The sequence below is a fragment of the Streptomyces sp. CLV115 genome (assembly GCF_038448545.1).
Taxonomy (GTDB): Bacteria; Actinomycetota; Actinomycetes; order Streptomycetales; family Streptomycetaceae; genus Streptomyces; species Streptomyces sanglieri.
In genome coordinates this window covers 1-115,343 of the sequence record NZ_JBCEWQ010000008.1, presented here as the reverse complement: position 1 = coordinate 115,343, position 115,343 = coordinate 1, and the positions used below count along the sequence as shown (strand labels likewise).

The 115,343-nt window shown below is 69.6% G+C and carries 92 protein-coding genes and 12 pseudogenes (1 of these 104 running past the window's edge); 58 read left to right on the top strand and 46 right to left on the bottom strand.

Annotation, left to right across the window (positions count from 1 at the left end; all coding sequences use genetic code 11):
* Nucleotides 1-1,293: the 3' portion of a penicillin acylase family protein gene (locus AADR41_RS05250; RefSeq protein WP_342280190.1), read on the top strand. The gene continues 1,125 nt to the left of window position 1, outside the view; 1,293 of the gene's 2,418 nt are visible here — the last part of the coding sequence; its start codon lies off the left edge, out of view; the stop codon is at nt 1,291-1,293.
* Nucleotides 1,294-1,334: 41 nt separating this feature from the next.
* On the opposite strand, the gene AADR41_RS05245 is transcribed toward AADR41_RS05250, so the two are convergent.
* Genes AADR41_RS05245 through AADR41_RS05235 form a run of 3 tightly spaced genes read right to left on the bottom strand, consistent with a single transcriptional unit; the run spans nt 1,335 to nt 5,158 of the window.
* The gene (locus AADR41_RS05245) at nt 1,335-2,441 is read right to left on the bottom strand and encodes a calcium:proton antiporter (RefSeq protein ID WP_342280189.1); all 1,107 of its coding nucleotides are present in this window, start codon (nt 2,439-2,441) and stop codon (nt 1,335-1,337) included.
* Nucleotides 2,442-2,501: 60 nt separating this feature from the next.
* A complete protein-coding gene (locus tag AADR41_RS05240) occupies nt 2,502-4,052 on the bottom strand; it encodes an acyl-CoA synthetase (protein WP_342280188.1) in 1,551 nt (516 codons plus the stop codon).
* Nucleotides 4,049-5,158, bottom strand: a complete 1,110-nt coding sequence (locus AADR41_RS05235; RefSeq protein WP_266788772.1) for an NAD(P)H-dependent flavin oxidoreductase — start codon at nt 5,156-5,158, stop codon at nt 4,049-4,051. The genes AADR41_RS05240 and AADR41_RS05235 overlap by 4 nt, the downstream gene beginning before the upstream one ends.
* A 182-nt stretch (nt 5,159-5,340) precedes the next feature.
* Between AADR41_RS05235 and AADR41_RS05230 the strand changes: the two genes are divergently transcribed.
* The 3 genes from AADR41_RS05230 to AADR41_RS05220 all read left to right on the top strand — a co-directional run bounded on the left by AADR41_RS05230 (nt 5,341) and on the right by AADR41_RS05220 (nt 9,798).
* A complete protein-coding gene (locus AADR41_RS05230) occupies nt 5,341-7,188 on the top strand; it encodes a serine hydrolase (RefSeq protein ID WP_342280187.1) in 1,848 nt (615 codons plus the stop codon).
* Between the two features lie 233 nt (nt 7,189-7,421).
* Complete coding sequence (locus tag AADR41_RS05225; RefSeq protein ID WP_342280186.1) at nt 7,422-8,300, top strand: aminoglycoside phosphotransferase family protein; 879 nt, start codon at nt 7,422-7,424, stop codon at nt 8,298-8,300.
* A 277-nt stretch (nt 8,301-8,577) separates the two neighbouring features.
* Nucleotides 8,578-9,798 (top strand): MFS transporter, encoded by a 1,221-nt coding sequence (locus tag AADR41_RS05220; RefSeq protein ID WP_342280185.1) that lies wholly within the window; start codon nt 8,578-8,580, stop codon nt 9,796-9,798.
* An 86-nt stretch (nt 9,799-9,884) separates the two neighbouring features.
* On the opposite strand, the gene AADR41_RS05215 is transcribed toward AADR41_RS05220, so the two are convergent.
* Nucleotides 9,885-10,742 carry a MurR/RpiR family transcriptional regulator gene (locus AADR41_RS05215; protein WP_342280184.1) on the bottom strand — a complete coding sequence of 286 codons (858 nt, stop codon included), beginning with the start codon at nt 10,740-10,742 and terminating at the stop codon, nt 9,885-9,887.
* Between the two features lie 59 nt (nt 10,743-10,801).
* Here AADR41_RS05215 and AADR41_RS05210 point away from each other — a divergent pair, with 59 nt between their 5' ends.
* The gene (locus AADR41_RS05210) at nt 10,802-11,668 is read left to right on the top strand and encodes an EamA family transporter (RefSeq protein ID WP_342280183.1); all 867 of its coding nucleotides are present in this window, start codon (nt 10,802-10,804) and stop codon (nt 11,666-11,668) included.
* Nucleotides 11,669-11,735: 67 nt separating this feature from the next.
* On the opposite strand, the gene AADR41_RS05205 is transcribed toward AADR41_RS05210, so the two are convergent.
* On the bottom strand, nt 11,736-12,845 hold the full coding sequence (locus AADR41_RS05205; protein ID WP_342280182.1) for a LacI family DNA-binding transcriptional regulator: 1,110 nt from the start codon (nt 12,843-12,845) through the stop codon (nt 11,736-11,738).
* 225 nt (nt 12,846-13,070) lie between these two features.
* Here AADR41_RS05205 and AADR41_RS05200 point away from each other — a divergent pair, with 225 nt between their 5' ends.
* From AADR41_RS05200 to AADR41_RS05150, 11 genes are read left to right on the top strand one after another with little or no spacing between them, the layout of a single operon-like run.
* Nucleotides 13,071-14,339, top strand: a complete 1,269-nt coding sequence (locus tag AADR41_RS05200; RefSeq protein ID WP_342280181.1) for an ABC transporter substrate-binding protein — start codon at nt 13,071-13,073, stop codon at nt 14,337-14,339.
* Nucleotides 14,340-14,351: 12 nt separating this feature from the next.
* Nucleotides 14,352-15,320, top strand: coding sequence for a carbohydrate ABC transporter permease (locus AADR41_RS05195; protein WP_342280180.1), 969 nt, complete (start codon nt 14,352-14,354; stop codon nt 15,318-15,320).
* The gene (locus AADR41_RS05190) at nt 15,307-16,230 is read left to right on the top strand and encodes a carbohydrate ABC transporter permease (protein ID WP_342280179.1); all 924 of its coding nucleotides are present in this window, start codon (nt 15,307-15,309) and stop codon (nt 16,228-16,230) included. The genes AADR41_RS05195 and AADR41_RS05190 overlap by 14 nt, the downstream gene beginning before the upstream one ends.
* A gap of 44 nt (nt 16,231-16,274) precedes the next feature.
* Nucleotides 16,275-17,039, top strand: coding sequence for an SDR family NAD(P)-dependent oxidoreductase (locus tag AADR41_RS05185; protein WP_342280178.1), 765 nt, complete (start codon nt 16,275-16,277; stop codon nt 17,037-17,039).
* The gene (locus AADR41_RS05180) at nt 17,027-18,817 is read left to right on the top strand and encodes a heparinase II/III domain-containing protein (RefSeq protein WP_342280177.1); all 1,791 of its coding nucleotides are present in this window, start codon (nt 17,027-17,029) and stop codon (nt 18,815-18,817) included. The genes AADR41_RS05185 and AADR41_RS05180 overlap by 13 nt, the downstream gene beginning before the upstream one ends.
* A gap of 3 nt (nt 18,818-18,820) precedes the next feature.
* Entirely contained in the window at nt 18,821-20,806 is a 1,986-nt protein-coding gene (locus AADR41_RS05175; protein ID WP_342280176.1) for a hypothetical protein, read from the top strand.
* 5 nt (nt 20,807-20,811) lie between these two features.
* On the top strand, nt 20,812-21,414 hold the full coding sequence (locus tag AADR41_RS05170; RefSeq protein ID WP_342280175.1) for a DUF624 domain-containing protein: 603 nt from the start codon (nt 20,812-20,814) through the stop codon (nt 21,412-21,414).
* Nucleotides 21,411-22,490, top strand: coding sequence for a right-handed parallel beta-helix repeat-containing protein (locus AADR41_RS05165; RefSeq protein ID WP_342280174.1), 1,080 nt, complete (start codon nt 21,411-21,413; stop codon nt 22,488-22,490). Before AADR41_RS05170 ends, AADR41_RS05165 begins: the two co-directional genes overlap by 4 nt.
* Complete coding sequence (locus AADR41_RS05160; RefSeq protein ID WP_342280173.1) at nt 22,487-23,638, top strand: SGNH/GDSL hydrolase family protein; 1,152 nt, start codon at nt 22,487-22,489, stop codon at nt 23,636-23,638. The genes AADR41_RS05165 and AADR41_RS05160 overlap by 4 nt, the downstream gene beginning before the upstream one ends.
* A 7-nt stretch (nt 23,639-23,645) precedes the next feature.
* Entirely contained in the window at nt 23,646-26,084 is a 2,439-nt protein-coding gene (locus AADR41_RS05155) for a polysaccharide lyase 8 family protein (RefSeq protein ID WP_342280172.1), read from the top strand.
* Nucleotides 26,085-26,088: 4 nt separating this feature from the next.
* Complete coding sequence (locus tag AADR41_RS05150; protein ID WP_342280171.1) at nt 26,089-27,063, top strand: acetylxylan esterase; 975 nt, start codon at nt 26,089-26,091, stop codon at nt 27,061-27,063.
* A gap of 10 nt (nt 27,064-27,073) precedes the next feature.
* Here AADR41_RS05150 and AADR41_RS05145 read toward each other — a convergent pair whose 3' ends face one another.
* From AADR41_RS05145 to AADR41_RS05135, 3 genes and pseudogenes are all read right to left on the bottom strand, one after another.
* Nucleotides 27,074-28,618: a phytoene desaturase family protein gene (locus tag AADR41_RS05145; protein WP_342280170.1), complete on the bottom strand. Its 1,545-nt coding sequence runs from the start codon at nt 28,616-28,618 to the stop codon at nt 27,074-27,076.
* Nucleotides 28,619-28,669: 51 nt separating this feature from the next.
* The gene (locus tag AADR41_RS05140) at nt 28,670-30,913 is read right to left on the bottom strand and encodes a serine/threonine-protein kinase (RefSeq protein ID WP_342280169.1); all 2,244 of its coding nucleotides are present in this window, start codon (nt 30,911-30,913) and stop codon (nt 28,670-28,672) included.
* Nucleotides 30,914-30,948: 35 nt separating this feature from the next.
* Nucleotides 30,949-31,214: pseudogene (locus AADR41_RS05135) on the bottom strand (oxygenase MpaB family protein); the annotation flags it as partial.
* A 280-nt stretch (nt 31,215-31,494) separates the two neighbouring features.
* Here AADR41_RS05135 and AADR41_RS05130 point away from each other — a divergent pair.
* Complete coding sequence (locus AADR41_RS05130) at nt 31,495-32,280, top strand: hypothetical protein (protein ID WP_342280168.1); 786 nt, start codon at nt 31,495-31,497, stop codon at nt 32,278-32,280.
* Nucleotides 32,281-32,747: 467 nt separating this feature from the next.
* On the opposite strand, the gene AADR41_RS05125 is transcribed toward AADR41_RS05130, so the two are convergent.
* The 3 genes from AADR41_RS05125 to AADR41_RS05115 form a co-directional block, all read right to left on the bottom strand.
* On the bottom strand, nt 32,748-33,938 hold the full coding sequence (locus AADR41_RS05125; RefSeq protein WP_342280167.1) for an acyl-CoA dehydrogenase family protein: 1,191 nt from the start codon (nt 33,936-33,938) through the stop codon (nt 32,748-32,750).
* Between the two features lie 102 nt (nt 33,939-34,040).
* Nucleotides 34,041-35,198, bottom strand: coding sequence for a methyltransferase (locus tag AADR41_RS05120; protein WP_342280166.1), 1,158 nt, complete (start codon nt 35,196-35,198; stop codon nt 34,041-34,043).
* 80 nt (nt 35,199-35,278) lie between these two features.
* On the bottom strand, nt 35,279-35,479 hold the full coding sequence (locus tag AADR41_RS05115; protein ID WP_342280165.1) for a hypothetical protein: 201 nt from the start codon (nt 35,477-35,479) through the stop codon (nt 35,279-35,281).
* Between the two features lie 253 nt (nt 35,480-35,732).
* Between AADR41_RS05115 and AADR41_RS05110 the strand changes: the two genes are divergently transcribed.
* Entirely contained in the window at nt 35,733-36,557 is an 825-nt protein-coding gene (locus AADR41_RS05110) for an endonuclease I family protein (protein WP_342280164.1), read from the top strand.
* 51 nt (nt 36,558-36,608) lie between these two features.
* On the opposite strand, the gene glsA is transcribed toward AADR41_RS05110, so the two are convergent.
* Nucleotides 36,609-37,958, bottom strand: a complete 1,350-nt coding sequence (glsA, locus tag AADR41_RS05105; RefSeq protein WP_342280163.1) for a glutaminase A — start codon at nt 37,956-37,958, stop codon at nt 36,609-36,611.
* Between the two features lie 193 nt (nt 37,959-38,151).
* Here glsA and AADR41_RS05100 point away from each other — a divergent pair, with 193 nt between their 5' ends.
* Both AADR41_RS05100 and AADR41_RS05095 read left to right on the top strand, forming a co-directional pair.
* A complete protein-coding gene (locus AADR41_RS05100) occupies nt 38,152-39,267 on the top strand; it encodes a baeRF3 domain-containing protein (protein ID WP_342280162.1) in 1,116 nt (371 codons plus the stop codon).
* A 134-nt stretch (nt 39,268-39,401) separates the two neighbouring features.
* A complete protein-coding gene (locus AADR41_RS05095; RefSeq protein ID WP_342280161.1) occupies nt 39,402-39,725 on the top strand; it encodes a plasmid stabilization protein in 324 nt (107 codons plus the stop codon).
* A gap of 28 nt (nt 39,726-39,753) precedes the next feature.
* Here AADR41_RS05095 and AADR41_RS05090 read toward each other — a convergent pair whose 3' ends face one another.
* From AADR41_RS05090 to AADR41_RS05060, 7 genes are all read right to left on the bottom strand, one after another.
* The gene (locus tag AADR41_RS05090; RefSeq protein ID WP_342280160.1) at nt 39,754-42,150 is read right to left on the bottom strand and encodes a phosphoketolase family protein; all 2,397 of its coding nucleotides are present in this window, start codon (nt 42,148-42,150) and stop codon (nt 39,754-39,756) included.
* A 48-nt stretch (nt 42,151-42,198) separates the two neighbouring features.
* Nucleotides 42,199-43,617, bottom strand: a complete 1,419-nt coding sequence (locus AADR41_RS05085; protein WP_342280159.1) for an NADP-dependent succinic semialdehyde dehydrogenase — start codon at nt 43,615-43,617, stop codon at nt 42,199-42,201.
* A gap of 175 nt (nt 43,618-43,792) precedes the next feature.
* Nucleotides 43,793-44,302 carry an ATP-binding protein gene (locus AADR41_RS05080; protein WP_342280158.1) on the bottom strand — a complete coding sequence of 170 codons (510 nt, stop codon included), beginning with the start codon at nt 44,300-44,302 and terminating at the stop codon, nt 43,793-43,795.
* Nucleotides 44,303-44,475: 173 nt separating this feature from the next.
* Entirely contained in the window at nt 44,476-46,575 is a 2,100-nt protein-coding gene (locus AADR41_RS05075; protein WP_342280157.1) for a xanthine dehydrogenase family protein molybdopterin-binding subunit, read from the bottom strand.
* A gap of 74 nt (nt 46,576-46,649) precedes the next feature.
* Complete coding sequence (locus AADR41_RS05070) at nt 46,650-47,636, bottom strand: FAD binding domain-containing protein (RefSeq protein ID WP_342280156.1); 987 nt, start codon at nt 47,634-47,636, stop codon at nt 46,650-46,652.
* Nucleotides 47,633-48,199: a 2Fe-2S iron-sulfur cluster-binding protein gene (locus AADR41_RS05065; RefSeq protein WP_342280155.1), complete on the bottom strand. Its 567-nt coding sequence runs from the start codon at nt 48,197-48,199 to the stop codon at nt 47,633-47,635. Before AADR41_RS05065 ends, AADR41_RS05070 begins: the two co-directional genes overlap by 4 nt.
* Nucleotides 48,200-48,314: 115 nt before the next feature.
* Nucleotides 48,315-48,704 carry a hypothetical protein gene (locus AADR41_RS05060; RefSeq protein ID WP_342280154.1) on the bottom strand — a complete coding sequence of 130 codons (390 nt, stop codon included), beginning with the start codon at nt 48,702-48,704 and terminating at the stop codon, nt 48,315-48,317.
* Nucleotides 48,705-48,910: 206 nt separating this feature from the next.
* Between AADR41_RS05060 and AADR41_RS05055 the strand changes: the two genes are divergently transcribed.
* Nucleotides 48,911-49,243 (top strand): DUF6479 family protein, encoded by a 333-nt coding sequence (locus AADR41_RS05055; RefSeq protein WP_342280153.1) that lies wholly within the window; start codon nt 48,911-48,913, stop codon nt 49,241-49,243.
* 135 nt (nt 49,244-49,378) lie between these two features.
* Nucleotides 49,379-50,206, top strand: coding sequence for a VOC family protein (locus AADR41_RS05050; RefSeq protein WP_342280152.1), 828 nt, complete (start codon nt 49,379-49,381; stop codon nt 50,204-50,206).
* Between the two features lie 32 nt (nt 50,207-50,238).
* Here AADR41_RS05050 and AADR41_RS05045 read toward each other — a convergent pair whose 3' ends face one another.
* On the bottom strand, nt 50,239-50,760 hold the full coding sequence (locus tag AADR41_RS05045) for a DUF6328 family protein (protein WP_342280151.1): 522 nt from the start codon (nt 50,758-50,760) through the stop codon (nt 50,239-50,241).
* 214 nt (nt 50,761-50,974) lie between these two features.
* Here AADR41_RS05045 and AADR41_RS05040 point away from each other — a divergent pair, with 214 nt between their 5' ends.
* Nucleotides 50,975-51,364, top strand: a complete 390-nt coding sequence (locus AADR41_RS05040) for a VOC family protein (protein WP_342280150.1) — start codon at nt 50,975-50,977, stop codon at nt 51,362-51,364.
* Between the two features lie 76 nt (nt 51,365-51,440).
* Here the strand turns inward: AADR41_RS05040 and AADR41_RS05035 are convergent.
* The 7 genes and pseudogenes from AADR41_RS05035 to AADR41_RS05005 form a co-directional block, all read right to left on the bottom strand.
* Nucleotides 51,441-51,926, bottom strand: a pseudogene (locus tag AADR41_RS05035) (GNAT family N-acetyltransferase); the annotation flags it as partial.
* Between the two features lie 79 nt (nt 51,927-52,005).
* Nucleotides 52,006-52,410: a DnaJ family domain-containing protein gene (locus tag AADR41_RS05030; protein WP_342280149.1), complete on the bottom strand. Its 405-nt coding sequence runs from the start codon at nt 52,408-52,410 to the stop codon at nt 52,006-52,008.
* Between the two features lie 134 nt (nt 52,411-52,544).
* Nucleotides 52,545-53,486 (bottom strand): hypothetical protein, encoded by a 942-nt coding sequence (locus AADR41_RS05025; protein ID WP_342280148.1) that lies wholly within the window; start codon nt 53,484-53,486, stop codon nt 52,545-52,547.
* A gap of 217 nt (nt 53,487-53,703) precedes the next feature.
* Nucleotides 53,704-54,501 (bottom strand): tyrosine-protein phosphatase, encoded by a 798-nt coding sequence (locus tag AADR41_RS05020; RefSeq protein WP_342280147.1) that lies wholly within the window; start codon nt 54,499-54,501, stop codon nt 53,704-53,706.
* A gap of 301 nt (nt 54,502-54,802) precedes the next feature.
* Entirely contained in the window at nt 54,803-56,743 is a 1,941-nt protein-coding gene (locus tag AADR41_RS05015; protein WP_342280146.1) for an ABC transporter permease, read from the bottom strand.
* Nucleotides 56,744-56,856: 113 nt separating this feature from the next.
* Complete coding sequence (gene modA, locus AADR41_RS05010; RefSeq protein ID WP_342280145.1) at nt 56,857-57,651, bottom strand: molybdate ABC transporter substrate-binding protein; 795 nt, start codon at nt 57,649-57,651, stop codon at nt 56,857-56,859.
* Nucleotides 57,652-57,699: 48 nt separating this feature from the next.
* Nucleotides 57,700-58,095 (bottom strand): TOBE domain-containing protein, encoded by a 396-nt coding sequence (locus tag AADR41_RS05005; protein WP_266918360.1) that lies wholly within the window; start codon nt 58,093-58,095, stop codon nt 57,700-57,702.
* Between the two features lie 218 nt (nt 58,096-58,313).
* Here AADR41_RS05005 and mutA point away from each other — a divergent pair, with 218 nt between their 5' ends.
* From mutA to meaB, 3 genes are read left to right on the top strand one after another with little or no spacing between them, the layout of a single operon-like run.
* Complete coding sequence (mutA, locus tag AADR41_RS05000; RefSeq protein WP_342280144.1) at nt 58,314-60,176, top strand: methylmalonyl-CoA mutase small subunit; 1,863 nt, start codon at nt 58,314-58,316, stop codon at nt 60,174-60,176.
* Entirely contained in the window at nt 60,176-62,377 is a 2,202-nt protein-coding gene (gene scpA / locus AADR41_RS04995) for a methylmalonyl-CoA mutase (RefSeq protein ID WP_342280142.1), read from the top strand. The genes mutA and scpA overlap by 1 nt, the downstream gene beginning before the upstream one ends.
* A 12-nt stretch (nt 62,378-62,389) precedes the next feature.
* On the top strand, nt 62,390-63,409 hold the full coding sequence (gene meaB, locus AADR41_RS04990) for a methylmalonyl Co-A mutase-associated GTPase MeaB (protein WP_342280141.1): 1,020 nt from the start codon (nt 62,390-62,392) through the stop codon (nt 63,407-63,409).
* Nucleotides 63,410-63,484: 75 nt separating this feature from the next.
* Here the strand turns inward: meaB and AADR41_RS04985 are convergent, their stop codons facing one another.
* Nucleotides 63,485-64,366 carry a GNAT family N-acetyltransferase gene (locus AADR41_RS04985; protein WP_342280140.1) on the bottom strand — a complete coding sequence of 294 codons (882 nt, stop codon included), beginning with the start codon at nt 64,364-64,366 and terminating at the stop codon, nt 63,485-63,487.
* Between the two features lie 398 nt (nt 64,367-64,764).
* On the opposite strand from AADR41_RS04985, the gene rho reads away from it, so the two are divergent.
* A complete protein-coding gene (rho, locus tag AADR41_RS04980; RefSeq protein WP_342280139.1) occupies nt 64,765-65,922 on the top strand; it encodes a transcription termination factor Rho in 1,158 nt (385 codons plus the stop codon).
* A gap of 72 nt (nt 65,923-65,994) precedes the next feature.
* Nucleotides 65,995-66,993, top strand: a complete 999-nt coding sequence (locus AADR41_RS04975) for an aldo/keto reductase family protein (RefSeq protein ID WP_342280138.1) — start codon at nt 65,995-65,997, stop codon at nt 66,991-66,993.
* A gap of 58 nt (nt 66,994-67,051) precedes the next feature.
* Here AADR41_RS04975 and AADR41_RS04970 read toward each other — a convergent pair whose 3' ends face one another.
* From AADR41_RS04970 to AADR41_RS04955, 4 genes are all read right to left on the bottom strand, one after another.
* A complete protein-coding gene (locus tag AADR41_RS04970; RefSeq protein WP_342280137.1) occupies nt 67,052-68,413 on the bottom strand; it encodes an NAD(P)/FAD-dependent oxidoreductase in 1,362 nt (453 codons plus the stop codon).
* A gap of 190 nt (nt 68,414-68,603) precedes the next feature.
* Nucleotides 68,604-70,334: an aa3-type cytochrome oxidase subunit I gene (gene ctaD / locus AADR41_RS04965; protein ID WP_342280136.1), complete on the bottom strand. Its 1,731-nt coding sequence runs from the start codon at nt 70,332-70,334 to the stop codon at nt 68,604-68,606.
* A 334-nt stretch (nt 70,335-70,668) separates the two neighbouring features.
* Nucleotides 70,669-71,406 carry a glucose 1-dehydrogenase gene (locus tag AADR41_RS04960; RefSeq protein ID WP_342280135.1) on the bottom strand — a complete coding sequence of 246 codons (738 nt, stop codon included), beginning with the start codon at nt 71,404-71,406 and terminating at the stop codon, nt 70,669-70,671.
* Nucleotides 71,407-71,616: 210 nt separating this feature from the next.
* Nucleotides 71,617-73,839, bottom strand: coding sequence for an NADP-dependent isocitrate dehydrogenase (locus AADR41_RS04955; RefSeq protein ID WP_342280134.1), 2,223 nt, complete (start codon nt 73,837-73,839; stop codon nt 71,617-71,619).
* A gap of 310 nt (nt 73,840-74,149) precedes the next feature.
* On the opposite strand from AADR41_RS04955, the gene AADR41_RS04950 reads away from it, so the two are divergent.
* From AADR41_RS04950 to AADR41_RS04940, 3 genes are all read left to right on the top strand, one after another.
* Nucleotides 74,150-75,079 carry an LLM class F420-dependent oxidoreductase gene (locus AADR41_RS04950; protein WP_342280133.1) on the top strand — a complete coding sequence of 310 codons (930 nt, stop codon included), beginning with the start codon at nt 74,150-74,152 and terminating at the stop codon, nt 75,077-75,079.
* 301 nt (nt 75,080-75,380) lie between these two features.
* A complete protein-coding gene (locus tag AADR41_RS04945; protein WP_342280132.1) occupies nt 75,381-75,941 on the top strand; it encodes a hypothetical protein in 561 nt (186 codons plus the stop codon).
* Between the two features lie 340 nt (nt 75,942-76,281).
* The gene (locus AADR41_RS04940; RefSeq protein WP_342280131.1) at nt 76,282-77,406 is read left to right on the top strand and encodes a tyrosine-type recombinase/integrase; all 1,125 of its coding nucleotides are present in this window, start codon (nt 76,282-76,284) and stop codon (nt 77,404-77,406) included.
* A 42-nt stretch (nt 77,407-77,448) separates the two neighbouring features.
* Here AADR41_RS04940 and AADR41_RS42790 read toward each other — a convergent pair whose 3' ends face one another.
* The gene (locus AADR41_RS42790; RefSeq protein ID WP_446750980.1) at nt 77,449-77,622 is read right to left on the bottom strand and encodes a helix-turn-helix domain-containing protein; all 174 of its coding nucleotides are present in this window, start codon (nt 77,620-77,622) and stop codon (nt 77,449-77,451) included.
* A 647-nt stretch (nt 77,623-78,269) separates the two neighbouring features.
* Here AADR41_RS42790 and AADR41_RS04935 point away from each other — a divergent pair.
* Together AADR41_RS04935 and AADR41_RS04930 are read left to right on the top strand one after the other, a co-directional pair.
* Nucleotides 78,270-78,857 carry a TnsA-like heteromeric transposase endonuclease subunit gene (locus AADR41_RS04935; protein ID WP_342280130.1) on the top strand — a complete coding sequence of 196 codons (588 nt, stop codon included), beginning with the start codon at nt 78,270-78,272 and terminating at the stop codon, nt 78,855-78,857.
* Nucleotides 78,779-79,587: pseudogene (locus tag AADR41_RS04930) on the top strand (IS5 family transposase). Before AADR41_RS04935 ends, AADR41_RS04930 begins: the two are co-directional and overlap by 79 nt.
* A gap of 36 nt (nt 79,588-79,623) precedes the next feature.
* On the opposite strand, the gene AADR41_RS04925 reads toward AADR41_RS04930, so the two are convergent.
* Together AADR41_RS04925 and AADR41_RS04920 are read right to left on the bottom strand one after the other, a co-directional pair.
* The gene (locus AADR41_RS04925; RefSeq protein ID WP_342280129.1) at nt 79,624-80,088 is read right to left on the bottom strand and encodes a DUF3885 domain-containing protein; all 465 of its coding nucleotides are present in this window, start codon (nt 80,086-80,088) and stop codon (nt 79,624-79,626) included.
* A gap of 387 nt (nt 80,089-80,475) precedes the next feature.
* Nucleotides 80,476-82,692 carry an NACHT domain-containing protein gene (locus AADR41_RS04920; RefSeq protein WP_342280128.1) on the bottom strand — a complete coding sequence of 739 codons (2,217 nt, stop codon included), beginning with the start codon at nt 82,690-82,692 and terminating at the stop codon, nt 80,476-80,478.
* A 374-nt stretch (nt 82,693-83,066) separates the two neighbouring features.
* Here AADR41_RS04920 and AADR41_RS04915 point away from each other — a divergent pair, with 374 nt between their 5' ends.
* On the top strand, nt 83,067-83,816 hold the full coding sequence (locus AADR41_RS04915; RefSeq protein WP_342280127.1) for a transposase family protein: 750 nt from the start codon (nt 83,067-83,069) through the stop codon (nt 83,814-83,816).
* A 546-nt stretch (nt 83,817-84,362) separates the two neighbouring features.
* Here AADR41_RS04915 and AADR41_RS04910 read toward each other — a convergent pair.
* Nucleotides 84,363-85,499 (bottom strand): PP2C family protein-serine/threonine phosphatase, encoded by a 1,137-nt coding sequence (locus AADR41_RS04910; RefSeq protein ID WP_342280126.1) that lies wholly within the window; start codon nt 85,497-85,499, stop codon nt 84,363-84,365.
* Nucleotides 85,500-85,966: 467 nt separating this feature from the next.
* Here AADR41_RS04910 and AADR41_RS04905 point away from each other — a divergent pair.
* A protein-coding gene (locus AADR41_RS04905) for an IS5 family transposase (RefSeq protein WP_446750979.1) occupies nt 85,967-86,769 on the top strand; the annotation gives its coding sequence in 2 pieces (ribosomal slippage) (nt 85,967-86,324 and nt 86,324-86,769; 804 coding nt in all).
* A gap of 13 nt (nt 86,770-86,782) precedes the next feature.
* Here AADR41_RS04905 and AADR41_RS04900 read toward each other — a convergent pair.
* Nucleotides 86,783-87,193, bottom strand: a complete 411-nt coding sequence (locus AADR41_RS04900) for an Imm10 family immunity protein (RefSeq protein ID WP_342280124.1) — start codon at nt 87,191-87,193, stop codon at nt 86,783-86,785.
* Between the two features lie 91 nt (nt 87,194-87,284).
* On the opposite strand from AADR41_RS04900, the gene AADR41_RS04895 reads away from it, so the two are divergent.
* From AADR41_RS04895 to AADR41_RS04860, 8 genes are all read left to right on the top strand, one after another.
* Nucleotides 87,285-87,920 carry an endonuclease/exonuclease/phosphatase gene (locus AADR41_RS04895; RefSeq protein WP_342280123.1) on the top strand — a complete coding sequence of 212 codons (636 nt, stop codon included), beginning with the start codon at nt 87,285-87,287 and terminating at the stop codon, nt 87,918-87,920.
* Between the two features lie 147 nt (nt 87,921-88,067).
* Entirely contained in the window at nt 88,068-89,087 is a 1,020-nt protein-coding gene (locus AADR41_RS04890) for a thymidylate synthase (RefSeq protein WP_342280122.1), read from the top strand.
* Nucleotides 89,084-90,127 (top strand): nucleoside-diphosphate kinase, encoded by a 1,044-nt coding sequence (locus AADR41_RS04885; protein ID WP_342280121.1) that lies wholly within the window; start codon nt 89,084-89,086, stop codon nt 90,125-90,127. The genes AADR41_RS04890 and AADR41_RS04885 overlap by 4 nt, the downstream gene beginning before the upstream one ends.
* Nucleotides 90,128-90,145: 18 nt before the next feature.
* A complete protein-coding gene (locus tag AADR41_RS04880; RefSeq protein ID WP_342280120.1) occupies nt 90,146-91,324 on the top strand; it encodes a radical SAM protein in 1,179 nt (392 codons plus the stop codon).
* The gene (locus AADR41_RS04875; RefSeq protein WP_342280119.1) at nt 91,321-91,923 is read left to right on the top strand and encodes a 3'-5' exonuclease; all 603 of its coding nucleotides are present in this window, start codon (nt 91,321-91,323) and stop codon (nt 91,921-91,923) included. Before AADR41_RS04880 ends, AADR41_RS04875 begins: the two co-directional genes overlap by 4 nt.
* The gene (locus AADR41_RS04870; protein ID WP_342280118.1) at nt 91,917-92,519 is read left to right on the top strand and encodes an AAA family ATPase; all 603 of its coding nucleotides are present in this window, start codon (nt 91,917-91,919) and stop codon (nt 92,517-92,519) included. Before AADR41_RS04875 ends, AADR41_RS04870 begins: the two co-directional genes overlap by 7 nt.
* Nucleotides 92,516-93,295, top strand: a complete 780-nt coding sequence (locus AADR41_RS04865) for an aldo/keto reductase (RefSeq protein ID WP_342280117.1) — start codon at nt 92,516-92,518, stop codon at nt 93,293-93,295. The genes AADR41_RS04870 and AADR41_RS04865 overlap by 4 nt, the downstream gene beginning before the upstream one ends.
* Before the next feature lie 576 nt (nt 93,296-93,871).
* Nucleotides 93,872-95,272 (top strand): hypothetical protein, encoded by a 1,401-nt coding sequence (locus AADR41_RS04860; protein ID WP_342280116.1) that lies wholly within the window; start codon nt 93,872-93,874, stop codon nt 95,270-95,272.
* On the opposite strand, the gene AADR41_RS04855 is transcribed toward AADR41_RS04860, so the two are convergent.
* Entirely contained in the window at nt 95,267-95,683 is a 417-nt protein-coding gene (locus AADR41_RS04855; protein ID WP_342280115.1) for an NUDIX hydrolase, read from the bottom strand. The two genes, AADR41_RS04860 and AADR41_RS04855, sit on opposite strands and share 6 nt — an antisense overlap.
* Before the next feature lie 56 nt (nt 95,684-95,739).
* On the opposite strand from AADR41_RS04855, the gene AADR41_RS04850 reads away from it, so the two are divergent.
* A complete protein-coding gene (locus AADR41_RS04850) occupies nt 95,740-96,543 on the top strand; it encodes an NTP transferase domain-containing protein (RefSeq protein WP_342280114.1) in 804 nt (267 codons plus the stop codon).
* Nucleotides 96,544-96,634: 91 nt separating this feature from the next.
* Nucleotides 96,635-97,297 (top strand): helix-turn-helix transcriptional regulator, encoded by a 663-nt coding sequence (locus AADR41_RS04845; RefSeq protein WP_342280113.1) that lies wholly within the window; start codon nt 96,635-96,637, stop codon nt 97,295-97,297.
* Nucleotides 97,298-97,640: 343 nt separating this feature from the next.
* Here the strand turns inward: AADR41_RS04845 and AADR41_RS04840 are convergent.
* Nucleotides 97,641-98,636, bottom strand: a pseudogene (locus tag AADR41_RS04840) (IS1380 family transposase); the annotation flags it as partial.
* Between AADR41_RS04840 and AADR41_RS04835 the strand changes: the two are divergent.
* The 4 genes and pseudogenes from AADR41_RS04835 to AADR41_RS04820 all read left to right on the top strand — a co-directional run.
* A pseudogene (locus AADR41_RS04835) lies at nt 98,617-98,940 on the top strand (transposase); the annotation flags it as partial. The pseudogenes AADR41_RS04840 and AADR41_RS04835 sit on opposite strands and share 20 nt — an antisense overlap.
* Before the next feature lie 257 nt (nt 98,941-99,197).
* Nucleotides 99,198-100,140 (top strand): annotated as a pseudogene (locus tag AADR41_RS04830) (IS110 family transposase).
* 91 nt (nt 100,141-100,231) lie between these two features.
* On the top strand, nt 100,232-100,477 hold the full coding sequence (locus AADR41_RS04825; protein WP_342280111.1) for a hypothetical protein: 246 nt from the start codon (nt 100,232-100,234) through the stop codon (nt 100,475-100,477).
* An 89-nt stretch (nt 100,478-100,566) separates the two neighbouring features.
* Nucleotides 100,567-101,196, top strand: a pseudogene (locus AADR41_RS04820) (TniB family NTP-binding protein); the annotation flags it as partial.
* Nucleotides 101,197-101,411: 215 nt separating this feature from the next.
* On the opposite strand, the pseudogene AADR41_RS04815 reads toward AADR41_RS04820, so the two are convergent.
* The 3 genes and pseudogenes from AADR41_RS04815 to AADR41_RS04805 form a co-directional block, all read right to left on the bottom strand.
* Nucleotides 101,412-101,612 (bottom strand): annotated as a pseudogene (locus AADR41_RS04815) (aldehyde dehydrogenase family protein); the annotation flags it as partial.
* A 108-nt stretch (nt 101,613-101,720) separates the two neighbouring features.
* Nucleotides 101,721-102,065 (bottom strand): annotated as a pseudogene (locus tag AADR41_RS04810) (ATP-binding cassette domain-containing protein); the annotation flags it as partial.
* Between the two features lie 181 nt (nt 102,066-102,246).
* Nucleotides 102,247-103,407 (bottom strand): serine hydrolase domain-containing protein, encoded by a 1,161-nt coding sequence (locus AADR41_RS04805; RefSeq protein WP_342280110.1) that lies wholly within the window; start codon nt 103,405-103,407, stop codon nt 102,247-102,249.
* Between the two features lie 192 nt (nt 103,408-103,599).
* Between AADR41_RS04805 and AADR41_RS04800 the strand changes: the two genes are divergently transcribed.
* Nucleotides 103,600-104,223, top strand: coding sequence for a TetR/AcrR family transcriptional regulator (locus AADR41_RS04800; RefSeq protein ID WP_342280109.1), 624 nt, complete (start codon nt 103,600-103,602; stop codon nt 104,221-104,223).
* Between the two features lie 173 nt (nt 104,224-104,396).
* Here the strand turns inward: AADR41_RS04800 and AADR41_RS04795 are convergent.
* Nucleotides 104,397-104,696, bottom strand: a pseudogene (locus AADR41_RS04795) (MBL fold metallo-hydrolase); the annotation flags it as partial.
* Between the two features lie 175 nt (nt 104,697-104,871).
* Here AADR41_RS04795 and AADR41_RS04790 point away from each other — a divergent pair.
* Entirely contained in the window at nt 104,872-105,786 is a 915-nt protein-coding gene (locus tag AADR41_RS04790) for a transposase family protein (protein WP_342280202.1), read from the top strand.
* A gap of 63 nt (nt 105,787-105,849) precedes the next feature.
* Here AADR41_RS04790 and AADR41_RS04785 read toward each other — a convergent pair.
* Together AADR41_RS04785 and AADR41_RS04780 are read right to left on the bottom strand one after the other, a co-directional pair.
* A pseudogene (locus AADR41_RS04785) lies at nt 105,850-106,077 on the bottom strand (phosphotyrosine protein phosphatase); the annotation flags it as partial.
* A 204-nt stretch (nt 106,078-106,281) separates the two neighbouring features.
* A complete protein-coding gene (locus tag AADR41_RS04780; protein ID WP_342280108.1) occupies nt 106,282-106,953 on the bottom strand; it encodes a cytosine permease in 672 nt (223 codons plus the stop codon).
* Between the two features lie 287 nt (nt 106,954-107,240).
* On the opposite strand from AADR41_RS04780, the gene AADR41_RS04775 reads away from it, so the two are divergent.
* The 6 genes from AADR41_RS04775 (at nt 107,241) to AADR41_RS04750 (ending at nt 114,214) form a co-directional block, all read left to right on the top strand.
* Nucleotides 107,241-108,257, top strand: a complete 1,017-nt coding sequence (locus tag AADR41_RS04775) for an isopenicillin N synthase family dioxygenase (RefSeq protein ID WP_342280107.1) — start codon at nt 107,241-107,243, stop codon at nt 108,255-108,257.
* Between the two features lie 119 nt (nt 108,258-108,376).
* The gene (locus AADR41_RS04770; protein WP_342280106.1) at nt 108,377-109,669 is read left to right on the top strand and encodes a metal-dependent hydrolase family protein; all 1,293 of its coding nucleotides are present in this window, start codon (nt 108,377-108,379) and stop codon (nt 109,667-109,669) included.
* Between the two features lie 155 nt (nt 109,670-109,824).
* Nucleotides 109,825-110,703 (top strand): ABC transporter ATP-binding protein, encoded by an 879-nt coding sequence (locus AADR41_RS04765; protein ID WP_342280201.1) that lies wholly within the window; start codon nt 109,825-109,827, stop codon nt 110,701-110,703.
* 82 nt (nt 110,704-110,785) lie between these two features.
* Nucleotides 110,786-111,649, top strand: a complete 864-nt coding sequence (locus tag AADR41_RS04760; protein ID WP_342280105.1) for an ABC transporter permease — start codon at nt 110,786-110,788, stop codon at nt 111,647-111,649.
* A 54-nt stretch (nt 111,650-111,703) separates the two neighbouring features.
* The gene (locus AADR41_RS04755) at nt 111,704-112,780 is read left to right on the top strand and encodes an ABC transporter substrate-binding protein (RefSeq protein WP_342280104.1); all 1,077 of its coding nucleotides are present in this window, start codon (nt 111,704-111,706) and stop codon (nt 112,778-112,780) included.
* 111 nt (nt 112,781-112,891) lie between these two features.
* Nucleotides 112,892-114,214 carry an MmgE/PrpD family protein gene (locus AADR41_RS04750; RefSeq protein ID WP_342280103.1) on the top strand — a complete coding sequence of 441 codons (1,323 nt, stop codon included), beginning with the start codon at nt 112,892-112,894 and terminating at the stop codon, nt 114,212-114,214.
* Here AADR41_RS04750 and AADR41_RS04745 read toward each other — a convergent pair.
* Nucleotides 114,215-114,966, bottom strand: a pseudogene (locus AADR41_RS04745) (transposase family protein).
* 138 nt (nt 114,967-115,104) lie between these two features.
* Here AADR41_RS04745 and AADR41_RS04740 point away from each other — a divergent pair.
* On the top strand, nt 115,105-115,343 hold a 239-nt coding region (locus AADR41_RS04740; protein ID WP_342280102.1), incomplete at its 3' end, for a hypothetical protein.

Below are 115,343 nucleotides of genomic sequence, written 5' to 3'. Positions count from 1 at the left end.
TTGCCCTGGACGACGACGACCGCGTACGCGCTCAACGACCCGAACTCGGTGAATCTGCGGTTCGCGGACGCCGGTCTCGGCCTCAGCCGGGCGCGCAGCACCTCGGACATCGCGGCGACGCTGCGCCGTACCCAGGGGCTGCCGTGGGTGAACACCATCGCCGCCGACTCGTCCGGGCACTCGTTCTTCTCGCAGTCGCAGGTGCTGCCGAGGATCACGGACGAGCTCGCGGAGCGTTGTTCCACCGAGCTGGGCAGAGCGACGTACCCCTCGGCCGGGCTGGCGGTGCTGGACGGTTCGCGGAGCGACTGCGCGCCGGGGTCGGACCGGGACGCGGTGCAGCCGGGCATCTTCGGTCCGGGCCGGATGCCCACCGTGAAGGACGCCCCGTACGTGGAGAACTCCAACGACAGTGCCTGGCTGACGAACGCGGCCGCGCCGCTGACCGGCTACGAGCGGGTGTTCGGCACGATCGGCACGCAGCGCTCGATGCGGACCCGGGGCGCGGTCGAGGACATGTCCGCGATGGCGGCGAAGGGCCGGCTGACCGTGGCCGATCTGCAGCGTCAGCAGTTCGCGAACCGCGCACCGGCCGGTGATCTGGTCGCCGGGGACCTGGCTGCGGCCTGTGCGGCGCTGCCGGGCGGCAGCGCGGTCGGCAGTGACGGCGTGGCGGTCGATGTGTCGGCGGCCTGCGACGTGCTGCGGCACTGGGACCGGAAGGTCGACACCGGCAGCCGGGGCGCGCTGCTCTTCGACCGGTTCTGGCGCCGGACGACGGCCACGGTTCCGGGGGCCGAGCTGTGGAAGGTGCCCTTCTCCCCCGCCGATCCGGTCGGGACGCCGAACACACTGAACACCTCGGCGCCCGGCGTCGCCACGGCGCTCGCCGACACGGTGGCCGAACTGCGGGCGGCCGGGATCGCGCTGGACGCCCCGCTGGGCCGGCACCAGTCGGTGGAGCGGAACGGGAAGCGCATCCCGATCGGAGGCGGTACGGAGTCGCTCGGCATCTGGAACAAGACGGAGCCGTTGTGGGACGCGGCGGCCGGCGGCTACCGGGAGGTGTCGGGCGGTTCCAGCTACATCCAGGCGGTCGGCTGGGACGGCAGCGGGTGTCCGGTGGCGCGCACCCTGCTCACGTACTCCCAGTCCTCCGACCCGGGCTCGGCGCACTACAGCGACCAGACCGAGCTGTACTCGGCCGAGCGGTGGGTGACGTCCCGGTTCTGCGAGCGGGACATCCTGCGCTCGCCCGTGCTGCGGGTCGTGCGGGTCCACGAACGCCGGTAGTCCCTCGTGGTGCGATCGGCCCCTGTCCGTCCGGCGGGCGGTCAGGGGCTGATCGCGAGGAAGACGAACGCGGCGAAGATCGACAGATGGACGCCGCCCTGGAGCAGGGTGGCCCGTCCCGGTACGACGGTCAGCGCCCCCACGATCACGGTGAGGGCGAGCAGCACCATATGGGTGGCACCGAGGCCGAGATGGAGCGGTCCGTCGAGCCAGATCGAGGCGAGGGCGATGGCCGGGATGGTCAGGCCGATGCTCGCCATCGCCGAGCCGAGGGCGAGGTTGAGGCTGGTCTGGATCCGGTCGCGGCGGGCGGCCCGTACCGCCGCGAGGGTCTCCGGCAGCAGCACCAGCAGGGCGATCACGACGCCGACCACCGCCTGGGGCATTCCGGCCGCCTCCACCCCGGACTCGATGGTCGGCGACACGGACTTGGCGTCACCGACGACCGCGACCAGCGCGACCAGCAGCATCACCAGGCTCAGCGCGGTGGCGCCGCGCCCGGGCAGCGCCGCGTGGTGCTCGTCCGGCTTGAGCGCGCCCTCGGGTGTGAGCGGCAGGAAGTACTCGCGGTGCCGCACCGTCTGCACGGCGACGAACAGCCCGTACAGCAGGAGTGAGGCGACGGCGGCGAAGGTCAGTTGGGCGGTGGAGAACTCGGGGCCGGGTTTGCCGACGGTGAAGGTCGGCAGGACCAGGCTGAGCGTGGCGAGGGTGGCGACGGTCGCGAGGGCGGCCCCGGAGCCCTCGGCGTTGAAGACGACGACCCGGGAGCGGACGGCGCCGACCAGCATCGACAGTCCGACGATCCCGTTGCAGGTGATCATCACGGCGGCGAACACGGTGTCGCGGGCGAGCGCGGACGTCTTGGGGCCGCCTCCCACCATCAGGGTGACGATGAGGGCCACTTCGATGACGGTGACGGCGACGGCCAGGACGAGCGAGCCGAACGGTTCGCCGACCCGGTGGGCGATGACCTCGGCGTGGTGCACGGCGGCCAGGACGGCGCCCGCCAGACAGAGCGCGACCACGGCGACGGCGGGCCCCGGCAGTTCCCGGCCCCAGCTGAAGACCAGCGCGAGCGCGGCGACCAGCGGCACGACCACCGTCCACCGGGTCGCCAGCGACCGGATCGTAGCGCTCGCGTTCATGGGCCACACCCTGCCAGAGCGGGTACGGGGGCGCTCGTCGGGCGACGGCCGGACGGCGGCTCACACGGCCCGTGAGTGACCTGCCCAGTACGGGTCGCGCAGCCGACGCTTGTAGAGCTTGCCATTGGGGTCGCGGGGCATCGCCTCGATGAAGTCGATGCTCCTGGGCCGCTTGTATCCGGCGAGCCGCTGTTCGCAGTGGCCCAGGATCGCGGCGGCGAGCTCCTCCCCCGCCCGGTGTCCCTCGGCCGGTTCGACGACCGCCTTGACCTCCTCGCCCCAGTCGGGGTGCGGGATGCCGAAGACGGCGACATCGGCGACGGCGGGGTGTCCGAGCAGGGCGCCCTCGATCTCGGCGGGGTAGATGTTGACCCCGCCGGAGATGATCATGTCGATCTTGCGGTCGCGGAGGAAGAGGTAGCCGTCCTCGTCGAGGAAGCCGAGGTCGCCCACGGTGAAGAAGTCGCCGATGCGGTTCTTCCTCGTCTTGGTCTCGTCCTTGTGGTAGCTGAAGCCGCCGGTGTTCATCTTCAGGTAGACGGTGCCGAGCTCACCGGGCGGCAGGCGGTTGCCGTCGTCGTCGAAGACGGCGAGTTCACTGATCGGCCAGGCCCGGCCGACCGTGCCCGGCTTCTTCAGCCAGTCCTCGGCGGTGGCGAAGGCGCCGCCGCCCTCGCTGGCCGCGTAGTACTCCTCGACGCACCTGCCCCACCAGTCGATCATGGCGCGCTTGACGTGGTCGGGGCAGGGCGCGGCGCCGTGGATGGCGTGCCGCATGGCCGTGACGTCGTACCGCCGTTTCACCTCGTCGGGGAGGGCGAGGAGGCGGTGGAACTGGGTCGGGACCATGTGGGTGTGGGTACAGCGGTGGGTGTCGATGAGCCGGAGCATCTCCTCGGGCGTCCACCGGTCCATCAGGACCAGTGGGTGTCCGATGTGCAGGGACGCGCCCGCGAACTGCAGAACGGCCGTGTGGTACAGCGGCGAGCAGACCAGGTGGACGTTGTCGTCGAACGGTCCGATGCCGAAGATGCCGAGGAATCCGCCGAGGTGGCTCTCCTCGGGAAGCCGTCCGGAGAGCGGGCGGCGGATGCCGCGCGGGCGGCCCGTGGTGCCCGAGGTGTAGTTCATGACCCAGCCCAGGGTGCGGTCCTGGGGGGCCGCCCCGGGCTGCCCTTCGAGAAGTTCGGCGTACGGGCGGAAGCCGTCGACCGCTCCCACGGCGAAGCGGTGGCTCGCCGGCAGTCCCGCCTCGTCGGCGGCCTCGGTGGCGGCCGGTGCGAACCGCTCGTGGGCGATGAGCACCTTGGCGCCGGAGTCGGCGACGATCCAGGCGATCTCGGGGCCGACGAAGTGGTGGTTGACGGGGACCAGATAGAGGCCGGCCTGGGAGGCGGCGAGGTAGGCGGTGAGGAACTCGACGCCGTTGGGCAGCACGACCGCGAACGCGTCACCCTTTCGCAGCCCGGCCGCGCGCAGTCCGTGGACGAGGCGGTTGGCGGCGGCGTGCAGCCGGCCCGCCGTCCAGCTCTCGCCGTCGGGTGCGATCAGGACCGTGCGGTCGGGGTCGGCGGTGGCCTGGGCCCAGAAACCGTTGGGCGGCTGACTCATGAGGCGCTCCGTCCGGCGATGCGGTTGATCCGGTCCACGGCTCGCTCGAAGCCGCGGGTCAGGTCGTCGAAGACGGCCTGCACGCTGCGTTCGCTGTTCATCCGGCCGACGATCTGGCCGACGGGGGTGCCGAGCAGCGCGCCGGTCTCGTACTTCTGGATGCGCGACACGGCCTCGGCCACCAGCAGCCCCTGGAGCGGCATGGGCAGGGTGCCGGGCCCGGCCGGGTCGTCCCAGGCGTCGGTCCATTCGGTACGGAGCTGGCGTGCGGGCTTGCCGGTGAGGGCGCGGGAGCGGACGGTGTCGCCGGAGCCGGCGGCGAGGAGCTTGCGGGTCAGCGCGCGGGAGTGCAGGTCGGCCTCCTCTGCGGTCAGCCAGAGGGAGCCGAGCCAGACGCCCTGGGCGCCTAGGGCCAGCCCAGCGGCGATCTGCTCGCCGCTGCCGATTCCTCCCGCGGCGAGGACGGGAAGCGGTCCGACGGCGTCGACCACGTCCGGGACCAGGACCATGGACGCGATCTCACCGGTGTGGCCGCCCGCCTCATAACCCTGGGCGACGACGATGTCGATGCCCGCATCGGCATGGTGGCGGGCGTGCTTCGCGCTCCCGGCCAGGGCGGCGACGAGCACGCCCCGGTCATGGGCGCGGCGGACGACGTCGGCGGGCGGCGATCCGAGGGCGTTGGCGAGGAGCTTGATGGGGTAGTCGAAGGCGACGTCGAGCTGGTTGCGCGCGACCTCCTCCATCCAGCCGGTGATGCGCCAGCCGGATGCCTCGCCCTCGGGGAGCTCCGGCACGCCGTGCTTGGCGAGGGTGTCCTGGACGAACTGCCGGTGCCCGGCCGGGATCATCGCCTCGACGTCGGCCTCGGTCACCCCCTCCACCTTCTTCGCGGGCATGACGACGTCGAGGCCGTACGGCTTGCCGTCGGTGTGCTCCTGCATCCAGTCGAGATCGCGCGCGAGGTCGTCGGGGGCGGTGTAGCGGACCGCGCCGAGTACGCCGAATCCGCCGGCCCGGGTGATGGCCGCGGCCACCGCGGGGAACGGCGTGAAGCCGAAGATGGCGTGCTCGACTCCCAGTTTCTTGCTCAGCTCCGTCTCCATGGGGCGCAGGATGCCTCAGCCCGACATCCGAGGGAAGAGATTTTCTGATGCAGTGTCAGATTCTTTGTGGCGCAGGGCACCTCCGCGACGGCGGGGGTGACAGTAATCTCTGCGGCGGCAGGAAGTTTCATTGCCGGACGAATTTTCGAAAGTTACTTTCGCGCAGTGAGAAGGAGTTCCGGATGACCGAGGACGCGTCGGGCAGAGGGATCAGCCGGCGGAGGCTGGGCGGTGGGATGCTGGCCCTGGGCGGGGCACTCGCCCTGGCGCCGATTCCGTTCGCGGAGCGGGCGTCGGCCATGGAGTCGGGGGCGGGGTCGTCGGACATGAGTACAGGGACCGGGGGCGCCGCGCCGGGACACGGCAGGCCGACGTTGCGGCGCGGTTCGGCCGAACGCGCCGGGCTGCTCCAGGAACCCCTGGACCAACTGGTCACCGAGGCGCAGAAGTTCCTGGCCGCCTCCCCCAAGCACCCCTGGTACGCGGGGGCGGTGCTGCTCGCCGGGCGGGGTGGCACGGTGGCCCTGCACCGGCCGGTCGGCAAGGCCGTGCGCTACGCGGCGTACGACGAGAAGTCCGACACCGGCGTGGAGTTCCCGCCGGACCGGCAGATCCCCATGGCCGAGGACACCGTCTTCGACCTGGCTTCGGTGTCGAAGCTGTTCACCTCGATCCTGGCCGTGCAGCAGATCGAGCGCGGGACGCTGGAGCTGGAGGCGAAGGTCGCCTCGTACCTGCCCGATTTCGCGGGCGGCGGCAAGCAGGACATCACGATCCGTCAACTCCTCACGCACACCTCCGGGTTCCGTGCCTGGATCCCGCTGTACAAGGCGCCCACCCGCGAGGGGAAGCTGCAGCTGCTGTGGGACGAGGTGCCCGCGAGCCCGCCGGGCACGGTGTACCTCTACTCCGACCTCAACCTGATCTCACTGCAACTGGTCCTGGAGAAGCTCACCGGCCGCACACAGGACGTCCTGCTCCGTGAGCAGATCACCGCTCCGCTCGGGATGCACCGCACCCGGTACAACCCGCCGTCCTCCTGGAAGCCGAAGATCGCCGCGACCGAGGACGCCCGGCTGCCCTGGTCCGGGCTGGAGCGCGGGCTGGTCTGGGGCGAAGTGCACGACGAGAACGCGTACAGCCTGGGCGGGGTGGCGGGCCACGCCGGAGTCTTCTCCTGCGCCTGGGACCTGGCGATCCTCGCCCGTACGCTGCTCAACGGCGGGGTCTACGGCCGCGCGCGGATCCTGTCCGCCGAATCGGTGGACCTGCTGTTCACCGACTTCAACACCGCGTTCCCCGGCGATGCCCACGGCCTCGGCTTCGAGCTCTACCAGCACTGGTACATGGGGGCGATGGCGACCCCGCGCACCGCGGGCCACACCGGCTTCACCGGCACCAGTCTCGTCCTGGACCCGACGACCGACTCGTTCCTGATCGTCCTCGGCAACTCTGTTCACCCTGTACGCAGTTGGCGCTCCGGCAGCGCCCCGCGCGTCGCCACCGCGAATCAGATGGCGCGCGCCGTCGCGGTCCGCCCCGCCCGTGGCCGTACGGCGTGGTTCTCAGGGATGGCGAGCGCCGCATCGGCCACGCTCACACTGCCCCCGCTGCGCCTCGCCTCCTCGCACGGCCGGCTGAGCTCGGCGCTGTGGTGGGACACCGAGCCGGGGTCCGACTTCCTCTTCCTGGAGGCGTCGGCGGACGCCGGGGCGACCTGGCAGCCGGTCCCGTTCACCACCGTCCCGACGTCGCAGAGACCCCGCCCCGAGCCCGAGCCGCATCCCACCGGAGCGGTCTCCGGCTGGTCCGGCCGGGTATGGCACCGCCTCGACGCGGACCTCGCCGCCTGGCGCGGCAAGGAGGTCCGGCTGAGGTGGCGGTACACAACGGATCAGCTGTACGTCGGACGCGGGGCGTATGTGGACGCCGTCCGGGTCGAGGACGGCAACCGGACGCTCTTCGACGAGGGCCGGTCCGGCGACGCCGCGCGCATCGAGGCGCTGGGCTGGACGGCGTCGGCGGACTGAGTCCGCGTCGCACCGGGCGGGCCGGATTCCGGGCCGATGTCAGGGCCGGATTCCGGGCCGGGGCGCCGCACCCGGAGCGGTGGTCCCGGCGGCCGCCCGGGAAGTCCGTCCGGATCGCCGTGCCCCGACCGGACTCCACGGCCCCGCTCGCAGCGGACGGAGCGGGGAAGGTGTCGCGCCGCAGCCCGGCCCCCCGACCGGCACCCGTTTCGTTCCTCCCGGAGAATGCTCCGATGACCACCTCGACGCAGCAGCCCTGGGAACGTGCCGAGCGCCTCGACGCCGGCCGGATGACGGATGCCGTGCACGCCGGGACCGGCGTGCGGCTGGTGGTCGAGGGGCCCTGCCCGGGCGGCGAGGTGGGTGCCGCGTACGTCCGGTGGCCCGACGGCCACCGGTCCGTGCTGAAGTGGCGGCCGGGCGCCCGGCTCGACGCGCTGCGGGCGGGGCCCCTGGCGGTGTGCGAGGCGCTGCGCGATCAGGGGTTTCCCTGCCCGTCCACGGAGCTGGCGATCCAGGTGGGTGGAGGGGTGGTGCTGGTCCAGGAGCTTCTGCCGGGCGCGCCGCCAAAGTCGCTGGACCACCGAGGTCTGGATCAGGCCCTCGCGCTCAACGAATCCCAGGCCGGGCTGCTGGCCGGGCGCGCGGACATCCCGTCGATGCAGCTGTATCTGCTGGAGGACGGCCCCGGCTACTGCCTTCACGAGCCGCTGCGTCTCCACGGCCCGCGCAGCGCCGCCCTCGAACGCCGGGTCCGTTCGGTCGGCGCCGGCCGTCCTCCCCGCCTGGCCGGGGACGACGTCGTGCACCAGGACTTTCACCACGGCAACCTGCTCGCGGTGGACGGTACGGTCACCGGGGTCGTCGACTGGGACGGCGCCGGTCGGGGAGACCGCCGTTTCGACCTGGTCACGCTGCGCTTCGGGCTGCACGCACAGGAACAGGCGCCGGGGGTCGTCCACCGGCTCGACGACATCCTGGACACACTGCCCGACGACGTTCTGCGCCCCTGCTGGGCCCATATGAGTCTGCGGATGACCGACTGGGCCATCCGGCACTTCGCACCGGGCGACGTGGAGCACTGGCTTGATCTGGCCGAGCAACGTCTGTGACGAAGGCGGGACGTACGGGGCCGGGGTAGGTTCCTGCCGTGGCCGCACGCCCATGTGCGGCCGCGTCACGAGGGGGAACCGGCCGATGCGGTGGGCATACCCGTCCGGCCCCGTCCCCACGACCGGTGGACCGGCGGGCGCAACGCGATCGGCCCCGCGGCACGACGCCCCGCGGGCGGGTACCGGTGCGAAGCCGGACGGAGCCCGACGGTGAGCCGACGGTTCGGCCCCACCGTGAGCCGGAACGACCACCGCGACCTCGTGCGGCAGGAGAACCATGGAGTCCACCGTCGAGGCACCCTCGACCCGTCCGGCACCCTTGCGGGTTCCGGCCTTCCGGCGGTTCGCGCTCGCCTCCCTCGTCTCGGCGACCGGCTCGGCGATGGCTCCGCTCGCACTCGCCTACGCGGTGATCGGCCAGGGCGGCGGAGCCGGGTCGCTCGGTGTGGTGCTGGCGACCAATTCGGTCCCCACCATCGTCTTCACCGTGGCGGGCGGTGTGCTCGCCGATCGAATCTCCCGCAGCCGGATCCTGTTCCTGAGCAATCTGCTGGCCGCGACCGCACAGGGCGTGCTCGCGACGCTCGTGGCCACCGGCCATGCCACAACGGCCTCGATCGCCGGGTGCGGCTTCGTCTCGGGGATCGCCACGGCCTTCACGGCTCCGGCCGCGACGGGCGTCGTGGCGCAGATCGTCGCGGCCGAGCATCTGCAACGGGCCAACGCGCTGCTCCGGCTTCCGAGCAATGCCGTCAAGGTGCTCGGCCCTGTTGCCGGAGGGGTGATCGTCGCGGTCGGCGGGCCGGCCTGGGCCCTGTCCTGGGACGCGCTCAGCTTTCTCGTCGCGGCGCTGCTCCTGCTCGGTCTGCGGCTGAGCGCACCGGTGACGACGAGCAGCGCCCTGGCCGATCTGCGGGCGGGGTGGTCCGGGTTCCGGTCGCGCACCTGGCTGTGGACGTACACCGCCGCGGGAACGGTGGTGGTCGCCGCGTGGCTGGCCGGGTTTCAGCTGCTCGGTCCGGTGGTCGCGGCCGAGCGCTACTCGGGGGCACGTTCCTGGGGACTGGTCCAGGGCGCGTTCGCCTTCGGGCTGCTGGCGGGAACGGTGGTGTGCCTGCGCTGGAAGCCGTACCGTCTGCTGGCCGTCGCCGTCGTCACCGGCGCCGGGCTCTGTCTGCCGCCGGCCGCGCTGGGTCTCGGCCTGCCCCTGCCGTGGGTGCTGCTCGGCGCCGTACTCGCGGGCATCGGGCTGGACATCACCGTCGTGGCGTGGAACACGGCGCTCCAACAGCACGTGCCACAGGAGGAGCTGGGCCGGATGAGCTCCTTCAACGGTGTCGGGGAGCGTCTCGCCATCCCGCTCGGCTACCTGATCACCGCGCTCGCCGTGCACGCCTGGGCCGACCGGAGCGTACTGCTGGTCTGCGCCGCTGTCATCGTGGCGGCCACCACCCTCAACCTCTGCGTCAGGGACGTGTACCGTGTCAATCGCCGCTGAGCGCGATCCGAGCGGCGTCCGGCACGGGTCCACCGGTGAATGGACCCGTGCCACGAGCCGCCCGTGAAGTCGCCTGTACGCGGCGGTCAGTAGGAGTGGTCGGCGGTGACGTCGGCCGAGAGGTGGAGTGTTCGTTCCGCCGTCGTCGTGCGCAGGGCGAGGAGGGTCTGGGCGAGTGCGTCGACGGTGACCAGGTGGGCGATGCGGCTGGCCGTGGTCTCCAGACCGAAGACCAGGTCCTGTCCCCCGGCGACCAGGGTGTGCGTGCTGGTCTCGCTCAGCGGTGACTGGGCATAGCTGGTCAGACCGATGACCTCGGCTCCGGCCAGACGGGCGCGGCGGGCGGTGTCGACCGTGCTGCGGGTGGCTCCGGTGTGGCTGATGGCCAGGCAGACGGCGCCCGGCGGGAGTTGCGCGGCGGAGAGCTGAGCGGTGAGGGCATCGACGGGGGCGTCGACGACACAGCCGAGGGCACGCAGCCGGTACGCGGCGTCGGCGGCCACGGCGGCGGAGAGGCCGGCCGCGGCGACCACTACGCGGGGAGCCGCGTCCAGTGCGGCGGCGGCAGCGCGGAGCCCGGTGGCGGTGAGGGTGGTGGCCAGGTCGTCGATTGCCTCGCGGGAGGCGTGCAGTGTGTCGGCCAGCGCACGGGCCGCCGGATCGTCGACGGGGTCCAGGGCCGGTGCGCCACTCGTCGGGCCCTGGCGTGCTGCCGCGATCTTCAGTTCCTGATAGCCGCGGAATCCGAGGCGCTGGCAGGCGCGGACGACCGACGACGGAGCCGTACCGGCCAGGGCCGCGACGTCGCTGACGCTGAGCCGGACCAGGTCGGCCCCCTGGTCGAGGATCACCTGCGCGACACGCGCCTCGGTCTCCCGGAGCTCCGGCAGTCTGGCCCTCACGTGGGCACCGAGCCGGTACCCGTCACTGGAATTCTGTTCCATGTGATTAGAGTAGCGCGGAATTCTGTTCCAGATACTCTGTTGCCGCAGGGAGCCCCGCCATGCCCTCGTTCCTTCCCCCCGGCTCAGCCGTGCCCTCGGCCGTGCTCTGCGCCGCCGTCCTCCATGCGCTGTGGAACGCGATGGCCCACCGCATCCCCGACAAACTCGTCGGCTTCACCCTCATCAACCTCGCGTACACCGGCTGCGCGGCGGTCATGGTCTGTCTCGTTCCGCTGCCCGAGGCCGGGGCCTGGCCGTTCATCCTGGTCTCCGCCGCACTGGAGGTGCTCTCCCAGCTCTTCCTGCTGCGGGCCTACCAGCTGGGCGACTTCGGCCAGATGTACCCCATCGCCCGTGGCACCGCGCCACTGCTCGTGGCCGTCGCCTCCGTGACGCTGCTGGGCCGGCCGATCTCCGCCGCCGAGACGGCGGGCGTACTGGTCATCTCGACCGGACTGGCCGCTCTGGCCTTCGCGGACGGGTGGCCCGGGCGCGCACAGCTGCCCGCGCTCGCCGCGGCGGTGGCCACCGGCACGGTCATCGCGGCCTACACCGTCGTCGACGGCACGGGGGTGCACCACTCCCGGACCGTCATCGGCTACATCGCCTGGCTCTTCCTCTGCCAGGGCCCCGTTCTGCCTCTGCTGGCGCTCGCCCGGCGGGGCCGTCCGCTGTTCGCGCAGCTGAAGCCGGTCCGCGGGATCGGCCTGACCGGCGGCGTCATCTCGCTGACCGCCTACGGCCTGGTCATCTGGGCGCAGGCCCACGGCGACCTCGCGACCATCGCGGCCCTGCGCGAGACCAGCATCCTCATCGCGGCGCTGATCGCCACGCTCCTGTTCCGCGAGCGGTTCGGGCGGCTGCGCCTCACCGCCGGCGCGGCCGTCCTCGCCGGCATCGTCGTACTCGAACTCGCCCATCCCTGAGCCTTCGATCCGACGGGGCGGCAGCGGCCGGGCCACGTCCGGCCACGATCCGCCGGACCCGCCACGGCTACACCGCCCGGCCCGCGACCTGCTGTTCCGGTACGCCCGGTGCCGGGATCGCGGCGGTCGCACCGACCGGCGCCGGGGCCGTCGACTCCCGCACGACCAGTCTCGGCCGGATGAGCAGCGACCGTCCCGCCGCCGGGGCCGAGTCGATCCGGGCCCGCAGCTGCTGGAAGGTCTCCGCGGCCATCTCCGGCAGCGGCTGGCGGACCGTGGTGAGCGGCGGTTCGAAGAGGTCGGCGAGGAGAATGTCGTCGAAGCCGACCACGGAGACGTCCTGACCGGCGCTGCGCCCGGCGTCCTTGGCCCCCCGGCAGATGCCGATCGCGCACATGTCGTTGATGGCGACGAACGCCGTGGGCGGGCGGGGGCCGCCGAGGAGCTCCCGGGCGGCGTTCCGCCCCAGCTCGGCCGCGTCCTTGTCGCCGAACTCGGTGGCGTCGGCGCCCGGCCAGACGATCGCGTCGGCCGGGTCGAGACCGCCCGCCTCCAGGGCGGCCCGGAAGCCGCGCAGGCGCTCGCGGCGGTTGACACTGTTGACCGAGCCGGAGACGAACGCCAGCCGGCGGTGACCGAGTTCCACCAGGTGACGGGTGGCGATCTCGGCGCCCATCGCGTTGTCGACGCTGATGGAGGCCAGCGACGGCGGATCCCCCGCCTGCGCGGTGCGGTCGAAGGCCACCATCTTCAGCCCTCGGCTCAGCAGTGGTGTCATGTGGTCCAGCGAGGGCAGCGAGGAGCAGAGCACCACTCCGCTCACCCCGTCCGCGAGCAGTTCCTCGCCGTACTTGAGCTCGCGGGCCGCGTCGCGCTCGCTGTTGCACAGCAGTACGTGGTACCCCTCGGCGAGCGCGATGGCCTCCAGCTCGCGGGCGAGCGCCCCCCAGAAGGGGTTGGCGACCGACGGCACGATGAGGCCGATGACCTTGATGCGGCCGGTCCGCAGCATCCGGGCGGCACGGTTGGGCCGGTAGCTGAGCTGCTCGATCACCTGCTCCACGCGAGCCAGCGTGGCCGCCTGCATACGGTCCGTCCGCCCATTGAGGACGTTGGAGACCGTGCTCGCGGAGACCCCCGCGGCCTCCGCGACCTGATGGATCGTTACCCCGCTCATGCCACCTCCGGTTCGGAACTCGCTAGACCATACCAGTGTATCGATTTACTGAACTTCGTTTACCGGTACACCCGTTAACATCCCTGAAAATTCATGTGCATCAGCTGTTGACGTCGCTCTCACGGCGTTCCTAGCATCAGTGCATCGATTTACCAGCACTTCCCAGCCATGGCTGGGTCTTATCGCTGGATCGGTCCACAGCCTCCACCTCAAAAGGGGTGTTCCATGCAACTCAAAAGACGGTCGCTGCTTGCCGCCATCGGCGCCGGTACCGCTGCCGCCGCGCTCAGCGGGTGCGGAACCGGCACTTCGGCGGCAGGCTCCGCCGACGGTCCCGCCGAAGGTGAGATCACTCTGCTCACCCCGATCTACGAAGGTGCCGACGGCAAGACGCTGTTGGAGAAGGAGATACTCGGCGGCTTCCGGAAGAAGTACCCGGACGTCAAGGTGAACGTGGACTACACCACGTACGCCCAGCTCAACGAGAAGATCACCACCGGTCTCGCGGGCGGTCTGCTGCCCGACGTGCTGATGATGGGCGTCGGCTGGATCCCGCCGTTCGCGGCCAAGAAGGCGATCGCCGAGCTGCCGGAGAAGTTCGCCACCGCGCACGACTACGAGAAGCGGGTGCTGGAGCCGTCCCGGTACGACGGCAAGCTGTACGCGCTGCCGGTCGTCCTCGACACCCGCATCGTCGTCTACCGCAAGGACCACTTCGCCGAGGCCGGCATCAAGAAGACCCCGGCGAACTGGGCCGAGCTGCGCGCCGTGGCCAAGCAGCTCACCAAGGACGGCCGGATCGGATTCGACCCGTTCTCCATCGATCTGCGCCAGTGCTGGGAGACCTTCCTCTTCGCCAACGGCGGCCAGCTGTTCAGCTCGGACGGCAAGAAGGTGCTGTTCAACGACGCCCGCGGGGTCGAGGCGCTGCAGTTCTTCAAGGACCTCGTCAAGGACGGTTCCGCCGACTACGCCAAGAAGACGGACGCCGGCGCCCCGTCGAACGTCCAGACCGGCAAGGCGTCGATGATGATGACGACCAGCGCGCTGTGGAGGCAGGCCAGCGACCAGTCGCCGGACCTGATCAAGGACGACAAGCTCGGGGCGTTCATCCTCGCGAACCGCAAGCCCGCGATGCTCCAGGGCGGCACGCTCGTCACCCAGTCCGCCAGTTCCAAGCATCCCGCGGCGGCCCGTGCGCTCGTCGAGTACCTCGCCACTCCCGAGTCGATCCTCGGCGCGGCCAAGCAGCGCGGTTCGGTGCCCGGCCTGAAGGACCTCAGCGACTCCTCGTACGTGAAGGAGAACAAGTTCGTCGACCTCTCCCTGCAGAGCATGGGCGACGCGTGCTCCGAGGGCGGCACCGCCGCGTGGATGGAGATCCGCGAAAAGATCAAGCCCACGCTGGAGCCCGCGATCGTGGGCAACCAGTCCGCGAAGGACGCCATCGCGGAACTCGGCAGGCTCGCCGAGGCCGCAATCGGCCGGATGTAAGGACCCGTCGCTGTGGGAGCTACATCCGTATTGAAGGCGCGCCCCGCGCCGCCCTCCGCCCCGGACGGACGCACGGTCGCGAAGAAGCGCACCGGCCGGGTACCGACGGGGCCGGGGCGCCGCAGGCAACGCGCCGGCATGCTGATGGTGGCGCCCGCGCTGCTGCATGCCTCGCTCTGGATCGGCCTGCCGGTCGTCGCATCGGTGGTCCTGGCCTTCACGAAGTACGACGTGCTGACGGCGCCGCAGTTCGTGGGTCTGGACAACTTCACCGAGATGATGGGCGACGCGGTGTTCCGCAAGTCCATCGTCAACACGGTCGTCTACACCTTCTTCACCGTGCCGTTCGGCATGATGCTGGGGCTGCTCGTCGCCCTGGCGCTGCACACCGGTCTGAAGGCCCGCGGCATCTTCCGCACCGCGGTCTTCCTGCCGCAGGTGACGGCGACCGTGGCGATCGCACTGGTCTGGCTGTGGATCTACAACCCGGGCAACGGGCTGCTGAACACGCTCCTGTCGTTCCTCGGGATCGACGGCCCGGCCTGGCTCGCCTCGACCTCGTGGGCGATGCCCTCGGTGATCCTGGTCGGCATCTGGCAGGGCATCGGCATGAAGATGCTCATCTACCTGGCCGCACTGCAGTCCCTGCCGAAGGAGCTGTACGAGGCGGCTTCGGTGGACGGTGCCTCGAAGGTGCGGCAGTTCTTCTCGATCACCCTGCCGCTGCTGAAGCCCGCGACGTTCTTCGTCCTCATCACGTCGATGATCAGCGCGTTCCAGTCCTTCGACCAGATCTACATCCTGACCGACGGCGGTCCCGCCAACAGCACCACGATGATGACGTACGAGATCTACAAGTCCGCCTTCCGGGAGTTCCGCGTCGGCTACGCCTGTGCCCAGTCACTGGTGCTGTTCGTGCTGCTGATGGGCTTCACCCTGGTCAACCGGCGGATCATGGGAGGCACCCGTGGCCACAACTGAGCTGCACGCGCCAAGGGTCGCGAAGAAGTCCCGGCCGGGGAAGAACGGCAAGCCGGTCACCGCCGGCCGGATCGCGCTCTACACGACCCTCACCGTCGTCTCGCTGCTGATGGTGGTGCCGTTCGTCTGGATGGTGCTCACCTCACTCAAGACCCCGGTGGAGATCGCCTCCCAGGACGCCGGACTGCTCCCGGAACACTGGGAGTTCGGGAACTACGTCGACGCGCTGAAGGCGGCGCCGTTCGCGACGTACGCACGCAACAGCTTCATCATCGCCTTCAGCCACACCCTCATCAACGTGGTCGTGGCGTCGATGGCCGGGTACTCGCTGGCCCGGATCAAGTTCCGGGGCAGCGAGGTCATCTTCTACCTCTTCATCGCCGCGCTGATGATCCCCACGTACACCAAGGTGCTGCCGGAGTTCCTGATCGTCCGCTTCATGCCGCTGGCCGGCGGGAACGACATCCTCGGCCAGGGCGGCAGCGGCTGGCTGGACTCCTGGTGGGCGCTGATCGTTCCCGGCGCCGTCACCCCCTTCGCGGTCTTCCTCTTCCGCCAGTTCTATCTGGACCTTCCGGTGGAGCTGGAGGAGGCGGCCAGGCTCGACGGTCTGGGCGAGTTCCGGATCTACGCCCGGATCATGACGCCGCAGGTCAAGCCCGCGCTCACCACCGTGGCGCTGCTGACCTTCGAGTCGTCGTGGAACAACTTCCTCTGGCCACTGCTGGTGACCCGCACGGACAGCCTGCGGGTGATCCAGGTGGGGCTCTCCGTCTTCAAGACGGAGAACGGCCCCCAATGGCACTTCCTCATGGCCGGCACCACGCTGGCCACGCTGCCCATGGTCATTCTCTTCCTCATCGGCCAGCGCTACTTCGTGCAGGGGTTCGCGACCGCCGGTCTCAAGTGACCGGATCGAACCCCGACGACCGTTCTTCGAAAGGTACTTACTCCATGTCTGCTGATCTCAACGGCTCCCGCGCACTGGTGACAGGGGCGGGCCACGGCATCGGCCGCGCCATCGCCGTCGCGCTCGCCGAGGCCGGCGCGGACGTCGCCGTCCACTACCACTCCTCCGCCGACGAGGCCGCGAAGACGGTCTCCGCGATCGAGGCGCTGGGCCGCCGGGCGAAGGCGTTCAAGGCCGATGTCACCGTGACCGCCGATGTGGACCGGCTCGTCGAAGAGGCGACCGGCTTCCTCGGCGGGCTGGACGTACTGGTCTGCAACGCGGGACATCTGATCGGCCGGGCCACCATCGCCGAGATGTCCGACGACCACTTCGACCAGGTCCTCTCCACCAATCTGACGTCCACGTTCCGCACCGTGCGCGCCGCGATCCCCCACCTGAAGGAGTCGTCGGCCGGCCGCGTCATCACGATGTCCTCGCTGGCCGCCCACAACGGCGGCGGCCCCGGCTCGGTGGCCTACGCGGCGGCCAAGGCCGGTGTGCGCGGCTTCACCAAGGGGCTGGCCAAGGAGCTCGGGGGCACCGGCATCACGGTCAACTCCGTCGCACCCGGCTTCATCAAGGGCACCGCCTTCCACGACACGTTCACCGCCCCCGAGGCGCAGCAGGCCATGGAGGCGGGCATCCCGGTCGGCCGGGCCGGCACCCCCGAGGACGTCGGCGCCGCGGTCGTCCATCTGGCCTCGCCGTCGTCCGGCTTCCTCACCGCCACCACGGTGGACATCGACGGTGGCGTGTGGCCGCGTTGAGGCGGATCGCCCGGGAGCGGGGCGGCTGGTGGCACGCGTACGTCTGCCCGGCGCACGGCGTGGAGCTCGACCACGGTGACCTGCTCTCCGGGGTGTTCCCCGAGGGCGGTGCGCGCTGCGCGTACGGCTGCCGGGTGGACGACGAGGCGGTGCGCGGCGCCTGGCTGGTGCTCTCGCACCAGGCGTGGGCGCGGCACCTGCGGGTGCTCGCCCACCGCAAGGAGCGCGCGGAGTCGGTGTCGCGGCTGGTGGAGTACGCGGGGCTGTACGCCTCGCTGGCCACCGAGCGGCACGGCGAGGCCCAGTCCTGGATGCTGCGCGGCCGGCTCTTCCACCAGGCACTGACCGACGCCATCTGGGCGGTGAACGTCGGGCACGCCGTGATCACGCTCGCCGAGCAGTCGACCGAGGACCTGGCTCCGGTGCTGCCACTGCTGGACGCGCTGGAGCAGGCCGCGCTCGACGCCCGGGACGTGCTCACCGGTCAGGGCCATCTCGCCTCCAACTACACCGCGTGGCTCAACGCGGCCGGCGCGGCGGCGAGCCGGGGCGGTGCGGCGGCCCGCGGCCAGGATTGGCACGGTGCCGGGCAGTGGCTGGAGGGCGAGCACGGGCTGTACGCGCATCTGCGCGTCGCGGTCGCCGACGACGGCTGGGAGTGGGAAGGCAGCACCTACTACCACGGGTTCGTGCTGCGGGCGGCGCTGCTGGCGCTGCGGGGCACCGACCCCGCCGCCGTGCCGTCCGACGTAATGGACGTGCTGGCCGGGATGACGGATGTGCTGGCGACGATCGCCACGCCGGGCGGCATCCTGCCGGCGCTGCACGACGGCCCGTATCTGCGCCATCCGCTCGCCCTGGAGTGGCTCGAACTCACGTCCCTGGCTCAGCAGTTGGTGCCCTCTCCGGCACTGGAAGCGGTGGCCGGGCGGGCCCGTGCCGAGCTCGGCGCGCAGGACGACGGGCTCGATCGCGAGCTGGACGGCTGGTTCGCCGGGCCGCCGCTGCCCAAGCGGCCGGCGCCCGGTCCGGTGACGGTGTTCCCGACCGCCGGGTACGCGGTGCTGCGGCATGCGGGCGTCCACGCGCTGCTGGACTTCGGTCCGCACGGCGGCTCGCACGGCCATCGGGACAAGCTGTCGCTCTATCTGTACGGGGACACCACGCCGTGGCAGCCCGACCCGGGCCAAGTCCCTTACGCACATGCCGAGTTCCGGGATCTGTACGCGTCCACGGAGGCCCACCCGGCGTTCCGGGTGGACGGCGCCGAACAGGCCGAGTGCACCGGGCGGCTGCTCGGCTCGGACGGTTCGTCCGTCACCGCCGAGGTGACGACCGCGTACGAGGGTGTGCGCGCGGTGCGACGGGTGGTGCTCGGTGACAGCTATCTGGTCGACCTGCTGACGGTGCGGGCCGAGGAGGAGCGGCGCCTCACCGCGCAGCTTCGTCCCGGTGTGGCGCTGGACGTCCAGCTCCAGGCCCCGGGCGGGGTCCGCACCACCTGGTACGGCGACGAGACCCTGCACGGCTGGCACACCCACACCCCCGGTGCGGCGGTGCGTCCGGTCTCCGGGCCGGGCCCCGGCCCTGCGGACGACCCGCAACGGGTGCGCACCCGGGTCGACTTCACCGCCCAGTCGGACCTGGTCACCTTCGCCTCGGTGTACCAGGCGGCGTCGGCCGGGCCCGCCGTGGCCGACGTGACGCTGGACGGTGACGGGGTACTGACGGTCTCGCTGACCGACGGCAGCACAGCACGGTTCCGGACGGAGGACTGACCCTTGTTGCTCTCGGCGACCCCGCCGCCGGGCCCGCGCCCCGCGCAGCAGGCCCGGCTGTACGAGGAGGCGGCCCGCCACCGCGGGCTGACTCCGCCCCGTACGCATCCCCTGGCCAGCATCACCTGGCTCGGCCCGGCCGCCTCCAACCCGGCGCTGGCCCACCGGGTGAGCGGCGACCCGGTCCATCTGGCGGAGAGCCGGCGCTGGATCGAGGCCGCGGTGCGGCTGCCGCACTGGGGCAAGGCCCACATGCCGGACCACGATCTGGACGCCGGCTGGCTGCTGCACCACCTCTCGCTCGCCTACCGGTGGATCGGTGACGACCTGCCGGACGGCGTGCGGGCGCTGCTGCGGTACAAGCTGCTGCTCCAGGGGCGGCGGATGTACGAGTTCGCGGTGGCGAGCGAGGGCCGCTGGTGGTCGTCCTCGTACTGGCAGAACCACAACTGGATCTGCTACGCCGGTCTGGCGACGGCCGGTTATGTGCTGGGCAAGGAGGAGTGGACCGAGCGCGCCAAGGACAATCTCGGCACGGTCCTCGATCTGATGCCGGACGACGGCTCGCACGCCGAGGGGGTCGTCTACTGGCGTTACGGAGTGCCGTTCCTCGCCATTCACCTGGATCTCCTCCAGGAGGCGGAGGGCATCGACTGGTGGCAGCGGGGCGGTTTCCTCCCGAACACCTTCCACTACCGGCTGCACCAGCTGGCCCCCGGCTTCGCGTTCAACGTCGACCACGGCGACTGCCACGACCGGCGCAGCGGACACAGCGCCGGCCTGTACTACCGGCTCGCTGCGCAGTACGGGATTCCCCAGGCCCAGTGGCTGGGCGATCTCGCCTCGGGCGAGCTGCTGTGGCAGGAGGCGGCACAGAGCGGGGTGCGGCCGGGGATCCTGCCGGAGGCGTATCTCGAATACCTCTGGTACGACCCGTCCGTGGCCGGCGCCCGTCCCACCGCGACCCGGGCGTTCTTCCCGGATCTCGGGCTGCTCGCGGCCCGCACCGGATGGGACGACGACGCCACGCTCGTCTCGTTCAAGGCGAGCCCGGGCGGTGGCCACAAGGCGTGGGAGACCTCCGAGAAGCACCGGGCGGAGCTGGGCTGGGAGACCCTCAACCAGGGCCACCACCACCCCGATTCGGGCTCGTTCGTGCTGGTGTCGCAGGGTGAGTTCCTCGCGGTCGACGAGGGTTACAGCAACCGGAAGCGGGCCGCGCACCACAATCTGCTGCTGGTGGACGGCCAGGGATACGCGGACGAGGACCGCTACCACGTCTACAAGGACATCCCTTACGAGCGGCAGGCCCGGCAGCGCGATGTGCTCGCCGGTCCCGACTGCGGGTGGGCGCACGCCACGGCGGAGATCGCCGCGATGTACGACCCGGCCCTGGGCGTGCGGCGGCTGGACCGGACGCTGGTGTTCACGCCGTCGGGGCGGCTCGTGCTGCTGGATCTCGCGGAGGCGGACACGGAGCGGGAGTGGACGTTCCTGCTGCAGACCGACCGGCCCACCGAGCCGGGGCCGGACGGCGGCCGGCTGATCCGGTCCGGGGCGGCCTCCGCCCTGGTGCGGCAGTTCGCGCCGCAGGACGCCTCGGTCGTCTCCGAGGCCACCGAGGTGGAGGCCAATCCGACGTCCAGCACGCCGGAGCTGCGGCTCACCCGCACCCTGCACACCCTGAGCGCGACGACCGCCCGCTCGGCGGACGCGCTCTTCCTCACCTCGATCGTCCCGGGCCCCGCACCGGCCGCCGCCGAGCGGGTGCCGTGCACGCAGGGCCAGGGCGTCACCTTCGGCGAGGAGACCGTGCTCCTGTCCCCCGTCGCCCGCCGGATCCGTACCGCCTCGGTGTCGGCGGACGCGGCGGCGGTGCTGCTCGGCGCCGAGGGCTCGGCGCCGTACGTGGTGGCGGCCACCCGGCTGGAGCTGGACGGCCGCGTGCTGCTCGATGTCCCGGAGCCGTACACAGGAAAGGTCGGCTGATCACCATGCAGGCAACCCTCTCGTCCACCTGGCCGACGCTGTTGCGGCGGCTGGAGTTCGTGGCCTACCCGGCGGCCGCCGGGGCCGCGTTCACCGTGCTCTCGCTCGGTGTCGTGACCTGGCTTCCCGCGCTCGCCGCGATGGGGCACGCACTCCAGCGGTGGCGGGCGGAGGGTGACAGCCGATGCTTCACCAACACCTTCACCGCCTTCCCCCGGTACTGGCGGTCCCTGTGGCGCCACTGTCTGGCGTCCACCGCGGCGGCCGTCGTACTGGCCGCCAACATCGTCCATCTGCTGGGCCGTCCGGAGCCGTGGACGTTCGTGCTGCTCGCCGCGCAGGTGGGCATCGTGGCCGCCCTCACCATCCACCATGTGGCGCTCGCGGCCGAGGCGGGCCGCTCGCCGCACGGAACGGTCCGCACCTGGTCGCGCGGTGCGCTGGCCCTCGGCTTCGGGTCGGCGGCCCGTGGCACCGCACTGCTCGGCGCGGTGATCTCCGCCGCGCTGCTCTCGCTCGTCGTACCGCTGGGGCCCCTGCTCCTCGGCCCCAGCATCCCCGTACTGCTCGCCCTGTCCTTCGCAGACCCCAGGAGGCACACCCCATGAGCCGTGTACTGCGCACCACCCTCGTCGCCGCGCTCGCCGCCGGCGCGCCGCTCGCCTTCCCGCCGCCGTCCGTCGCCGCCGAGGCCGCCACGGCGTACTACGTGTCGCCGTCCGGCAGCGACTCCAACGCCGGTACGTCGGCGGGGGCCCCGCTCGCCACGATCCAGAAGGCGGTCGATCTGGCGCCGACGGGCGCGGTGGTGAACCTCGCCGCCGGTACGTACAAGCAGGACGTGGTGACCAAGCGCGCCGGTGTCACCCTCACGGGCCCGGCGAACGCCGTGGTGAAGGGGGCCGGCGACGCCCGGATCATCCAGGTGCAGCACGACTCGACGACGCTCAGCGGCTTCACCGTGGACGGGCTGCACGGGTCGTCCACCGATGTGTCGGGTTACCGCCTCAAGCTCATCTATGTCATGAGCACGACCCCCGGCAACGGGGTGGGCGGTCTGCGCATCACCGGAATGACACTGAAGAACGCCGCCGACGAGTGCCTTCGGGTGCGCTATCTGGTGACCGGCGCGGACATCTCCGACAACACGATCACCAACTGCGGGGTCAACGACTTCAAGTTCGGCGGCGGCGGCAAGAACGGCGAGGGCATCTACCTCGGCACCGCACCGGAGCAGCAGGGGGCGAACGGCGCCCCGGACGCGGCCCCCGACATCAGCAGGAACAACCGCATCCATCACAACACCATCGCCACCCAGGGCAACGAGTGCGTGGACGTGAAGGAGAACTCGACCAACAACTACGTCGAGTACAACGACTGCAGCGGCCAGAAGGACTCCAGCTCCGGCGGGCTGGACGCGCGCGGCAGCGGCAACATCTTCCGTTACAACACCATTCACGACAACGTGGGTTCGGGCATCCGGCTCGGCGGTGACACCGCGACCGACGGCGTGAACACCAGTATTTACGGCAACACCATCACCGGTAACGCGGGCGGCGGCATCAAGTTCATGCGCACCCCGCAAGGTCCGGTGTGCACCAACACCATGAGCGGCAACACCGGTGGCGACGCGGTCGGCACCTACGGCAGCGAGTACGACCCGACGGGTGCGTGCCCCCAGTGACCGGGCGAGGGCCCGCGAGACGCGGGGTACTGACGGCGGCGGCCTCTCTGGCGGCGGTCGCGGCCACGGCGCCCGGGGCGCAGGCGGCCGAGCGGTCGGGCGGCGGCACGGCCCGGTCGCGCTGGACGACGTCGTGGGCGACCGCGCAGACCGCGCCGACCGCCACGGACACGGTGGCGAGCGCCGGCCTGACCGACGGCACGTGCGTCGCCAACGTACGGCTCTCCGCGGGCGGAAACGTCCGGCTGCGCTACGCGCACGCCTTCGGCACGGTACCGGTCCTCGTCGGCCCGGTGACGGCGGGCGGCCTGCCGGTGACGTTCGGCGGGCAGCGGCAGGCGTGGCTCGCCGCGGGGTCCTCGCTGACCAGCGACGCGGTCGCCGGGCTGCGTGCCCCGGAGGCCTCGCGGCTGACGGTCGAGACCCGGCTTCCCGGCCCCACCGGTCCGCTCTCCTTCCACCGCAACACCCACGCCTCGCACTCCGTCGACGGCGAGCGCACCACCTCGGTGTTCCTGCTGACGGGCGTCGACGTGACGGGTGCGCACGGGCCCGTGATCGCGGTGCTCGGCGACTCCATCACGGAGGGTGTCGGCACACCCGACGACGCCGATCTGCGCTGGCCCGACCAGCTGGCCCGGCGGCTGCCCGGCTCGGCCGTCGCCAATCTCGGCATCAGCGGCAACCGGCTGCTGCTGGACGACGCCAGGTTCGGGCCGGGCGGACAGTCCCGATTCGACCGCGATGTGCTGTCGCTGCCCGGACTGCGCACCGTCCTCGTCCACCTCGGCGTCAACGACCTCCAGCAGCCGCCCAGCCAGACCGATCCGGCGCTCGTCCTGGCCGGGTACCGGCAACTGGTGCTGCGTGCGCGCAACGCCGGGCTGCGGGCGGTCGGCGCGACCATCGCCCCGTTCGGCGGCTGGACCCGCTGGACGCCCGAGCTCGAAGCGGTCCGGCAGCGGATCAACGCGGCGGTGCGCACCGGCCGGATCTTCGACGCCGTCGTCGACTTCGACGCGGCACTGCGCGACGCGCAGAACCCGGCACGGCTGCTGCCCGCGTACGACAGCGGGGACGGACTCCACCCCAACCCTTCCGGTCACGCCGCGCTGGCAGCGGCCGTCGACCGCCGAAATCTCCTGTGAGGGCCGCATGACGAACCCAGGCACCACTCCAGGCACCATTCCGGGCACCACCCGGCGCACCGTTCTCGCCGGGGCGGCGGCACTCGGCGCGGCCGCCGCGCTCCCGCTCACCGCCGCCACGGGCACCGCGCACGCGACGGCCCCGGCCGCCGTCACCGACGACCCCGCCTCCCTGCGCTCCCGCTGGCACACCCTGCTCACCGGTGGGCCCGGCCTCGACCTGACGGACCCGCAGATCGCCGCCGCCGTGGCCCGGATCGGCAAGGCCGCGACCACCTCGGTCAAGGGTCTCGACCCGGCCCGGACCGACGGGCTGTTCCCCGATCTGACCAGCACCACGCTCTCGAACCATGTGACGACATCGTTCAAGCGGCTCGCCACGGTCGCGACCGCCTGGGCCGTCCCCGGTACCCCGCAGTACGGCGACACCGCGCTGCGCGATCTGCTGCTGGCCGGCCTCGACTGGATGCTGACCAACCGCTACGGCGCCGGCCACACCCGGTTCGACAACGACTGGGACTGGGAGATCGGCTCCGCGCTCGCCCTCAACGACGCGTCCGTGCTGCTGTACGACGTGCTGGGCACGGAGCGGCTGGGCCGGATCACCGCGGCCGTACGGCACTACACGCCCGACCCGAACCTCTGGCGGGCCGACCGGCAGATCGCCACCGGCGCCAACCGGGTCTGGATCTCCACCGTGGTCGCCGTCAACGCGGTGCTCACCGGGACCGGCGGCGACCTGGCCCGGGTCCGTGACGCTCTTTCGGACGTCGAGGGTTCGGGCGCCAACAGCGTCCTCGCCTTCAACGACGCGAGCGCCGCGGCGGAGGGCACCGGCGAGGGCTTCTACTCCGACGGTTCCTTCCTCCAGCACTACAAGCACCCGTACAACGGCGGGTACGGCAAGGAGCTGCTGAACAACCTGTCCCGGCTGCTGAACCTCCTCGCCGGGACCGAGTGGGCGGTCACCGACCCCGACCTCGACAACATCCGCGGCTGGGTCGACGACGGCTTCGACCCGCTGCTGGTGCGCGGCGACGTGATGGCCTCGGTGTGCGGGCGTGAGATCGCCCGGCCCAGCAAGCAGGGCCATGTGTCGGCGCAGACGGTCATCGAGGCGGTGGTGCGGCTGATCCCGAGCTTCCCCGGCGAGACGGCCGACCGTTTCACCTCCCTGGTCAAGCAGTGGATCGCCGAGGACACCTACCGGGACTTCCTGGCCGTCACCGACCTGGCCTCGCTGGTCGCCGCCCGGCAGGTCATCGCCTCCGCGGTGCCGGCGCGGGGGCCGCTGGTCGCGCACAAGCAGCACCCGCGGATGGACAAGGCGGCCCACCACCGGCCGTCGTTCGCGCTCGGCATCTCGGCGTACTCGTCCCGGATCTACAACTACGAGTCGATCCAGAACGAGAACCTGCACGCCTGGCACCTCTCCGACGGCATGGTCCTGCTCTACACCGACGACCTCGGCCACTACAGCGAGGACTACTGGCCGACCGTCGACCCGGCCCGGCTGCCCGGCACCACCGTCATCGCGGGCCGCCCGGCCGACGCGGCGGGGCAGCGCACCACCAGTACGGCCGACTGGACGGGCGGCACCTCACTGCCCGGCACCACGCTCGGTGCGTACGGCATGGAGCTGCGCGCGTACGGCAGTTCGCTGCACGGGCTGAAGAGCTGGTTCTGTCTGGACGACGTGATCGCCTGCGTCGGTTCGGGCATCGGCGCCGACGCGGGCACGGCCGAGACGGTCGTGGAGAACCGGAAACTGCGCGACCCGAAGGCGGCCCTGCTGGTCAACGGCGCCGCGGCGCCCACGGACGCCGGCTGGTCGGCCCGCCTCGACAAGGTCCGGTGGCTGCATGTGGCCGGAACCGGCGGCTATGTCTTCCCCGAGCCGGCCACGCTGAACGGTCTGCGCGAGGAGCGCACCGCGACCTGGCGCGAGATCAACCTCAAGTACGGCACGGACACCTCGGTCACCCGCCCGTATCTGACGCTCTGGCAGGACCACGGTGCCGCACCGAGCGGGGCCGGCTACTTCTGGCTCCAGGCCCCGGCCGCCTCGGCCGAGCGGACCGAGCAGTGGTCGGCCGCGCCGCCGGTGAAGCTGATCGCCCGCTCCACCGCCGTGCACGCGGTGCAGCGCTGCGCGGACGGGCTGGTCGCCGCGAACTTCTGGACCGCCGGCTCCGTCCGGAACCTCGCCTCGGACGGCCCCGCCTCGGTGCTGGTGCGGCCGGACGGGAAGACGGTGAAGGTGTCGCTGTCCGACCCGACCCAGCTGCGGTCCTCGGTCGTGCTGGACCTGGCTCAGCGTGGCCTGAGCGTCGTCTCCGCCGATCCGGGCGTGAGCGCCCGGTCCACCAAGGACGGCGTCCGGATCACCGCCGACACCACCGGCCGCCACGGCGCAACCCTCAACCTCACCCTGAAGAGGAGCTAGACCCTTGCTGTTCGACATGCCTCTGGACCGGCTGCGCGACTACCGGCCGGAGCCGGAGGAGCCGGCCGACTTCGACGCCTTCTGGGAGAAGACGCTCACCGAGACGGCCCGCCACGACCTGGACGCCGAGTTCGTTCCGTACGACGCCGGGTTCGCGACCACCGACGTGTTCGACGTGACGTTCCGGGGCTGGGGCGGGCAACCGGTCAAGGCCTGGCTGATGCTGCCGAAGACGCGTTCCGGACCGCTGCCCGCCGTGGTGCAGTACATCGGCTACAACGGCGGCCGGGGCATCCCGTACTCCTGGCTGACCTGGAGCGCGCTCGGCTACGCCCATCTGGTGATGGACAACCGGGGCCAGGGCGGCGGCGGCAAGAACACCGCCGACACTCCGGACATCGGCCCGGACGGGCACGGCTCCTCCTCGCCCGGCTTCCTGACCCGCGGCATCGAGGACCCCTACCGCCACTACTACCGGCGGCTGATCACGGACGCGGTGCGGGCGGTCGACGCGGCGAAGGTCCATGAGGCGGTGGACGCCTCCCGGGTGGCCGTCCTCGGCGGCAGCCAGGGCGGCGGGCTGGCGCTGGCCGTCGCCGGGCTGCGGGACGACATCGCGGCCACCGTCGCCGATGTGCCGTTTCTCTGCCACTACCGGCGCGCCTCGCAGATCACGGACGCCGGACCGTACGCGGAGATCGCCCGCTGGCTGTCCGGGCACCGTTTCCGGATCGACGAGGCGATGGAGACGCTGTCCTACTTCGACGGGGTCAACTTCGCGGCGCGGGCGAGTGCCCCGGCGTGGTTCTCGGTCGGCCTGATGGACAAGATCTGCCCGTCGTCCACGGTGTTCGCCGCCTACCACCGCTATGCGGGTCCGGCCGAGATCGAGGTGTTCCCGTACAACGGGCACGAGGGTGGCGCCGAGTACGACCTGCCGCGCAAGCTCGGCGCGCTGCGGGGCGTGTTCGGCGGGTAGCGCACCACGGTCACCGGCCCAGCGCCGCCATCGCGGCGTTGTGGCCGGGCACCCCGCTGACCCCGCCGCCGCGCACCGCGCCGGCCCCGCACAGCAGCACATTGGCGTGCGCCGTCTCCACCCCCCACCGGCCGGTGGACTCCGTGGCGTACGGGAAGGCCAGATCGCGGTGGAAGATGTGGCCGCCGGGCAGCCGCAGGTCCCGCTCCAGGTCGAGCGGGGTCTTCGCCTCGATGCACGGTTCCCCGTTCTCGTCGCGGGCCAGGCAGTCGGTGACCGGCTCCTCCAGGTGCGCGTCGAGCTCGGCGAGCGTCGCGGCCAGCAGCTCGGCGCGGGCCGCCGCGTTGTCGGCGGCGAAGAGCCGGGCGGGGGTGTGCAGACCGAAGAGGGTGAGGGTCTGGTAGCCCCGGGCTGCCAGATCCGGACCGAGGATCGACGGGTCGGTCAGCGAGTGGCAGTAGATCTCGGAGGGCGGGGCGGCGGGCAGCCGCCCCGCAGCCGCGTCCCGGTAGGCGTCGGCGAGCTGACCGTACCCCTCGGCGATGTGGAACGTACCGGCGAAGGCCTCGCGCGGGTCGACGGAGCGGTCGCGGAGCCGGGGCAGCCGGGTGAGCAGCATGTTCACCTTCAGCTGCGCGCCCTCCGCCGGGGCGGGCGGTTCGTCCCCGAGGAGGGCGGCGAGCGCCTGCGGCGAGGCGTTGACCAGGACCTTGCGGGCCGCGACGACGTGTTCGGAGCCGGGCGAGCGGACGGTGATCTCGGCGCGTGTTCCGTCGGTGTCGATCCGGGTCGCCTCGTGCCCGACCCGGATCTGTGCCCCGGCCTCGCGGGCGGCCCTCGCCAGGGCGTCGGTGAGCGCGCCCATCCCGCCGACGGGGACGTCCCAGTCGCCGGTCGCGCCGCCGATGACGTGGTACAGGAAGCAGCGGTTCTGGAGCAGTGAGGGATCGTGCGCGTCGGCGAAGGTGCCGATCAGGGCGTCGGTGAGGACGACTCCGCGCACCAGGTCGTCGGCGAAGTTCTGCTCGACGGCGACGCCGATGGGCTCCTCGAAGAGCATCCGCCAGGCCTGCGGGTCGTCGATCCGCCCGCGCAGCGCGTCGCGGTCGGGCAGCGGCTCGGTGAGCGTCGGGAAGACGCGTTCGGCGACGTGCCGGGTCATGCCGTAGAACCGCTCCCACGCCCGGTACTCGCGGTCGGATCCGGTGAGCGCGGCGAAGGAGTCCCCGGTCCCCTTCCCGCCGACGAGGAGGCCGGTGGCGCGGCCGCCGCGCACGGTCGGGGTGTACGAGGAGACGGTCCGCTTCCGCACCGTGAAGTCCAGTCCGAGCTCGCGGACGATCTTCCGCGGGAGCAGGGACACCAGGTACGAGTAGCGCGACAGGCGGGCGTCGACCCCGTCGAAGGGGCGGGTCGAGACCGCCGCTCCCCCGGTGGTGGCCAAGCGTTCCAGGACCAGGACGGACTGTCCGGCACGGGCGAGGTAGGCGGCGGCGACCAGACCGTTGTGGCCGCCGCCCACGATCACTGCGTCATAGCTGTCGGGTGCGGGCATGACCCTTCGTAGCACGGCGCGCTCACTGCTGACCAGAGCCGCGGCGCCCGTTCAGTGCGGTGGCTGCTGTCCGCCGCGCAACGCCGCGACCTGCCGGTACAGCTCCACGGCCTCCGTTCCCCGGCCGAGCTGTTCCAGGCAGTGGGCCTCGTCGTTGCGGGCGGCGAGGGCGTCGGGGTGGCCCGGGCCCAGGAGCCGGTCTCGGGCCGCGGCGACCGTGCGGTAGACGGTGAGGGCGTCGGCCCAGCGGCCGAGCCAGCCGAGGCCGACGGCGACCTCTCGGCGGCTGACGAGGGTGTCGGCGTGGTCGGGGCCCAGGACGCGTTCGCGGATCGCGCACACGTCGCGCGCTTCGGTCAGCGCCTCCTCCCAGCGGGCGAGGCGCCCCAGGTTGACGCCGAGGCCGTGGCGGGCGCGGAGCGTCTCCGGGTCGGTGGAACCGCCCACCCTGGTCCGGTCCGCCACGAGGGCGCGGTACAGCTCCAGGGCCTCCGCGCTGCGGCCGAGCCGGCCGAGGCTGATGCCGACCTCGTAGCGGGCGGAGAGCGTGTCGGGGTGGTCGGCGCCGAGCGACCGCGACCGGGCCCGGGCGACTTCCTGGTACGCCTGCAGGGCCTCCGTCCAGCGCCCCAGCCGTCCCAGGGTGTACGCCACCTCGTAGAACGTGACCAGGGTGTCGGGGTGGTCTGCGCCCAGCAGCCGGCTGCGGGCCGACGCGACGTCCCTGGCCATCCGGTACGAGTCCTCCAGGCGCCCGAGTCGGCCGAGGTTGAAGGCGAGGTTGTGGCGGCAGCGCAGGGTGTCGGGGTGGTCGGGGCCCATCGACCGTTCCCGGGAGGCGAGAACCGTCGCGTACACCTGATGGGCCTCGAAGTGCCGGCCGAGCCGGCCCAGCACGTACGCCGTCTCCTGGCGGGCCGCCAGGGTCTCCGGGTGGTCGGGGCCGAGGGTGCGCTCACGGCCCCGGGCGACGCGGTCGAACTCCCGCAGGGCGTCCGGGACACGTCCGGTGCGGCTGAGGGTGAAGCCGATCTCGTACCGGCTGGCGAGTGTGTCGGGGTGGTCGGGGCCGAGGGCGTGCTCCCGTTCGGCGGCGACCGCGCGGTGTACTTCGCCGGCCTCCTCCCAGTGGCCGAGGCGGCCCAGGTTGAGTCCCGCGCTGTGCCGGCTGGCGAGGACCGACAGCAGCTCCGGCGACGGGGTGGGCCGCTCGGTCCTGACCGGCGGCAGTTCGCCGGTCGGTCCGCGCAGATCGGTGCCGGTGGTCCACTCACCGGTGAGCCCGGCCCAGTGATCGGGCGGGGCGAACCCGGAGTGGGTGCCGGTCGCCCTGTGCCCGACGGTCATGGAGTGGGCCCAGGCAGGCAGCTGCTGCCCCGGGCGTACAACGGGAACGGGCGGTGCCAGCGGTACCTGCCCGGTGGGCGGCAGGTGCGGCTGCTCACCGGTACGGCCGACGGCGATCCGCTGCCTGAGGTCGCCCGCGTCGAAGGGGCGCTCCTCGGGGGTCTTGGCCAGCAGTTCCAGTACGACGCGGTCGAAGAAGCCCGGGAGTTCGGCCCGGTGGGTGCGCAGCGGCCGGGGCTGGGTGTCGCGATGTCCGACCAGGACGGCCCAGGCGTCGTCGAGGTCGAACGGCGGTACCCCGGTGGCGATCTCGTACAGCACGCAGCCCAGCGAGTAGAGGTCGCTGCGGTGGTCGATCTGGCCTCCGCTGATCTGCTCGGGCGACATGTAGTGCGGGGTGCCCATGGCGATGCCGGTGCCGGTGAGGCGGGAGGTGAAGCCGATGTCGTGGCCGAGCCGGGCGATGCCGAAGTCGCAGATCTTCACCGTGCCGTCGGCCAGCCGCATGATGTTGGCGGGTTTGAGGTCGCGGTGCACGATGCCCTGCTGGTGGGTGTAGCCGAGGGCGTCGGCCACCTGTTCGGCGATGTCGACGACGTCGGGCACCGGTAGCGGGTGCTGTTTGTTGTCCTCCAGGAGCTGGCTGAGGTTGCGCCCGTCGAGGAGTTCCATGACCAGGTAGAGGACGCCCTCGTGCTCGCCGAAGTCGTGGACGACGGTGACGCCCCGGTGCTGGAGTGCGGCGGCGACCCGGGCCTCGCGGCGGAAGCGTTCGCGCAGGACGCGGGTGAAGGACTGGTCGTGCTGGGATCCCAGGGGCTTGAGGCACTTGACGGCGACCTGACGGCCGAGCGATTCGTCGCGGGCGCGCCACACCTCACCCATGCCTCCGCGCCCGATCAGATCGAGCAGTCGGTACCGGCTCTGGATCAGCCTGGTGTCCGCCATGGCCTGCTGTCGCCCCCGTTTGTTCTGCCTGCTGTCTACTGCTGCGCCCTCCCCGGCCCGTCCAGTATGGCGGCCCCGCCGCGCAGTCTGTACGGGGTGGGGCGGCTGCCGGGACCGAGCCGGGCCATCGCGTTCGGAATGTGACCGGGCGGGAGCCTCCGGCGGAGCCGGGCGGGGATGCGGCGCAGCACGGTTCCGGCGGTGCGCGGGCGGTGTGCACCGGTGCGTCGGGGCTGCCGTGGAGCTCGTGGGCCTACAGGGGCGTTGACCGGTGGGCGAGTGCCGCGACGCGCCGCCGCAGCGGGCCCGCGCATCCGAGTTCTGCACGACGCCGCGTACGGCGCGCGGATGCGGCGCCCGCAGGTGGGGCGCCCGGACCCCGGCGATCCAGACGGGCTGCGCGCAGAGCACATGGATCCGCGCACGGGCGGCTGTCTCCGGCGGACGGCCTGGTGCCGTCCCTGCTGCACCACATCGGCCCAGCTCGGGAGGAGACCGGCGACCGGGGCCGGCGCGGCCCGCGCGAGGTGATCGTTAATCTGTCCCTCCCTGCCATCGGGCGGGGAGAACAGGGGTGGGACATGCACAGAAGAATGCCGGTGGCCTCCGTGATGGCGGCGGTGGCGATCGGGATCACGGTGGCGCCGGCCGCGCATGCCGAGGGGCGGGGCGACATCCGGGTCGTCAAGACCGTGGTGAACGGCGGAAACAGTGTGATCGTCGGGGTCAAGGCCCCCAAGCAGTTCCCGATCACCATGACCATCAAGGACAACTCGGGAGTGAAGGGGGTCACCGATGTGTCCGCGTTCACCACGAAGGGTGGTCACGGGCCCGTGGACCACCTCGGGACGACGTGCCGGAAGACCAGCTCGACGACGTCCGTGTGCACGGCGACGATGCGGATCGACCCCACCTGGATCGACTTCTACGGAAGTGGCAACGAGGGCTGGGACGCCAACGCGGTCGCGGGGACCTGGCAGGTCAACGCCACGGTCAAGGCCAACGACAGCAGCTACTGGATCTCCGACCGCATCGCCCTGTTCAAGGTCAAGCGCGCCGCGACCCTGACCACGGACGCCACGCCCGAACCGGTCAGGAAGGGCGGCACGCTGACCGTCACCGGAAAGCTGTCGCGGGCCAACTGGACGGACCTGAAGTACCACGCGTTCACCAAGCAGGTGGTGAAGCTGCAGTACAAGAAGCCCGGTGGCAGATACAGCACTGTGAAGACGGCGACCACGGACGGCAGGGGCCACCTCCGGGCCACGGTGAAGGCCACCGCCTCGGGCAGCTGGCGCTGGGCCTTCCTCGGGACGACCACGACGATGAAGGTCGTCGCCACCGGCGACGCCGTCACGGTGAAGTGACCACGCGGCGGGCCGGAAACGGCCCGCCGACGCGGCACGGCGTTCGGGGCGCGCGAGGAGATCTCAATTCCCGTTGCCGGCCCCGGACCAGTCCTCCCACCGGCACACCGGGTGCTCGCCTCCGCGCGACCGCCTCGGGCGGGATGATGCTCCGGCGGCTCACGCCTGCTCCTCCTGCGCTGCGGCCGGGCTCGCCTCGATGTTCACCTGGATGAGCCTCGGACGACCCGGCGCATCCTTCCTGGCCCACGCGTCGTGGAAGACGTTCACGAACCCGCCTCCGACGGCGTGGGTCGCGTGCGGGCCCGCGCGCCCGACGACCGGCTCACCGAGTGCTCAGCGCCCCGGCCGACGAGCCCGGCCGGGGCGTGCCCTGTCGCGCCGCCTACGACGGGTCGGCGTGCCGGCCGATGCCGCCTGCTCGCCGGCCCCGGTGTGTGACACCCCGGATCTGTGGTCGCACGCCCTCACCGGCGCACGCGCGGCATCCCCAGCCCGATCCACGAGATGATCTCCCGCTGGATCTCGTTGTTGCCGCCGCCGAAGGTGAAGATGACGGCGGAGCGGTATCCGCGTTCGAGTTCGCCGTGCAGCACGGCGCCCGCCGAGCCTTCCTTGAGCGGTCCCGCCGAGCCGACGATCTCCATCAGCCAGGCGTAGGCGTCGCGTCGGGCCTCGGAGCCGTAGACCTTGACGGCGGAGGCGTCCTGCGGGGTGAGGGTGGCGTTCTGCACCGCGGAGACCATCTGCCAGTTCAGGAGCTTCATGGCATCGAGCCTGGTGTGGGTGCGGGCCAGCAGGGCGCGGACCCAGCCGAGGTCGATCACGCGGCGGCCGTCCGTGAGCCGGGTGTCGGCCGCCCAGCGCTGGACGTTGTGGAGGGCGCGGATCGCCATGGTGCCGTGGGCGGCGAGGGTGACGCGTTCGTGGTTGAGCTGGTTGGTGATGAGCCGCCAGCCCTGGTTCTCCTCGCCGACGCGGCGGGAGGCGGGGACGCGGATGTTGTCGTAGTGGCTCGCGGTGGTGTCGTGCGAGGCGAGGGTGTTGATCAGGGTGCAGGAGTAGCCGGGGTCCGTGGTCGGGACGAGCAGCATGGTGATGCCCTTGTGCGGTGCCGCGTCCGGGTCGGTGCGGACGGCGAGCCACACCCAGTCCGCGGTGTCGCCGTTGGTCGTCCAGATCTTCTGTCCGTCGACCGTGTAGTGGCCGGTGGCCTCGTCGCCGTCGCGCACCGCCCGGGTCTTGAGGGCGGCGAGGTCGGTGCCGGCGTCGGGCTCGCTGTACCCGATCGCGAAGTCGATCTCGCCGGAGAGGATCTTCGGCAGGAAGTACGCCTTCTGCTCGTCGGTGCCGTACCGCATGATCGTCGGGCCGACGGTGTTGAGGGCCATCAGCGGCAGGGGTACGCCTGCCTGTGCGGCCTCGTCGAAGAAGATGAACTGTTCCATCGGGGAGAGTCCGCGTCCGCCGTACTCCGCGGGCCAGCCGACGCCGAGCCAGCCGTCGGTGCCCAGGCGGCGGATCGTCTCCCGGTAGAAGGCCTTCTGGGCCGCGGGGGCGGCGTAGCGGGCGTAGGCGTCGTCGGGGACCAGTGCGGCGAAGTAGGCGCGCAGTTCAGCGCGCAACTGCTGCTGTTCAGGCGTGTATTCGAGGTGCATGGCCCCTCCGGGAGTCTCGCGGTCGCGTCGTCCGTGTGCGGCGGCGCACACAGTAGAACGTGTTGCAAGAATCCGGAAGGGCCGGGACGGGTTCCGGCGGGGTCAGCGCCTGACGGCCCGCAGGACCACGAACTTCGGGTCGCCCGCGACCGTGGTGCAGTTCCCGAAGATGCGGCGGAGCCGGGTGTGGTAGCCGAGGTGCCGGTTGCCGACCACCCACAGCTCGCCGCCGGGCCGCAGCGCGTCGCGGGCCCCGTGGAACATGGTGCGGGCCGTTGCGTCGGTGGTGGCCTGGTGGGAGTGGAACGGCGGATTGTTCAGCACCAGGTCCACACTGGCGGGCGGCAGTTCCGCCAGCCCGTCACCGACGACGAACTCGGCCTTGGCGTCCGGTCCGGTGTTGGCCCTGAAGGTCTCCTCGGCGGAGGCGACCGCCTGGTACGACTCGTCGATGAAGGTGACCGTCGCCTCGGGGTTGGCGAGCGCCGCGGACAGCCCGACGACGCCGTTCCCGCAGCCGAGGTCGACGACCCGGTCGGGGCCGCTGCGCACCGGGAGGTGGCCGAGGAAGAACCGGGTGCCGATGTCGAGGCGCTCGGCGCAGAAGATCCCGGCGTGGTTGGTGACGGTCCGGCCGGAGACCGGTCCGAGCCCCTGGGGCAGGTCGTACCGGTACGGCCAGGGGCTGGGCGTACGGGGCGTTCCGGCGCCGGGGGTGCAGAAGATCAGCCGGGCCTTCTTGACCGCGAGGGAGGTGCGGGTCGGGCCGATGATCCGCTCGAAGAGCTTGAGGGTGGAGGTGTGGATCTCCTTGACCATCCCGGTGCCCATGACGACCGTGCCGGGGTGGACGGCCGGCGCGAGCCGGTGCAGCTGGTCCTCCAGGAGCGCGAGGCTCTTCGGGACACGTACCAGCAGGACGTCGATGCGGTCCGGCGGAGTGTCCCTGGCCGAGAGCAGGCGCACCGTGTCCGCGTCCGCGCCGTTGCGGCCCAGGTTCGCCAGGGTCGCGCGCTGCGCCAGGTAGGAATCGGTGATCTGTACGGGCCGGTGCTCCGCCAGTACGGTGCTCAGCGCGCCCCAGCGGTCGCCCACCACGACCACGGCACCCGACAGATCGACCGGATCCGCCCCGTCGGCCCCTTCCAGCCTGCGCAGCAGATACTCATCGGCGGCGTCCCAGGCACGGAGCGGGTCGCGGGGGTCCTCGGGATGTCGGGCGAGCTCGAACCCGGCCCCTGACGTCGTCAAACGGTTCATTGTCCACCCAGGCTAGCCGAGCCGCGGGGAGCGCCCACACACTCCCCGCGCCGGCCCCTGGGCCCGGGGCAGCACCGGACCTAGGGCAGCACCTTGTCGATCGCCGCGCGGCCCTCCTGGGCGAGCCTGCGCTCGGCCCACTGGAGGTTCTTCGGGGTCAGGTCCCGCCCGGAGGCGAGCACCAGGTCCTCTGCCGACGGGTGATCACTGCCGCCGGTGTGCAAGAGGCTGTCGGGAGTCACTCCCCGAGATGCGGATACGGATTCGGGCTCGTCGCTCATGCCGCCTCCTCGGTCCTTTCGGTCATTCTCGCCCCGCGCCCGGCCGGCCGCATCCGAGGCCTCCCGAACCTCTCCCGGCGCCGGGATCGAGCCATCACTTGACCTGCACATGATAGGTACACGCTGTTCACACCACGGTCACGGTGCGTGTGGAAGGCTCCCGCGTACCACGTACCACACACGACCGCCGCGGCGCCGCCCCCCACCTTGTGACGGTGTCGTGGCGCACTCATTTCCGGAGAGGACACCCCACATGTCCCGTCGTCACCTTCGTTACCGGCGCCCACTGCTGGCGACCCTTGCCGCCTTCGCGATACTCGGCGGCACCGCGGCCGCCGCCCCGGCCGCCACACCCGGGGCCGCGCCCACCACCGCGTCACCGCTGCGGGTACTCGACGACACGTACTACCAGGACGCCCTCGGCAAGAGCGGGACCGCGCTGAAGAGTGCCCTGCACGAGATCATCAGCGACCAGACCAAGCTCTCCTACAGCCAGGTCTGGGAAGCCCTCAAGGACACCGACGAGGATCCCGCCAACAGCTCGAACGTGATCCTCCTCTACACCGGCCGCTCCCAGTCCAAGAACTCCAACGGCGGCTCGGTCGGCGACTGGAACCGCGAGCACGTCTGGGCCAAGTCGCACGGCAACTTCGGCACCGCCACCGGCCCCGGCACCGACATCCACCACCTGCGCCCGGAGGACGTCACCGTCAACTCGATCCGTGGCAACAAGGACTTCGACAACGGCGGCAGCGCGGTCAGCGGCGCGCCGGGCAACTACACGGACAGCGACTCCTTCGAGCCGCGCGACGCGGTCAAGGGCGATGTCGCGCGCATGCTGCTCTACATGGCGGTGCGCTACGAGGGCGACGACGCCTTCCCCGACCTGGAGCCCAACGACAAGGTGAACAACGGCTCCGCGCCCAACATCGGCCGGCTGTCGGTGCTGAAGGCGTGGAGCCAGGAGGACCCGCCGGACACCTTCGAGAAGCGGCGCAACGACGTCATATTCGACCAGTACCAGCACAATCGGAACCCGTTCATCGATCACCCCGAGTGGGTCGAGTCCATCTGGTAGACCCCGCCGCTCCGGAGGTCCGGCGGGCATCCGCCGGACCGGCCGGGGCACTCAGCCCGCCGGGCCGCCGGCGCACCAGGCCACGGCCTGTTCACGGGTGGCGAAGGACCGCGGGGCCGTCGGCGCGTCCCGCCGTCCGGGGCCGGGCAGCGCGAGCCGCCGCGCCGGGTCGGCGACGGCGGTACGCGCGCCGTCCGCCGCGATCCGGCCGAGCCCGCTGCGCAGCATCGCCCGCGCTACCCGGTCGACGCCGGTCACCTGCCCCAGGTCCAGCACGACCGGCCCGGCACCCCGGGTGCGCGACTCGTCCAGCGCGTACAGCACCCGCTCGGCCGCGGTGAAGTCGATGGCCCCCTGGGCGGCCACGACCCCGACCCGTTCGCGCAGGGCGCGTTCCTTCGGGGCGCCCCCGGCCGCGGGCAGATCGACGGCGGTGGCGACGAGGGTGACGGTGGAGGCGGCCAGCGCCGGATTGTGCATCAGGTGCAGCCCCAGCCTCTCCGACAGGGCACCGAGCGCGGCCCGCCCGCGTACCGAGGTGCCGCCCGGGTCCAGCCGGGGGCTGTACGTGGCCAGGCCGAACCGGGCGGGGCCGGCGGCGATCAGCCCGCCGGACACACCGCTCTTCGCCGGCAGCCCGACGCGCAGCAGCCACTCGCCGGAGGCGTCGTACATGCCGCAGGTCGCCATCACCGCCAGCACCTGCGCGGCGACCGGCTCCGGGACCACCGCGTCGCCGGTGAGCGGGTTCACGCCGCCGTTCGCGAGGGTCGCGGCCATCGCGGCCAGGTCCAGCGCGGTGACCCGCACCGCGCACTGCCTGAAGTACGTCTCGACCGCGGCCACCGGGTCCACGGGCAGCGGTCCGGTGCTCCGGATCAGATAGGCGAGGGCGCGGTTGCGGTCGCCGGTGGCCGCCTCGGAGGCGTACACCTGCTCGTCCACGTCCAGCCGCCGGCCGGCGAAGCGGCCCAGGCAGTCGAGGATGCGCTCGAACCTCGGGGCGTCGGGGGTGTCCGGGATCAGCGCGGTGGTGATGATGGCCCCCGCGTTGACCATGGCGTTGTCGGGCCGCCCGGTGTCCGGTTCCAGGCTGATGGCGTTGTACGCCTCCCCGCTGGGCTCGGCGCCGACCCAGCGGCACACGTCGTCGAGCCCCAGGACGGACAGGGCGAGCGCGTAGACGAACGGTTTCGACACGGACTGCATGGTGAACGGGGTGCCGGCGTCACCCGCGCTGTAGCGGTGGCCGTCCATGCTGATCAGCGCCAGCCCGAACGCGTCCGGCTCGGCCCGCGCCAGCTGCGGGATGTAGTCGGCGAGCCGGCCGTCCCGCAGCTGCGCGAACCGGGTGTGCAGTTCGCGCAGCGCGTCGGTGACGGCGCCGGCGGCGGGGCTCACCCGGCCCCGGCCGTCGGGTGCGCCCGCCCCGGACCGTCCGGGGACGTGCGGAAGGTCGTGGGCATCGCACGCACCTCCCGGGGACAGACAGTGGAGAACTCGCCCATATTAGGATCAAAAGGTATGAATTGACTCGTCCAGTGCACCGCTTCGCTCGGAAGCGGATTCCGGCCGAAACCCCTGGGAGAGAACGATGGATACGGATGCCCTGACCGCCGGCCTGTTGCAGAGACTGCGGGCGGTCAAGCCCTATCCGGCCGTGTCCCTGACCATGCCGACGCACCGCCGCGCTCCGGACAACGCCCAGGACACCGTTCGGCTGCGCAACCTGGTGGCCGAGGCCGCCGGGCGGCTGGAGGCGGACCCCGCGGTCACCCGCGAGGCGCGGACCGCGCTCGGGGAACAACTCGACCGGGCGGTCACCGAGGTGGATCCCCGGCGGGCCCTGGACGCCCTGGTCCTCCTCGTGACCGCCGACGAGCACCAGATCTGGCAGCTTCCGCGCACCGCGCCCGAACGCGTGGTGCTCAGCGACACCTATCTGACCCGCAATCTGGTCGCCGCGAAGGCACAGGCCCAGCCCTTCTGGGCCCTCACCGTGTCGGCCGACCGGGCCGTCCTGTGGAGCGGCACCGCGGACGCCCTGCGCGAGGAGCCCGGCGGCGGGTTCCCGCTGACGGCTCCCCAGGAGCCGCCGGACCCGCAGCGCGAGGAGCAGATCGGCGACACCCCGAGCACCTTCAGCGACGAGGAGACGCGCACCTTCCTGCGCACGGTCGACGAGAAGCTGCGCGCGGTGCTGGCCGAGGACCCCCGCCCGCTCTATCTGGTGGGCCTCGCCCCCGCCCTCGCTCTGCTGGACGAGGTCGGGGAGGGCGCCAGGACGGCCGTCGGCCGGGTCACCAAGGGGGTGCCCGCCGACATGTCACCGAGCGAGCTGCTCAAGGAGCTGCGGCCGGCACTCGACGAACGGCAGCAGCGGTTCGCCGCGGAGGTCGACGGCAAGCTGGACGAGGCCCGTGGCCGCCGTGCCTTCGCCGGCGGTCTGGACGAGGTGTGGGCGGCCGTACGGGAGGGCCGTGCCGGACTGGTCGCGGTGGAGGAGCACTTCCAGCAGACGGTCCGGGTGACGGGCGGGCACCTGGAGCCGGTGAGCGGCGAGGGCGCGGACCTCACGGACGGCACGGTCCGCGAGGACATCGTGGACGAGCTCGTCGAGGCGGCCCTGGACAGCGGCGCCGACGTGGTCTTCCTCCCGGACGGCTCGCTCGCCGAGCACGGAAGGATCGCGGCGGCGCTGCGCTACTGAACGGACCGGCGCGACGCCGTACCCCTCCCCCGGGCCCGCATGTCTCAGGCATGCGGGCCCGGGGCGTCGCTGGGAGACTGGGGAGGGGCCCGCCGGGCCCCGGGGCAGGTCCCGGAGAGAAGGGTGACCCCACCATGCCACGCGGATCCGATGCCAAGCGGGAGCGGCAGTATGAGCACATCAAGGAGAGCGCGCAGGAGCGCGGGGTGAGCGAGGACCGCGCCGAGGAGATCGCGGCCCGCACGGTCAACAAGGCACGCGCCCGTGCCGGTGAGTCGAGGACGGCGAGCCGTACCTCCATCGAGGACATGTCGTCCTCGCGGCGCGGCGGTCTGCGCTCCCACAGCGGGGCACAGGGGCCGACGCGCGACCAGCTCTACGAAGAGGCGAAGAAGAAGAACATCCACGGCCGGTCGAGCATGACGAAGGCCGAGCTGGCACGCGCGGTCGGCCGCTGAGCCCCCACCGGGCGAACCGGGGCGGCCGTCAGCCGCTCCAGGTCCAGTCGGCCACCTCGGGCAGGTCCGTGCCGTGTTCGCGGATCCAGGCGTGGTGGCGGGTGCGGACGTCCGCCATCGCCTGGCGCACCGCCACGGCGCGGACGCCGAGGCCGGGTACCCGGTCGATGACGTCCATGACCAGCCGGTAGCGGTCCAGGTCGTTGCGGACCACCATGTCGAAGGGCGTCGTGGTGGTGCCCTCCTCCTTGTAGCCCCGCACATGAAGCTGATCGTGACCCGCGCGCCGGTAGGCGAGCCGGTGGATCAGCCAGGGGTAGCCGTGGTACGCGAAGATCACGGGGGTGTCCCTGGTGAACACCGCGTCGTACTCGGAGTCCGGCATCCCGTGCGGATGCTCCTCGCGGGGCAGCAGCCGCGTCATGTCGACCACGTTGACCACGCGTACCGCCAGTTCCGGCAGGTGGGTGCGGAGCAGGTCGGCGGCGGCCAGTGTCTCCAGCGTGGGTACGTCGCCGGCGCAGGCGAGCACCACGTCGGGTGCGCGGCTGCCGTCCTCCGTGCCCGCCCATTCCCACACACCGGCGCCGCGGGCGCAGTGCGCGCGGGCCTGGTCGAGGGTGAGCCAGTCGAAGGACGGCTGTTTGCCGGCCACGATCACATTGACGTAGTCGCGGCTGCGCAGCGCGTGGTCGGCGACGGAGAGCAGGGTGTTGGCGTCCGGCGGCAGGTAGACCCGTACGACCTCGGGGCTCTTGTTGAGGATGTGGTCGACGAAACCCGGGTCCTGGTGGGAGAAGCCGTTGTGGTCCTGGCGCCAGACGTGCGAGGTGAGGAGGTAGTTGAGCGAGGCGATGGGGCGGCGCCAGGCCAGCCGGCGGGAGGTCCTGAGCCATTTGATGTGCTGGTTGACCATCGAGTCGACGATGTGGGCGAACGCCTCGTAGCAGGAGAAGAGGCCGTGCCGGCCGGTGAGGAGGTAGCCCTCCAGCCAGCCCTGGCACAGGTGCTCGGAGAGCACCTCCATGACGCGTCCGTCGCGGGCGAGGTGCTCGTCGGTCGGCAGCGTCCGTTCCTGCCAGGCCTTGGCGGTGGCGTCGTAGAGGTCGTCGAGCCGGTTCGAGGCGGTTTCGTCGGGGCCCACGACGCGGAAGTCGCGGCGCTCGGCGGTGGCGGCCATGACGGCCTCCAGCAGACCGCCGAGCACCCGGGTCGGCTCGTGCAGCACGGTGCCGGGCCTGTCGACCCGGACGGCGTGGTCGTCCAGCGGCGGGATCGGCAGATCGCGCAGGAGCAGACCGCCGTTGGCGTACGGGGTCGAGCCGAGCCGGGCGTCGCCCTCGGGTACACAGGCGAGTACCTGGGGGCTGGGCCGCCCGGACGCGTCGAAGAGCTCCTCGGGCCGGTAGGAGCGCATCCACTCCTCCAGCTGCCGCAGATGCTCCTGGTCGTCCCGGACGCCGGGCAGCGGGACCTGGTGGGCGCGCCAGGTGCCTTCGACGGGCACCCCGTCGACCTCGGCCGGGCCGGTCCAGCCCTTGGGGGTGCGCAGCACGATCATCGGCCAGTGCGGGCGGCGGGTGTCGCCGCCGGTGCGGGCGGCCGCCTGGAGTTCCCGGATCCGGTCGACGGCCAGGTCCATCGCGGCGGCCATCGCCCGGTGGACGCCGATCGGCTCGTCGCCGCCGACGTACAGCGGGTCGTGGCCGTAGCCGCGCAGCAGGGCGTCGAGCTCCGTCTCGGGGAGGCGGGCGAGCACGGTCGGGTTGGCGATCTTGTACCCGTTGAGGTGGAGGATCGGGAGGACGGCACCGTCGTGCACCGGGTCGAGGAACTTGTTGGAGTGCCAGGACGCGGCGAGCGGTCCGGTCTCGGCCTCGCCGTCGCCGACGACGCAGGTGACGATCAGCCCGGGGTGGTCCAGGGCGGCCCCGTAGGCGTGGGTGAGGGCGTAGCCGAGCTCGCCGCCCTCGTGGATGGAGCCGGGTGTCTCGGGTGCCACATGGCTGGGCACCCCGCCGGGGAAGGAGAACTGTTCGAACAGCAGTCCCATGCCTTCGGCGTCGCGGGTGACGTCCGGGTACGTCTCCGAGTAGCTGCCCTCCAGCCAGGAGTTGGCGAGGACGGCGGGGCCGCCGTGGCCGGGGCCCCAGACGCAGAGGCCCTGGACTCCGCGCGAGCGGATGACGCGGTTGAGGTGGGTGTGGACCAGGTTCAGTCCGGGGGAGGTGCCCCAGTGGCCGAGCAGGCGCGGCTTGATGTGCTCCCGGGCCAGCGGCCGGGTCAGGAGCGGGTTGGCCATCAGGTAGATCTGGCCGACGGTCAGGTAGTTGGCGGCCCGCCAGTGTGCGTCGAGTGCCGCGACCTCTTCGTCGGACAGGCCGGTCGGGCCGGAAGCGGCCGCCGGGCCGGGGGCGTTGCTCATCGTGTCTCCAGACGGGAGGCTTCGGGGCGCCGGGCAGGTCCTGGGGCCTCAGGGGCCGACGGGCTCGGGGCCGTACCAGACCGTGGTCGCGTTGCAGAATGCGCGGATGCCCTGCCCGGCGAGTTCGCGCCCGTAGCCGGAGCGCTTCACACCGCCGAAGGGCAGTGCGGGATGGGACGCCGTCATGCCGTTGAAGAAGACACCGCCCGCCTCCAGGTCGCGTACGCAGCGGCGTGCCTCGTCCGCGTCACGGGTCCATACGTTGGAGCTGAGGCCGAAGGGGCTGTCGTTGGCGAGTGCCACGGCTTCGTCCAGGCCGTCGACCCGGTAGAGGGAAGCGACGGGGCCGAAGGTCTCCTCGTGGTGGATGCGCATGGCGGGGGTGATCCCGGCGAGGACCGTGGGGGCGTAGAACCAGCCGCGCGCCAGTTCCGGGGCGAGTCCGGCGGGCCTGTCCCCTCCGCACAGTGCCCGCGCGCCCTGCCGTACCGCGTCCTCCACCAGCTCTTCCAGGTCGGTGCGGCCCTGTTCGCTGGCGAGGGGCCCCACGTCGGTGGACTCCTGCATGGGGTCGCCGACCGTCAGGTTGCTCATGCCCACGGTGAACCGTTCGGCGAACTCCTCGTACACCTCGGTGTGCACGATGAACCGTTTGGCGGCGATGCAGGACTGCCCGTTGTTCTGCACCCGGGCGGTCACGGCGGTGCGGGCGGCCCTGGCGACGTCCGCGGACGGCATGACGAGGTACGGGTCGCTGCCGCCCAGTTCCAGGACGGTGTGCTTCACCTCGTCGCCGGCGATCGACGCGACCGAGCGGCCGGCCGGCTCACTGCCGGTGAGGGTGGCCGCGGCGACCCGGCGGTCACGCAGGATCGCCTCGACCGCGCCCGATCCCACCAGCAGGCTCTGGAAGCAGCCCGCCGGGTATCCGGCCCGGCGGAACAGGCCCTCCAGATACATCGCCGTCTGCGGGACGTTGGAGGCGTGCTTGAGCAGGCCGACGTTGCCCGCCATGAGGGCCGGGGCGGCGAACCGTACGACCTGCCAGAGCGGGAAGTTCCACGGCATCACGGCGAGCACGGGACCGAGCGGGCGGTAGTGGACGTAGGCACGTGAGGCGCCGGAGTCCGCCACGTCGGCCGGGGACGGGTGCCGGTCGGCGAGGAGTTCCTCCGCGTGCGCCGCGTACCAGCGCATCGCCTTGGCGCATTTGGCGGCCTCCGCACGGGCCGCCTTGACGGGTTTGCCCATTTCGATGGTCATGGTGCGCGCGATGTCCTGCTGGTCCTCGTCGAGCAGCCCGGCGGCCTGGTTCAGCAGCCGGGCACGTTCGGCGAACCCGGTGGTGCGGTAGTGCCCGTAAGCGGTGGCGGCGGCTTCGAGCCGCTGCTCGATCCCCGCGTCGTCGAGCGCTTCGAATCTTCTGAGGGTTTCGCCGTTCGCGGGATTGACCGTCGCGATGGGCATGGCCGTGTCCTCCTTGCCTCGGTCCTTCGACCGTGCCGTGCCGTACGCCGCGCCGCAACGCGGGCCCCGCCGGGGCGGACACCCGACCGGCGCGGTCCGTGCGTGCGGGGTGCACGTCGTCCGCGCCGGGGGGGGGTCGTCCAGCGGGTGCGACCGGCGGCGGCGCCGTCCCGGCTCAGACGAGAGCGGGGTCGGATGCCGTCGTGGGCTCGGGGGCAGGGACGGGGGCGGCGGCCTCGACGGGCGGGCGCCGGAACTCGCGCACGCCGGGCAGCGGCGGGAGACGCACCAGGTCGACGCTGTACGGCTCCTTGGCGTACCGGGTGAACCAGACGACCTTGCCCTCGGCCGTGCGGCAGGTGCCCCAGCTGTCGCTCAGGGCCATGACCCGGCTCAGGCCACCGCCGCCGTTGCTGAGCAGCCGCGGCATCTCGGAGCCGTTGTCGGCGACGGAGACCGTGAGATGCCGCCCGGACCAGCGGAGTTCGACGACGCAGTTGTTGTCGTCACCGACATGCCGATGGACATTGGTCAGCAGCTCCTCCACACCACGGCACACCGGCCGGATATGGAGGTCGAGACTCCAGTGGCGGAGGTGCGCAGCGATTATTCGTCGCAGCTGGGACACACGGTCTGCCGAAACCTGGAGTTCGACCAGGTAGTGCCGGTCGAGTGGAACGGTCATCGTCGAGGCTCCTCACATCGAGGCCCACTGGCTTCGCCCCGTTGAACCAACGACCCCCGAACACGAAGAGTGAGCAGATGTCACTTCTGGGTCACTCATCAGAGTGGCCCGACGGAGGCGGTCCCGCAACACAAGGAACACCCGACCGGCCCTGGCACGGGAGGCCGCCCGGGTCACAGGAGGTACGGCAGCAGGGTGTCCGGGGTGAGCGGGAGGCTGCGCAGCCTGATGCCGGTGGCGTGCCGGACGGCGTTGCCGACGGCCGCCGCGGCGCCGACGATGCCGATCTCGCCGATGCCCTTGCTGCCCATCGGGTTGAGGTGCGGATCCTCCTCGTCGAGCCAGTGCGCCTCGATCTCCCGCACATCGGCGCAGGCCGGCACGTGGTAGGAGGCGAGATCGCACTCGGTGTAGTCCCCGAAGACGGGGTCCATGGTGGAGGCCTCGGTCAGTGCCATGCCGATCCCCATGGTCATGCCGCCGATGAACTGGGAGCGGGCGGTACGGGAGTTGAGGATGCGTCCGGCGGCGAAGACGCCGAGCATCCGGCGCATCCGCACCTCTCCCGTCCGCGAGTGCACGGCGACTTCGGCGAAGTGTGCGCCGAACGCGTGGCGTGCGTAGGGGGATTGCCCGGCGGTCTCCTGCTGGGTGTCGGCGGTGACGGTGAGCCCCTCGGCGGGGACCGGGCCGGTGCGCTCGCGCAGCTGCCGCAGCAGCAGGGTGCACGCCTTGTGCACGGACCAGCCCCAGGAGGCGGTGCCGGACGATCCGCCCGCCAGCGGCGCGTCGGGCAAATCGCTGCTGCCGATGTCGATCCGGACGTTGTCCACGGGGGTGGCCAGGACGTCGGCGGCGATCTGCGCGAGCACGGTACGGGCTCCGGTGCCGATGTCGGTGGCGTTGACCCGGACACGGTACGAGCCGTCGGCGGCCGCGTGCGCCGAGGCGCTGGAGGCGGCGATGTAGACGGGGTAGGTGGCGGCGGCGACGCCCGTGCCGAGCAGCAGTGGTCCCTCCTCCCGGCTCGCGGGGCGCGGATCGCGGTCGTACCAGCCGAAGCGCGCGGCGCCCTTCTCCAGGCAGGCGGCCAGGCCGCGGCTGCTGAACGCGCGCCCGGAGTCCGGTTCGACGGCCGGGTCGTTGCGGATGCGCAGTTCGACGGGGTCCATGCCGAGGGCCGAGGCGAGTTCGTCCATCGCTGATTCGAGCGCGTACATGCCCGGGGCCTCCCCCGGTGCGCGCATCCAGGAGGGGCTCGGCACGTCCAGGGCGACCACTCGGTGGGTGGTGCGGCTGCCGGCGGAACCGTACATGATCCGGGTCGGTACGGCCGCCTGCTCCACGAACTCCTTGATGGTGGAGGTGTGGGTGATGCTCTCGTGGTCGATCGCGGTCAGGATGCCGTCGAGATCGGCGCCGAGCCGGATGTGCTGGATGGTGGGGGCGCGATGGCCGGCCACGGCGGCCAGCTGGCGACGGGGCAGTGCGATCTTGACGGGGCGGCCGGTGTGGCGTGCGGCCATGGCGGCCAGGACGGTCTGCGGGCGCGGGGTGCCCTTGGACCCGAAGCCGCCGCCGACGTGTTCGGAGACGGCGGTGATCTGCTGCGGCCTCAGTCCGAAGGCGGTGGCGAGGCTGTCGCGGACGGTGGTGGAACCCTGGCTGGAGTCGTGGACGGTCAGATGTCCGTCGTCGTCCCACCGCGCCGTCGTGGCGTGCGGCTCCATGGGGTGGTTGTGCAGCGCCCCGACGGAGTAGGTGACGTCGACCTGTACCGGTGATGTGAGGAAGGCCCGGTCGGTGTCGCCGCGTTCCCGGACGGCGGGGTAGCCGCCGTTGACGATCTCCGGGGTGTAGAGGCCGGGGTGGTCCTCGGTCAGCAGGACGTCGTGCCCGTCGGCCTCGTACGTGATCCGCAGTGCCTCGGCCCCGGCGCGGGCGCCCTCCGGGGTCTCGGCCACCACGAGCGCGACGGGCCAGCCCCGGTGCGGTACCCGGTCGTTCTGGAGGACGGCGAGGATGGGGTCGTCGGGCTCCTTCAGCCGGGGCGCGTTGTGGTGGGTGAGCACGGCGTGCACGCCCGGCAGGGCCAGCGCCTCGTCCGCGTGGACGGCGCCGACGCGGCCGCGGGCGATCGTGGCGGGGACGGGCCGGCCGTACAGGCACCCCGGCGGGGTGTGCTCGGCGGCGTAGCGGGCGGTGCCCGTGACCTTGTCCCGGCCCTCGCGGCGGCCGACGGGGGTGCCCAGTGGTGACGGGGCCTGGCTCATGACGGGTTCCTCACGGCGGGGGCGGCGTTGGTGCGGTTGCCCGGTTGCCGGTGGCCGGCGCCGGGGCGGTGCGGTCAGCTGTCGGCGGCGAGTTCGGTGAGCGCGTCGACGGCCAGGTTGCGGGCGAGGCCCACCTTGAAGGCGTTCTCGCGCAGCGGGCGGGCCGCGGCGAGTTCGGCGTCCACCGCCCGTTCGAAGGTGCCCTCGGTGGCCGGTGCTCCCCGGAGCAGGTCCTCGGCGACCCGGGCGCGCCAGGGCCGGTGGGCGAGCCCGCCGAAGGCCAGCGCGGCGTACTCGATCCGGCCGCCCCGGACGCTCAGTACGGCGGCGACGGACGCGAGGGCGAAGGCGAAGGAGGCGCGGTCGCGGGCCTTGCGGTAGAGGGAGGCGGCGCCTTCCGGGCGCGGTGGCAGGACCAGCTCGGTGATGAGTTCGCCCGGCCGGATCTCGGTGTCCCGGTCGGGGGTGTCGCCCGGCAGGCGGTGGAATCCGGTGGCGGGCACGGTCCGCCCGCCGTCCGGTCCGTGCAGGTGGACGGTGGCGTCGAGGGCGGACAGGGCGACGGCCATGTCGGACGGGTGGGTGGCGACGCAGTGCGTGGAGTGGCCGAGCACGGCGAGGTCGCGCAGGGTGCTGTCGAGGGCGGGGCAGCCGGTGCCGGGTTCCCGTTTGTTGCACGGCTTGGAGGTGTCCTGGAAGTACGCGCAGCGGGTGCGTTGCAGCAGGTTCCCGCCGGTCGTGGCGGTGTTGCGGAGCTGCCCGGAGGCGCCGGACAGCAGCGCCCGGGACAGGGCGGGGTAGCGGGTGCGTACGGCGGGATGGGCGGCCAGGGCGCTGTTGCGTACGGTCGCGCCGATCCGCAGGCCGCCGTCCTCGGTGTCGGCCACGTGGTCCAGTGGCAGTCGGCTGATGTCGATGAGCCGGTCCGGCGCGGCCACGCCGAGCTTCATCAGATCGACGAGGTTGGTGCCGCCGCCGAGGAACATGGCGCCGGGGTGTGCGGCGTGTTCGCGTACCGCTTCTTCGGCGGACCGGGCGCGGAGATAGCCGAAGGGTTTCACAGCGCCACGTCCTCGATCGCCTCGACGATGCGGGGGTAGGCGCCGCAGCGGCACAGGTTGCCGCTCATCCGCTCACGGATCTCGTCGGCGTCGAGCGCCGCCGGGGCGGACACGGGCGCCCTGCGGTCGGTGGCGTGGGACGGGAAGCCGTCCGCCGCCTCGCCGAGCATGCCGACGGCCGAGCAGATCTGGCCGGGGGTGCAGTAGCCGCACTGCAGGGCGTCGCGGTCCAGGAAGGCTTCCTGGAGGGGGTGGAGCCGGTCGCCGTCGGCGAGGCCCTCGACGGTGGTGACGGCGGCGCCGTCGTGGGCGACGGCGAGCAGCAGGCAGCTGTTGGCGCGCCGGCCGTCGACGATGACGGTGCACGCCCCGCACTGTCCGTGGTCGCAGCCCTTCTTCGCGCCGGTGAGACCGAGGTGCTCGCGCAGGGCGTCCAGGACGGTGGTGCGGTGATCGAGGGTGAGCGTCCGCTCGGTTCCATTGATCTGCAGTGTCAGGGTGGAACGGTCACCGGTTGCTCCCGGCTGTTGCGCACCGTCGTCCCGCCCGCGAGAGGGTTCCACGCTCCCACACCTTTCAGAGGTGGCCTTTTGTCCGTTTTCTACCAGACGCGCGTGAGCTCCCCGTGCCATTACTCCGCCACCGGGCCGCGCCCTGCCGGACTGTCGGCCCATCGGTCTACCGGTTCGCCAGCCGCAGCCGCACCTCTTCCTCCTGGTCGCCGGAGACGGTCCCGACGACCGTCACGTCGAAGGCGTGCGCCAGGCTCTGCCGGAGCCGTTCCACCGCCCAGTAGCCGCCCTGGACGTCGACGCTCACAGGCGCGCCGAGGGCCACCGGTCCGGAGACCACCCTCGCCTCGACGACGTCGACGGTGACCACCCACGCGGTGGGGCGCTTCCCGGCGAGGTGCTGCGGTACGTCGACCGAGGCCCGGTCGGTGGTGAACGCGGCCCGCAACACGTCGAAGACCATCCGCGCGTCGGCCTTGTCGCACCCGCTGATGACGACCGAGACCTCCTGCCCGTACTCGCTCTCCTGTGTCCGCTTCTCCTTGATGGTGTTCACCGCGGTTCCTTCCGCTCGGTGCCCCCGGGGCGCTTCGGGGATGTCTCCAGGCTCACCCCGCGGCAGGGCGACGGCGACACGAGACCACCGGGATGCGAACGGGCCACGCCTCTTCGGAGCGAAACGCTTTTAGGGTCATATCCACTTAAAATATGAATTCATGGCAATTATCGCGTGAGGGATCTGCCGCGGGGTATCCGGCAAGCATGGACGTTTCGAGCACAGACCTGACTTCACTGGCTCTCGTTCTCGCCGACGGGCGGGGCGCGACCGGGTCGGTGATGGGCATTGTCGGAGTGGTTCTGGTGGCCGTGCTGATCGGCGCGGTCTGGCTGGGGAGGCGGCGCCGGGCACAGGAGCTGCCACCGCCCAGACCCGAGGAGCAGCCACCGCGGCCGGACCACCGCAGCCACATCGAGGAACGCGATGTGCACGGCGACGACCACTTCCCGCCCGACCGCCGGGGCCTTTCGCCGTACGAACTCGGTGACCACGGGAACGAGCCCATCCCCCGCGAGCCCGACGAGCAGCGCGACTGACACCGCGAGGCTCCCGGCACCGGTCCGTGGTGGGGGCGTCGCGTGTTGCGGAGGTGGCTGCCTCCGGTGAGGCTGGTGTGGGCCCGGCGGCCACGGGCGTACCCGCACCTCAGAACCAATGAAGGCAGTAGGACCATGACCGGAAGCCACCCGGGGAAGGCGCCGACACCAGCGCCGCTGACCGGAGCCGCCGCGCCCTGCTGGGTCAATCTCATGACCCGCGACCTGCGGGCGGCGCAGGAGTTCTACGGTGCCGTGCTGGGGTGGACGTTCCGTCCGGGCAGGCTGGGGCAGGAGTTCTCGGTCGCGCGCCGGCACGACGTACCGGTCGCCGGCATCGGCGCGGTGGCGACCGCCTACCGGGTGGCCGTGGTGTGGACGCCCTACTTCGCCGTCACCGACGCCGATGCGGCCGCCTCACGCATCCGTGAGCGCAGCGGCACCGTCGCAGTGGGCCCGATGGCACTCGGCAAGGGGCGCGGGGCGCTCGCGGCGGACCGGGACGGTGCGGTGTTCGGGATCTGGCAGCGGACCGAGCCCGCGACCTCGCCGCCCGCGCCGGACGACCATTCGCACGCCTGGCTGCGGCTGCACACCAGGAACGCCTTCGACGCCGCGATCTTCTACGGCCAGGTGCTCGGCTGGGAGAGCGGGCGCCCGGGGTGCTGCGAGGTGTCGTACGAGAAGGACGAGGTCATCGTCGAGTGCGACGGGCGCCGGCTGGTCCGGATCAGTTCCGGCGCGGTGGAGGCGGCGCCCGATCCACTGGTCCGCCCGCACTGGCAGGTGTATTTCCCGGTCGGCGACGTGGCGGCCACCGTCGCGGCCGCGCGGGAGCACGGCGGGAGCCTGGTCGAGCAGCGGTCGCAGGCTCAGGGCACGGCGGCGACGCTGCTGGACCCGGACGGCGGCCTCTTCACGGTCACGGACGTCCGGGGCCTCACCGGGGACGGTCCCGGCTGACCGCACCGTCCGCCCGCCCCGGCGGCGCCCGGTCATCTGTCACGCGTGGACGAGGAGCGGGCCAGCGCCCAGGCCGGGAAGACGAACCAGCAGATCAGGAACCACAGCGCCATTGCGCCGACCAGCCACAGCGCGACGGAGCTGTGCAGGGCCACCCGCAGGATGAGCAGCAGGGCGGAGCACATGGTGCAGAAGAGCAGGACGAGCCCCACCACCGTCATCCGTGACGCCCAGGTGACCGTCTGCGGTTTGAGCCGCCGCCCGGTGAGCAGCCGGTGGTACGAGACGGGGCCGATCAGGGCGGCGGCGGTGGCCGATCCCAGCACCACGGTGACCACGTAGATGGTGCGGTCGGCGTCCGAGAGCTCGGCGAAGCGGGGCTGGAAGACGACGGCGAGCAGGAAGCCGAAGAGGATCTGGACTCCGGTCTGGGCGACCCGCAGTTCCTGGAGCAGATCGGTCCACCGCCGGTCCGCCCGTTCCTCGGGCGTCTCGTCGCGGCCGTCGTCACGGCCCGGGCGGCCGCGGTCGGGGCGATGCGCTGTCGAGGTCACCGGGAGCCTCCGTCCGAATACCCGGAGTACTTCGCGTCCCCCTCCTCCCCCACCGTAACCGGTCACCGGGGAAGCGGAGACGGCCGGATCGTCCGCCCAGCCCTCGACGATCACTTCGACCTCACCTAGGATTCCCAGTACGGCATCGCGCGTCGGTCACCGGCCGGGTGAGGCGTGGAGGTGCCCGTGAGATGCCTGTTGGAGGCATTCCACAGTGTCAGTCGAGTTGAATCACACCATCATCCACTCCCGGGACAACCGGGAGTCCGCGGAGTTCCTGGCGGACATACTGGGGCTCGAAGTCGGCGAGGAATGGGGCCCGTTCATCCCGGTCTCCACCGCGAACGGAGTCACTCTGGACTTCGCGACCATTCCCGAAGCCTCGATCACCATGCAGCACTACGCCTTCCTCATCTCGGAAGGCGAGTTCGACACCGCGTACGCCCGCATCAAGGAACTCGGGGTCGCGTACTACGCGGATCCGCACCAGAAGCAGCCGGGCGAGATCAACCACAACGACGGCGGCCGGGGTCTGTACTTCACCGATCCCGCCGGTCACGGCATGGAGATCATCACGCGCCCGTACGGGGGCTTCGCCTCGTAACACCAGGCTCCGGCAAGGGGGTTCGACCGGCATCCGGGAACGGGTGCCGGCCGGGCCCCCTTCTGTCCGCCCGGTCGATCGGCAGCAGCATCTCGGGCCGGTCCCACATCACCGCGGGCGGGTCGGCGGCCATGGTGCCGGTCCGGCGGGCGCCCACGCTCCGGTAGAAGCCCTCGGCGGGCGGGTGCGAGACGATGCGGACTCCGGTGAGTCCGGCGTGCTCGGCCTCGCCGCGCAGGTGCCCGACGAGGAGCCGTCCGATGCCGAGTCCCTGCGCGGCATCGGCGACGAACATGAGGTCGAGTTCCGGCGGCGCGAGAACGAGCGAGTAGAAGCCGAGCAGCCTGTCGGTGTCGGGCTCCACGGCCGCGAAGACCCTGTGGGTCTCGATGTAGTCCGGGCCGACCCGGTATCCGTCGACCATGGCGGCGTAGTGCCCCTCGTAGGCGCGGGACGCCCTGACCAGCCGGGTGAGCCGCTTCGCGTCCCGGGCGATGGCACGCCTGATGCGTACGGACTCCGGCGGCGTCCCGCCTCCCCGGCGCGTCATGCTCGATCTCATGAAGGGAGTATTACGCATTCGGATGCCCGGCCGGACGCCCGGCACCCGCCCGTGAGCCACCGACCGGCCTCGTCGGGCACTACGACGGATCGCGCGCCGTGCGCCATTGATCGACCATGGCGTCGATGTCGAACGGCTTGAGGTTCAGCGGCGGGCCCGGTGGCGGCCGCCTGACGGCCGCCGCGATCTTCTCGTTCACCTCGGACAGCATGCGCCGCACCTCGGCCTCCGTCCGCGCCCCGGACACCGATGCGGCCACGTCCTCCGCCTGCTTGCGCAGGGCCAGGGCCGGCGGGAGCACCGAGACCCCCTCGCGCTGAAGCTTCTGCTTGATCCACCAGTTCTCGTCGTAGGGAGCCCCGATGCCGTCGAGCGGCTTCCCGAATCCCGGCAATTGCGAGATGTCGCCACGCTGCTCGGACTCCCGGATCTGCTTGTCGACCCATGATTCGAAGCTGACGCCCGCAGGCTTGCGCTCGGTCAACGTACGCCCCTCTCGGAGGATTCGTAATCCGGTCCCTTCACCATACCCAGGGGCCGAGCGGCACCGGCCCCGGCCTCCGCGCCCTGCGGCACAACACCCTTCGGCGCAGTACCACTTCGGGCCCGGGGCACGTCTCAGTGCGCGTGCCCGGCGGGCGTCCCGGCCCCGCCGTCCCGGTGCTCGCCGTCGGTGCTCCCCGGCTCCGCCACCCGGACGGTGAACGCCGCGGTGCGTACCTTGCCCTCGTGCTTGAAGTCGAGGAAGAGCCGGTACGTTCCGGCACTGGGCGCCGTCGCGGTGAAGGACACCTCCGGCCCGGGGCCGCCCTCGTTCGGGTGGACGTGCAGATAGGCGAGGTCGCCCGAGCGCAGGGCGACCAGGTGCCCGTACGCACCGAGGTAGGGCTGGAGATCGGTGACGGGACGGCCGTTCCTGCTGATGGACAGTTCGAGTTCGCCGCTCCGGCCGGCCCGGAGTTCACCGCCGAGCGCGACTCGGTAGCCGTCGACCTCGGCGGTGGTGCCCGGGGCCGGGAGAGCTGCGGGGCGGTAGGCGCCGGAGACGGCCAGATCCGCACCGAGGGTGAGGTTGCCGGCACCCGCGGCCGCCGGGGTGAAGTCGGCGAAGACCCGGTAGCCACCGGCCTCGGGCAGGTCGACGGGGGTCGACCAGGTGCCGTCGGCCGCACGGACGGGGTGCAGGTGGCGGTACTGCGTGAGGTCGGTGGAGGCGAGGATGAAATGCAGCTCCTTGCCGTGCTCACGCTGATAGGCGGTGACCTTGCGCCCGCTGTCGTCCTTGACGGCGAACCGGATCTCGGTCCGGGCCCCGGCCCGGACCGTCGGTGTCGCCAGGTCCAGGGTGTAGCCGCCCTCGGAGATCTGAAGTCCGCCGGGCGCGTGGTCCGCAGCCGGCTTCGCCCCGGCCTCCTCTCCCCCGCCGTGGCCGCCGTGCTGTTGTGCGGGGCGGTCCTCGGCGGCCACCAGCGGGCCGACACCCCTGCCCACTCCGTAGGCGGTTCCGAAGGTCGCGGCGAGCGCGGCGGCGAAGGCGGTGATCCTCAGTGCGTTGTTCATGACGGTTCCCTCCATCGGGTCGACCGGGAGGCAGCGCTTCCCGACGCCTCACAACATACCCCCTGGGGGTATCAAGTCAAGCCGGGAGCACACCATCGCCCCGCGAGCGGGCAGGAGGTTCGGCGATGAGCAGGAGGGCGGCGGGCGGACGGGAGGGTGACGGACGGGAAGGAGGACGGGCAGCGGGAGCGGGGCCGGCCGGATCACCGCCCGCCGCTCAGGCCGGCACCACCAGCCCGGCGCGCAGCCGCTCCACCGCCGCCTCGGGGATGCGCAGACCGTCGCGCACATACCCGTCGAGCCCGCCCCAGCGTTCGTCCATGGCGTCCAGCGCCGTATCGAGGTAGCGGGGGCGCACCTCGGTGATCGCGGAGGCGATCTCTGGGTCACCTCCCGCGTCGAGGAAGTCCTGCACGTACGGCGCGAAGGCGACCCGCACCACCGGATTCACCGCGAGGAACTCGGCGCGCACCACGTCGCGCGACGCGCCGAGCATCATCAGGAGCAGGGCAGCGGCCCAGCCGGTCCGGTCCTTGCCCGCCGTGCAGTGGAAGAGCACCGGGCGGGCACGGTCGTCGGCTACGGTCTCGACGAAGGCCCGGTAGGCGGCGGACGCGCCCGGCGAGAGCACCATCTGCCGGTAGGTGTCCGCGAACAGCCCTGCCGCCTTTCCGCCGCCGAGCATCCGGTCCGCGGCGACGGGGTCGGCGAGCAGGGCGCGCAGCCGGGCGGGCGCCACACCCGGGTTGTCCCCCAGCACATCGGCGACGAACAGCCGCGCGCCCTGCGGCAGCCGGTCCGGGGCCGCGGCCCGCTCGTCGGCGGTCCGCAGATCGACGACGGTACGGATGCCGAGCGTGGACATCCGGGAGTCCTGCGCCGCGTCGAGCCCGCTGAGCTGCCCGGACCGCAGCACGGCACCGGCACGAACCCGGCGGTCCGGACCCAGGGCGATGCCGCCCAGATCGCGCAGATTGAGGACGGTGGATGCCTGGACGGCTCTGGCGGTCTGCACGATGAACTTCCCCTTTTTCGCCCGATGCGTATCCGAATTCACTCGGCTTTGCCGGATCAAACGTCGCACGCAGCCGGGAGATCGACAAAGTAAAACGCCGATGAACGCCGTTTGGGGGCACGTGCAGAGATAACGGAAATGTGAAATCGCAACCGCTCTCACCCCAGGTCAGGGGCGCACCACACCAATAGCGGCATGTTCCTTGAATACCCGCTCCTGAATTCCGGGACCGGAGTTTCGTTTCCCGCCGGAGAACGGAGCGGGGCGGCACGGCCTTCGCCGGGGGACGGAATCCGCGCGTTCAGAGCACGACGACGGTGACCTCGGTCGCCTTGACACTCGTCCATACGGCGGCGCCCTCCACGAGGCCCAGCTCGGTCGCCGCCTCGGGGGTGATCTCGGCAACCAGGTCCGGCGCCTCGGCGGAGGCGATCACCACCCGGAGTCGGCTGCCGACGGCGGTGAGCTCGCGCACCGTTCCGGGCCAGATGTTGCGGGGGCTGCCGCCGGGCCTGTCGTGGTGCACGGAGACCGCTTCGGGCGCGATGATCGCCAGGGCCGCCGTCCCCTCGGCGAGCGTGTCCGCGACGACCAGCCGGCCGCCGCCCGCGAGGGCCAGCGTGCCGTCGGGCGCGGCGGTGCCGGGCCAGGCGTTGCGGCCGAGCATCCGGGCGACCCACGGCGAGCGGGGATGCCGGGTGACCTCGGCCGGCGGTGCGTCCTGGAGGGTGCGGCCCTCGTCGAGCACCAGCACCCGGTCGGCCAGTGAGACCGCTTCGACGGGGTCGTGGGTGACGATCAGACAGACGCCGCCGAACCCGGCGAGGTGGGTGCGCAGGGTGTGCCGGACATGGGCGCGGGTGGTCTGGTCGAGGGCGGCGAGCGGCTCGTCGAGCAGCAGCAGCCAGGGGCGGGCGGCGAGCGCCCTGGCCAGTGCCACGCGCTGGGCCTGGCCGCCGGAGAGCTGGGCGGGCCTGCGGTGGGCGAGGTGTCCGACGCCCAGCCGGTCGAGCCACTGCTGTGCCTCTCGCCGGGCCTCGGCGCGGGGGACGCCGTGGGCGCGGAGCCCGTACGCCGTGTTCGTCAGCGCGCTCAGGTGCGGGAAGAGCGCGCCGTCCTGCGGCACCCAGGCGACCTGACGCCGGTGCGGGGGCAGTTCGGTGACGTCGGTGTCGCCGAGGCGCAGCCGGGCCCGGGCGCGCGAGGTCAGGCCGAGGAGCGCCCGCAGCAGGGTCGTCTTGCCCGCGCCGTTGGGGCCGACGACGGCGATCGTGGTGCCGGGCGCCGCTTCGAGGGTCAGCCGGTCGAAGCCGGTGACCTCGGCGTGCAGCGCGCGTCGTTCCTGCGGGGCGGGGGGCGTCTCCCGGTCCGTACGCAATGCCGTGTCCGCAACGGCCGTGTCGTCCGCCGGGGGCTGCGCGCCGCGTGCGCGGTCGCGCGGTGTTCCGGTCCAGCGACCGCGCAGTGTGATCAGTACGGCCATGGCGATGGCGAGCAGCAGCAGTGATACGGAGGTGGCGGCCTCCGGGGAGTCCTGGAGGAGCAGGTAGACCTGGAGCGGAAGCGTCTGGGTGGTGCCCGGCAGATTGCCGGCGAAGGTGATGGTGGCGCCGAATTCGCCGAGCGCGCGCGCCCAGGTGAGGGCGGCCCCGGCGGCGAGCCCGGGGGCGACCATCGGGAGGGTGACGGTGAAGAAGACCCGGACCGGTGAGGCTCCGAGGGAGGCCGCCGTCTCCTCGTACGCGGGGCGCAGTCCGGCCAGTGCGCCTTCGAGGCTGATCACGAGGAACGGCATCGCGACGAAGGTCGCCGCGACCACCGCCCCCGAGGTGTGGAAGGGCAGCGTGATCCCGAAGGTGTTCTCCAGCCAGGGGCCGAGCAGCCCCCGGCGGCCGAAGCCGAGGAGGAGCGCCACCCCTCCGACGGTGGGCGGCAGCACCATCGGGAGCAGGACCAGTGAGCGTACGAACGCCTTGCCGGGAAAGTCCGTCCGGGCCAGCAGCCAGGCCAGCGGCACTCCGAGCAGCAGGGAGAGGCCCAGCGCCCAGAAGGAGACCAGCAGGGAGAGCCTGAGCGCCTGGGTGACTCCCGGGCTGGTCAGATGGGTGCCGAGGTCGGCCCAGGACGTACGGGCCAGAATGCCGATCAGCGGGATCAGCAGGAACGCGACGGCGAGCAGCGCGGGGATCGCCAGGGCGACGGGTGTGCGCACGCCGGGCACCCGGCTGCGGAGGGCTCTCATCGGAGGTTCCCGGAATCGGTCGGTTCGGGCAGGCTCGCTCGCGTTCCCCGGCCGGAGGTCCGGCGAGGCAGGAGGTCCTGTCCGGCCGGACAGGACCTCCCGGGACGGAGCGACTAGGGCTGCTGGAAGCCCGCCGACTGCAGGATCTTCTGCGCCTGCGGCGTACTCAGCCATTTCACGAACGCCGTGGCGGCCCCGGTGTTCTTGGACTGCCGCAGGGTGGCGGCCGGGTAGGAGGCCACGGCGTTCTGCGCGTCCGGGATGTCGACGGCGTCGACCTTGTCGGTGGCCGTCGCGGCGTCGGTCCGGTAGACGATGCCCGCGTCGGCCTCGCCCAGTTCGACCTTGCTGAGGACCGCGCGCACGTTGGGCTCCTGGGAGACCGGCTTGACGGTGAGCTTCTGGGCGTCGAGGACCTGCTTGCTGTAGCGGCCGACCGGCACCTCGGGCGCGGCCAGGACGACCTTGAGCTCGGGGTCGGTCAGATCCTTCAGGCCCTGGATCTTCTCCGGGTTGCCCTCGCGGGTGGCGATGACGAGGCGGTTCTTGGCGATGACGACGGGCGTCGCCGTGTCGGACTTCAGCCCGTCCATCGTCTTGGTGTCGGCGGTGACGAGGGCGTCGGCGGGCGCGCCCTGCTTCACCTGGGCCGCGAGTTCCTGGGAGCCGGCGAAGGAGAACGTCACCTTCGTGCCCGGGTGCTCCTTCTCGTACGCGGCGCCCGCGGTCTTGAACACATCGGTGAGCGAGGCGGCGGCCAGCACGGTCAGCCGGGTGCCGGACGGCGCCGACTTCCCGCCGGACTCCTTCTTGCCGTCGTCGCTGCCGCCGCACGCGGCGAGCGGGAACAGCAGTGCGGCGGTGATGACCGCGGCGGCGGCGCGCCGCCCGGTGAGGGTGGTCGACATATGGTCCGGTGACTCCTTGAAGTTGATGCGTGCCCTGGTGACGTGCCGTCAGACGCGGTCGATGTGCACGCTGGTGGACTTCACGCGAGCGGTGGCCTGCATGCCGACCTCCAGCCCCAGTTCCTCGACGGCCTCCCGGGTGAGCAGTGACACCAGCCGGTGCGGGCCCGCCTGGATCTCGACCTGGGCCGCGACGTCGCCGAGCTTCACCGCGGTGACGATGCCCGGGAAGGCGTTGCGGGCCGAGGTGTACGAGGCGTCCTCCTCGCCGCCCCCGCCCTGGCCGACCTCGATGGAGAAGGCGGCCAGGTCACGGCCGTCGATGAGCCTGCGGCCGCTCTCGTCGCGGTGGGTGGCGACCCTCCCGGCGTCCGCCCAGCGGCGGGCCGTGTCGGGGCTGACCCCCAGCAGACGCGCCGCCTGGCCGATTGTGTAGGACTGCATGTGCGACAAGATATTCGAATCGTCCTCGCAGCTGCAATCCATCTGGGTGATCTGTGGAGCAAATGCCAGGGGCGTTGGAGGAATCACCAAGCACCGGGGCCGGGTGGCGGCGAGGGCCGGCTACGCGACGGTGGGTGAAGGATCAAGTGCGCTCGGAGAGGGCAAGGTCACAAGCGGAACCCATGCTCGGCTCAAGCGCCCTGACCTAGCATCTGGGCATGACGGTCCTGCCAGCCGACGGGCTTTCGTTGGCCGCCGAGTTCCCCGCCCCCGCCCATGAGCACTGGCAACACCTCGTCGAAGGTGTGCTGCGCAAGTCGGGCAAGGAGGCTGCGGGTCCGGCCGCCGAGGAAGCACTGTCCACCACGGTCGAGGACGGGCTCATCACCCGCCCTCTCTACACCTCGCGCGACAGCGCGCCCGATGCCGGATACCCGGGCTTCGCCCCCTTCACCCGCGGCAGCAAGGCCGAGGGCAACGTGGCGGGCGGCTGGGACGTACGGCAGCGGCACAGCCTCACCGATCCCGCGCGCCTCAACGAGTCGCTGCTCGCCGATCTGGAGAACGGTGTCACCTCGCTGTGGCTGACCGTGGGCGGTGCCACGGGTGTTCCGGTGTCCGCGCTGGCGGGGGCCCTGGACGGCGTCTACCTCGATCTGGCTCCCGTGGTGCTCGACGCGGGCGGGGAGACCGATGCCGCGGCCACGGAGCTGCTGCGGATCTGCGCCGAGCGGGGCATCGACCCGCGGAGCCTGCGCGGCAACCTCGGTGCGGACCCGTTCGGGCAGGCCGCCCGCAGCGGCACCGGGCCCGATCTGTCGGCCGCCGTCCCCTGGGCCCGGCGGTGTGCCCGCGAGTTCCCCGGACTGCGGGCGCTGGCCGTCGACGCCCTGCCGTACCACGAGGCGGGCGGTTCGGCCGCCGAGGAGCTGGGCGCCTCGCTGGCGACCGGTGTCGCCCTGCTGCGGGAGCTGACCGGGGCCGGGCTGTCCGTCGAAGAAGCCTGCGGGCAGCTGGAGTTCCGGTACGCGGCGACCGCCGACCAGTTCCTGACCATCGCCAAGCTGCGGGCCGCGCGCCGGCTGTGGTCCCGGGTGGCGGAGGTGTGCGGGGCCGCCGGAGCCGGGGCGCAGCGCCAGCACGCGGTGACGTCCTCGGTGATGATGACGCGGCGCGATCCGTGGGTGAACATGCTGCGCACGACGCTGGCCTGCATGGGGGCGGGGGTCGGCGGCGCCGACTCCGTCACCGTGCTGCCGTTCGATCACGCGCTGGGCCTGCCGGACGCGTTCGCCCGGCGCATCGCCCGTAACACGTCGACGATCCTGCTGGAGGAGTCGCACCTGGCCCGGGTGATCGACCCGGCGGGCGGCTCCTGGTACGTGGAGCGGCTCACCACCGAACTCGCCGACGCCGCCTGGTCCTTCTTCCAGGAGATCGAGCGGTCGGGCGGTCAGGCCGCCGCGCTGGGCTCGGGCATGATCGGCGAGCGGCTCGCGGCCACCTGGGCGGCACGCAGCAAGGACCTGGCCCGTCGCAAGGAGCCGATCACCGGGGTGAGCGAGTTCCCGCAGCTGGCGGAGCGGCCGGTGGAGCGCGAGCCGGCCCCGTGCGGACCGGCCGCGGCACCGGGCGGTCTGCCCAGGGTCCGCCGTGACGAGGCGTTCGAGGCGCTGCGCGCCCGTTCGGACGCGCATCTCGCGGCGACCGGGCAGCGGCCCAGGGTCTTCCTCGCCGCGCTCGGCCCCGCCGCCGCGCACACCGCGCGGGCTTCGTTCGCCGCCAATCTCTTCCAGGCGGGCGGCATCGAACCGGTCCACGACCCGGTCTCCGTCGACGCCGCCACGGCCGCCGGCGCGCTCGGGGCGAGCGGCGCCACCGTGGCGTGCCTGTGTTCCAGCGACGCGCTCTACGCCGAGCAGGCCGAGGCGGTCGCCGGGGCGCTGCGTTCGGCGGGCGCCGAGCGGGTGTTCCTGGCCGGCCGGCCCGGCGAGTACGCCGGTGTCGACGAGTACGTTTTCGCGGGCTCCGATGTGGTGACCGTGCTCTCCTCCCTCCTCGACCGTATGGATGTGGCGTAATGCGTATCCCCGACTTCTCCGGCATCGAGCTCGGTCCGGGCGGCGCCGCCGAGGTCTCCGAGGAGCAGTGGCGCGCCTCGGTGAAGGAGTCCTCTGGCAGTTCCGACGGCGATCTGCTGTGGGAGACCCCGGAAGGCATCGCGGTCAAGCCGCTGTACACCGGGCACGACCTCGAAGGGCTCGACTTCCTCGGTACGTATCCGGGCATCGCCCCGTACCTGCGGGGCCCGTACCCGACGATGTACGTCAATCAGCCCTGGACGATCCGGCAGTACGCAGGGTTCTCCACCGCCGAGGAGTCCAACGCCTTCTACCGCCGCAACCTCGCCGCCGGTCAGAAGGGGCTCTCGGTCGCCTTCGACCTGCCGACCCACCGGGGTTACGACAGCGACCATCCGCGGGTGACCGGCGATGTCGGCATGGCGGGTGTGGCGATCGACTCGATCTACGACATGCGGCAGCTCTTCGACGGCATTCCGCTGGACCGGATGTCGGTGTCGATGACGATGAACGGCGCGGTGCTGCCCGTGCTCGCGCTGTACATCGTGGCCGCGGAGGAACAGGGCGTCGGGCCCGAGAAGCTGGCCGGGACCATTCAGAACGACATTCTGAAGGAGTTCATGGTCCGCAACACCTACATCTATCCGCCGAAGCCCTCGATGCGGATCATCTCCGACATCTTCGCGTACACCTCGCAGAAGATGCCGCGCTACAACTCGATCTCCATCTCCGGGTATCACATCCAGGAGGCGGGTGCGACGGCCGATCTGGAGCTGGCGTACACCCTCGCGGACGGGGTGGAGTATCTGCGGGCCGGCCGGGGCGCCGGTCTCGACGTGGACGCGTTCGCGCCCCGGCTGTCGTTCTTCTGGGCGATCGGCATGAACTTCTTCATGGAGGTCGCGAAGCTGCGGGCGGCCCGGCTGCTCTGGGCCAAGCTGGTCAAGGAGTTCGAGCCGAAGAACGCCAAGTCGCTCTCGCTGCGCACCCATTCGCAGACGTCCGGGTGGTCGCTGACCGCGCAGGACGTGTTCAACAACGTCACCCGGACCTGCGTGGAGGCGATGGCGGCCACCCAGGGGCACACCCAGTCGCTGCACACCAACGCGCTCGACGAGGCGCTCGCCCTGCCGACGGACTTCTCCGCCCGGATCGCCCGGAACACCCAGCTGCTGCTCCAGCAGGAGTCGGGTACCGGCCGGGTGATCGACCCGTGGGGCGGCAGCGCGTACGTGGAGAAGCTGACGTACGACCTGGCGCGCCGGGCCTGGCAGCACATCGAGGAGGTCGAGGCGGCGGGCGGCATGGCGCAGGCCATCGACGCGGGCATCCCCAAGCTCCGGGTGGAGGAGGCCGCGGCCCGTACCCAGGCGCGGATCGACTCCGGGCGTCAGCCGGTGATCGGGGTGAACAAGTACCGGGTGGAGAGCGACGAGCAGATCGATGTGCTGAAGGTCGACAACTCCTCGGTGCGCACCCGGCAGATCGAGAAGCTGCGCCGGCTGCGCGAGGAGCGTGACGAGGCCGCCTGCCGTGCGGCGCTGCGCGCTCTGACGGCCGCGGCCGAGCGCGACCCCGGTCCGGGGCTCGAAGGCAATCTGCTGGCGCTGGCCGTCGACGCGGCGCGTGCGATGGCGACCGTGGGCGAGATCTCGGACGCTCTGGAGAAGGTGTACGGGAGGCATGCGGGCCAGATCCGTACGATCTCCGGTGTGTACCGCAACGAGGCAGGTGAATCCCCTTCCGTGGACCGGACCCGGGCGCTGGTGGACAGGTTCGAGGAGGCCGAGGGGCGCCGTCCGCGCATCCTGGTCGCCAAGATGGGACAGGACGGCCACGACCGCGGCCAGAAGGTGATCTCGACCGCCTTCGCCGACCTGGGCTTCGACGTGGACGTCGGCCCGCTGTTCCAGACGCCGGCCGAGGTGGCACGGCAGGCGGTGGAGGCCGACGTGCACATCGTGGGCGTCTCCTCGCTGGCCGCCGGGCACCTCACGCTGGTGCCGGCGCTCCGCGAGGAGCTGGCCGCCGAGGGGCGCGAGGACATCATGGTCGTGGTGGGCGGGGTGATTCCGCCGCAGGACGTCGAGGCGCTGCACGAGGCGGGCGCGACGGCCGTGTTCCCGCCCGGCACGGTGATCCCCGATGCCGCGTACGACCTGGTGACGCGGCTCGGCGCCGCGCTCGGCCACGAGCTGTGAGCCGCTGATCCGATGGCTCCCAGGATCGACATCGACAGCTATGTGAAGGGGGTGCTCGACGGGAAGCGGGCGCACATCGCGCGCGCCATCACTCTCGTCGAGTCCACCCGCCCCGATCACCGGGTGCTGGCCCAGCAATTGCTGCGCGAGCTGCTGCCGCACTCCGGCGCGGCGCGGCGGATCGGGATCAGCGGTGTGCCCGGGGTCGGGAAGTCCACGTTCATCGACGCGCTGGGCACGATGCTCACCGGGCTCGGGCACCGGGTCGCGGTGCTGGCCGTCGACCCCTCCTCCAGCCGCACCGGCGGCTCGATCCTGGGCGACAAGACCAGGATGGAGCGGCTCGCGGTGGACCCGGCGGCGTTCGTACGCCCGTCCCCCACCGCCGGCACCCTCGGCGGGGTGGCCAAGGCGACCCGGGAGTCCATCGTGGTGATGGAGGCCGCGGGTTACGACGTGGTGCTGGTGGAGACGGTCGGTGTCGGGCAGTCGGAGACGGCGGTCGCCAACATGGTCGACACGTTTCTGCTGCTGACGCTCGCCCGGACCGGTGATCAGCTCCAGGGCATCAAGAAGGGTGTGCTGGAACTGGCGGACGCGATCGCGGTCAACAAGGCGGACGGACCGCACGAGCGGGACGCCCGCGCGGCGGCGCGCGAACTGGCGGGTGCGCTGCGGCTGATGCACCCGGTGGACGCGGCGTGGACGCCGCCGGTGCTCACGTGCAGCGCCCGTGAGTCGGCCGGTCTCGACACCCTGTGGGAACGGCTTGAGCAGCACCGCGCGCTGCTGGAGTCGACCGGGCGGCTCGCCGCGAAGCGGCGCGATCAGCAGGTCGACTGGACGTGGACGATGGTGCGGGACGAACTGCTGGAGAGTCTGCGCGGCCATCCGGAGGTGCGTGCGCTCACCCCGGGGCTGGAACAGCGGGTCCGGGACGGCGAGTTGACGGCCACGCTGGCGGCCGAGCAGATCCTGGCAGCGTTCCGGAGCGCGGCGGCGGTCCCGGCCTCCGGCGACCCGGCGGTCTGACGGTCTGACGGCCCGGGTGCACGATGCCGCCGTCCGGTGGTCCGGAACTCCCGGACCACCGGACGCTCGCAGCGCCTACAGATCGAGCTGGTACTGGACCGAGGTGTGTGTCGGCTCGTAGCCGAGCGCGTCGTTGATGTGCCGCATGTGCGTATTGCTGTCGGCGGTGTCCGTCAGCAGCGCTTCCAGGCCGGGGTGGGTCTCGTGGGCGTGGAGGACGGAGGCCGCCTTCATCCATGCTCCGAGGCCGTGTCCCCGGTGCTCGGGAAGGACTCCGGTGCCGTAGTGCTGCCCGTCGCCCGTTCCGTCGCCCGGCACGACGAGTTCCGTGAAGCCCGCGATCGTCGCGGTGGTCTCGTCGAACGCCACGACCGTGTGGAGCAGGTCACCGCGTGCGGCGACGGCCGCCGCCGCGGACCGGACCCGGTCCACGTCCCAGACGACCGTGCCGAAGTCGGTGTCGTCCATGGGCATGTCGTCCATCGCCCGGCGGGAGGCGGCGAACGTCTCCGCGAGCTCGTCGGGGACGGTGCCGCCCCAGGAGATCAGCCGGTAGCCCGGGTGCGGCTGCCCGACGGTCCGGTGCAGGGCCCGCGTGTCCGCCTTCACCAGCGGGAGCCGGACGTACGTCAGGGTCAGGACCTTGCGCAGCCCCTTGGCCCGCAGGAAGTGGTCCCCCGCCGATCCGGCCTCGGCCTGCGCGACGACGCTGCGCCGGTCCGCCTCGCGGGCGGCCGCGACCGCGGCGTCGAAGAGCAGTGAGCCGACGCCGTTGCGGCGCTCCGCGGGGTGGACGTGGAGCTCCAGTTCGGCGAGGTGGTCCTGGCCCTCGCGGGTGAAGACGCGCAGGAACGCCGAGCCGAGGGGGCTGCCCCCGGCGTCGGAGGCGAGCCAGGCCGGCCGGTTGCTCCCGGGGGGCGGAGCGGGGTCGGCGAGCGCGGTGATACGTATCGGCAAAGTGACTCCTCCGCGCCGGGGCGCAGGTCAGAACGGGTAAGCGGGCCGGTGGCCCGGAGAACCACATCACTCCGCGAGAGCCCTGACAACCGGATTTCGCATCCCCTGCGGGGCCTTGCCGCCCCTCGGTACGGCCCCGTTCCCGCCGGGCCGTGCTACCGTGCTTGTGGTACCAGTGCTCGCCTCGTTTCGAGGCGCCGGTGCCGATCCACCTCTCTCTCCGAGGCTGCCGCGCCCGTCCCTGTGCGACCGGCGGTCCGGCTCTTCGTATCACCTCATCCGGTTCGGACCGGAAATTCTCCCTCCGGACTTTCCCGCCCGTCGCCGGGGCGTGTTCTCCGCCGCCCCGTGCCGTCCGGCCCCCTCATTCGCCATGTCCGCGAAAGGACCCGCCCACCATGACCATCTCTCTCGAACGCCCGCTTCAACAAGGTCAGTTGGCCGCCGAGGCCACGAACACCACCGCGGCTGCCGGCGTACTCGACCTCACCCGCCAGGGCAACGGCGTACTGCGCGTACGGGACGGCCTCCCCTCTCCCGGCGACGTGGTGGTCCCCGCCGCCCTGATCCGCCGCCACGGCCTGCGCCGGGGCGATGCCGTCGCCGGGCTCTGCGACCGGCCCCGCACCCTGTCCGCCGTGGAACGGGTCAACGGCCGCTCCCCGCAGGCGCTCCGGGGCCGGCCCCGCTTCGGCGACCTCACCCCGCTCCATCCCCGGCAGCGGCTCCGGCTGGAGACACCGTCCGGCGGTGCCGCGATGCGTCTGGTCGACCTGCTCTCGCCGGTCGGCAAGGGGCAGCGCGGGCTGGTCGTCGCACCGCCCAGGACCGGCAAGACGGTGCTGCTCCAGCAGATCGCCGCGGCCGTCGCCGCCAACCACCCCGAGTGCCACCTGATGGTGGTGCTGGTCGACGAACGCCCCGAAGAGGTCACCGACATGCGCCGGTCCGTCCGGGGCGAGGTGCTCGCCTCGACCTTCGACCGGCCCGCCGAGGAGCACATCGCCCTCGCCGAACTCGCGGTCGAACGCGCCAAGCGGCTGGTCGAGCAGGGCCAGGACGTCGTCATCCTGCTCGACTCCCTCACCCGCCTGTGCCGCGCGCACAACAACGTCTGCGCCTCGGGCGGACGCACCCTCAGCGGTGGTGTCGACGCGGCCGCGCTGCTCGGCCCCAAGCAGTTCTTCGGCGCCGCCCGGCTCGCCGAGGAGGGCGGCTCCCTCACCATCCTGGCCACCGCACTGGTGGAGACGGGCTCCCGAGCCGACGACTACTTCTTCGAGGAGCTGAAGAGCACCGGCAACATGGAGCTCCGGCTCGACCGCGCACTCGCGGAACGCCGTGTCCACCCGGCCGTGAACATCCCGTCGTCCGGCACCCGGCGCGAGGAACTCCTCGTACCGGAGGGCGAGTTGCGGGTGATCCGCGGGCTGCGGCGGGCACTGCACACCAGGGATCCGCAGACCGCGCTCGAAACACTGCTGGACCGGCTCCGCCGCACTCCGGACAACGCCTCGTTCCTCCGTGCCGTCCACGGCACCGTCCCGGAGTCCTGAGCCCGTCCGGGCGCATAGCATGGCCCGGCGATCACGTGATCCACGCCTCACGAGCACAGGGAGAGCAGCCACATGGAGTTCCGCCGACTCGGCCGCAGCGGCCTGACCATCAGTGAGATCGCCTACGGGAACTGGCTCACCCACGGTTCCCAGGTGGAGGAGGACGCGGCGGTCGCCTGCATCCGCGCCGCCCTGGACGCCGGAATCACCACCTTCGACACCGCGGACGTCTACGCCGGGACCCGGGCCGAGGCGGTCCTCGGCCGCGCGCTGAGGAACGAACGCCGTGAGGGCCTGGAGGTGTTCACCAAGGTCTACTTCCCGACCGGTCCCGGACACAACGACCGCGGGCTCGGCCGCAAGCACATCATGGAGTCCATCGACAACTCGCTGCGCCGCCTGCAGACGGAGTACGTGGACCTGTACCAGGCGCACCGCTACGACCACTCGACCCCGCTGGAGGAGACCATGGAGGCGTTCGCCGACGTCGTCCGCTCCGGCAAGGCCCTCTACATCGGCGTCTCGGAGTGGACGGCCGACCAGCTGCGCGCCGCGCACGGGCTGGCCCGCGAGCTGCGGGTGCCGCTGATCTCCAACCAGCCGCAGTACTCGGCGCTGTGGCGGGTCATCGAGAGCGACGTGGTGCCGGCCTCCGAGGAGCTGGGCATCGGCCAGATCGTCTGGTCCCCGATCGCTCAGGGCGTGCTCACCGGCAAGTACAAGCCCGGTGCGCAGCTCCCGGCCGGTTCACGGGCGACCGACGACAAGGGCGGTGCGGACATGGTCGCGGGCTGGCTGCGCGACGACGTACTGGAGCGGGTGCAGCGTCTGCGGCCGCTCGCCGACGGCGCCGGGCTCAGCCTGGCCCAGCTCGCGGTCGCGTGGGTGCTCCAGAACTCGAACGTCTCGGCCGCGATCATCGGGGCGTCCCGGCCGGAGCAGGTGACGGAGAACGTCGCGGCGGCCGGCGTGACGCTGGACGCGGAGCTGCTGAAGGGCATCGACGACATTCTGGACCCGGTGGTCGAGCGGGATCCCGGGCTGACGGCCGGGCACGCGGAGAACGACTGATCCGGCCGGACGGCCCCGCCCCCGCGTGCGGGCGGGGCCGGGACCGTCGGCTGCGGGATCAGGTGGCGGTGTGCAGCGCGGCGGTGTGTTCGCGGACCTGTTCCGGTGTGAGGTAGGAGTCCGTGTGCTCGAAGTCGCGCAGCTTGGCCGGCTGCCGGGACAGGAAGCCGGTGCGTACGAAGTCGTCGCCCGCGACGGCGTTGAGGATCCAGTTGGTCGCGACCCGCGCCTTGGCGACATTGGTGCGCAGCGCCGACCAGTGGTAGCCGCGTGCGACGGCCTGCGCGGGAATCCCGTGCAGCTCGATCCCGAGCGGCTTGGAGACCGCGTCCTTGCCGCCGAGGTCCACGACGAGGCCGAGGTCCTTGTGGACGTACGGCTTCAGCGGCTGGTTCCGCAGGGTCGCGATGAGGTTGTCGGCGAGCCTGCGGCCCTGCCGCATGGCGTGCTGCGCGGTGGGCGGGCAGACCGCTCCGTCGCCCTTGTGCAGGTCGGGGACGGCCGCGCAGTCGCCGAGAGCGAAGACGCCGTCGAAGCCGGGCAGGCTCATCTCGGGTGTGACAGCCAGCCGGCCGCGTACGGTCTCCGCGTCGAAGGTCCTGACCAGCGGGCTCGCGGCGACGCCCGCCGTCCAGATCAGGGTCCGGCAGGGCAGCACCCGGCCGTCGGTGAAGGTGACCTGCTCCGGGGCGGCCTCGGCGATCGAGACGCCGAGCGACACCTCGATGCCGCGGGCGCGCAGCACCTCCAGGGCGCTCCGGCCCAGCTTGTCCCCCAGTTCCGGCATCAGCTTCGGGGCGATGTCGATGAGGTGCCACTTGATCAGCTTCGGGTCGAGCCGCGGGTACTGCCGGACGGCGCTGGTGGTCAGTCGCTGCAGACAGGCCGCCGTCTCGGTCCCCGCGTAGCCGCCGCCGACCACCACGAACTGGAGGCGCGAGGCGCGTTCGTTCTCGTCGTGGCTGGCGTCCGCGAGGTCGAGCTGGGCGATCACGTGGTCCCGTACGTAGGCGGCCTCGGCCAGTGTCTTCATGCCCCGGGCGTTGTCCAGCAGGCCGGGGATGTCGAAGGTGCGGGTGACGCTGCCGGCGCTGAGCACGATGTAGTCGTAGGGCTCGTACACGATCTCGTCGGTGATCTTGCGGATGACGCAGATCTTCGCCTTCGGGTCCACTCCGATGGCCCCGCCCGGGACGATCCGGGTGCGGTGCTTGCGGCTGCGGCGCAGTGAGACGGCGACCGACTGCGGGGTGAGCACGCCCGCCGCCACCTGTGGCAGCAGGGGGAGGTAGAGCTGGTACGAGAACGGGGCGACGAGCGCGATATCCGCCTCGCCGGGGATGAGTCCGCGCTCCAGACGGCGTACGCACTCCACTCCGGCGAATCCGGCGCCGACAACGAGGATCCTGGGTCGTGCCACGGTGTTCGTCCCTTCAGGGGCCTGTACGTTCATCCGTTCGCCTGCCACATCGCACGCGCCCGTTCCCACTCATCTTCACGAGCCGTGGACGAGTTCGCCTGCTGAGGGCGGCGGAACGGACGACGCGCCGGCCTGCTGTCGCTGTCCTTGCCGTGGGCCGCTCGCGCCGCCTCTCCCCGGGCCGGCGTGCTCAGGCCCGCTCGTCCCCCGGGGCCGGGAAGGTCCCGGTGTCCGAACGGTTGAGGGCCTCGTCGAGCGCACGGACCGAGGGGTGGTGCAGGTCGAAGGCCGGGGATTCGGAACGGATCCGCGGCAGGGTGAGGAAGTTGTGCCGCGGCGGCGGGCAGGAGGTCGCCCACTCCAGGGAGCGGCCGTAGCCCCACGGGTCGTCGACCCCGACGTTCCTGCCGTACTTGGCGGTCTTCCACACGTTGTAGAAGAACGGCAGCATCGACAGGCCGAGCAGGAACGAGGAGATCGTCGAGATCGTGTTCAGCGCGGTGAAGCCGTCGGCCGCGAGGTAGTCCGCGTAACGACGCGGCATGCCCTCGGCGCCCAGCCAGTGCTGCACCAGGAACGTGCCGTGGAAGCCCACGAACAGCGTCCAGAACGTGATCTTGCCGAGCCGCTCGTCCAGCATCTTGCCGGTGAACTTCGGCCACCAGAAGTGGAATCCGGAGAACATCGCAAAGACCACGGTGCCGAAGACGACGTAGTGGAAGTGCGCGACGACGAAGTACGAGTCCGAGACGTGGAAGTCCATCGGGGGCGAGGCCAGGATCACGCCGGTCAGACCACCGAAGAGGAAGGTCACCAGGAAGCCGATCGACCAGAGCATCGGTGTCTCGAACGACAGCGACCCCCGCCACATCGTGCCGATCCAGTTGAAGAACTTCACACCGGTCGGTACCGCGATGAGGAAGGTCATGAACGAGAAGAACGGCAGCAGCACGCCGCCCGTCACGAACATGTGGTGCGCCCACACCGTCGCGGAGAGGCCCGCGATGGCGATCGTCGCGCTGATCAGGCCGATGTAGCCGAAGATCGGTTTCCGGCTGAAGACCGGGATGACCTCACTGACGATGCCGAAGAACGGCAGGGCGATGATGTACACCTCCGGGTGGCCGAAGAACCAGAAGAGGTGCTGCCAGAGCAGGGCCCCGCCGTTGGCCGGGTCGAAGACGTGCGCACCGAACTTCCGGTCCGCCTCCAGCACCAGGAGGGCCGCCGCGAGGACCGGGAAGGCCAGCAGGACCAGAACAGCGGTCAGCAGGACGTTCCAGACGAAGATCGGCATGCGGAACATCGTCATGCCGGGCGCGCGCATGCAGATGATCGTGGTGATGAAGTTGACCGAACCGAGGATCGTGCCGAAGCCGGAGAAGGCCAGGCCCATGATCCACATGTCGCTGCCGATGCCCGGTGAGCGGACCGCGTCGGTCAGCGGGGAGTAGGCGAACCAGCCGAAGTCCGCCGCCCCGTTCGGGGTGAGGAAGCCTGCCACGACGATGACCGAGCCGAAGAGGTAGAGCCAGTAGGCGAACATGTTCAGCCGCGGGAACGCCACGTCGGGCGCGCCGATCTGCAGCGGCATGATCCAGTTGGTGAATCCGGCGAACAGCGGGGTCGCGAACATCAGCAGCATGATCGTGCCGTGGATCGTGAACGCCTGGTTGAACTGCTCGGGCGAGACGATCTGCATCCCCGGACGCGCCAGCTCGGCGCGCATCACCAGGGCCAGCACACCGCCGACGACGAAGAAGGCGAACGAGGTGACGAGGTAGAGCGTGCCGATCGTCTTGTGGTCGGTGGTGGTCAGCCACTTGATGACGACGTTTCCCGGTTCCTTGGCACGGACCGGAAGCTCGTTCGCGTACGCCTCCTCCGCCTCGGCTGCCCCTGATGTGCCCGTCGTCGTCACTGGGACGCTCCTTAGCTTGTCGTTCGCGGGTGGCCCGAGCACCCCGGCAGGGGCGCCGTCTCCACCGGGACGGCCTACGGACCGGTCCCGCGCGCGTCACGCCAGATTCCAGGAGCAGCAAATCAGCCACGGGGCCACGGTGCGCGTCCCGCCGCCCCGTCGCCGTACGACATTCACCCGTCAGGGCGTCCGTGGGCGCAGGGCGTGTCTCGGGCCCCCGGTCCGCCACGGGCCGGGCCGCCGCCGGCCGAACTCCGGTGCGGTGCGGCGCCGTTGCCGGGCGATCCGGCGGATGTCCGGGCCGGGTACCGGCGGCGGGCTCCCCCGGCGCCGCTCAGGCGAGCCCGCCCGTCGCGCGGATGTTCTGCCCCGTGATCCACCGGCCGTCGTGACCGGCGAGGAAGGCCACCACATCGGCCACGTCCGCGGGTTCCCCCAGGCGGCGCAGCGGGGTCGTCCCGGCGACTGCCTCCAGTGCCTGCGGCTGGTTGTTGCCGCGCAGCAGCTCGGTGTCGGTGGCGCCGGGCGAGACGGTGTTGACCGTGATCCCGCGGGTCCCGAGTTCATGGGCGGCGACGGCGGTGAGCTGCTCGACGGCACCCTTGCTCGCGGCGTAGGCGGAGATGCCGGGGCCCGGCCGCACGGTGTTGGCCGTCGAGATGTTGACGATGCGGCCGCCGTCGCGCATCCGGAGCGCCGCGTGGCGGACCGTCATGAAGACCGCTCGGGTGTTGACCGCCAGGACCTGGTCGAAGACCGCCGGATCGGTGTCCGTGAGCAGGGACGGGGCGGGGCAGAGGGCGGCGTTGTTCACCAGGATGTCCAGCCCGTCGAACTCTTCCTCGGCGGCCGCCATCAGGCGCTCCGGTCCGTCCGGGTCCGCGAGGTCCAGCCGGACGGCCCGGACCTCGCCGCCGCCGCTGCGCACCGTGCGGACGACCTCGGCTGCCGCGTCGTCGTCGGTGGCGTAGTTGAAGATCACATGTGCCCCGTCGCGGCACAGCCGCTCGACGATCGCACGGCCGATGCCCCGTGATCCACCGGTGACCACGGCGTTCCTGCCTGCCAGCACGGCCTCTCCCCTTCCAGGGCACGGTTGGTCCGGGCGTTCGAACCTACCGCCGGAGGGGCTTTCCTGGGCCGATTACGCGAAAACTCCTCGCCCCGGCGGCCCGGTTCCGGTGCCGCTCCCGGACACCCGACCGCCCCGGCCGGGCATGGTGCCGGCCGGGGCAGGTGGGGCGGGGGCGCCTGGTCGGCGCCCCCTGTCCGCGGTGTCTCGTCAGCCGATGGAGGCGATCGCCTGGACGAAGGTCTCCGACGGGCGCATGACGGCGGAGGCCTTGGCCGGGTCGGGCTGGTAGTAGCCACCGATCTCGGCCGGCGAACCCTGCACCGCGATCAGCTCGTCGACGATGGTCTGCTCCTGCTCGCCGAGCGTCTTCGCGAGTGCGGCGAACGCCTGCGCGAGCTGCGCGTCGTCGGTCTGCTGCGCCAGCTCCTGGGCCCAGTAGAGCGCCAGGTAGAAGTGGCTGCCGCGGTTGTCGATGCCGCCCAGCTTGCGGCTCGGCGACTTGTCCTCGTTGAGGAAGGTGCCGGTCGCGCGGTCGAGGGTGTCGGCGAGGATCTGGGCGCGTGCGTTGCCCGTGGTCGTCGCCAGGTGCTCGAAGCTGGCCGCGAGCGCGAAGAACTCGCCCAGGCTGTCCCAGCGCAGGTAGTTCTCCTTGACCAGCTGCTGGACGTGCTTGGGCGCGGAACCGCCGGCACCCGTCTCGAACAGACCGCCGCCGTTCATGAGCGGGACGACGGAGAGCATCTTCGCGCTCGTGCCCAGCTCCAGGATCGGGAACAGGTCGGTCAGGTAGTCGCGCAGCACGTTGCCGGTGACCGAGATGGTGTCCTCACCGCGGCGGATGCGCTCCAGCGAGAACGTGGTCGCCTCGACCGGCGACATGATCTCGATCTGCAGGCCGTCCGTGTCGTGGTCGGCGAGGTACTTCTTGACCTTGGTGATCAGCTGCGCGTCGTGGGCGCGGTTCTCGTCCAGCCAGAACACGGCCGGGACGCCGGTGGCGCGGGCGCGGGTGACGGCGAGCTTGACCCAGTCCTGGATCGGCAGGTCCTTGGCCTGGCACATGCGGAAGATGTCGCCGGCGCCGACGGCCTGCTCCAGCACGACGTCACCGTTGCCGTCGACGACCCGCACCGTGCCGGTGGCGGGGATCTCGAAGGTCTTGTCGTGGCTGCCGTACTCCTCGGCCTTCTGCGCCATGAGGCCGACGTTCGGCACCGAGCCCATGGTCGACGGGTCGAAGGCTCCGTTGGCGCGGCAGTCGTCGATGACGACCTGGTAGACGCCCGCGTAGCTGCTGTCGGGCAGGACGGCGAGGGTGTCGGCCTCCTGGCCGTCCGGGCCCCACATGTGGCCGGAGGTGCGGATCATGGCCGGCATGGAGGCATCGACGATGACATCGCTCGGCACGTGCAGGTTGGTGATGCCCTTGTCCGAGTCGACCATGGCCAGCGCGGGGCCCTCGGCCAGCTCGGCCTCGAAGGACGCCTTGATCTCGGCGCCGATGTGCGGCACCGAGTCCAGGCCCTTGAGGATGGCGCCGAGGCCGTCGTTCGGGGACAGGCCGGCGGCCACGAGCGCCTCGCCGTACTTGGCGAAGGTGTTCGGGAAGAAGGCGCGGACCACGTGGCCGAAGATGATCGGGTCGGAGACCTTCATCATGGTGGCCTTGAGGTGGACGGAGAACAGCACGCCCTCGGCCTTGGCGCGGGCGACCTGGGCGGTGAAGAACTCGCGCAGGGCCGCGACGCGCATGACCGCCGCGTCGACGACCTCGCCCGCGAGCACCGGTACCGACTCGCGCAGCACGGTGGTGGTGCCGTCGTCGCCCACGAGCTCGATGCGCAGGGAACCGTCCTCGGTGACGACCGTGGACTTCTCGGTGGAACGGAAGTCGTCGACGCCCATGGTGGCGACGTTCGTCTTCGAGTCGGCGCTCCACTTGCCCATGCGGTGCGGGTGCGCCTTGGCGTAGTTCTTGACCGAGGCGGGGGCGCGGCGGTCGGAGTTGCCCTCGCGCAGGACGGGGTTCACCGCGCTGCCCTTGACCTTGTCGTAGCGCGCGCGGACGTCCTTGTCCTCGTCGGTCTGCGGGTCGTCCGGGTAGTCCGGAAGCGCGTAGCCCTGCGCCTGAAGCTCGGCGATGGCCGCCTTGAGCTGCGGGATCGAGGCCGAGATGTTCGGAAGCTTGATGATGTTGGCCTCGGGGCGCTTGGCCAGCTCACCGAGCTCGGCGAGCGCGTCGTCGATGCGCTGCCCCTCTTCGAGACGCTCGGGGAAGCCGGCGATGATGCGTCCGGCCAGCGAGATGTCACGGCTCTCGACATTGACCCCGGCCGTCGAGGCGTACGCCTGGATCACGGGCAAGAACGAATACGTCGCCAGGGCCGGGGCCTCGTCGGTGTGTGTATAGATGATGGTCGAGTCAGTCACCCTGTGCTCCGCTCCACGTCTGCAACATTGCTTGACATCAAGATATCTCGTGATCGCCCCGGCCTCGACAGGGCCCTGCCTTCACCGGCGGCGAACGCGGCGGGGCGTGTCACCACGGCCACGCATCGTGCGCGCGCCCCGGCCCCGGCCCCGTGGCCACCCGTCGGCGTACCCGCTGATGGCCGTCTGCACAACGCACCCGTCGCACGGGCCGCGACGGCGTCCGGGAGCGCTCTCGACGGATGCTGCGCGGGCAACGGGCGGGTGTCATACGGTGGTTGTCCCACTGCTCGCCAGAAGGAGTGCTCACATGCCGGTCTCGCTGGGTCTCGGTCTTCCGCAGATGAAGCAGTACGACATCGGCCGCGATGTGGCCACCGTGGCGCGCGCGGCGGAGGAGATCGGCTACGAGAGCCTGTGGGTCTTCGAGCGGATCATCTTTCCCGAGCCCGCCACGCAGGGGTTGTACGGCGTTCCGGGCCTGCCCTGGCCCGAGCAGTACCGCAGTGTCGCCGACCCGCTGATCACGCTCGCGCTGGCCGCCGGAGTGACGGGCCGGGCCCGGCTGGGCACCAGCGTCCTGGTCGCGCCGCTGCACGTACCGTTCCAGCTGGCCCGCTCGCTCGCCTCGCTCGATGCGGCGAGCGGCGGCCGGGTGGTCGCGGGCATCGGCACGGGCTGGTCCCTGGACGAGTACGCGGCCGCCTCGGTCGCCCCCTTCGAGAAGCGCGGCGCGGTGCTGGACGAGCTGCTGGACGTGTGTGCGGCCGTCTGGGGCCCGGACCCGGTCTCGTACGAGGGTGAGCTGACGACCATCGCCCCGTCCGAGGTCGGCCCGAAACCGGTGCGTCCGATCCCGGTCTATCTGCCCGCGAACAGCCCGCGGGCCACCCGCCGCCTGGTCGACCGGGCGGACGGCTGGATGCCGGTGGCCAATGGCGCCGCGCAGCTGGCCGAACAGTGGAAGCGGGTCCAGGACCTTGCGGCCGAGCGGGGCCGGGAGCGTCCGGTCGGCGTCTGCGCCCGTGCCAATGCCCGTTACACCGCCGAACCGGTCGCCGGTGCGGGCCGCGCCCCCTTCCACGGCAGCGTGGCCCAGATCGTCGAGGACCTGGTGGCGCACGCCGGGACGGGGGTTGCGGAGATCCTGCTGGATCTGCAGGGCACGACGCGCGACGCCTCGGAACTGGTCGACGTGGCCGCCGAGGTGTACGAGGCGGCGCGGGCCGCGGGCGTCTGACGCGAGGGGCCGGCCGCTGTCGGCCGGCCATCCGTGCGCGGCGGCGGCCGGCGGTGGCCGGCGCTGGGTGCGGCGTCCATCGGCTGCGGGATCCGGGGGAGACCTCGCGCAGCGCCTCAAGGGCCGTTCCGACACTCCGCACGACATGGGAGGCATCGGTCAGGTGCTTGATGAGGGCCGAGGGTACGAAACGGTCGTCCTCGACGACGAGCACACCAGCCATGCCAAAACCGTACGCTGTTCAACGAATTGCTCACCCCTCGGGCGGGACGGCGACGCACATGGTGCAATATGGTCCGCGATGCGACGAGGACTGGTACACGGCATAGCTTGGGCGCTCTCCACCGGAGCTGCGGTCACGCTGTCCTGGTGGGGTGTCCACACGGTGATGGCGGGGACCGCGTACGACCCGCCCCGTGCCCTCCCGATCGCGGACGCGGCACGGGCCGAGGGCGAAGGGGCCAGGTCCCGGCCCTCCTTCACCTACCGTCCCGAGAAGTCCCCGAAGCCCAGTGCGTCCCCGTCCGCCGAGGACAGGGGCGGCAAGGACCGCAAGGAACCCACGCCCTCGGCCGGCTCCCCGCACAGCTCCGAACCGGCCGCCCCACCGAGCCCGACGCGGACGCCCACCGGCGGGACCGTGAACGTGAAGGGCTACACCGTCGACGGCGGCCGGGTGGTCTTCGACATCCAGCAGGCCTCGGCGGAGCTGGTCTCGGCCACTCCCGAGTCCGGCTGGCAGATGCAGGTGTGGAAGACCAAGCAGTGGATCCGGGTGACCTTCACCCGGGGCGACCGTGAGATCTCGGTCTTCTGCAGCTGGTACCAGCACGCGCCGCTCGTCGAGATCGAGGAGCGGTAGCGGTTCCGGGCTCCGCCGAACAAGCGGACTCCCGCATCCGGCCGGGCATCGGTTCGGCGGTCTCCGACACAACGTGATACCCCATCAGTAGAGTCGGCAGCGACCCGGCGGCAGCTCTGCCGGGGCCCCGCCGCCCGGCGTTGTGCACCCCGGAGACCGACGAGGTGGCGGATCCGGTCCGGGCGGTGTGAGCCCCGCTCGGCGCCGCACCCTCCCAACTGCCTGGAGATTCCGTTGAGGATGCTGATCAACGTGCCCTAGTTTGGTGCGGCCGCAGGTCAGGACCATGCTGTAGGACCGCTGGTCAGCAAACTCCCAGCATGAGTCAGGAGCGGTGCACGTGGCGACCAAACTCATCCGTGGGATGGGCAGTTTCTTCAAGACCTGCAGCTGCAAACGGCAGGGCGGATGCGCACACCCCTACGTTATCCGGTTCCGGAACGGAGCTGGGCGACAGTGCGAAGAGTCAGGCTATCCGACGCAGGACGACGCGCTCGACCGCCTCACAAAGATCTACAGGGAGAAACGCAGCACTTCTGCGCAGCAGGCCGAGATGAAGCGCACGCTGGGCAACCAGCGCTTCGGGGAGTACGCAGACACCTGGCTGCCGCGTCAGCGCCACTTCGCGCCTGGCACGATACGCACGGTCAAGCAACTGCTCGACCGCCAGATACTCCCGGCCCTTGAGTCCCGCCGGATCAACAGCTTCTCGCCGACTGTCGTCGATGACTTCATCATGTCGATGGAGGAGCGCAAGGTCGGGCTACCCACCCAGCAGAACACTTTCGACACCCTCAAGAAGATCCTTCGGGACGCCCATCGCAGGGGTGGGATCACCGACGACCCCTTCCAGGGCGTTGTCCCTCCTGAGTACATCCCCAACCGAGTCACGATCCCCACTCTGGAGGAGATCCACGCCCTCAAAGAGGTCGGGTCCAAAGCTCTCATAGTCATCATCGACCTGATGTCCGGGTGCGGGCACCGGAACGGCGAGGCGTTCGCGGCCAACCTCGAAGGAATGGTCGCCGACGACGTGTACCGCATCACGGAGCAGATCGAGGGCAAAACCTGTCAGCGCGCCCCGCTCAAGCACCGCAAGCCTGGCGAATTCCGCGAGGTTCCCATGCCCGCGACGGTCAGGGAGTCCCTCCTCAGGTACGCGCACGAGGCCGGCGCGGACGAGAACGGCTTCCTGCTGCGTACTCAGCGCAGCCCCTACTGGTCGTACAAGACGCTCGAATACCAATGGGGCGCGGCCAGGCAGCGGGCCGGCATCACACGGAAGCTGAACCCCTACACCTTGCGCCACTTCTTCGCCTCGAACTGCCTGTCCAAGGGAATTCCCATCACCGACGTAGCCGAGTGGATGGGGCATTCGAATATCAACTTGACGTACCGCATCTACCGCCACCTGATGCCAGCGTCAATCGGGCGTGCGGCCAAGGCGCTAGAGGCCGGACTCTAACGGGAAGCCAGCAGGGGCCGGGTTTACCACCCGGCCCCTGCTTTACGAAACCTTTTGTTGCCGCGTCCACTGATCAAGGTCTTCGACCTTGAATTTAAGTAGCCCTCCGAAGTAGTACCGTGGGATGCCGTACCTCTGCGATTCGCGGTACATCCAGCGCTGAGACATATCCAAGTACTCGGCCGCTTCAGCTATGCCAAGGAATCGGCGACTCATACAAGACCTCACCTCTCACCGACGTTTCGGCCAGATGGTATGGGGAAACAGCGGCCGGCCCTAATGGCCGAGCGTGTCGGTGACGATACTTCGCTTCCTGCCGACGATCTAATGGGCAATAGACCAGATCTGAGAGACACCTGATCGTAGTTCACCGATCGCTACTCACCGTTGCCGGTGGCCGGCGTCAGCGCGATGCCCACCGACGATCCGGGCTGGAGCCCTCAAAGAAGACTGGCGGGCGCTGGCGCTCGCCATCGGCGGCGTAACCGATCACACGATCGGACTGAACCGCCTTCGGGATTCGAACCGAGACCTACGCATTATGAGTTGTCCGATCTTGGTCCGAGGGCGTCCGTGAGAGTACACAGGGTCGGTTCCCTGCCTGCTCAGCGACTGTCCCGTCCCTCGTCTTCTTGTCGCTGTCCCAGGTGAGGTTGTTCAGTTCACCGTCCGTCCCGGGGCATGTTGCCGCCCGCCGCATGCACCCGGGCTCGGCGTCCCGCCGTGCTTTGTCGCTCACTGCTGTCCGTCCCGCTTCGTTTTCGCTCTCAGGGGCGGTTTGGACGCTGATTCGTTGCTGGCTGGCGGGCTGTATGGCTTTCTCGTGATCAGGGCTTGTGCGTTCGCTCTGGTGAGGGGGCCGGATGACTGTCGAGGCGTTCGCCGATGTAGGGCACGGCGTTTTCGAGGTCGAGTACATCGACGCGGACCGCGTTCGCCGTCGTGAGCCTCTGTCGGCGGTGTGGACGGAAAGGTTCGAGACGCTGCCGCCGGTGCGGAAGGTACGTACGTACGGCGGGCAGCGGTCGGTGACCCGGGATTACTGGTCGACGACCATGCGCAGGGCTCTCGCGTGTGAGTCGCGGCTGGAGCGTGATCACGCAATGCTGATGGACTTCAATCCGCAGGTGACGGGGTTGGTGTCACAGCCGTTTCGCCTGTTTTGGCCCACGCGCCGGGGGCGTCTGGGGCACGTTCCGGACTTCTTCTTCCGTCTTGCCGACGGCACCGGGACGGTGGTCGACGTCCGTCTGGACAACCGGATCGAGCTGGACGACGCCGAGGCGTTCGCGGCGGCCGAGCGGGTCTGTGAACTGGCGGGCTGGACGTTTAGACGCCGTTTCTTATGGCTTGATCGTTCGTTGAGTTATGCATGGCGAATCTGGTTGAGCGGCTGGTGCCGGATGAGTTGTGGATGCTGTTCCGGCGGGTGGTTCCGCCCACGGAAGTGAAGCGTCCGCAGGGCGGAGGGCGCCGTCGGGCTGGCGACCGTGAGGTTCTGGCCGCGGTCATCTTCGTGGCCACCTCGGGCTGCACTTGGAGGCAGCTCCCGCCAGTGTTCGGTCCGGCCTGGCAGACGGTCTACCGGCGGTTCGCCAAGTGGAGCGCGGACCGGGTTTGGGCCCGTCTCCACCGTGTGGTCCTGGATGAACTCGGGGCGCGGGGTGAGCTGGACTGGTCGCGGTGCGCTATCGACTCCGTGAGCGTCCGGGCGGCAAAAGGGGGCTTCTGACGGGACCGAATCCGACCGACCGAGGCAAGTTGGGATCGAAAATCCATCTGGTCACCTAGCGGAACGGCCTGCCGCTGTCCCTGGGCATCTCCGGCGCCAACGTGCACGACAGCCAGGGACTGGAACCGCTCATCCGCGGGATCCCGCCCATCCGTTCCCGTCGCGGCCCGCGCCGCAGGCGGCCGGCGAAGCTGCATGCGGACAAGGGCTACGACTACGACTACCTGCGGCGATGGCTCCGTTCACGCGGCATACGCCACCGCATCGCCCGCAGGGGAGTCGAGTCCTCCACCCGGCTCGGCCGCCACCGATGGGTCGTCGAACGAACCGTGTCCTGGCTGGCCGGCTGCCGACGCCTGCACCGCCGCTACGAACGCAAGCCCGAGCATTTCCTTGCCTTCGTTGGCATAGCGGCCCTGCGCATCTGCTTCCGTCGGCTGACCATCTGAGCCTGGGAACTTGGGCAGGGTGGCCATCCTGATCCGTCAAAGACCCGACGGGCTGCCGGAAAGCCAGTGGGCATGCCGGTCGCGGGTCCGATCCCGTTCCTCAGGCGTGGCGAGGAAGACATCGGCGCCCCCGTCGTAGGGGTAGTGAATACGTCTCATCTGAGTGTCGGTGACGAAGACGCCCGCCACCTTGTCGTCGGCGATGTTACGGAGCAGTTCGTCGAGGCAGCCATGTCGCCAGGGTCGGCGCGCGGCGAAAAGATGGCAGTAGGTGCGGAACTTCGGGTCAGGGTCGTCCCCCACCAACAGGCTCTGCCAGTAGCCAGCGTCAGGTTGGAACGGTGGAACCTCGGCTTCGGTCGTCCAGACCGGTGTGATCACGTACACGTCCCCACCGGCAAACAACTCATCGAGGACCGTGTTGTACCGCCCCAAGACGATGGCGTACTCGCTCTCGTCCTCTGCGTATCGTTTCGACTCCGGCAGGCTGTGGAAGCGCACCCAGACATCCCGGTACGGGTCGCGAAGCTTGTACCCAACCGGCGGGCAGTCGGGCCAACGCCGCTGCCACAGGTCCGTCAAGACCGTCCGTACGCCTCCAGACACCTGCCTCACTCGTCCTCTCGGGCATGAGCTCCTGTCGACGACCAGAATGCCCGGCACTCACCCACCAAGAGAAACGACTTCTTAATGCCGAGCTCCTCGGCGACGTCCGCGGATCGTGGTCGAGACCGGGAGGCCGGCCACTCACGACCACGGCCTTCGCGCTGTTCCTATGCCTCTGTGACGGAGCACAGGATCAGACGAAGGCCGCCTTCATGTCCGCTGAACTGCAAAAATGCCGATCAAGTTCGAGCCGCGTTCTACGTCGGACCATAAATGACAAGCTCAGGGGTGGGGGTGCTGGCTGAGCCATTGCTGGAGTTCGCGGTGGCGGAACTGGTAGCTGGGCCCGTTGTAGCGGAGGAGACCGGCAGCGACGGCCCAGTCGAGGAACACACCGAGACGGAAAGGAAGCTTGCCGCGTGAGTACAACAGGAACAGCGTGTACCTCCGTGCCGAGCGACCGAGCCCGCTCGCGAATCCGACCACAAGAGCAACGATGATTCCGAACGAGAGTGCGCTTGCCGGTTGGATCAGGGGCATAGGTAGGAGTCCGGCCAGGAGTCCGGACAGGGGACCGATCAGGAGTCCGTGAGTCATGTCGGCGCGGATGATTTCCCGCGGTTTGGCCACGGTGGTTGGTTCCGCTTTGAGTCCGTGCATGAATCCACCCGCGAGCCCGCCGATGGGCCCGGTTACGAGTCCGAGTATTAACGAAACTCCTGGCCCACCGCCGAATTCGCCGGAATTGGGGTCGGAGAACCAGATTGCCAAGCCGAATGCAGACCCAACCGCGAACCAGATCGGGAACCAGGTCTTGAATCCTGCCGCGAACCCGCCTGAGAGCCCGCCCATGAACCCGCCGATGAGGCCGGTTCCGATGCCTCCGAGTATCGCAAAAGTGACCCCTTCGCCGGGTGTGACCTGGAAAGTTCCCGTGAGGAAGCTTGTCAAGCCAACCGTGCATCCGACGGCGAACCAAGTCTTGAATCCGGCCCAGAACCTGGCGATGAACTTGCCCTGGAGTGTTCCTCGGTTAATGCCAAGACGGTTGGGCCTGGGCGTCGGGCGGAAGGCGGCGGCGCTGATGAACGTGACAATCACGGCAGAGGTGATCAGGTCAGTTTTTGATGCCGCCTCAGCGGAGGTGCTGATGAGGGCGAAGGCGAGGGTGGTGGTGACGAGGAGGTCGGTGATGCGGGTGCGGGTGGTGCCTGCGAGGGGCCAGAGGTGGTGGAGGGTGAGGTCGGTGGCTGGGGCGCGTGTGGTGGTACCGGTGAGGTGTTTGGTGAGGTGATGGAGCCAGCGGTGGACGTCTTCTGGCCGGTATCCGCGGGGGTTGTGGGTGTTGGTGGTAGTGGCGGGGAGGTACCGGGCCAGGAGGTATTGGTCGAGGTCGTGTCCGTTGGTGTGGTGGAGCAGTTCGGCGGGGTTGCCGTCGCGGTGGTAGACGGTGGCGGTCAGGCACAGCCGCCAGGGCGTGGACAGCGTGGTGGCGAGCGGGCCTGTGGGCTGGGCGTCGAGGTGGTCGGTCAGGGGCTGCCAGCGGGGCCGGTCCAGGGCCCGGGCGCGGAGGTAGGCGATGGCGTTGAGGGTGTCGATGGGGGCGATGGCGACGCGGGCGGCGTCGATCAGCCGGGACACGGAAGCGAGGGCGTCGTAGTGACTGGTGCGGCACGTCAGGACGAGCGGTCCTGCTTCCCGGTCGGCCTGGTAGGTGTTGAGCTTTTCCAGGGCGGCGTGTGCGCGGGGTGCTTCGGGGTCGGGGGTGCCGTCCGGGCGCAGGGGGTCCATCTCGTCCAGCCCGTCCAGGACTGGCAGAACCATTCCGTGTTTGACCAGCCCGGCAGCCTTGTCGACGCGCAAGCCGTAGGCCTCGGCCAGGCGCCGTTTCAGCAGGGTGTCCAAGGGCTCGGTGGTGTCCCAATGGGCCAGCGGGATCCGAACTGGGACGGGATCCCCCTCGGAACGGCCTTCGAGGAGAGCTTGCATGAGCTCCAGGGCCAGGACCGTCTTTCCCGCCCCCGCGGCCCCGGTGACGACCAGGCGCCGAGGCCGGGTGGCACGGTAGTAGTCCAGAACATCGGGCAAGCCGGCCAGACCGTCGGCGAACGTACGCCCGGCCGCCGGAGCCACCGCGGCCCGCTCGGCCGCAGGGTGCAGAACATAAGCGACATTGATGCGCTGGGTGTCGTCCCCCAGTAACTGCCGCCACACCGCCTTCTCACTTTTCAGGACTCGCGTGGCCAGTGCCTTGGCATGCTCGCGCGCGAGCGCGGCACCACCGTCCTCGGCCGACCTGCGCGACAACACGACGGTGAGCACCAAAGCGATCACACCGATCGGAACACCAGAAAGAGTCGCAACATCGACACCCTCAGACTTCTTGCCCTTGACGGTGTTCCATACGGCGAAAGTCAAACTGACCGCGATAAATATCGCACAAACAAAATAGGCAAACCACCACTTACGCCGCAAAAGGCGCTCCCATAACATGAGCATCCCCCAATCATGCCGTCTCGCCGGGCACATCGCGAAGCCTCTTCGGCAGCTCCAAGACATGGCAGCCGAGCTCAACCTGTGGCGCGTACCCGCGTGCCCGAGCTGCTGGCCGACGCCCAGAGCCCTGGAGCTGATGCGGTTATGCGTTCTCATCTGTGTTGCGGTAGAGAGATCGCTTTTACCTGCGATGCTGCAGATTACTGAGAGACGCTCCGGGAGCTTCGTTGAGGCCGGTCAGGGCTTTGAACTGTAGTGCAGTGAGCTTCTTCGAGATGGCCACCGATCGGGTGACTGCCTGCGGGCCGCAACGAGCGAGACCCCCGAGCTGTTGATCGAGATGTCTGACGTCTCAATCACACTGCTCGGAGGCCTCGTTGGTCATCTATCCTGCCGCACTCGACCTGCCGCATGCCCTCGTGGAGTGGGTCACGATGCTCATCGTCACCCGTGAGGGCGACCGCCGCTGCAAGCTCCGCCCGTCCCGGCGCGCGATGGTGGCACTGGTGTACCTGCGTGAACACACCACTCTGGCGAAGATCGCCGCCGGGTTCGGGATCAGCGAGTCCACCGCCCACGCCTACACCAGCGCGGTCATCGACCTGCTCGTCCAACGCGCGCCGGGGCTGCTCAAAGTCCTGCGCGAGGCCGACCCCGACTTCGTCCTGCTGGACGGCACCCTCGCCAAATGCGACCGGGTCGGCGACTCACGCGCGGACTACTCCCACAAGCACCGCCGGCACGGCGTGAACGTGCAGCTGGTCACCGATCCGCACGGCCGCCTGCTGTGGCTCTCACCCGCACTGCCGGGCCGATCTCACGATCTGACCGCCGCCCGCACCCACCGGATCATCCGCATCTGCGAGCGGCAGGGCGTCCCCATCCTGGCCGATCTCGCCTACCAGGGCGCCGGCCCCTGGCTGACGACGGGCATCAAACGCAGGCCCCTGCAGGAACTCACCCCCACCGAGAAAACCGTCAACCGAGCCCTGGCCGCGGCACGGGCACCGGTCGAACGCGGCGTCGCCCGCTTGAAGTCCTGGCGGATCTTCCGCAGATCCCGATGTAGTCCGAACCGCATGACGTCAATCGCCAAGGCCATCCTCACCCTGGAGCGGCAACGCTGAAGAAGCTCAGTAAGTGAACACGGCTTTCGCTGGATCGTCGTTGCCGACCCGGAGGGCAACGAGTTCTGCGTATTCAATCCTCCGAACAGCACCAACGTTCCGGAATAGTTGCGAGGTCGGGCTGAGCTCCCACCACGGCCTGGGAAGCCGCCTGCGGCGGCTTCCCAGGCCGAAGCTCGTTGATCCGTCGGTGACTCGCCCTTGCCGGGCCGTCTGGACCTCCATCGAAGGTGCCCGCCCTCCCAGACACTCACGAACGGAAACCGCCGACAACGAAGGCTGGGACGTCTGCACACGCGTCAACCTGGACGACAACGTCTCCTGGGATTTCGTGAGCTGCCGTGTTCACCGTGATTTGTCTATCCCCTGGTCACCGACGTGCCTGGCGAGAAGGTCGAATGGGACGGGACAGCGACGTCCCAGACTCCGGGGAACAAGGGCGGACGCTCGCGGAACAAGCAATGACCGAGACCGGAACAGAGACCGCGGCGCCCGTACCGCGCCAGTGCCCTCTGGGGAGGGCTCGGCATTCCGCTCGTACCGCTGTCAATGTTCGCCTTCTTCCGCTTCGTCATGGGAGATATGGGCCCGGCGGATGGCGAGGAGGGCGACATCGTCGCCGAGGCGTCCGCCGGCGTGGGCGATCAGGTCGCGTTCGATGTGCTGGAGCAACGCCTCCGGAAGGTGGTCGGTCCACTGGGCTGCGCGTTCCGCGAACGGGTAGAAGACGCCGTTGTGGTCACGGGCTTCGATGACACCGTCGGTGTACAGGACCAGCGTGTCCTCAGGGCCGAAGGGCAGGACATCAACAATGTGACTGTCGGGATCCGTGACGCCGACGCCAAGTGGGGGCCCGGGGTGGAGGCGGGGCACGTGGACGGTGTTGTCGGGGCCGAGCAACAGGGGTGCCGGGTGACCGCAGCTGGTCATGCGGACCAGGGGCTCGGCGTCGGCGATCTCGACCAGAAGAGCGGTCACGAAGCGTTCTCCCGCCTCGCCCTCCGGTTCGAAGTCGGCAAGGTAGCGGGTCATGCTCCGTTCCAGGGAAGCGGCCAGGTCGGGCAGGGATGCCTGCTGGTGGGCGGCCTCGCGGAAGGCGCCGAGCAGAAGGGCGGCCTCGCCCAGGGCGGGCAAACCCTTGCCCCTCACGTCGCCGATCATCACGCGAGCCGCGCTGCCGGTGTGGACGGCGGCATACAGGTCGCCGCCGATATCGGCCTCCTCCTCGGCAGCCAGATAAACACAGGCAAGCCGCAGCGAGCCGAGCCGCCTCGGCAGCGGCCACATCACCACCTGCTGGGCAGCATCGGCGACCGACCGGACCCGGACCATCTGGCGTGCGTGCCGGTCGCGCACCGCACACAAGACCACGATCAACGAGGTGATCACCGCGATAGCAATCACCTCCACCACCACGTTCCGCGAAGACAGCCTTCCGGCGTACCAGCCGTTGATCGCCTCGCCCGCCATGGCCAGGACCCCGATACCGGCCGTCGTCCAGGGGCCCGCGAACCACGCGGTGAGCGTGGGCGCGACCACCAGCAGGGGGCCGAGAGCGATGCTTGGCCCAGTCGCGATGTCCGCGGCAGTGATCACAACGATGAGCACAACAGGGATCAATAGCAGCAGGTGGCTCGGCTGCCACGGCTGCCCGAGACCTGCTCGCGCCTGCCTGTAGCCCACGCCTTCCACACTGCACCACCACCGCGGTTTGCGCCACGACGGTGCAGCCGATCCCATTCCTGACGGAATCGCGCCCAGGAAGCGGTCCCTCCGTAGCCGATCCGGACCGCCACTCCGGGCAGTGGTCACTGCCCGGCAGGTTCGCGCTCGACTGACTAGCTCCGCTGTCAGGTTCTCGCGTCGTCTGACTCGGGCCGGGGATACCTCCTGCGGCCTTGACCTGGACCACGGCGCCCTCGCTCATCCCCCTTGTGCCGGCCGGGCACTGACGTACGAACCTCGCACCTCGTGGGGCCGACAGTCGCTGGTGCGACGCTGGACTCTTGTCACCATGCGTGACGGCTACACCAGCGGCGTGCGCTGCCCCAAGGCAGGCGGACCTTCGTCTTCTGGAATACCCCTGTGGCCGATTCGATTGCTTCTCTTAGACGACGTTTCTTATGGCTTGATCGTTCGTTGAACTGTGCATGGCGGATCTGGTTGAGCGGTTGGTGCCGGACGAGTTGTGGGCGCTGTTCCGGCGGGTGGTGCCGCCCATGGAGGCGAAGCGTCCGCAGGGCGGGGGTCGGCGGCGGGCGGGTGACCGGGAGGCACTGGCCGCGATCATCTTTGTCGCCACCTCGGGCTGCACATGGCGGCAGCTCCCGCCGGTGTTCGGCTCGGCCTGGCCCACGGTCTACCGGCGCTTTGCACAGTGGAGCCAGGCTCGGGTGTGGGCGAAGCTCCACCGCGTCGTCCTCGACGAACTCGGTGCCCGTGGCGAGCTGGACTGGTCGAGGTGCGTGATCGACTCAGTCAGCGTGCGGGCGGCAAAAGGGGGCCGTGGACGGGACCGAATCCGACCGATCGTGGCAAGTTGGGGTCGAAGATCCATCTGATCACCGACCGGAATGGACTGCCTCTGTCGCTGGGCATCTCCGGCGCCAACATGCACGACAGCCAGGGCCTTGAGCCGCTCGTGCGCGGCATCCCGCCCATCCGCTCCCGCCGCGGCCCGCGCCGCCGGCGGCCCGGCAAGCTCCACGCCGACAAGGGCTACGACTACGACCACCTGCGCCGATGGCTCCGTGAGCGCGGTATCCGCCACCGCATTGCACGCAAGGGCATCGAGTCCTCACAGCGGCTCGGCCGGCACCGATGGGTGGTCGAAAGGACCGTGTCCTGGCTGGCCGGCTGCCGCCGACTCCACCGCCGCTACGAGCGGAAGTCGGAACACTTCCTCGCCTTCGTCGGCATAGCCGCAGTCCTCATCTGCCACCGCCGACTATGACGCAGAGGTGGACCTACAGGTCGACACGCCAGGGCCGAGCTTCCTCCCTCCCATACGCCAGCACTTGGGCGAGCACCTCCCGCATCCGCTCGATGTCTTCGTCGGGCGCGTCGAGTTCCGCCTCGATCTCAGCCTCATCCAGTCCCAGATCATCCAAGGAAGCAGGGTCCAGCGACACCGTGAGCAGCCCGTCCGACAGAGCTACTCCACGGACGCAGCCATAGGCCGTTCCCTGGTCTGGTGTTACCAGGCAATGGCTGTCGAAACCGAGGGACACGTTCTGCCGGGACGGTTCGCCGATGTTGCTCATGAACAGCAGGAAGAAGCCCTCGCCGTCTTCGTCTTCGGAGACACCGGCCTGCACTACGTCGTTGTCCAAATCGATCTCTGCCGCCACCACACGAGCGGTGAATCTGTATGCCATGACTGGGTTCTAGCAGGACGTCGAACCCTGCCGTCACGCAGGGCAACCACCAACAGAAACAACGTCTAAGGCCACGGGTGAGGCCCTGGGGATGGAGTGGAGGCTGGCGCCGTCGGGCAGCCACGGCTGTCATCTGATGACTCTGGTGCGGCCCGGCCGGGTGTCTTTCCAGGATTTCGTGCCGGACGCGGCGGAGGGGAAATTCCACCACGCTCTGTCAAGTGCGGATCTCATTGCGGAGGAATCCGGATGGTCTTTCCGGCTGCTCAGCACGCACTTCGCACCATTCTCACCGGAGGTCAGGGCATTCGAAGCGAGTTGGGTCACCGAGTTCGGTGCAGCCGACGACGGCATTGTGGCGGGTGACCTCAACGGAATGTGGCCGGGTGATCCGGAGCCACAGAACTGGGACTGGCTCCCGGCAGAGCTGCACTCCCGTCACCGCCGGCTCAATCCGGACGGCACCTACGGGCCTTCGAACCGGGATGCCCTGGCCAGCTTGCGCAACGCGGGATTCCGCGACCCGGTCAGCGATCTCGGGCATCCATGGGCGGCGACCGTCGGGCACTGGTCGGACCGCGAGTCCTATCCCATGAGGTCCGACTACATCCTGCCCGCTGCCGGAGTGGCCGGCCGGCTGCGGGCCTTGAAAGTCGTCAGCACTCCGGAGGTCCGCGCATTGTCGGACCACCTGCCCGTGATCGCGGACTTTGCCCTGTCTTCCTGATGAACCGGCCGGGCGGCCGGCAAGCAGGGACACGGCCCGGCCGCAGTCCCGGACCTCCCATGAAGCCCCATTCCGCAAGACCGACGCACAACCTTCACTTCCGTCCTTCAGCCGCAGTACGCGGCTGCGTCTCGACATGGAGAACTCATGCTCAGAGCACACTCCTATGCCGGTATAGAAGGGGCCTACGTGGGCCTGCTGAGGCTGGTGTACGAGGACTACGACCACCGCATCGCGGCGCGCGGCAACGACGCCCGTGAGGTGATCGGTGTCGGCTTCCGCCTTCCGAATCCTCGTCAACGGCTGCCCTACCTCGCGCAGCGCAAGGTCAACCCGGTCTTCCATTTCGCCGAAGCGCTCTGGTATCTCGCCGGTCGCCGGGACCTGGAGATGATCAGCTACTACGCGCCGTCCATGCGCTCCAGCTCCGCCGACGGAGCCACCCTCGGCGGATCTGCCTACGGGCACACCCTGTTCAACCCCGCCGACGGTGACACGGTGTCCCCCTTCGACCGTGTGCTGGAGCTTCTGCGTTCGGAGGCGGACAGCAAGCGCGGGTACCTTCCCGTCTTCTCCGCCGACGAGTTGGCCATCGCTGACAACCCTGACATGGCGTGCCTGGCGGGCCTCCACCTGCTCGTTCGCGAGGGGCGGCTCCACATGGTGTGCCACATGCGGGCCAACGACCTCGACTGCGGCCTCCTGTCCGACGTCTTCAGTTTCACGATGCTCCAGGAGTACGCAGCCATCCAACTCGGCCTGGAACTGGGCCACTACACGCACACCATCGGGTCCGCGCACGTCAACGACCGGAACACCGAGCGTGTCCGCCAGGTGCTGAACGAGGCCGAGCTGCGTCGCGCCCCCCAGCAGTTCCCTTTCCCTGCCATGTCCGCGGAGACCGGCCCCGACACGATCAGCCGTCTCATGGCGCACGAGGAACTGCTGCGCACCAACACGGTGCAGTACAGCGCGGACGAGATCGCGCACTTGGACGTGGACGCCTACTGGCAGCAGGCCCTGCTGTTGTTCGAGGCGTACCGGCAGATCCAGCACGACGGGACCGACACGGTCGGACGCGACGTGCTCGATGCCCTGCACCCCGGCCTGCGATGGCTCCTCGCCCACAAGTGGGCGGCCTGCGCGACCATGGGGGGCGCGCGATGAGCCGGAAGCCGGCGTCCGGCGCGGTGGTCGAGGGGATCGACTTCGACCGCTGGGCCGTCGTCCTGTGCAAACCCGATGCAGTGGAACGCGGCCTGGTCGATGCCGTTCTGGAACGGATCGAAGGAGCTGGTGTCTCCGTCCGCGCGCGGACGGAGCTGACCGCGGAGCCGTGGCAGGCCCATGTCGCCTACCGCGACATGCTGGCCGACCCGGGACGCTTACCCGCGGATCTGCCCGCGCGCATTGACGACGCGTACTCGGGGCAGCGCGTCACGGTCGCCCTGGCGCACGGCGGTCCCGATATCCACGCCCGTCTTCGGCGGTTGATCGGACACACCGACCCCACCAAGGCCGTGGTCGGCACGATCCGTGGCGACCTCGCCAACGACAGCCTCGCGGCTGCCGCCAGGGGAGGCCGACTCGTACGGAACCTCGTGCACACCTCCGACGATCCGGAATCTGCCCGCCGCGACTTCGGGACCTGGTACGGCCCCGGCCCCGGCCGCGCCCTGGAGGTCTCCGACTTCGGCCGATGCTCGGTCATCCTGTGCAAGCCGGACGCGGTGGAACGCGGTCTGGTCGATGTCGTCCTGGAACGGATCGCCGCGACGGGTGTCACCATCGCGAACCGTCGAGAGGCCACCGCGCAGTCGTGGCAGGCCCACGTGCACTACTGGGATCTCCTGGTGGACCGCGACTGGTTCCCCGACCGGGACATCCCGTCGTGCCTGGACGACGCGTACGCCGGGCGGAGCGTCGCCGTCGCTCTAGCCTACGGCGAGCCGGGGATGCACGCCCGGCTGCGTGATCTGCTGGGGCATTTCGACCCTACGCAGGCCGCGCCCGGCACGATCCGCGGCGACCTCGGCGACGACAGCCTTGCCGCGGCGCTCGCCGGGAAGCGGCTCGTGCGCAACCTCGTCCACACCAGCGACGACCCCGACGCGGCCCGACGCGACTTCGGGACCTGGTTCGGCGCCGGCCGCCGCGACCTCCTCATCCCGGAATTTCCGTCGCAGAGCACGCCCGCGCAAGCCTGACTCACACCTGGAGACCTGATGAGTACTCCCACCATCGGAGCCCGGCGGGCCCTGCCGATCCTCACGCCCGACAAGATCGGCGGCCTGAAGCGAGAACTCGCCGACGTGATCGAGTACCGCAAGTCGGGACTCTCGCTGAACTGGATCGTCGGCTGCCCGCTCGACTGCGGGTACTGCGTGCGCCACCTCTTCCAGAACTTCGAGATGAAGGTTCCCCGCCGTCTGATGAGCGACGAGGAAGCCGTGCGCCGCCTCGTAGGCCACTGCTACTTCCGCCCGCACCAGACCCCGATCCAGCTGCTGAACCGGGCCACGGACCCGATGCTGCCCGTCGTCAAGCTCCACGTCTTCAATGTGCTGCGCCAGCTCGACGACCAGGGGCTGACCAATCACGTCCTGATCATCACCCGGTGGCGCGTCGCTCCCGAGGACTGCGCCGTCCTCAACAGCTTCGCCAACCTGCGGCTGACCGTCCTGGTGACCCACTCGAATATCCAGGACGAACGGATCGAGCCGGTGGACAGCAACATCGCCGCCGAGAGCCTTCGCACCCTGTACGAGCACGCCGAGCGGTACCGCACCGTCCTGTACTGGCGTCCCATCGTCCCGGGTCTCAACGACTCCGCCGCCGACATCGCCCGCGCGCACGAACTGTCCCAGCATGCGCACGCCACTGTCTTCACCGGTCTGTTCTTCCGCAAGGAGATCGTCGCGTACTACGAGGCGCACGGCCTGGAGATGCCGTACGAGGACACCGCCCGGCGCAAGATCATGCCCGAGGCCGCGGAGCAGCGGATACTCGACGCCTTCGAGCAGGACACGTCCTGGGGGGCGTTGTTCCGAAAGACCTCGTGCGGTGTCGCGTATGCGCATGGGGAGGCCGACTACAACGGTCACTTCGGTATCCGTGAGCTGTGCGACATCTGCCCGGCCGAGCAGATCGCGAAGTGTGAGGCCGCCTGGGTCCAGCCGGATCTGAAGGACGTCACTCGGGAGGCGCGCGGGCTCGGCGCGACCGGCGAGGTCGAGGTCAACGATCGTGCGATCGTCGTTGAGGGACTGGACGAACCGCCGCGCTACTACCTCCAGCACGGCTTCGGCTACCAGTGCCACGACCGAGCCAAGCCTCATCACTACCGCCAGCACGGCCGAGCCGAGATCGGCTGGACGGCGGAGAACGGAACACCCAGCGCATGAACTTCTCCTCCTGGCCCGCCTTGTTCGTTGTCGATGTCGAGGGCAACGGCACCAACCCGCCTGATCTGGTCGAGGTCGCCGCGCTTCCCGTTCGTGACGGGCAGCTCGACAAGAGCACCGCCGGCGCGTGGCTGACCAAGCCGAAGCGGCCGGTCACGCCCTTCGCCGCGCGGGTGCACGGCCTCACCAACCAGGTGCTCGAAGACAAGCCGGGCTGGGAGGAGATCCAGGGCGCGGTCCACGGCCTGCTCGGCACGGCGTGGATCGCCGCCCACCACGCCCACGTGGACTACCGCGTCCTGTCCGCGCACATGCCGCAGTGGCAGCCGGCCGGAGTCATCGACACGCTTCGCCTCGCCAAGGCCACCTACCCCGGCCTGCCCAAGTACAGTCTCGACGCCCTGATCGAACACGCGGCGCCGGACCTGAGCCAGGCCCCCGGGCAGCGCCATCGGGCCACGTTCGACGCCTACGCGACCGCCCGGCTCCTCATCGCCATGTCCGCCCAGTACGACACCTGGGACCAGCTCGTTGCCGCGGCCGTGCCGCCCAACATGCCTGGCGCCCCCCAACCGGAAGAGGACCCTACCCTGTGGTGACCACCAATCCGCCCATCCGTATCGGGGTGCTCGGCACCCACTCCACCGGCAAGACGATGCTGCTCAAGCGCATCGAGATGGAACTGCGCGGCCACGGGGTGACTGTGGCCCGCACGGGCCGCCTGGCCAAGCGCGCCGCAGGCATCGGCCTGCCGAAGATGCACAACCACACCATCGAATCCACCGAGTGGATCATCACGCAGGGCATCGCCGATGAAATCGTCGGCGCCGCGCAAGGCGCGGAAGTCATCCTCGCCGACCGTGCCCCGCTCGACGCCATTGCCTACTTCAACGCGGCCACGGAGTTTCGCGGGGAACGCGCGCACCGTCTGGACCGGGACCGTCTTCGGCTGCTCGCGCTGACGCAGGTCCCGAAGTACAGCCTGCTTCTGGCAACCGTGCTGGACCCGTCCGCGCCCGTCCACGAGGGGCACGACTACGACGCCCGGTACCGCGCGCTGGTCGACCGGCACGTCCACGCTCTCCTCGACGAGGAGCAGCTGCCGCACCTGCGCGTCACCAACGACGCCGAAAGTCGCCGCCGTGGCATCGAAAGGGCACTTGAGCTCTGCCTCAAGGCGGAGGCTGCCGTATGAGCCTCACACCGCCCGGGGGCACCATCACGATCGCCGGAAAGATCGTCTCCCGCCTCGGCTTCGGCACCATGCGTCTGACCGGTCAGGGCATCTGGGGCGATCCCGACGACCGGCACCAGGCAATCCGGGTGCTCCGCCATGCCGTTCACACCCACGGCATCACCCACATCGACACCGCGGACGCCTACGGCCCGCACACCGTGGAGCACCTGATCAAGGACGCCCTGTACCCGTACCCCGACGATGTGCTGATCGCCACGAAGGTGGGGATGGTCCGCCCCGCACCCAACATGTGGGCACCGCACGGGCATCCCGTCTACCTCCGGGCCAGCGTCGAAGCCAGCCTGCGCCGCCTGGACACGGACCGCCTGGACCTCTGCTACCTCCACCGCATCGATCCCGAGGTTCCCCTCGCGGACCAGCTCGGGACACTCCAGGCCCTGCAGGACGAAGGCAAGATTGAGCACATCGGCCTGTCGAAGGTGACATCCGAAAGTATCCGGCTGGCCGGCAAGTACATCAGTGTCGCAGCCGTGCAGAACGTCCTCAACCTCATCGACCGGTACGATCCGGCGCTCGAACTCTGCCGGGACCTCGGCATTCCGTACGTGCCGTACCGGCCGCTCGACGCCGGGAACCTGGCCCACGAGGAGAGGATGGCAACAGCCCTCCACTGGCTGCTCCAGCTCGGCAGCCATGTAGCTCCCATCCCCAGTACCAGCAACCCGGAACACCTACGCCAGATTGTGTCCGTCACGGCTAACGGGTGGCTGTGATGTCGGCGTCCGCAGCGGCATGGGCGGCGCATGCGAGCGAGCCTCAGACCAGGGCCTCGTATGAGAACTGGCGGCCCCCGATCCTGTGGGCTTCTGTACTCGTCCGCGTCGAGCCGGATCACCTGCTCCTCAATGACACCAGCGGTCGCGGAGACTTCGTGTTACCCGGCGCTCCGATCACCGGCCGGCAGGTTCCGGAGCAGGCCGCACGCCGTGCCCTGTTCGGAACAGTCGCACCGGTCTTTGTCCCGGTCGCGATCGACCATGTGCAGATGCGCCGTCGACAGGTGATCGTCCATCTCCTCGCCTCACTCCCCATCCCCTGGAACGAAGCGGTAGAGCTGGCACCTGGGGACCGGCGTGCGACGCCGAGGATCCTTCCCGTCAAGGACGCCTTGGCATCCTTGCCATCACGGGCGCGGGCCCGTGCGACGGCAGGTCTCGCCACTCTGCATGCGGGCCGAACAGTCCCCCTCCGAACGTGCACCTGCCCATAGATCTTCAGGATCGCCCCTGCGCGGCGTAGTACATACGCCGCGCAGCACAGGCCCTGGCGGGCCGGAAGAGGAATCCGAGATGATTCAACGCGATGTAGATGCCCCTGTTGTCCCGCGAACGGCCGAAGGCATCGCCGCGCGCGTAGCGGCGCTCTTCGAGCAGCACGAACCCGAAGGTCCGTCCGCGCCGGTGCTGGCCCTGGGAATCTTCGAACGTGTGGGGTCAAACTGGCTGTCCGATTCCCTGCGTGCGGCAATGCCTCAGCACAACGAGCCCTTCCGGCAACAGCTCAGCAGGAAGCACCCCCTCTCCCCTCACGACCGCATCCCGCTCGACCTGACCAGTGAGGCATGGCTCGGTGATCTGGAGCTGCACCACCTGACGTGCGCACTCAGCGACCTCTACGGACGTCCACGACACCTGGTCAAGGAAACCAACCTCTTCTTCGCCGCGGACACGGTGCTTTCGCTGCTCCCCAGCTCTCCCGCCCTGGTCCTCACCCGCGCTCCAGTGGGAATAGCCTCCAGCTTTGCCCGCGGCCGATTATGGACGCGGTGGGCCTATGCCGGGCGCTATGCCCAGGTCGCAGCCACTGCCCGCACCCCCCGCTGGCGCGACGGGTTCGAACCATTGCTACCGCAGGACGCCGCTGACGAACCGACCGCGCTCGGACGTCTGATCGCGGTGAACGCGTTGCTGCTGGCCCACGCCTTAGCCAAGCGCGAACACACCGTCGTTTCCTACGAGCAGCACGTCAACGACCCGGTGGAGACAATGACCCGGATCACTGCCCGACTGGCCTTCGCCCTGCCGGCCGACGAGCAACGCCGGCCCCCTCACCATGACGACGGAAAGCCTCTCGACGCGACGTTCGCGACCACCGGCCAGAAGAGCAGTCTCGTCGCAGAACTCGGCCGACACACTGCCGAGCTGGTCAGCGAAAGCGCACAATCCACGCTGTCTCACGCCCGGCAGACACTTCCTGCGCAGGTCAGCGCAACCGCCGCCGAATGGTTGGCCGGTGACAACCTGTACGAGCTGCGCGAACCCCCGAACGGGCTGCCGGCGCACAACTGCGACTACTTGGCAGGCGACACCTCGCCCGTCGCCGAACCCGGGCGAACGGCCGGGCAAGTGCACCACATGGTCGGCAACCTCCAGATCTGGTGTGGAGACGGCCCCACCCGGAGTGAGGCAGAGCCCGAGCAGCGCTTCCTGTTCGTTGCCGCGTGGAACACCCCGGGGACCACGGAGGCGATCAGAGCCATGCGTTCGCGATACCTGCTCGGCTCCTCGCGTGGTATCGGTGTCCGCCTCGTACGCGATCGCCACACCACCCAGGCCACCGGCCTCGGCGCGTGGGAGCTGGCCCACCGGATCAACACCTGGATCGACGGCCTCGGTGCTCCTGGCCTCTCGCTGGGCGAGCAGGACCGCCTCCTGGTCACCGCGCTGACCGGGACCGCCGCCAGCTCATAGGCCGATAGCGGACTTGGGGCCCATGTACGAGCCGGCCCCAGGGAAATCCTCCCTGCACAGTTTCACGAATGTCTCGGTGAAGCCCAAGTCCGGCAGGGCGTCGATGTTAACGAAGGCGACCTGCCGGATCGGGCGTGTGTCCACACCCTCGGTGACAGCCCCGACCTGCCCGCCGACCCGGCGGGCCTCGAAAGTGACGTGAACAACATGGGCCTTGACGTTGTCGCACACGTACAGCAGGCGCCCGACCTCGACCTCGACCCCGGTCTCCTCCCGCATCTCCCGCACCAGGGCCTCGGCCAGGGTCTCTCCTTCTTCCACCTTGCCCCCCGGCAGGCTCCACGACCGCGGGCCGTCGGTGTCCTGGTCCAGGAGCAGGATCTCGTTGTCCTCGATAACGATGCCGGTCACTCGTGTATGCATGCTCAGACGCTAACGCCCCCACGACCGCGCAAGGGGGCACACGGATGAAGTCTCATCCCATCGCGGTTGTCATCGCCGCTGGCGGACTCGGCACGCGCGTAGGTGGCTGGTCCCCGTTCCTGCCCAAGGAGCTGCGGCCGGTCCAGGGACGTCCCGGCCTGGTTCACGTTCTGGAAGAAGCTGCCGTCCTCGGCGCCGATCGCGCCGTTGTGGTCCACCACCCTTACTACGCCCCGCTCATCGACTGGGCCCGCCAGGTGTTGACCCCCGGGGCCCTGTCCAGGTACCAGCGGCTGGCCCACCAGCCCGTAGGTCATGTCCCGCCCGCTGAACGCTTACGGGTGGACTTCATCCCTCAGCACGGCCGGTACGCCGACGTCACCTCTGCACTCAACGGCGCCGAACACCTGCACACCGGGGATATCTGCGTGGCCTTCGCTGACAACGTGGACCCGAGCCACTCGGCGCTCTCCGAACTCATGGCCGCAGCCACTCCACGCGCCCCCGCGGTCCTCGCACGACCGTTCGACCTTGAAGCCGCGGGCAGCCACGGAGTGATCATCTGCTCCGGCACCGGACCGGACTGCACCATGGCCGGGCTTGTCGAGAAGCCCGACCGCGCGCACGCCGCGCGACTGGCCGCGCATCACGGAACGGACCGCCCCCGCCTGCTTCAGGGCCGAGTCCGGCTGACACCTGAACTGCTACACCACCTGCGCGCAATCGCGCGGCACTCCGCCTCGGAACCGAAGCTCTCCATCGCCCTGGCCGCCTACGCCCTCAATCACTCTGTCCGCGTCGTCACCAACACCACCCCCATGATCGACCTCGGCACCCCAGACACATGAACCGCAGCCTGGACAGCGGCTCCGCAGCCGCTTCGGCCTTCTTGTCCCCACCCCGCGTGCCCCGATCGCACAGAAGAGAGCAGCCTGCGGCATGTCCCTTCCCACACCACGAGTGTCCGTTGCCGTCCAGGCCGATGACCCGGTCTCCTTGGCCGGAATCACTGACCTGCTGCGTCGGCAGCCCGAGGCCAGCGTGCTCTGCGATGCCCATCCGGACGAGGCGGACGAGGCGGACGCGCCCGTCGTTCCCGGTGTGATGGTCGTCGTGGCCGATGCCATCGACGAGAAGACGCTGATCCGTCTGCGCCACATTCAGCGCACCAGCACCTCACGTACCGTTCTGGTCACCACGGACATCGACGAGCAGAAGCTGGTGAGTGCCGCGGAGTGCGGTGTCGCCGGTGTGGTCAGGCGCTCCGACGCGACTCCGGAGCATCTGGTGCAGGTCATCGGGACGGTGGCGCGGGGCGAGGGCCATCTCCCGTCCGACCTGCTGGGACGGCTGCTGGAGGAGGTGGGCCGCCTCCAGGGGCAGGTGCTCGGTCCGCGCGGCCTGCACTTCACCGGCCTCGCGGCACGCGAGGTGGATGTGCTCAGGCTGGTCGCGGAGGGGTACGACACCGCAGACATCGCGACGAAGCTCGCCTACTCCGAGCGCACCATAAAGAACGTGCTGCACTCGGTGATGACCAGGCTCCAGCTGCGGAACCGGTCGCACGCGGTGGCGTACGCGATACGGCAGAGGCTGATCTGAACCGACCTGCGCGGGGGCTTCAGCCGCCAGCCACCCGAACCACGCTGGCGGCTGAAACGCACAGCTACCGGCGGTAATCTCTCTCAGGAAGGGGCGGGTGATCACAGCGAAACACCAACCACTCCCCCGCGATCACAAAATCTCGCCTGGCCACCGAGAATCTCAGCTGGCTCCGAGCCTAACCTCGATCTTTCGTGACGGCCCGTCGGTTTCTTCGACGGGCCGTTTCGGTTGTTCGGGCTGGTGGTGGTCAGGTTGATGGCCCGGCTGTCGCGTCGGGTGGGCGCCGGGTTCCACGGCTCTGGTCGGGGTGGTGCTGCTCGCAGGGACGGGAACGTGCTGTTCAGCCGGGGTTCGGGAGAGCTTCGAGCCGGGCGATGGCGTCGGTGATCACGTCGGTCCAGGGCCAGTGGAGTGCAAATCTCAAGTGCCGGCGGCGAACGGTGGTGACGATCTGGGCGGCGGCGCAGAAGAGGCGGAGCCGGAGGCGACGGGGCTCCCACCTGCGAGTTTTGCCGTTCAGAGCGAGCATGGGCATCCATGCGAGGAGGTCGAGGGCGAGCTGGACGATCTCCAGCCAGATCTGGTTCCGGGCGGTGTCGTGCAGGGGCAGGTTGCGCAGGCCGGTGGCGCGGGCGGCCCGGATGCGGTCCTCGGCTCGGGCTCGCTGGCGGTGCCGCAGTTCGAGTGCGGCGATGGGAACTTCGGTGGTGTTGGTGGCGAACGCCGTGAGCCGCAGGCTGTCGGCGTCGGTGAAGCGCAACTGGGTGCCGGGATGGGGTCGTTCCTTCCCCTTGAGGCAGTCGCCGGACAGTTCGGCGACCCAGGCTCCGTCGCGGATCTCGCCACCTGGCTCGACGGCCACCGTCCATGCAGCGGGCGGGACCTGGAGGACGGCCTGGTTGATGGCGTCGGTGATGGTCATGCCGACCGAGTAAGACAGCCACGGCCCTCGCTGGGCGAGCCAGGCGACGAACTCGTGAGTGCCGCCTCCGGAGTCGGTGCGGATCAGCGTCCGGCGTCCGCGCCGGTACTTCTTCGGCAGTTGGGCCAGGGCGAGTCGGGCCGTGTTGATGTGGTCGGCGGCGGTGTTGCTGCCTGCGTTGCCCGGCCTGAGCAAGCCGGCCACCGGCTCTCCGCTGCCACTGGCTCCGTGATCGACGAACCCCATCAGAGGATGGTGGCCGAAGGTTTTCTTCCAGGTCGCGGTGGCATCCTGCTTCTCGGAGTGGGCCAGCACGAGCACCCCGTCCAGGTCCACGATCACCTGCCCTGCGGCATCCGGGGCCGCGCTCTTGGCCACGTTCCAGACGCGCTCGCGCGCTTCGGCCCGAGCCGACGGGCCGATCGTGGTGGTCTGGGACAATCTCAACACCCATCTGGCCGCAGGGCTGAAGCGGTACGAGGCCGAACACGACTGGCTCACCACCGTCCGGCTTCCGCCGTATGCACCCGACCTCAATCCCGTCGAGGCTGTCTGGTCACTCGTGCGCAGAGCAATGGCCAGCATCGCTTTCACCACACCCGACGACCTCGACCGCAAGCTCCGCAGCGAGTTACGCAGGATCCAACTCCGGCCCCGTCTCATCGACGGCTGTCTCACCGCCACAAGACTGTCCATCAACCCGCCGACTCCACCTTGAAAACCTCAGTAGCCCCATCGGATGTCTTTTTCGTGGCTCTGCAATGGGGCCTCCGGCCTTCGGGTCCGGCATGACTTCCCCCTTGTTGCGGTTGATGATCCGGGGGGTGGTGTCACCGGGCCCGAAGGCATCGACGGACCGCTGATGAGGGGCTTGAGCACCGGCTTCACCCGAGCCGGAGGAGCTCTCCGAAACGTGGATGTGGCAGCTCGGTGCCTTGGCAAGGCCGGCCGAAAGCGTGATGGAGGGGCCTGCACGTGATCGACACCAGCACCATCGATGTCTTCCTCGGCCTGGACGTCGGCAAAGGCGAACACCACGCCACCGCCGTCACCCCGGCCGGGAAGAAGGCGTTCGACAAGCGCCTGCCCAACACTGAACCCAAACTCCGCGAGCTGTTCGCGAAGTTGCAGGTCAAGCACGGAACGGTGCTGGTCGTGGTCGACCAGCCAGCCTCGATCGGCGCCCTGCCCCCGGCCGTGGCCCGGGACATGGGCTGCCCGGTCGCCTACCTGCCAGGGCTGACGATGCGACGGATCGCCGACCTCTACCCGGGCGAGGCCAAGACGGACGCGAAGGACGCATTCATCATCGCGGACGCGTCCCGCGCGATGCCTCACACGCTGCGGGCGATCGACGGCGAGGACGAGACGATCGCCGAGCTGGAGATGATCGTTGGCTTCGACGACGACCTCGCCGGCGAGGCCATCCGGGTCGCGAACCGCCTGCTTGGACGCCCACCCTCTTTCGAAGGTCCTGATCTCGATGCCGGGAGTCGGCGTCAGGACCGGAGCCCGCATCCTGATCGAGGTCGGCGACGGCAGCACCTTCCCGACCGCCGGCCACCTCGCCGCCTACGCCGGACTCGCCCCCGCGACCCGCAACTCGGGCTCGTCGATCCGCGGCGAACAACCCTCCCGCCGAGGGAACAAGCAGCTCAAACGGGCCTTCTTCCTCTCTGCGTTCGCCACCCTGGGCGACCCGGCATCCCGGGCCTACTACGACAAGAAAATCGCCCAGGGCAAGCACCACACTCAAGCCCTCCTCTGCCTCGCGAGACGCCGGGCCGACGTCCTCTTCGCAATGCTCCGCGACGGAACTTTCTACGAGTCCCGCCCAGCCGCGGCTGCCTGCCCCTCAGCAGCCTCGCCGCACACGGGGCAGTCACGCTCGTCGACCGAGTCGACCACGACCGAATGACCACAGAAGTCGCACGGGCGCATGCCCTCGCCCACCGACTCTCGAACAGCCACCTCATCACTCCTGACAGCCACACTGCCATCCGACCACCTTGACCAAAGACATAGGGGCACCCCCCAGCGGCGGCCTCGCCCGCTTCTCCGCCGCCATCACCAGCTGGCTCCAGGCCCACCAGAGCGCCGTGGCCGTCCTCGCCGTGCTCGCCGTCGCCGCAGTGGTGGCCCTGGCCGTCCGGCACCGGCTGCGCACCCGCACCACCGCGGCGGACCGCCACCCCACCAACACCGCCGCGTCCGCCGCCGCACCGCGCGACCAGCGTGGCGGCCACTGTTGCTGACCGGCAGGCCCCGAGGGGCACCCCAGCCACCGCCCCCGCTCACCAGCCTGGGGGCGCCGCTCCCGCGGGATCAGGCGGCCTGGCCGAAGCCAGCGGCGACCGCGAAAGCCCTCGCGGCCGAGTTCGCCCGCTAACTCGGCATCCCCGTCACCGCCCGAATGCCCCAGGCCCAGATCACCGACGCCGTCCGCCACACCTACAACCGTGCGGGCGTGCGTCTGGTACTCATCGACGAGATCCACCGGCTCAACCCCCGCACCACCACCAGCGGGGAAACCGCCGACCTGCTGAAAGACCTCACCGAACACATCGGTGCGACGTTCGTGTACGCGGGCATCGACGTCACCACCACCGCCCTGTTCTCCGGGGTACGCGGGGCCCAGCTCGCCGCACGCGCTTCCCTCGTGGAATGCGGGGCCTTCCCGGCACGCCTCGGGAAACACGAGCCCTTCCGCGAACTGATCGCGGGGGTAGAGGCAGCCCTCGATCTCCGGGCGCACCGGGCCTGGACACTCCCTCGCCACGCCGCCTATCTCCGCCAAAGGACCGCGGGCAGGATCGGGAGCCTCACCCGGCTGATCCGGCAAGCCGCGATCGCCGCGATCCTCGACGGCAGCGAACGCATCACGAAGACCAGCCTCGAACAGGTCCGTATCGATCACCTCGCCGAAACCCACCACCGCCCCGCCACGAACGGGTCCCGCGCACCCCGCCGGTAACCCCCGTCTTTTCTGCCCTGCGGTCGACGCAGAAGGCTGTGACCAGGGAAAACACATCTGGGCCTTTAGAAGTTGACGCTATCTGAAGAACGCCAAGATGATTTCAACGAAGAAGAGACAACCCCAGACCAGCAGGCATACGCCCTCGCGAACCCCCGCTCACACGGTCTCAACCAATCCCGGATATCCCCAGCACACACCACACCCCGTACCTCGTCGCGCAGGGCGGCGATCCGCGCAGCCCGCTCGGCGGGCGCGGTGGCCGCCCAGGCGGGGAGCGCGGCGCGGGCGGCCCGTACCGCGGCGTCGACGTCCTCGGCCCCGCCGGCCGGGACCCGGGCGATGATCTGCTCGTTGGCCGGATCGACCACCGCGATCGTGTCCGTGCCCGCGGCTGTGCGCCACTCGCCGTCGATCTACATACCGTCGTGGGCCTTCATCGCTGTTCCTCCCGGATACGGTTACGGACGAGACCGTCCGCACTTAAACTAGCACTGTTAGTTTATGGGCGCCGGAGACGCCTGTCATGCCAGGGGCCGCCGGCCGAGTTCCCCGTGCTCCGCACTGTGGTTCTCGAGCTGGGTGCGGTACGGCTCCTCGCACCGACCGCCCGCCGTGAGGAGTTCGTCGTGTGTGCCCCGCTCCACGATCTGCCCGTTCTCCACGACCAGGATGAGGTCGGCCGCCCGTACGATGGAGAGCCGGTGGGCGATCACGACCGCGGTGCGTCCGGCGAGCGCCTCGGTGAGTGCCTCCTCGACGGCCGCCTCGGAGGTGTTGTCGAGGTGGGCGGTGGCCTCGTCGAGGATGACGACGCGCTGACGGGCCAGCAGCAGCCGGGCGATGGTCAGGCGCTGGCGTTCGCCGCCCGGTGGCCAGCGGCACGCCCAGCGGCTGCACACCGTCGGTTGGGTGGGGCGGGCTGTTGCTGACGGGTGGTGATGCTGTCGCCGAGCCCGCCGAGCCCGCCGAGCCCGCCGGGCACCGCGTGGAAACCCGCTCCGCCCCGCCCCTCACGCATGCGGCACAGCATCCGCGTTCAATCGCGGGTCAGTGGCTGTGCCGGGCGATCGCGCGCAGGAAAGCGATGGTCTCCTCCTCGCCGCTGACGGCTTCGTCCAGGGACGTCCCGTACAGGCGGCTGGCCGAGAGCTTCACGATGGTGGTCCGGCTGACCGGATCGACGTAGACGAACTGGTTGTAGACGCCGACCGCGCTGAACTCGCCACGGTCTCCCGCCGGGAGCCACCACTGGTAGCCGTAGCCGACCCCATCGGCTTGCTGGCCGCCGACAAGGGGGCGGCCGGGTTGCAGGTGCGGCACGGTCGCGGTGACCGAGTCGCGCACCCACTGTGCGGGCACGATCTGCCGGCCCTGCCACACACCCCCGTTGCGGTACAGCTCGCCGAGCCTGGCGAAGTCGCGGGCGGTCAGGTTGAGCCCCCCGAAGGCGAGTTCCGTCCCGGCGGGGTCCACCAGCCAGTGACCCGCCGACGTCATGCCGAGCGGCTCGCACAGCTTCTCGTGCATGTAGTCGGCCATCGGGCGGCCGGTGGCCCGGGCTATCAGGGCGCCGAGTATCTGGGTCTCACCGGAGTTGTAGCGGCAGACGGTGCCGGGCCCGGTCTCGCGCACCATGCGGGCGACGAAGTCGTCGAGCGTGCCGCCGATGCCCGCCGTCGCGGCGGTGAGCTGATAGATGTCGGAGGCCGGGTCGTTGTAGTCCTCGTTCCACCGGGCGCCGGAGGACATCTGGAGCACGTCCTTGATGGACACACCGTCGTACGCGGAACCGGGCCGCACCGGCACATAGGAGCTGATGGGCTCGTCGATGCCCGTGATGTGCCCCTCGCCGACCGCTATACCGACGAGCGCGGAGACGAAGCTCTTGGCGACCGACATGGACAGCCACTGCACGTCCGGGCCACCGGTCAGGAAGTAGCTCTCGTGTCTGATGACCCCGTCGACGAGCACGAGCACTGCCGACGTGTCGGTGCGGGCCAGGAACTCCTTGGTCACCCGTGCGGTGCCGTCGTAGTCGAAGCTCTCCGGCAGCGGGGCCGCCTCACCGCGTGGCCAGAGGTGAGGGTGTGCGGAGGGGGCCATCTCCCGGGTATCGAGGAGGTCCTTCATCCGGCAGAAGTGCTCATGCTGCGGCGCCCCTGTGAAGAGGCCGAGGTCGACCAGGGTCATGCGCTTGTGATCAGTCATTGCCGTCCTTCGAGTGTGAACGGGGGATCCGGAAGGAGGAGTGGGCAGGCCGACACCACTGCTGGGGTGGGCTCGTCCCGCGGGCCGGAGGGACCCGGCCGCGATACCGAGAAAGTAGCAGTACCACTTGGTTAGGACAACCGAGTGGTACGGTTAAATCTCAATGGACAACAGAGCAGGGGGAAGGCAGTGATGAGTTCTTCCCGCGTCGACGGGCGCGCCCTCCGGTTCCAGCACCGGCGGCCGGAGCTGCTGGCTGCGGCGACCGAGTACATCCTTGAACACGGCGTCACCGGCCTGTCCCTGCGTCCCGTGGCGCAGGCGCTCGGTGTCACCCACGCGACACTGCTACGACACTTCTCCTCGAAGGACGCGCTGCTCCTGGCCGTCGCGGAGAAGGTCCGCACGGATATTGCCGCATGGCTGATGTCGGACGCGGAACTCCGTGAGGCACGCTCGACGGCCGAACTCGTCAGGGCGGTATGGCGCCGGCTGTGCGAACCGCAGGAGCAGCGCCAGTTCCTCCTGCTTTTCGAATTCGTCGGCCATCACGGGGAGAAGTCCGGGGAAGACGAGGAACTCTCCCGGTCGATCGTCCACGACTGGATTGAGATCATCGCCAACAGGCTTGCTGTGGACGGCTGGCCGCCCGAGGACGCCTCTGTTCTGTCCACCCTCGTCCTCGCGCAAGTGCGGGGCCTGCAGCTCGATCTCCTCGTCTCCGGGGACCGCGCACGAGCGGACCGCGCCATCGACTTCGCCGTACGTCTTCTCGACCGCTCCACCCGGGCCGACAGTGCAGACGACCACGGGTAGACAGTCACGTTCCGGCTCCTTTGCCTGACGCCGGCCTGACGACCACGGCCGGCCTGAGCCGGCGGCAGCAGCTCGACCTGACGCAGGCCTACCCGCGGGACCGCGCCGCGATCATCGACCGGTCGGCGGATCGACGCGCCGCTGCTCCTGCGCTGCCGGTCTGCTCGGCAGGGTCAGCCCCGGCAGCCCCAGTCCAGGCGGTCAGCCAGCCCCGTGGCGGTGAAGGCGGCGGCCAGGTCGTCGCGGCCTTCGGTGAAGTGGGCCCAGCTGTCGTAGTGGACGGGCACCACGCGGCGGACACCGAGAAGCTGGGCGGCCTGGGCGCTGTCGAGGACGATGCACTGGCCGTCGAAGAGGACGGGGAAGCGGGGTGCGCCCGCGAAGAGGACGGCGGTGTCCACGGGGCCGAACCGTTCGGCGATCTGCTTGACCAGGTCGAGCGAGGCGTTGTCGCCACTGATGTAGACGGTGGGCGTCGGGCAACAGCACCGAATGCGGATCATCGCCGAGCAGCGCCTCTATCACGAGGAGGACGACGGGGCTGTGCCGTTCTGCCGGAGATCGTTCTCCCAGTGTTTTAACGAGTTGGTGCGTGATAGCGGGTGAGGCGTCGTTGCTGACTGGTGGCATGATCCGGGTGTGGCGATCATGGTCAAGCGGTCGGTTCTCTCGCGTCGAGTGTTCACGGGGATCTCTCGGCGTCATCTCGCCTGCCTGGTCCAGGAGTTGGCCGAACCGTGGCTGGCCGGTGTCGAAGGCCGCCGTCACGCGGCACGTGGCGGGTCCCGGCGGCGGGCAGCTGGTGCGGGCGCCCGGCATCAGCTGGTGTTCATCGACCGGTTGACGGCGACCCTCATTCATCTGCGGCACGACCTGCCGCACGCTGTCCTCGGACTGCTCTACGGTGTGGACCGCTCCACCATCACCCTCGCGATCGGGGAGATACGCACCCTCCTTGCCGAGCGGGGGTGCGCGGTTCCCGACCGCCCTGGCCTGCGTCTTCGGACACTGACTGATGTCTTCGCCTATGCCCAGGCCGAGGGCGTCGAGCTGCGTCTGGACGCCACCGAGATCCAGGTCCGCCGGCCGCCTGCCGGCCGCGGCGGACGACGAGCGTTCGTCTCCGGCAAGAAGAAACTGAACACGATGAAAGCCACCGTCATCGCCGACCAACAGGGCCGCACCTTATGGACCGATGCTCTGCGGCCTGGTCGGATGCATGATGCGACCGCCGCGCGCAACGAAGGCATCGGTATCTGCTTCCAGCACTTTCGCGATGTCGAGGTTCTGCTGGACGACGGCTATCTCGGGCTCCGCCGCGATCACCCCGGCCGGGCCGTCACTCCGCCGAGGAAGGGCAACAAGATCAGCCCGCCCGAGGTCCTTGAAGCCCGTCAGCGAGCCCGACACCGGCACTCCTCGAAACGCATCAGCGTCGAGCACGCCCTCGCCGACCACAAACGCTGGAAACAACTGATCCGCTGGACTCACCGACGCGAGACGCTGCCCGCCACCTACCAGGCCATCGCTGGCCTCCTCTCCGACCGAGCTACTGCAGCCTGAAATCGGCCGCGACCAGGAGAAACACGCCTCACCCGCTATCACGCACCAACTCGTAAGAGAGGTCTTGGCGTCGATCTCGGCAATCGGGCCCTCGATGAGCTTCTTGATCTCGTCGCGGATGGGGCGGACGGCCTCGACGCCCTGGCCGGCCGGGTCGTCGAACTGCCCGTCCAGGTAAGTCTTGCCGGGGAAGATCGGGCAGGCATCGCCGCAGCCCATGGTGGTGCAGTAGTCGGATGCCTGGACAGCCTCGGTGGTGAGCACCTTGGGCTTCTGTTCGGAGATCGCCACCCGCCGCGTCCAGGACGACGGGCGGCGCATCTGCAAACTCGGCGACGCGTCGCCGTCCCCCGGCGCACGCTACCCGCGCGGCCGGGTTCCTGGACTATCAACGCATGTTCGACGCCCTCACGCCCAAAGGGCCCGCTCTTCGGCGGAGAGGTGTGGGCCGGCCGAGGCGATCGTCCGGTGCGGCGGACCACTCGCTCGCTCCACTCACCAGCGCGTCGCGCCGCGCTTCACCGACCGCTTCATCAGCACCGCATACAGCACCGACGACACCACCAGCCCCGCGGGCAGCGAGAGGTCGACGCCGTCGAGGTGCTTCGCGACCGGGCCCGTCCAGAACACGGTGTCGACGCAGAGCAGCGCCGCGAAGGTTCCCGCGATCAGGGCGAGCATCCCGGCGGCGTTGAACCCGCCCCGGTACCAGAACCGGCTTCCCGGCGCCTGGTCACAGAGCTCGGGACCGTCATAGCGGTTGCGGCGCAGGACGATGTCGGTCGCGCAGACGGCCATCGCCGGGCCGAGCAGGCAGATCATCAGGACGAGCACGTTGTTGACGGTGTCGAGGAAGTTCGAGATGAGCAGCGCACCGAGCGAGGTGAAGAGCACGGTCGGGATGAACACGCCGGCGGAGGTCCAGCCGGCGACGGCGAGCGGGGACGTGGAGCGGGGCAGGTAGCGGGCGAAGTCGGCGCTGTTGTTGTAGGACAGCGGCGCGGAGGCGTTCAAGGCGATGCCCGCGGACAGGGCGGCCCAGAGCGCGACGCCGTAGGGCGTCTGCGGCTTGTAGCTCCAGTCGGTGTGGCGCAGGACGGCGTAGCCGACGACGGCAAACGCGGCGAAGAGCGCGGCGCTCATCGGGCCGTCGAGCCGCAGGATCATGCCGTGTCCGTAGACGCTGACGACGAGTGTGGCGGCGGCGATGACGACGACGAGGACGATCTTGACCGGGGTGCTCGCGTGCAGCCCGGCGCGCTCGATCAGGTCGAACGCCGCCAGGGCGGCTGCTGCGAGCGATGGAGTCCCCGCCGACGTACATGCCGAAGTGCTTCTGTCCAGTGAGCAGACAACTGTTGACAGGCAGTCGCGGGGGCTGGGACAGTCTGGGCCAGCACACCGAGCAGGTCACCAAGGACCTGTCCCGGGCCGCGAGGAGATAGGGACGGAAGATGCAGAAGAGACGGCAGCTGGCCAGGGACGACGTACGGGCCTCGGTTGCGGAGATTCCACTGATCGACTTCTCCGGCTTTCTCGATGGCGATGCGCACAGCCGCCAGCAGGTTGCGGACCAGATTGGTCTCGCTTGCCGAACGGCGGGATTCTTCTACTTGGTCAATCATGGAATTTCTGCCGACACAAGCGCGTCGGCCTTTGACTGCATGCATTGGATGTTTGCGCTGGACGCTGACGAGAAGCAGAAGCTCCGTCGCACCTCGAAGTCGCCACGCGGCTATTACCACGCGTCGGAGGTCTACACCAATGCGAGTAGCGTGACGCGTGAGTCATTCGTCATCATGGCCGACCCCGATGCTGGAGAGATCGCGCGTCACGATGGCCATGCCGCATTTGGATCCAACCGGTGGCCGGCGGGCCGGACTGACGTGGCCGCAAATCTCATGGCGTATTTCTCGGCCGCCTCTTCCGTGTCAAACCAGTTGATCGAGGCCTTCGCTGCGACCTTGCATCTCCCAGTTGACCGCATCCAGGGAAATTACCAGCGACCTTTGTCTAACCTGCAATTGAACCACTACCCGGGGCAGCCTTCGAACGGCAACAAGCCAATCGGTCTTCCGCCCCATCGAGACACCGGGGGTTTCACGCTCCTGATGACGGATGACATCGCTGGGCTGCAAGTGAAGGGCCCAGAAGATCAGTGGATCGATGCTCCCGTGGTCCCTGGATCGTTGATCGTCAACGTCGCAAATATGCTAGAGATGCAAACTAACGGAGTCTTCAAATCCGTCGTTCATCGCGTCGTGAACAGAGGCAGCGAAACGAGGTACTCGCTTCCATTCTTCGTTAATCCAGGATGGTCGGCCAGGATCTTTCCCGAGCCTGAATTCATCACTGACGAGAACCCGTCGCGCTACTCGTCCCCCTTGGAATTTGGCCCGTGGTACTATAATATACTTTATGGGTCGAAATCTAACGACCGGGCGGACATCGAAACCGAGATCCTGACGTAATTCGGCTCCCGGTGGACCCTACTTCGGGTCAGCCTCTTACGGCACCGCGGCAAATCTGCCGAAAATCCCCAGCAGGGATCTCTATTCACTACGTTTGACAGCAGGAAAGGTCGAACTCCATGTCCAGGTTGGCGGCGAGCTCATCGCTAAGACTCGAACAGGCAACCCTGATTGACGGCACGGGCGCTGCGCCTATCCCGGACGCCGTCATCATTGCTAATAGTGATGGCATCATTGAGTACGCGGGGGCGGCCGCCACAGCGCCACCGCGCGATGGTTCAACGCAGGTCATTCAAGCGCCTGACTGCACGGTCTTGCCTGGGTTCATCGATTGCCATGTCCACCTCTGCATGCCTCCAGACCGTTCCGGCGTCGCCGATCGGATTTTCGGTGACCCAGCTGCATCAATGCTTCGATCCACGCGATGGCTTCGCACGACCCTGGATGCTGGCATCACCACAGTGCGCGACCTGGGCGGCCTTCCAGCGGGTTTTCGCACTGTTGTCGAGGAGGGCTACGTCGAAGGCCCCCGCCTACAGGTTGCAGTCCGTGTCCTAGGGCACACGGGCGGTCACTTCGACTTCAAGATGCTGAGCGGCTACGACCTCGCAAAGGGACTCGTCGAAATTGTCGACACCGTTGATGAAGCGCGACTTGCCGCGCGAGTAGTCATCCGGGAAGGAGCCGACGTCATCAAGGTGGCGTCGAGCGGAGGCATGGGCAGCCCGAGCGACAGTCCGCATGATGAGGGTCTCTACGAACATGAGATGGCGGCGATCGTCGAGGAAGCGCGTCGTCATGGAGATATCCCCGTGGCCTCACACGCACAGGGTCTGGCTGGCATCCGCGCCGCTATCAAAGCCCAAGTGACATCCATCGAACATGGCTATTTCATTGACGACGAGTGTTGCGACCTTCTGGGCGAACGTGGCGGATTTCTTGTCCCTACCCTCTCGACCATGTATGGGGGCCTGGACAAGTCACGCCTTGAGCCCTGGCACTACGAGAAGAAGCTCAGGTGGGTCGAAGAAAGCAAGGAGAACATTGCAGCCGCGATCCAGCGCGGCGTGCAGATCGCACTCGGTACAGATGCACCTCTAGCGCCCCATGGAACAAATCTGGAGGAACTCGCTCACCTCGTGGAGCTCGGCATGCGTCCCATCGACGCGATCACCGCAGGAACCCTCAACGCGGCGCGACTGCTTCGAATCGACCACGAACTCGGGACCCTCGAACGAGGCAAGCTTGCGGACTTGGTCGTCTGTTCCGGAGATCCACTCGCTGACATCACCGTCCTGAGCAAACCAAGCAACATCATGCTCGTCGCGCAGCAAGGAGTTATCCGGCGTAATAGCTTGCCAGACCTCCCGAACGGTCCGACGGGGCGATTCGACACAGAGGGCGGAGCATAAATGATCACGCGAGTATCAGCTCGTATCAGCCCGTCAGCGGGACGATCTGAGTCCCATTCTCGCTCGCACGCATCGATGAACGAGCGCCAACGTCTGGGATCTCTGGGCCGAGTGCGGACCCGGTCAACGCGCCGGAAGAAGGGATTTTACGCGTGATGAAGAATATAGGCAAAGAAACATACCCACCGCGATTCGCGGGTGCTACGGCTAATGAAACCGCGCGCGTTGCCGGCGACTCCACAACACCTGATTCAGGACTTATTCATATCGACAGCGTAAGTCAAGTGTTCGTGAAGGATGATCGCCAGAGAGTCGAAGTCCTGGACTCGGTCTCCCTTACTGTGAGCCGTGGGGAGTTTATTGCCATCGTCGGTCCCAGCGGCTGTGGGAAGTCGTCACTACTGAACCTCGTATCGGGACTGATATCTCCGACTCAGGGGACCATTCTTTACGACGGTCAGCCGATAGACGGCGTGAACCATAAAGTCGGGTACATGACGCAACACGAGAGCCTACTCCCGTGGCAGAAAGTGCGGGCGAACATCGAGCTCGCCCTCCGTATCAAAGGTGTGCCACGCGCCGAGCGCGCGAGGGCTGTCGACGACTGGCTTGATCTCGTGGGCCTCAGCGGCTTCGGCGACCACTATCCCGCAGAGCTATCGGGGGGAATGCGGCGCCGAACAGCCCTCGCTCGAACGCTGATCTACGGGCCCGAGACTGTTCTGATGGACGAGCCGTTCGGCGCCCTTGATGCGCAGCTCCGTCTGATCCTGCAAGCGGAGTTGCTGAGACTGCGAGATATCGGCCAGCAGACGTACCTCTTCGTCACGCACGATCTCGAGGAGGCGATCTCGATTGCTGATCGCGTCATCGTGATGTCCGCGAGACCGGCCCGGATCAAGCACATCCAAGAAATACCGTTTGGAAAATCACGAGACATTGTTGGTATCCGACACAGTCGCGAATTTGGCGAGATATTTGCGCACCTGTGGCAGCTGCTCAAGCAAGATCTGCACATGGGTAGTGAAAATTGAAATCGACGCGATACGCCGGCTGCATGCAGGCCAATGTAGCAATCTCTAGTCCCGGGATATACGGCCGAAAGGTTGTGTTGTAGTGAGTGCGCAACTCGAAGTAGCGAGAGATAGCGTGAATGGTTCGCGTCGAGCCCGTATCGAGCGAGTCGCATCGCATGTGTCGCGTTCGATACATCGAGGGTGGAAGCTCGCGGCGGCGCGGGTAGCGCTTGTTGCGCTGCTTCTCGTCGCCTGGCAGGTCGTGTCGACCGCGGGCGACCTCACCTTCTATCTCTCCACGCCAGGAAAGGTGCTGTCCAGGCTGGAGCAGTGGCTGTCTGATGGGACCATACAGTACAACCTCAGGTACACACTTCGAGAGACACTCATGGGCTTCGCGCTAGGCGCGAGTCTTGGCCTCACTATCGGATTGATTCTCGGGCTCAAGCCGTTCATCGCGCGTACGGTCGAGCCCGTCATCATCGGGCTTTACAGCATACCGATCATCGCCTTGGCGCCTCTCTTCGTCGTTTGGTTCGGAATCGGCATGGGCATGAAGGTCGCTTTGGCGTCGGTTATCGTGCTGTTTCTCACGATGTTCAACACGATTTCGGGCGTTTCCAATGTGGATCAGGAACTGCTGGACGTGCTTCGATTGATGGGCGCGGGAAGGACCAGGACGCTCCGCGAGGTGATTCTTCCCTCTGCACTGACGTCCATCTTCATCGGATTGCGTACTTCGGTTCCGTACGCTCTGATCGGTGCAGTGACGGGTGAAATCCTCACGTCGAATCGAGGCGTTGGCTTTCTCATCATGCAGTCGTCGAACCAACTTGACACAGCTGGCGTGTTCGCGGCGATTCTGATTCTTTCAGTCGTCGGCACAGCCATCTACATGATCCTCCGCGCATCGGAAGGCCGTCTTCTTCGATGGAAGCGCGCGGGCCACACGCCCCTGCAGTAGTCAGCACTCAGTGGTGTTTGCCTCAACAATGTCGATCTGAAAGGATTCCACGAAATGCAGAAGTATCGTCATCGGAGAAGTTTGCTGATCGGCTCCGGCGCGATGGCGCTGTCCTTGGCCGTCGCAGCGTGTTCCGGCTCGGGGGGTGATACTAGCGGTGCGCGAGACTCAGGTTCCGGGACGCACGCAAAGATCGGCCTGGCTGGATCGTCTCTCCTGTATGGCACCATCTATCAGGCTGAGGAAGGGGCTTTCGCCAAGAACGGTGTCAATGCGGAACTCGTGGCGGAGAGCACACCTGCGGTGACGCTGTCGAGTGTATTGAACGGTGATGTTGACTTCGGCGTCGGCACGATGACTGATGTCATCAACGCCAATGCTAAGGGTCAGCAGGTGCAAGCGGTTGCAGGTCTCCTCACCGGGTTTCCTAATGTTTTCGTATTGAACCCAAAGGTTGCCGAAAGGTCAGGAGTCGATGCGTCGGCACCGCTGGATGAGCGGCTCAAGGCGCTCAAGGGACTGACGATCGGGGTTCCTGGTCAGGCTGGTGGTGCGGTTGAGACGGTGCTCAACCAGATGCTGGAATCCGCTGGGTTGGACCCGGGCAAGGACGTGACCTTCTACTACGCGCAGACGCCTGCGACGCTGCTCACTGCCGTTCAGACCGGCCGCGTGGACGCGGGCATGGCGGCGCCGCCGCAATCTGATGAGATCATCAGGGGCGGGAAGGGTGTCGCCTGGTTGGATTTCATCCGCGGTGACTACCCGCCCGTGGCGAATATGCTGTACGGCGTCATCTACGCCAAGAAGTCTTTCATCGCGTCGCACCCGGCGATTGTGCAGTCAGTCGTCAATTCTTTCGGGGACGCAGAGAAATCAATGCACACCAACAGTGACGATGCGCAGAAGGCGGTCAGGGCTCACTTTACCCAGATGGACCCCTCGCTTTACGCTCATGCATACGAATTCGTCAGCGGTGCCTACCCGGCTGATCCGTCGATGTCGACCTCGGGTTATGCTGTGACTCTTAAGGTCATGAATTCGACGACCCCCTCTCCGAAGCTCACGGTCGACTATTCGGCTGCAGTTGACAACTTGTTCGCCGAGAAGTACAACGGGAATTCCAAGTAGATGCGTCTTCCTGCGCTGCGTCCACGGTGGGATGACGGTCGTGTGCTCGAGAGTTGCCTTCAAGGTGAGGACAAAGCCATTAGGTCGGCGCGATATGCCGTTGAGCGACTCGTGAATTGGGCCTCGAGGACCACATATAGCGAGCTTCCTGCTGACGTTCGTAGTTACGGCAAGGCAATCGTGCTGGATACGGTTGCTGCCATCGTGTGCGGCCGAGCAGCCGCCGAGGTTCGGGAACTGAGTGCGGATCTTCTCGGACCGAGGTCGGCCGGCGCAGATTCCAGCCAATGGCGTCGGTTGCCCGAGTCGGACTCGGCTTTCCTCCTCGGACTAGCTGCATCATGGCTGGATATCGACGAGACGCACTTCGAGGCGCGTCAGCATGTCGCTGCCCATGTGCTCCCGGCGTCGTTGGTTGCCTCTCGTTCTTTTGCGGCAAGCGGTGCAGACCTGCTCAGGGCCTTCATTGTCGCGTATGAAGTCAGCGCACGGCTCGGGCGTGCGACTGATCTACGGCGAGACGTGATGCACTCAAGCGGCACCCATGGCACGATCGGCGCTGCTGTCGCTGCCGCTCTGCTATCGGGGCGCTCCGAGGGGGAGATTGTCGAGACGGTGAACGTCGCGAGCGCGATGACGGTGGCATCGTCCATCCGAACAGCGGCCGTCGGCGCCACCTCGCGCAATACGTACGCCGCTCAAGCTGCTAGGAATGGTGTTCTCGCGCCACGACTGGTTGCTGCTGGAGTACGCGGCGACCCGGACGGGCTCATGGCGGTGTTCGGAAGTGTATCTGGGACGAGGTTTCGCCCGGACGCGCTATGTTCTGATATCGCCACGCGGTACTTGCTGCTCGCTAATTTTGTCAAGCGGTATGCGGCGTGTGCCGAGGCGCACCCGGCGATTTTGGCGGCCGAGCAGGCGATGGCCGGCTATCATTCCCGCGACCTTAGGTCCGTCGAAGTGCGGATAGAGCCGTCGGCGGCGAAGGTGCTGGGTGCTCCCAACGTAGCTACCGACCTTGCTGCGCACTTTTCGCTCCCGTTCCTTGTCGCCGCTAGACTTCGCGGATTTGGGCTTGAGGCGATCGACGCCGCGGTGCGCAGTGATCCCAAAGTTCTTTCACTGATGGACAGTGTCATTGTTGTAGGTGACGAAGGCTCTCATGCTGACGAGAGTACCCTGTCCGCTTCCGTGAGTATTAAATTGAGTTCTGGGCGGACTGTTGCGGGATCCTCCAATATTGACTGTCTTCGACGGCTGGGCGTCATGGGTGAAACCGACATCAGGGACAAATTCATAGCGGCGACCTCCCCGATCATCGGTGCATTGGAGGCCCAGCAGATGATGGAATTCGTCATGTCGCTCGAAGATCAGGTTGATCTTTCTCCGCTGTACCGATTGGTTTTCGATCATGAGCCTTTTCCATCTTGATCAGGTGGCGAGTTCGAGTGCGACGACGGCACGGACGACGGCGGTGATCCGGGTGGTGCTGCAGCAGAGCTTCCTCAGGAGGCGCCGGCATTTGAGGGTGGCCATGGCGCGTTCGCCGAGACTGCGGATCTTGGCGTGATCGCGGTTGTGACGACGACGCCAGCCGCGCAGGTTCTTGCCCCGGAACGGGACCCGGACAGCAGGGCCTGCGCCCTGATACGCCTTGCCGGCCCAGCACTTGACGTCATCAGCAGCGAGAGCGGCGGGAATGCCGTGGGTCCGGGCCGCGGTCAGACCGTGCACGGCTCCGGGTAGCACGTCCGAGGCCCAGATCAGACGGCCGGCTGGATCCGTGAGGACCTGCACGTTCATCCGTGGTGCTTCTTCTTCCCCGAGTAGTACGGCCTGTCGGCGACGATGCGGTCGATTGGCAGCACGGTGCCGTCGAGGATCACGTACGCCTTCTTCCGCACCGTCGTCATGGCCTGTTCCAGCGTGGGCGCGAGAGCGGCCAGGAGGTCGAGGGCCTCGCGTATGTACCGGTGGACCGTCGCGATCCCGACGCGGAAACCTGCTGCGAGGCGGGCGTAGGTGTCGCCGCAGCGCAGGCGGGCCAGGACGAGCACGGCCTGCCGGCCACAGGTCAGGCGCCGCCACCGGGAGCCGATCCGACTTCGGTGGCCTGCGAGGAGACCGGATAGGTGCTGCAGAGTGCGGCTGGAGAGATCGATACCGGACGGGTAAACAAGCACGCGTAAGCTCCTGGCAGACGGGTGATCTTGGTCGAAAACCCATCTACCAGAGGCTTCACCCCGTTGTCAGCCCAACGGCGTACTGCTGATGCAGGTTGAAGAGGCTCAATGTCACTGCCGTGCTGTTCACTTGGCCGCATGGACGCCTCCTCTCTGCGCGCCCGTCTGAACGACGCCTGGCGCGCGCCCGAATTGCACTGCCCGCTGCCCACCCATGGGGCAGGGCATGTCTGTGTGCCCAGTGACGCGGAGGATCTGGCCGCGTTGGAGCGCATCGCTGCGGACGTGATCGACGGGGCGAGTCTGCCCGTACGTGCGTGGGTCGTGGCGGGTAAGGCGGCAGGGGTGCCCGACGGTCCGCTGGTGGGCGGGGAGGG

Coding starts and splice junctions, on each gene's coding strand:
- AADR41_RS05245 (WP_342280189.1), bottom strand. CDS start 2,441: ATGAACGCGAGCGCTACGATCCGGTCGCTGGCGACCCGGTGGACGGTG.
- AADR41_RS05240 (WP_342280188.1), bottom strand. CDS start 4,052: ATGAGTCAGCCGCCCAACGGTTTCTGGGCCCAGGCCACCGCCGACCCC.
- AADR41_RS05235 (WP_266788772.1), bottom strand. CDS start 5,158: ATGGAGACGGAGCTGAGCAAGAAACTGGGAGTCGAGCACGCCATCTTC.
- AADR41_RS05230 (WP_342280187.1), top strand. CDS start 5,341: ATGACCGAGGACGCGTCGGGCAGAGGGATCAGCCGGCGGAGGCTGGGC.
- AADR41_RS05225 (WP_342280186.1), top strand. CDS start 7,422: ATGACCACCTCGACGCAGCAGCCCTGGGAACGTGCCGAGCGCCTCGAC.
- AADR41_RS05220 (WP_342280185.1), top strand. CDS start 8,578: ATGGAGTCCACCGTCGAGGCACCCTCGACCCGTCCGGCACCCTTGCGG.
- AADR41_RS05215 (WP_342280184.1), bottom strand. CDS start 10,742: ATGGAACAGAATTCCAGTGACGGGTACCGGCTCGGTGCCCACGTGAGG.
- AADR41_RS05210 (WP_342280183.1), top strand. CDS start 10,802: ATGCCCTCGTTCCTTCCCCCCGGCTCAGCCGTGCCCTCGGCCGTGCTC.
- AADR41_RS05205 (WP_342280182.1), bottom strand. CDS start 12,845: ATGAGCGGGGTAACGATCCATCAGGTCGCGGAGGCCGCGGGGGTCTCC.
- AADR41_RS05200 (WP_342280181.1), top strand. CDS start 13,071: ATGCAACTCAAAAGACGGTCGCTGCTTGCCGCCATCGGCGCCGGTACC.
- AADR41_RS05185 (WP_342280178.1), top strand. CDS start 16,275: ATGTCTGCTGATCTCAACGGCTCCCGCGCACTGGTGACAGGGGCGGGC.
- AADR41_RS05170 (WP_342280175.1), top strand. CDS start 20,812: ATGCAGGCAACCCTCTCGTCCACCTGGCCGACGCTGTTGCGGCGGCTG.
- AADR41_RS05165 (WP_342280174.1), top strand. CDS start 21,411: ATGAGCCGTGTACTGCGCACCACCCTCGTCGCCGCGCTCGCCGCCGGC.
- AADR41_RS05155 (WP_342280172.1), top strand. CDS start 23,646: ATGACGAACCCAGGCACCACTCCAGGCACCATTCCGGGCACCACCCGG.
- AADR41_RS05145 (WP_342280170.1), bottom strand. CDS start 28,618: ATGCCCGCACCCGACAGCTATGACGCAGTGATCGTGGGCGGCGGCCAC.
- AADR41_RS05140 (WP_342280169.1), bottom strand. CDS start 30,913: ATGGCGGACACCAGGCTGATCCAGAGCCGGTACCGACTGCTCGATCTG.
- AADR41_RS05130 (WP_342280168.1), top strand. CDS start 31,495: ATGCACAGAAGAATGCCGGTGGCCTCCGTGATGGCGGCGGTGGCGATC.
- AADR41_RS05125 (WP_342280167.1), bottom strand. CDS start 33,938: ATGCACCTCGAATACACGCCTGAACAGCAGCAGTTGCGCGCTGAACTG.
- AADR41_RS05120 (WP_342280166.1), bottom strand. CDS start 35,198: ATGAACCGTTTGACGACGTCAGGGGCCGGGTTCGAGCTCGCCCGACAT.
- AADR41_RS05115 (WP_342280165.1), bottom strand. CDS start 35,479: ATGAGCGACGAGCCCGAATCCGTATCCGCATCTCGGGGAGTGACTCCC.
- AADR41_RS05110 (WP_342280164.1), top strand. CDS start 35,733: ATGTCCCGTCGTCACCTTCGTTACCGGCGCCCACTGCTGGCGACCCTT.
- AADR41_RS05100 (WP_342280162.1), top strand. CDS start 38,152: ATGGATACGGATGCCCTGACCGCCGGCCTGTTGCAGAGACTGCGGGCG.
- AADR41_RS05095 (WP_342280161.1), top strand. CDS start 39,402: ATGCCACGCGGATCCGATGCCAAGCGGGAGCGGCAGTATGAGCACATC.
- AADR41_RS05090 (WP_342280160.1), bottom strand. CDS start 42,150: ATGAGCAACGCCCCCGGCCCGGCGGCCGCTTCCGGCCCGACCGGCCTG.
- AADR41_RS05085 (WP_342280159.1), bottom strand. CDS start 43,617: ATGCCCATCGCGACGGTCAATCCCGCGAACGGCGAAACCCTCAGAAGA.
- AADR41_RS05080 (WP_342280158.1), bottom strand. CDS start 44,302: ATGACCGTTCCACTCGACCGGCACTACCTGGTCGAACTCCAGGTTTCG.
- AADR41_RS05075 (WP_342280157.1), bottom strand. CDS start 46,575: ATGAGCCAGGCCCCGTCACCACTGGGCACCCCCGTCGGCCGCCGCGAG.
- AADR41_RS05055 (WP_342280153.1), top strand. CDS start 48,911: ATGGACGTTTCGAGCACAGACCTGACTTCACTGGCTCTCGTTCTCGCC.
- AADR41_RS05050 (WP_342280152.1), top strand. CDS start 49,379: ATGACCGGAAGCCACCCGGGGAAGGCGCCGACACCAGCGCCGCTGACC.
- AADR41_RS05025 (WP_342280148.1), bottom strand. CDS start 53,486: ATGAACAACGCACTGAGGATCACCGCCTTCGCCGCCGCGCTCGCCGCG.
- AADR41_RS05015 (WP_342280146.1), bottom strand. CDS start 56,743: ATGAGAGCCCTCCGCAGCCGGGTGCCCGGCGTGCGCACACCCGTCGCC.
- modA (WP_342280145.1), bottom strand. CDS start 57,651: ATGTCGACCACCCTCACCGGGCGGCGCGCCGCCGCCGCGGTCATCACC.
- AADR41_RS05005 (WP_266918360.1), bottom strand. CDS start 58,095: ATGCAGTCCTACACAATCGGCCAGGCGGCGCGTCTGCTGGGGGTCAGC.
- mutA (WP_342280144.1), top strand. CDS start 58,314: ATGACGGTCCTGCCAGCCGACGGGCTTTCGTTGGCCGCCGAGTTCCCC.
- scpA (WP_342280142.1), top strand. CDS start 60,176: ATGCGTATCCCCGACTTCTCCGGCATCGAGCTCGGTCCGGGCGGCGCC.
- meaB (WP_342280141.1), top strand. CDS start 62,390: ATGGCTCCCAGGATCGACATCGACAGCTATGTGAAGGGGGTGCTCGAC.
- rho (WP_342280139.1), top strand. CDS start 64,765: ATGACCATCTCTCTCGAACGCCCGCTTCAACAAGGTCAGTTGGCCGCC.
- AADR41_RS04975 (WP_342280138.1), top strand. CDS start 65,995: ATGGAGTTCCGCCGACTCGGCCGCAGCGGCCTGACCATCAGTGAGATC.
- AADR41_RS04950 (WP_342280133.1), top strand. CDS start 74,150: ATGCCGGTCTCGCTGGGTCTCGGTCTTCCGCAGATGAAGCAGTACGAC.
- AADR41_RS04945 (WP_342280132.1), top strand. CDS start 75,381: ATGCGACGAGGACTGGTACACGGCATAGCTTGGGCGCTCTCCACCGGA.
- AADR41_RS42790 (WP_446750980.1), bottom strand. CDS start 77,622: ATGAGTCGCCGATTCCTTGGCATAGCTGAAGCGGCCGAGTACTTGGAT.
- AADR41_RS04935 (WP_342280130.1), top strand. CDS start 78,270: ATGACTGTCGAGGCGTTCGCCGATGTAGGGCACGGCGTTTTCGAGGTC.
- AADR41_RS04920 (WP_342280128.1), bottom strand. CDS start 82,692: ATGCTCATGTTATGGGAGCGCCTTTTGCGGCGTAAGTGGTGGTTTGCC.
- AADR41_RS04900 (WP_342280124.1), bottom strand. CDS start 87,193: ATGGCATACAGATTCACCGCTCGTGTGGTGGCGGCAGAGATCGATTTG.
- AADR41_RS04895 (WP_342280123.1), top strand. CDS start 87,285: ATGGAGTGGAGGCTGGCGCCGTCGGGCAGCCACGGCTGTCATCTGATG.
- AADR41_RS04890 (WP_342280122.1), top strand. CDS start 88,068: ATGCTCAGAGCACACTCCTATGCCGGTATAGAAGGGGCCTACGTGGGC.
- AADR41_RS04885 (WP_342280121.1), top strand. CDS start 89,084: ATGAGCCGGAAGCCGGCGTCCGGCGCGGTGGTCGAGGGGATCGACTTC.
- AADR41_RS04880 (WP_342280120.1), top strand. CDS start 90,146: ATGAGTACTCCCACCATCGGAGCCCGGCGGGCCCTGCCGATCCTCACG.
- AADR41_RS04875 (WP_342280119.1), top strand. CDS start 91,321: ATGAACTTCTCCTCCTGGCCCGCCTTGTTCGTTGTCGATGTCGAGGGC.
- AADR41_RS04865 (WP_342280117.1), top strand. CDS start 92,516: ATGAGCCTCACACCGCCCGGGGGCACCATCACGATCGCCGGAAAGATC.
- AADR41_RS04860 (WP_342280116.1), top strand. CDS start 93,872: ATGATTCAACGCGATGTAGATGCCCCTGTTGTCCCGCGAACGGCCGAA.
- AADR41_RS04850 (WP_342280114.1), top strand. CDS start 95,740: ATGAAGTCTCATCCCATCGCGGTTGTCATCGCCGCTGGCGGACTCGGC.
- AADR41_RS04845 (WP_342280113.1), top strand. CDS start 96,635: ATGTCCCTTCCCACACCACGAGTGTCCGTTGCCGTCCAGGCCGATGAC.
- AADR41_RS04805 (WP_342280110.1), bottom strand. CDS start 103,407: ATGACTGATCACAAGCGCATGACCCTGGTCGACCTCGGCCTCTTCACA.
- AADR41_RS04800 (WP_342280109.1), top strand. CDS start 103,600: ATGAGTTCTTCCCGCGTCGACGGGCGCGCCCTCCGGTTCCAGCACCGG.
- AADR41_RS04790 (WP_342280202.1), top strand. CDS start 104,872: ATGGTCAAGCGGTCGGTTCTCTCGCGTCGAGTGTTCACGGGGATCTCT.
- AADR41_RS04780 (WP_342280108.1), bottom strand. CDS start 106,953: ATGATCCTGCGGCTCGACGGCCCGATGAGCGCCGCGCTCTTCGCCGCG.
- AADR41_RS04775 (WP_342280107.1), top strand. CDS start 107,241: ATGCAGAAGAGACGGCAGCTGGCCAGGGACGACGTACGGGCCTCGGTT.
- AADR41_RS04770 (WP_342280106.1), top strand. CDS start 108,377: ATGTCCAGGTTGGCGGCGAGCTCATCGCTAAGACTCGAACAGGCAACC.
- AADR41_RS04765 (WP_342280201.1), top strand. CDS start 109,825: ATGAAGAATATAGGCAAAGAAACATACCCACCGCGATTCGCGGGTGCT.
- AADR41_RS04755 (WP_342280104.1), top strand. CDS start 111,704: ATGCAGAAGTATCGTCATCGGAGAAGTTTGCTGATCGGCTCCGGCGCG.